Here is a 112,040-nt window from a genome sequence, read left to right on the forward strand (position 1 = left end):
GGCCAACTTCGCCGACTTCAGCCTGACCCCCAACTTCGCCACTGCCATCCAGCAGCTCAACGGTGAGATCAGCACACTCGACACCCGTACCCGCACCCCCGCCAAGGTGAGCATCGACGGCAAGGTGGATCGCTATGCGCCGGTGACCATCAAGGGCGCGCTGACCCCCTTCGACCCGCTGGACTCCCTGGACATTGCCACCAGCTTCAAGCGCGTCGAGCTGACCACCCTGACCCCCTATTCCGGCAAGTTCGCCGGCTACCGCATCCGCAAGGGCCGCCTCAACCTGGACCTGCACTACCAGATCGAGAAGGGCCAGCTGAAGGCCGACAACCACCTGGTGCTGGAAAACCTGCAGCTCGGCGAGCGGGTCGACAGCCCCGATGCGGTGGACCTGCCGATCCGCCTGGCGGTGGCCCTGCTGAAGGACACCGAAGGCAAGATCGACATCCAGCTGCCGGTGGCCGGCAACCTCAACGACCCGCAATTCAGCGTCGCGCCCATCGTCTGGCAGACCCTGCGCAACCTGGTGCTGCGTGCCGCCCAGGCCCCCTTCAAGTTCGTCGCCGGGCTGGTCACCGGCGGCGGCGAGCACGACCTCAGCAACGTGCCCTTCGACGCTGGCAGCGCCGAGCTGTCCGCCGACGCGCAGAAGGGCCTGGACACCCTCGCCCAGGCCCTGCAGGAGCGCCCCGCCCTGCGCCTGGAGATCGAAGGCATGAGCGCCACCGCCGTGGACGGGCCGCTGCTGGCCGCTGCCCGACTGGAGCGCGAGTACCAGAGCACCTACTACAAGATCGCCCAGCGCCGCGGCGACAAGGTGCCCGCCGACGCCTCGCTGATGGAGGTGCCGGACAGCGAGAAGCCGCCGATGCTCGAAGGTATCTACCGCGCCCGCCTCAAGCAGCAGCCACCGGCCGAATGGGCCCAGCTGGGCAACGACGAGCGCACCGCGAAGATGCGCGACGCAGTGGTCGGTTCCTGGGCCCAGAGCGAACTGCTGCTGCGCCAACTGGCCCAGGCACGCGCGGCGGCCATCAAGGCCTACCTGGTGGACCGTGGTGGCCTGCAGGACGAACGGGTCTACCTGCTCGACGTCAGCCTCGGCGAAGCCGGCCAGGACGGCCGCGTGGACACTCCGCTGCAACTGGGCACCGAATGACGCGGAATTCGGTCCCGCCTGCGCAGTCCAACGGCCAGGCGTGACCCTGCGTACACGCCGCCCTGCTGACAGGCACACTGGGGCGGCGTAGGCTGGACCCCGTTCAACTGGATGGAACCCTTCGTGAAAGCCCGATACCTGCTTGCCCTGCCCCTTCTGCTGCTGAGCGCAGCCCATGCCAACGCCTCCTCCACCCTCCGCTGCGGCAACGGCGGGCTGGTCAGCCTGGAGGACAGCACCTCCCAGGTCCTGCGCAAGTGCGGCGACCCCGCCAGCCGCAACAGCCTCGGCTACCGCAACGTGGTGGACCGCTATGGCCAGGAGAGCGAAGTCCTGGTGGAGGAATGGGTCTACGGGCCGCGCAACGGCATGTACCAGTTCCTGCGTTTCGAGGGGAACAAGCTGCGCAAGATCGAGAGCAAGCGCGGCGACTGACAGCCCAGAACCGGCAGTGCTAGGCTCTGCCGCCCTTTTCAACCGGACAGGATGCCCAACCATGATTCGACGTCTGCTCCCCCTGCTCGCCCTGCCCTTTGCCGTGGCGAGCCTCGATGCCTCGGCAGCGACCTTCCGCTGCGGCAGCGCCCTGGTCAGCGAAGGCGACCGCGCCGTGGAGGTGCTGCGCAAGTGCGGCGAGCCCGCCGCGCGCAACCTCATCGGCTACTCCGAGACCCGCAACGGCCGTCAGGAAATGCAGGTGGAGGAATGGGTCTATGGCCCCGTGAACGGCATGTACTACTACCTCGACTTCATCGGCGGCCGCCTCAGCACCGTCGAAAGCAAGCGGAACTGACCCGCTCGGCTGAACCCTCTACGCGACAAGGACGTCACGCTTGGTCATCCTCCCCGCCGAACACCCCCTGGACTGGAAACGCCCGCCGGTCGTCACGCTGTTCCTCGTCGTGCTCAACGCGCTGATCTATTTCGTCTACCAGGGCGGCGATGCGGCGCGCTCCGAGGAGGCGGTGCGGGCGTATCTCGATGCCGGCCTGCTCAACCGCGAGCGTGCGCTGTTCGTCGAGAGCCTGAGCAAGCGCCATGAACTGGACCCGGAGGAACGCCGCGCCCTCGACTCCGCCCGCCGGAACGACCTGGCGCTCTACGCCCTGCGGGACCTGGAGTTCGAAGACGAACTGCACCGTTCGGCCGCCTACCAGGCAGACCCGGCCTGGCAGCGCGCGCGGGCTCCCGCCGAGGCCGCGCGGGACAGCCTGAGCAGCTACCGCTTCGGCTTCATCCCCAAGCGCTTCACGGTGGAGGGGCTGTTCGGGGCGATGTTCCTCCACGGCAGCTTCGATCACCTGCTGGGCAACATGATCTTCCTGTTCATCTGCGGCTTCGCCCTGGAGCGTGCGCTGGGCGCAGCGGCCTACCTGGGGCTGTACCTGGCCAGCGGCCTGGCCTCGCACCTGCTGTGGTGGGCGATGGACCCGGGCTGGGTGCCCGGCATCGGCGCCTCGGGCGCGGTGGCGGGGCTGATGGGGATGTACATCGGCGTCTACGCCCTGCGGCGGATCAACTTCTTCTACTGGCTCGGCCCGATGATGGGCTACTTCAAGGCCCCCGCCCTGTGGATCCTGCCCATCTGGATGGGCAAGGAACTCTACGGGCTGCTGCTGGCCAACGACCACGTCAACTACTACGCCCACCTGGGGGGCCTCGCCTCCGGCTTCCTCGGCACCTGGCTGCCCCGGCGCATCGGCGCGCTTAAGGTGGACGAGCAGTACCTGGCCAAGGAAGACCCGGACGCGCCGTTCAAGCGCGAACTGGCCGCGCTGGAAGCCCTGATCGGGCGTTTCGCCCTGGACCAGGTGCCAGAGCGCGGGCTGGACCTGCTGGCCCGCTACCCGGGGCGGGTGGCGTTGCTGGAGCGCCTCTACCCGGTTGCCCGCACCCGCAAGGACAAGCCCCTGGCCAGTGCCGTGCTCAAGCAGGTCTTCGCCCTGCCGGACCCGACGCCTGCACGGGGCCTGCTGCTGCAGATGGCCACGGACCTCAGCGCTCCCGAACAGCAGTGGCTGCAACACCCGGCCGTGCTGGCCAACCTGCTCCAGCGACTGCTCAAGCTGGGCGAAGGCCCGGCCGCCCTGGGGGTGTGGCGAGTGATCGCCCGGCAGGCGCCGGCCCCTGCACAACTGCCGGTGATGACCCTGGCGCTGGCCAAGCAACTGGGGCAACGCCAGGACCTGCGGGGTGTGGCGGAGCTGGCCGCCTTCCTCAACAAGGCCTACCCCGACGCCGAGCAGACCCGGCAGCTTGGCCTCTACCGCGCGCACCTGGCCCGCTGACCCCGGAAACGACGATCCCCGCCGAAGCGGGGATCGAGGTGTACGGGTCAGGCTCAGAGGCGGCTGCTGAAGTCACGCAGTTCGTCCTGCGCGCGCTCCTTGCTCCAGCCGTAGCGCTCCTGGAGCTTGCCCACCAGGTATTCGCTGTGGCCTTCGGCGACATCCAGGTCGTCGTCGGTCAGGTTGCCCCAGCGCTCCTTGATGCGGCCGCTGAGTTGCTTCCACTTGCCTTTGATGATGTCAGCGTTCATGGCATTGCCTCCTCGGGTGGGCGCCGCCCCGCAGGGCGGCGCCAGGGATCATTCGGCGGACTTCAGGCCGTCGGCGGCGACAGCGGTCACGCCCTTGATGGACTTGGCGGTGCTGATGGCCAGGTCGCGCTCGGCATCGCTGGAAACCACGCCGGACAGGGCGACCACGCCTTTGTTGGTCTCGACCTTGATGTCCAGGGCGCTGAGGTTCTTGTCGGCCAGGAAGCTGGATTTCACCTTGCTGGTGATCCAAGTGTCGGACACGGCTTCTTCAGCCTTGTCGACGGTATTGGCAGCCAGTTGGGTCGGGGCGGCCTGGGCGGCGAATACGTTGCCGGCCAGGGGCAGGCTGAGGGCGGCGGCAGCTACGGCGGCAAGGGTGACGCTGTGGAAGGACTGTTTCATGAGGATTCTCCTGTTACTCACAATGTTCTGCAGCCTTGTCCTGTCTGCAGTCACTGTAGGTATCGCAAGGCCTGTGCCAGCCTTGAGCAAAAGAATTAATCCTTTTAAATCAATTACTTATAAATTAATCACAGCACCGCTCGGCTTGCAGATTGCAGGATGCAGCCAAGCGGCGCGTGCACTTTGCACGACCACTCAGCCCGCCAGGCGGGCCAGGGTGGACTCCAGCGCAGTCACTTCGCCGAGCAACGGCGTGGCCGGGTAGCGGGCCCGGATGAAGGCGAGCAGCTTGCCGGCCTGCTCCACCTGGCCGAGCTGTTCGGCCAGGGCCCGGGCTGCCAGCAAATAGGCACGGGGGACGTTGGGGTAGTCCGGGAAGCGCTGGTGCAGGTTGCGCAACAGGCTGATGGCTTCCTTGGCCTTGTGGCGATCCACCAGGGCCGCGGCGATACGCTCGCAGACCTGCGGGTCCTCCGGCAGGTAGTCGGCCTTCAACCGGCGGGCATTGAGCAGTGCGGTGGCCCCCAGCGCCGGGTTCTCGCGGGCGGCGATGGGCAGGTAGTGGGCAAGGTGGCGCAGGCAGCGGGCGGTTTCGTTGAGGCCGAACAGCAGCTGGTGGAAGCGCTCGTTGAGGCGCAGGTCGTTCGGGTCCCGCTCCAGGGCGGCGGTGAGGGTTTCCAGCGCGGCGGCAGTCTGTCCTTCCTTGACCCGCACTTCGGCTTCGGCGAGGGCGCGGCGGCGGCGCCACTCCGGCTCGGGGTAGCCTTCGTGCCCGCCCTCTTCGGCAATCGCGAAGCCCAGGGCGCCCTGATACTGGAACACTGCGTAGCCCATCATGGCGCACATGACCACGCCGAAATAACCGAACAGGAAGGCGGCGATGGGCATCAGCACCACGCGCGGCAGGCCGTGGGCCAGCAACACAGTGACGTAGCCGGGCGACTGCCAGAGGATGAACAGGAACACGCAGAGGATCAGGTAGCGCCAGCCCATGGCCTTGATCACGTCGCCGAGCTGTTCGGGGCTCAGCGCGGCACCGAGCTCCTTGTTCAGGGCCAGGCGGATGATGCTCGCCGGCATCAGCAGCATGAGGCCGATGTTCACGGCCCAGAACAGGGCCTCGCTGTGGAAATCGGCGGCCAGCCAGAGCACGGCAAAGGCCACCAGGAAAACCACCAGCTGCTTGATGAACAGCAGGAAGCCTTCGCCGACGAAGGCAGTGGCCAGCCCGGGGGCCTCGCGGGAACCTTCGCTGGCCGCTTCGATGACGCTGTGGAAGTACTTGGTGGCGATGCTGAACAGCGCGACCCAGAGGATGATCGAGCGCGGCATGAACAGGCTGGCCAGGCCGAGCACGGCGGCAAAGGCCAGGGGGCCGGTCTGCAGGCCGTAGCGGAAGAACTGCGGAATGCGTTCCCAGAAGGGTTGGGCGGTGTTGGCGGCCCCCAGGAAGTGCAGTTGCGCGCGGCACAGCGGGCAGGCGGGGGATTCATCCGGGCGTTCGGCGTTGAGGGGGATGCAGCAGTCACCGAAGTGACGGTCGCAGGCCGGGCAGTGCCAGGTGGCGGGTTGGGCCTGGTGGTACTTGCAGTAGGTCTTTTCCATGACCTGGAATCCTTGTCGGCGACTGGCGGCGCGTCATTCTCCGAGAAACGAAAGAGGGCCCGCAAGGGGCCCTCTTTCATACAGCCGACCGGTTATCAGACGCCGGAAGCTTCAGCAGCCTCGACATCCTTCATGGACAGCTTGATGCGACCGCGGTTGTCCACGTCCAGCACCAGGACCTTCACTTCCTGGCCTTCCTGCAGGACGTCGGTGACCTTGTCGATGCGCTTGTCGCTGATCTGCGAGATGTGCACCAGGCCATCCTTGCCGGGAAGGATGTTGACGAAGGCACCGAAATCAACGATGCGCTCGACCTTGCCGACGTAGACCTTGCCGATCTCCGCTTCTGCGGTGATGGCCAGAACGCGCTGCCTGGCGGCCTCGGCGGCTTCCTTGGTCTCGCCGAAGATCTTCACGCTGCCATCGTCTTCGATGTCGATGGAGGCCTTGGTCTCTTCGCAGATGCCGCGGATGGTGGCGCCGCCCTTGCCGATGACGTCGCGGATCTTGTCCGAGTCGATCTTCATGGCCAGCATGGTCGGGGCGTTTTCGGACAGCTCGCTGCGGGACTCGGCGATGACCTGGTTCATCTGGCCGAGGATGTTCAGGCGTGCTTCCAGTGCCTGCTCCAGGGCGATCTCCATGATCTCTTCGGTGATGCCGTTGATCTTGATGTCCATCTGCAGGGCGGTAACGCCCTTGGCAGTACCGGCCACCTTGAAGTCCATGTCGCCCAGGTGGTCTTCGTCACCCAGGATGTCGGTCAGGACGGCGAACTTGTCACCTTCCTTCACCAGGCCCATGGCGATACCGGCCACCGGAGCGCGCATCGGCACGCCGGCGTCCATCAGGGCCAGGGAGGCGCCGCAGACAGAAGCCATGGAGCTGGAGCCGTTGGATTCGGTGATCTCGGACACCACGCGGATGGTATAGGGGAACTCGTCGCCCTTCGGCAGCATGGCGGCGACGCCACGACGGGCCAGGCGACCGTGGCCGATTTCGCGGCGACCGGCGCTGCCCATGCGACCGCACTCACCGACCGAGAAGGGCGGGAAGTTGTAGTGCAGCATGAAGGCGTCCTTGCGCTCGCCTTCCAGGGTGTCCAGCAGCTGGGCGTCACGGGCGGTGCCGAGGGTGGCAACGACCAGGGCCTGGGTTTCGCCACGGGTGAACAGGGCGGAACCATGGGTCTTGTCCAGCACGCCGACTTCGATCTTCAGCGGGCGGACGGTGCGGGTGTCACGGCCGTCGATGCGCGGCTTGCCGTTGACGATGTTCTCGCGAACGGTGCGGTATTCCAGCAGGCCGAAGGCATCCTTCACTTCACCCGCCGGGAACTGGCCGGCTTCCTCGCCAGCGAAGCGGGCGACGACCTGGTCGCGCAGCTCGTCGAGGCGGTTGTAGCGGTCCTGCTTGATGGTGATGGTGTAGGCCTGGGAGATGGCCTCGCCGAACTCGGCCTTGATGGCGCTGAGCAGGGCGGTGTTCTCGGCGGGAGCGGTCCAGTTCCAGGTCGGCTTGCCCGCTTCGGCGGCGAATTCCTTGACGGCATTGATCACGGCCTGGAATTCCTGGTGGGCGAACAGCACGGCGCCCAGCATCTGGTCTTCGGTCAGCTCGTCGGCTTCGGATTCGACCATCAGCACGGCGTCCTGGGTACCGGCCACGACCATGTCGAGGCTGGAGGCCTTGAGCTGCTCGTAGTTGGGGTTCAGCAGGTAGCCGGTGCTCTCGTGGTAAGCCACGCGGGCCGCGCCGATCGGGCCGGCGAACGGAATGCCGGAGATGGCCAGGGCAGCGGAAGTACCGATCATGGAGGCGATGTCCGGATCAGTCTTCTTGTTGGTGGAGACGACGGTGCAGATGACCTGCACTTCGTTGAGGAAACCTTCGGGGAACAGCGGGCGGATCGGGCGGTCGATCAGGCGGGAGGTCAGGGTCTCTTTCTCGGAGGGCCGGCCTTCACGCTTGAAGAAACCACCGGGGATGCGGCCGGCGGCGTAGGTCTTTTCCTGGTAGTGCACGGACAGCGGGAAGAAACCCTTGCCCGGGTCGGCCTGCTTGGCACCAACCACGGTCACCAGGACGGTGACATCGTTATCAACGGTGACCAGAACGGCGCCGCTGGCTTGACGGGCGATACGGCCAGTCTCGAGGGTGACGGTCGATTGACCGAATTGGAACTTCTTGATTACCGGGTTCACGGTGTTTTCCTTCTCTTTTGTTGCCTTGGGGGAAATCTGCGAAAGGCGCGGGAGTCGGACCCGCCGTCTTCCTCAAAAAGCCTGAAGCTGGAAACCAGAAGCTGGAAGCAAGCGCGATGTCCTGCTTCCAGCTTCCGGCTTCCAGCTTCCAGCTCGAATGCGTCTTAGCGACGCAGACCCAGACGACCGATCAGGGCGCTGTAACGAGTGGTGTCCTTACCCTTCAGGTAGTCCAGCAGCTTGCGACGCTGGTTAACCATGCGGATCAGACCACGACGGGAGTGGTGGTCTTTGCCGTTGGCCTTGAAGTGATCCTGCAGCTTGTTGATGTTGGCGGTCAGCAGTGCGATCTGCACTTCCGGAGAACCGGTATCGCCTTCAGCTTGCTTGTACTCGTTAACGATCTGGGCTTTTTCAGCAACGCTCAGTGCCATGATGGGCTTCCTCTGAGAGTAATAGGCCGGGAACGAATCCCGTGTTTTAAAAAGAGGTGTGACCGTGCCTATTAACAGCCACCCTCGAATCGGTCATTCCGACCGAATCAGTCGACGTGGCGCTATGCGCCCGTCATCGCTCACTTCACCGATGCCGATGAAGCGACCGGTGTGATCCTGCACCCGCAGCATGCCGAACTTCGGCGCTTCGGGAGCCCTTACCGGCTGCCCATGCAGCCAGTAATAGGCACTGTGTTCGCTCAGTTGCACCAGGGGCCAGTGCTCCAGGCCACTGTCGGAGGGGAGCAGGAAGCGGTCGAGCGCTTCGTTGCCACCTTCGGCGTGGGCCTTCTCCAGTTCCTCGAGGCTGATGGCCTGGGACAGGTTGAAGGGGCCGGCCTGGGTGCGACGCAGTTCAGCGACGTGGCCACCACACCCCAGCACCTGGCCAAGGTCCTCGACCAGGGTGCGAATGTAGGTGCCTTTGCTGCAACTGACGGAAAGCGTGGCCTTGGTGGAATCGAAGGCCAGCAGTTCCAGGCGCGCAATAGTAACAGAACGCGCCTCGCGCTCCACTACTTCGCCGGCACGTGCCAGCTTGTAGAGGGGCTGCCCGTCCTTCTTCAGGGCCGAGTACATCGGCGGCACCTGCTGGATTTCACCACGGAAGCGCCCCAGGGCCGCCTCCAGCTCGTCGCGACCAACGGTCACGTCGCGCCGTTCGATCACCTCGCCCTCGGCATCGCCGGTGGTGGTGGTGACGCCCAGCTGGGCAACGGTCTCGTAGCCCTTGTCGGCATCCAGGAGGTACTGGGAAAACTTGGTGGCTTCACCGAAGCACAGGGGCAGCACGCCCGTGGCCAGGGGATCGAGGCTGCCGGTGTGGCCGGCCTTCTCCGCATTGAGCAGCCAGCGGACCTTCTGCAGGGCCTGGTTGGAGCTCATGCCACGGGGCTTGTCGAGGATGAGGATGCCGCTCACATCACGGCGGATACGCTTGACTTGGGCCACCGTCAGTCCTCGTCACCCTGATGCCGACGGTCTTCGGCGACCGCACGCTCGATCAGCGCGGACAGCTCGGCGCCACGGCGGATGCTGGCATCGTAGTGGAAGTGCAGCTGGGGCACGCTCCGCAGCTTCATGGACTTGCCCAGCAGCATGCGCAGGTAGCCGGCGGCGTCGTTGAGGATCTCGGTGTTGAGACGGATGACCTCGGCGTTGTCGTCCTGGCCCATCACGGTGATGAAGATCTTGGCATGGCCGAGATCCCGCGCCACTTCGACGCCGGTGATGGTGACCATGCCCAGGCGCGGGTCCTTGACCTCACGCTGGATCAGCAGGGCCAGTTCGCGCTGCATCTGGTCACCGATGCGCTGGGTGCGGCTGTATTCTTTTGGCATAAATCGGTACTCACTCAAAAACCAAAAAGCCGGGAGCTGGAACTGGCGGTGTCAATCACCCCGCGCAGCACCCGGCTCCCAGCTTCTGGTCAGTGGCCACTCAGAGCGAGCGGGCCACCTGGACCTTCTCGAAGACCTCGATCTTGTCGCCGACCTTCACGTCGTTGTAGCTCTTCACGCCGATACCGCACTCCATGCCGTTCCGCACTTCGGACACGTCGTCCTTGAAGCGGCGCAGGGATTCCAGTTCGCCTTCGAAGATCACCACGTCGTCGCGCAGTACGCGGATCGGACGGTTCCGATGGACAGTACCCTCGATGACCATGCAGCCGGCGATGGCGCCGAACTTCGGCGAGCGGAACACGTCGCGTACCTCGGCGGTACCCAGGATGTTCTCGCGCACATCGCTGCCAAGCATGCCGGTGAGGGCCTTCTTGACGTCCTCGATGATGTCGTAGATGACGTTGTAGTAACGCAGGTCGATGCCTTCCTGCTCGACGATCTTGCGCGCACCGGCGTCGGCACGCACGTTGAAGCCGAACAGAACGGCGTTGGAGGCCAGTGCCAGGTTGGCATCGGACTCGGTGATACCACCGACGCCACCACCGACCACACGTACCTGGACTTCGTCGTTGCCGAGGTCGGACAGGGCACCCTGCAGGGCTTCCAGAGAACCACGCACATCGGACTTGAGCACGATGTTGAGGGTCTTCTTCTCGTCCTGGCCCATGGTCTCGAAGATGTTCTCCAGCTTCGAGCTGTGCTGACGGGCCAGCTTGACCTCGCGGAACTTGCCTTGACGGAACAGGGCCACTTCACGGGCCTTCTTCTCGTCGGCCACCACGGTCATATCGTCACCCGCATCCGGGGTGCCGTCGAGGCCGAGGATTTCCACGGGGATCGACGGACCGGCTTCCTTGATGGACTTGCCGTTCTCGTCGAGCATGGCGCGAACGCGACCGTAGTTGACGCCCACCAGGACCATGTCGCCCTGACGCAGGGTACCGTCCTGGACCAGCAGGGTGGCCACCGGGCCACGGCCCTTGTCCAGGCGGGACTCGACCACGACACCACGACCGGGAGCGGACGGGGTAGCGGTGAGTTCGAGTACCTCGGCCTGCAGCAGGACAGCTTCCAGCAGCTCGTCGACGCCGGTACCGGCCTTGGCCGAAACGGGCACGAACTGGGTGTCGCCGCCCCACTCCTCGGGGATCACATCCAGAGCGGCCAGGCCGTTCTTGATGTTGTCCGGGTTGGCTTCCGGCTTGTCCATCTTGTTGATGGCGACCACGATCGGCACGCCAGCAGCTTTCGCGTGCTGGACCGCTTCCTGGGTCTGCGGCATCACGCCGTCATCAGCCGCCACCACGAGGATGACGATGTCAGTGGCCTTGGCACCACGGGCACGCATGGCGGTGAACGCGGCGTGACCGGGGGTGTCGAGGAAGGTGACCATGCCGCGCGGGGTTTCCACGTGGTAGGCACCGATGTGCTGGGTGATGCCACCGGCTTCGCCCGATGCCACCTTGGCGCGACGGATGTAGTCGAGCAGCGAGGTCTTGCCGTGGTCGACGTGACCCATGACGGTCACGACCGGTGCACGGGAGAACGACTCGCCTTCGTACTTCAGCGATTCGGCCAGTTGGTCTTCCAGGGCGTTCTCGTTGACGAGCTTGACCTTGTGGCCCATCTCCTCGACGACCAGCTGCGCGGTCTCGCGATCGAGCACCTGGTTGATGGTGACAGGACTGCCCATCTTGAACATGAACTTGACCACTTCGGCGCCCTTGACGGCCATCTGGGCCGCCAGCTCTGCCACGGTGATGGTCTCACCGATGCTGACTTCTCGCACGATCGGCCCCGTCGGGCTCTGGAACCCGTGCTGGTTGCGCTTCTTGAGCTTGGACTTGCCACGGCCACCGCGACGGTAGCTGTCGCTCTCTTCCTCGGTGCTGCGCGGAGCAATACGCGGCGACGGCACCTTTTCCTTCTCCTTGGCGGAGGGACGGTGCTGGGCTTGCTTGCGGTCGCGACGGTCGTCTTCGTCACGGGCGCGTTCCGGACGGCGAGGCTCTTCGCGACGGCGATCGTCGGCAGCGCCTGCTGCGGCGGGTGCCGCAGCAGCGGCGCCGGCAGCCGGAGCCGCCTGGGCTGCGGGAGCAGCAGCCACTGCTGCTGGGGCCTCGGGGCTGCGAGCAGCGTCCTTGGCACGGGCGTCCGCCTCACGGCGGGCCTCTTCCTCAGCGCGGCGCTTGGCCTCTTCCTCGGCCTTGGCGCGTGCGGCCTCTTCGGCGGCACGCTGCTCTTCCAGCTCGCGCTGCTTCTCGGCTTCGATCTCGTCAGGGCTGCGCTTGACGTAGGTCTTCTTCTTGCGCACTTCGACGCTGATGGTCTTGCTGCCCGCCACCTTCAGGGTGGTCGTGGTCTTGCGCTGCAGCGTGATCTTGCGGGGTTCTTCCAGGCGCTCGCCATGGCTGCTCTTCAGGTGCGCGAGCAGCGCCTGTTTTTCACTGTCGGTCACCACCTGGTCGGCGCTGCTGTGAGGCAGGCCTGCCTCACGCATCTGCTGCAGCAGGCGCTCCACCGGTGTATCGACCACCTTGGCCAGTTCTTTCACCGTGACTTGCGTCATGCACTTCTCTCCTCAGGCCGCACTGCTTACTCGAACCAATGGGCTCGGGCGGCCATGATCAGCTTGCCGGCACGCTCTTCGTCCATGCCGTCGATGTCGAGCAGGTCGTCGATCGACTGCTCGGCCAGGTCTTCGCGATTGATTACGCCACGCACTGCCAGTTCGACCGCCAGCTCCTTGTCCATGCCCTCGAGTTCCAGCAGGTCCTCGGCGGGCTGGGCATCGGCCAGCTTCTCTTCGGTCGCGATCGCCTTGGTCAGCAGGCGATCCTTGGCGCGGGCGCGCAGCTCGTTGACGATGTCCTCGTCGAACCCATCGATGCTCAGCATCTCTTCCATGGGCACGTAGGCGATCTCTTCGAGGCTGGTGAAACCTTCCTCCACCAGCACCTGAGCCAGCTCTTCATCCACGCCGAGTTCATCGACGAAGGACTGCATGATGTCGCCGGTCTCGGCCTGCTGCTTGGCCTGGATGTCCGCCTCGGTCATCACGTTCAGGGTCCAGCCGGTCAGCTGGCTGGCCAGGCGAACGTTCTGGCCGCCACGGCCGATGGCCTGGGCGAGGTTGTCCTCGGCAACGGCGATGTCCATGGCATGGGCATCTTCGTCGACGATGATCGCCGCCACTTCGGCCGGAGCCATGGCGTTGATGACGAACTGAGCGGGGTTGTCGTCCCACAGGACGATATCGACACGCTCACCGCCCAGCTCGCCAGAAACAGCCTGGACGCGGGAGCCACGCATGCCGATGCAGGCGCCCTGCGGGTCGATGCGCTTGTCCTTGGAGCGAACGGCGATCTTGGCGCGCGAACCCGGGTCACGGGAGGCGGCCATCACTTCGATCAGCTCTTCGGCGATTTCCGGCACTTCAATGCGGAACAGCTCGATCAGCATCTGCGGCGCGGTGCGCGAGAGGATCAGTTGCGGACCACGGTTCTCGGTGCGGATTTCCTTCAGCAGGGCCCGGACACGGGCGCCGACGCGGAAGGTCTCACGGGGGATGATGTCCTCACGGGCCAGCAACGCCTCGGCGTTGTTGCCCAGGTCGACGATCACGTTGTCACGGGTGACCTTCTTGACCGTACCGGAAATGATGTCGCCCAGCTTCTCGCGATAGGCCTCGACCACCTGTGCACGCTCGGCTTCGCGCACCTTCTGCACGATGACCTGCTTGGCGGTCTGGGCAGCGATGCGGCCGAACTCGATGGATTCGATCTTCTCTTCGATGACGTCGCCGATCTTGGCATTCTCGTCACGGGCCTGGGCCTGGTCGAGGGTCAGCTGGATGGCCGGATCCTCGAAGTTCTCGTCGTCCACCACCGCCCAGCGGCGGAAAGTGTCATAGCTACCGGTGTGCCGGTTGATGGACACACGCAGGTCAACCTCGTCCTCGAAGCGCTTCTTGGTAGCGGTGGCCAGTGCCAGCTCCAGCGCTTCGAAAATCACACCTGCCGGCACCCCTTTCTCGTTGGATACCGACTCTACAACCAGCAGTACTTCTTTGCTCATCGTACGCCTCGCCTTTCGCAATCCATTGGACCCGCGGGATCCGCGTCTCAGTCAAAACGGGGAATGATGTTGGCCTTGTCGATCAGGTCGATCGGCAACAGGTACTCGTGATCCTCGACGAGAACCACCACATCCTGTTCCTCCACCCCGCGGAGGAGACCCTGGAAGTTGCGCCGGCCCTCGTAGGGAGAACGCAACTTGATTTTCACGAGCTCTCCGGCATGGGCCGCGAACTGCTCGAGTCTGAATAAGGGACGATCCATGCCGGGCGAGGACACCTCAAGGGTGTATTCGCTGGAGATGGGATCTTCCACATCGAGAACGCCACTGATCTGACGACTGACCTTTTCGCAGTCGTCGATGAGGATGCCGTTCTCATGATCGATGTAGACGCGCAGGAGCGAATGGCGCCCCTGGGACAGGAACTCGATACCCCAGCACTGATAGCCGAGCGCCTCGACCACCGGGGCCAGCAAGGCCTGCAACTGTTCTAGCTTGCTCGACACCTGTTTGCCCTCGCATGCCGTAGAAATAAAAAATGGGCGTAACGCCCATCATGAAAGCCATCCGGAACCGATGGCAAAGTAATCCAGCTAGCAAAAAGCCCCTTAAAAGGGGCTCTGCTTGAACTGGTTGCGGGGGCTGGATTTGAACCAACGACCTTCGGGTTATGAGCCCGACGAGCTACCAGACTGCTCCACCCCGCGTCAAAGCTGGGCCCGGAGTATACGACCAGACAGACGCCCGGTCAACCTGACACTCCTCCAGCAAGAAAACCCGCTACTGCGGGCTTCCTTGTCTTGCATGGTACCGAGGAGGGGACTCGAACCCCTACAGCCTATGGCCACTACCACCTCAAGGTAGCGTGTCTACCAATTCCACCACCTCGGCAAAACTTGCCTTACTTCTGCTCTGGAGCTTGCGGAACGTCACCTGCAGATCCTGCGGGCTTCTGCTCTTCGAGCACCGGCACATCATCAGATGCCGGCTTTTGCTGCTGAACCTCGATGGCGGCCGGATCCGGCAGACCAACGTGACTCAGAGCTTCAGCCTTTTGCTTAGCAAAGAACGCTAAACCCAGACTAGTAATGAAAAAAACCGCGGCGAGTATACCAGTAAAGCGACTCAGAAAGGTAGCAGAACCTTGGCTTCCAAAAACAGTACCCGAAGCACCTGCACCAAACGAAGCGCCTGCATCCGCGCCTTTACCATGTTGCAGCAACACCAGAACCACAACGCCGATGGCGACGAGCAGGTGCACCACGATAACGACAGTTTCAAGCATCTCGTCAGCTTCCTGCGGCACGACAAATCGCACCGAACTCATCTGCATTCAGGGAGGCTCCACCCACAAGCCCCCCATCAATATCCGGCATCCCGAACAACTCAGCCGCACTGGCAGCCTTCACACTGCCGCCGTACAGAATTCTCACACCCGCCGCTATCTCGACACTCTCGACCGACAATTGCGAACGGATCGCAGCATGAACTTCTTGCGCCTGAACAGGAGAAGCCGTCAACCCGGTACCGATGGCCCAGACAGGCTCATACGCGATTACCGCAGAAGAGAAGGCACCAACACCCAACTCTTCGATGACGCCACCAATCTGCTCACCAACCACACGCAGGGTTTCGCCTGCCTCACGCTGCTCGCGGGTCTCGCCGACACAGAGAATCGGAACCAGACCGCACGCCTGAGCCGCAGCAAACTTGCGACTCACCACATCATTACGCTCACCAAGAATCAAACGACGCTCGGAGTGACCAACGAGGACCCACTTGCAACCTGCATCCGCCAGTTGAACCGCAGCAATCTCCCCGGTAAGGGCAGCCTGCATGGGCTCTATCGCGCAATCCTGGGCACCGATGGAAATAGAGCCACCATCGAGCACTTGAGCAACCTGGGCGATGTACAGGGAAGGCGGGATGACCACCACATCGACATCAGCCGGCACAACCTGCTGATGAAGACCTTTGATCAGCTCTGCGACGCTGGCGCGGGTACCGTGCATTTTCCAGTTACCAGCTACCAAAGGGCGACGCATGCCGTACCTCGTCGATCAAAGTGGGCGCAGATGTTATCCGAGGTTTTTCCAACTAGCAAGCGAAATCAAGCACATACCTCGGAAACAACCTTCACGAGCTCCTCGGCGTAAGTGCGAACCTGCTTTTCGTCGTCCCCTTCCACCATCACACGCACCAGCGGCTCGGTCCCGGACTTGCGCAGCAGTACTCGCCCGCGCCCCGCCATGCGTTCGGTGACCCTGGCACAAGCATCTTTAACGGCCGGGTGCTCGACAGGATCCAGACCTTCCCCGCTGTAGCGGACATTGAGAAGAACCTGCGGGCACTTGCGCATGCCCTGGCGAGCCTCCGCCAGCGACTGGCCACGGCGCTGCAGGGCCAGCAGCACCTGCAGCGCCGCAATCAAGGCATCGCCGGTGGTGGTGAAGTAGCTGCAAAGGATGTGTCCGGAATTTTCCCCGCCCAGGGTCCAGCCACGCTCATGCATCTCGGCAATCACATAGCGATCGCCGACCTTGGCACGAGTAAAGGGAATCCCCATCTCGGCAAGCGCCAGCTCCAGACCAAGATTGGTCATGAGCGTACCCACGACGCCATCATTGCTGAGCTTGCCCCGCTCCTGGAGGTCGCGGGCAATGATGTAGAGCAGCTCATCCCCGTCCACGATGGCGCCCGTGTGGTCGACCATCAGCACGCGGTCGCCGTCGCCGTCGAAGGCAATACCGATGTCCGCATGCTGGGCCACGACCTCGGCCTGCAAGGCCTGCATGTGGGTGGAGCCGCATTTGTCGTTGATGTTCAGGCCGTTGGGCTGCGCCGCAAGCACCGAAACGTTGCCTCCCAACTCACGGAACACACTCGGCGCCACCTTGTAGGTAGCACCATGGGCACAGTCGACGACGATCTTCATGCCGCCCAGGTCCGTGCTCATCGGCACCGTGCTCTTGCAGAACTCGATGTAGCGCCCCGCCGCGTCGTTGATCCGGGAAACCTTGCCGAGGTTGGCCGACTCCACCACCTGCATCGGCTGGTCGAGCAACTCCTCGATCATCAATTCGACTTCATCAGAGAGCTTCACACCCTGGCCGGAGAAGAACTTGATGCCGTTGTCGCTGTGGGGGTTGTGGGATGCGCTGATCACGATGCCCGCATCCGCCAGGAAGGTGCGCGTCAGGTAGGCAATCGCAGGCGTGGGCATGGGCCCCAGCAGCATCACGTCGGCACCGGCGGCAGAGAGACCAGCCTCCAGGGCGGACTCGAACATGTAGCCGGAGATCCGCGTGTCCTTGCCGATGAGGATTCGGCACTTGCCCTGCTTGCGGAACGCCATGCCCGCCGCCCAGCCGAGCTTGAGCATGAAATCCGGAGTGATCGGGAATTGCCCAACGTGCCCACGAATGCCGTCGGTGCCAAAGTACTTTCTGCTCATCTACTGCTCCGCGATTCCTACTCCGCCGCTTCGACTGCGGCGATCATTCTGATGACATCAACCGTCTCGGCCACATCGTGCACCCGCAGGATGCACGCACCCTTTGAGACGGCCAGGGCTGCCAGCCCAAGACTGCCGTACAGGCGCTGGTCGACATCACGCCCCAACACCTGACCGATCATGCTTTTCCGCGACACACCGACCAACAGGGGACGACCAAGACGCCCCAGCTCAGCCAGATGACGAAACAGCACGAGATTGTGCTGAAGACTCTTGGCAAAGCCGAACCCGGGATCGAGCACGATTCGCTCTTCAGGAATACCGGCTTCGCTGCAGGCTCTCATGCGCTCCTGCAGGAACTCACCGACTTCCCGGACGACATCGTCGTAGGCAGGCGCATCCTGCATGTTGCCGGGCTCTCCACGCATGTGCATCAGGCACACGGGAAGTCCACTGTCCGCGGCAGCATCCAGCGCTCCATCCCGGCGCAAGGCTCGCACATCGTTGATGAGGCCCGCGCCTAACCTGGCGCCTTCCCGCATCACGGCAGGGGTGGACGTATCCAGGGAAATAATGACATCCAGCTCGCGCGCAATCGCCTCGACCACTGGCGCGACACGCTCCAGCTCCTCGGCAGGCGAGACCGGGCGAGCGCCAGGCCGAGTCGACTCTCCGCCGACATCGATGAGCGTCGCTCCGGACGCCACCATGGCGCTGGCGTGACGCAGCGCGGCATCGCGCTGACTGAAACGACCACCATCGGAAAAGGAGTCGGGAGTTACGTTAAGGATGCCCATGACATGCGGGCGCCCCAAATCAAGAACCCGGTTGCCGCAAGGCAACCGGGTCGGGTACTGCATGGAACTCATCAAGAATCCTTAGTGCTCGCCAGCGGGCCCACCGATCGGATTCTCCGGGCGAGGCGACTCCTCACGCGGAGCGGACTTGCCGGAGGTACCCGAGCCACCTTGCCAATCCTTGGGCTCGCGAGGCTGGCGCCCCGCCATGATGTCGTCGATCTGGTCGGCATCGATGGTTTCGAATTTCATCAACGCCTCGGCCATCATGTCGAGCTTGTCGCGGTGATCCACCAGGATCTGCTTGGCGGTGGCATAGCAGTGATCGATGATGCTGCGCACTTCCTGATCGATGAGCTGCGCGGTCTGCGCCGATACATTCGAGTGCTGGCTGCCAGCGCTACGCCCCAGGAAGACCTCGCCCTCTTCTTCCGCATACATCAGCGGACCGAGCTTCTCGGACAAGCCCCACTTGGTCACCATGTTCCGCGCGATCTGTGTCGCACGCATGATGTCGTTGGACGCGCCCGTGGTCACGCCGTCGAAGCCCAGGGTCATTTCCTCGGCGATCCGTCCGCCGAACAGCGAGCAGACCTGGCTGATCAGCGCGCGCTTGGACAGGCTGTAGCGATCCTCCTCCGGAAGGAACATGGTGACGCCCAGCGCGCGGCCACGCGGAATGATCGAAACCTTGTAGACCGGATCATGCTCCGGAACGATGCGACCCACGATCGCGTGACCGGCCTCGTGGTAGGCGGTATTGAGCTTCTCCTTCTCGGACATGACCATGGTCTTGCGCTCGGCACCCATCATGATCTTGTCCTTGGCCAGTTCGAACTCACGCATCTCGACGATGCGCTTGTTGACACGGGCAGCGAACAGCGAAGCCTCGTTGACCAGGTTCGCCAGGTCAGCCCCCGAGAAACCGGGCGTGCCACGGGCGATGACAGCAGGATCCACATCGTCGCCAACCGGCACCTTGCGCATGTGCACCTTGAGAATCTGCTCGCGCCCACGGATGTCCGGCAGGCCTACAACCACCTGGCGATCGAAGCGGCCCGGGCGGAGCAGCGCCGGATCGAGCACATCCGGGCGGTTGGTGGCGGCGATCACGATGATGCCGTCGTTCATTTCGAAACCGTCCATCTCCACCAGCAACTGGTTGAGGGTCTGCTCGCGTTCGTCGTGACCGCCACCCAGGCCAGCGCCGCGATGGCGACCGACGGCGTCGATCTCGTCGATGAAGATGATGCAGGGAGCGTGTTTCTTGGCCTGGTCGAACATGTCACGTACGCGTGAGGCACCCACGCCAACGAACATCTCGACAAAATCAGAACCGGAAATGGTGAAGAACGGAACCTTGGCTTCGCCCGCAATCGCCTTGGCGAGCAGGGTCTTGCCGGTACCGGGCGGGCCGACCATCAGCACGCCACGGGGAATGCGGCCGCCCAGGCGCTGGAACTTGCCCGGGTCACGCAGGAACTCGACAAGCTCGCCGACTTCTTCCTTGGCTTCGTCGCAACCCGCGACATCGGCCAGGGTGGTCTTCACCTGGTCCTCGGACAGCAGTCGAGCCTTGCTCTTGCCAAAGCTCATCGGGCCACCACGGCCACCGCCACCGCCCTGCATCTGACGCATGAAGAACATGAACACCGCGATGATCACCAGGATGGGGAAGCTTGCTACGAGCAACTGGGTCCAGATGCTCTGCTGCTCGGGCTGGCGCCCCTCGATGACCACGTTGTTGTTGACCAGGTCACCGATCAGGCCGTTGTCCTGGATGGCAGGCCGAATGGTCTTGAAGGTATCGCCGTCATTGCGCTTGCCGGTGATGACATAGCCATCGACGGTGACGCGCTCGACCTTGCCGTCCTTCACCTGCTGGATGAAGTCGGAATAGTTCAGCGTCTGCGGTTCGCTGGGGCTGGAGAAGTTGTTCATCACCGTGACCAGTACGGCGGCGATGATCAGCCACAGGATCAGGTTCTTTGCCATGTCGTTCAATTAGCTACCCTCTGGAGCAGGCTCCGTCACGGAACGTGCCCCGCATGACGGCTGGTTATCAACCGGCCTAACTTACACCACAACCCCTGCCGGCCGGCAGGCGCCGTCTGTAACCCTTTATGATGCCTGGCGCTCGCCGTGACGGCGGTCCCACTCCATGAGACCCGCGAACCACCTGTCTGTCGCAGTCTATTCCCCGCGGAAGCCGCGCGCGAGCAGGTATTGCTCACGGGAGCGATCACGCGACGAAAGCGGTTTGCGCATCAGCACCTTGTCGAACATTTCCTTGACCTGCTTGTGGTAGAGATCGAATCCCTCACCCTGGAATATCTTGATCAGGAAATCGCCACCCGGAGTCAGGACTCGCGCCGCAAGATCGAGCGCCAGCTCGCACAGGTACATGGCACGCGGCTGATCGGCCGCCCTGACACCACTCATATTGGGGGCCATGTCGGAAATCACAAGGTCGACCGGGTGCTCGCCGATCGCCTCGAGGATCCGGGCAAAGACCGCATCGTCGGTGAAGTCCCCCTGAATGAAGGTGACGTCCGGGATGCTGTCCATTTCAAGGATGTCCGACGCGATGAGCCGCCCTCGGTCGCCGATCACCCGACTGGTGACCTGGGACCAGCCGCCCGGCGCAGCCCCGAGGTCGACCACGGTCATGCCGGGTCGAAGAATGCGGTCCTTCTCCTGAATCTCCAGCAGCTTGTAGCTGGCACGCGAACGATAACCATCCTTCTGCGCCATCTTGACGTAGGGGTCATCGAAATGTTCTTTCAGCCAACGATGGCTAGTCTTGGAACGGGCCACGGGATACCTCGTGTTCGGCTGTGCGCCCCGAAGTCACTCGGGTAAACTAGCAGCCTTTTTTCGCAGGGGTCTGATTATGGCGCTCTCTCAGGAGCACAAGAAGCAATACAAATCTATCGGCCACCACCTGAAACCGGTATTGATCGTGGCCGAGAACGGCCTGACCGAAGGGGTCCTGGCCGAACTGGATCGTGCGCTCAACGATCACGAACTGATCAAGGTGCAGTTCCGCATCACCGAACGCGAGGATCGGCGCGCACTGATTGACGAGCTTTGCGAAGCCGGCAAGTGCGAACTGGTTCAGGTCATCGGCAAGATGGCGCTGATCTACCGCCGCAATCCCAAGCCCAACCGCAACCTCTCCAACATCAGCCGCTTCAGCGGCCTTTGATGCCTTGAAGCCGACGGGGCGCCACTTAGCGCGCCCTGCGGCGATCACTGCCCGGCACGGGCTGCACGACCAGCAACGCACCACATAGCGTCAACACCATGTAGCTGAATGCCAACAGGCGAGCGAACTCGGCTTTCCAGAAGCTGACGACCAGAAAGATCGTTGCCGCCAGCAGGATGACCAACAGCAACTGCCCTCGCGAATCCCGCAACACGCTGCGCGCGCCCTCCAGCCAGGCCAGCAGCCCCAACTGAAGCACGCCACAGAACGCCGCAAACCCCACCAACAGCGGGGACAGGCTGCGAGACAGCTCTTCCACCAACAATGGCGCGAATCCCACTCGCTCCAAGGCTGGCAGAACCACGAAGTGCAGCAGCCAGAGGCCGCCGACCCAGAATGTCTGGGCTAGCTGCCACCCGGCTACCGCTGCACGGGACGAGCGTCGATCAGATATGGCGAACCTCGACGATCTCGTACTCGACCAGACCGCTGGGCGTCTTCACCACCACCACATCACCCTCGACCTTGCCCACCAGCGCTCGCGCGATGGGGGAGCTGACCGAGAGCTTGCCACGCTTGATGTCGGCCTCGTCGTCACCCACGATCTGGTAGGTCACGGTTTCGTCGGTCTCGACGTTGGCGATGTCCACGGTCGCACCGAAGATCACCTTGCCACTGTGGGGGATGGTGGTGATGTCGATGATGTGGGCGTTGGACAGCTTGGCCTCGATGTCGCGGATGCGCGCCTCGGCCAGGCCCTGCTGCTCACGAGCAGCATGGTACTCGGCGTTCTCCTTGAGATCGCCCAGCTCACGCGCCTCGGCAATGGCCTGGCTGATCTTCGGGCGCTCGATCTTGAGCGCCTTGAGTTCGTCTTCCAGGGCCTGAGCGCCCTGGATGGTCATCGGAAACTTGGTCATGCGTTGATTCCTGCATGGAGATCCTGCAAGCGGCGCACGGTCTTCTCGGGACCGAACTTGAGCGCCTCACAGACCGCCTGCCCCGCCGCGATGGTGGTGGTGCAGTAGATCTTGTGCTGCAGGGCGTTACGACGGATCGAGTAGGAGTCGGCAATGGACTGACGCCCCTCGGTGGTATTGATGATCAGGGTGACCTCGTCGTTCTTGATCATGTCGACCACATGGGGACGACCTTCGGTCACCTTGTTCACCCGGCGTACCGGCAGGCCGGCGGCCTCGATGACACGCGCGGTACCGGCAGTCGCCACGACCTCGAAGCCCAGCGCCACCAGGTCACGAGCGACTTGAACGGCCTCGGCCTTGTCGTCTTCGCGCACGCTGATGAAGGCAGTACCGGAGTTCGGGAGGATCTCGCTGGCACCGAGCTGGGCCTTGGCAAAGGCCTCGCCGAAGGTATCACCCACGCCCATGACCTCGCCAGTGGACTTCATTTCCGGGCCGAGGATCGGGTCGACGCCCGGGAACTTGGCGAAGGGGAACACCGCCTCCTTGACGCTGAAGAACGGCGGAATGATCTCCTGGGTGAAGCCGACCTCAGCCAGGCTCTTGCCTGCCATGACGCGTGCGGCCACCTTGGCCAGGGACTCGCCGATGCACTTGGAGACGAACGGCACGGTACGGGACGCGCGCGGGTTCACCTCGATCACGTAGATGTCCTCGCCCTGCACGGCCATCTGCACGTTCATCAGGCCGACGACGCCCAACTCCAAGGCCATCTTCTTGACCTGCTCGCGGATCTCGTCCTGGATGTGCTTCGGCAGCGAGTACGGCGGCAGCGAGCACGCGGAGTCACCGGAGTGCACGCCAGCCTGCTCGATATGCTGCATGATCGCGCCGATCACGACGGTTTCGCCGTCGCACACCGCATCCACGTCCACCTCGATGGCGCAGTTGAGGAAGCGATCCAGCAGCACCGGGCTGTCGTTGGAGACCTTCACGGCCTCACGCATGTAGCGCTTGAGCTCTTCTTCCTGGTAGACGATTTCCATCGCGCGGCCGCCCAGCACGTAGGACGGACGCACCACCATCGGGTAGCCGATGCCCTTGGACAGGGCCAGGGCTTCGTCTTCGCTACGGGCCGTGGCGTTGGCCGGTTGGCGCAGGTTGAGACGCTGGACCATCTGCTGGAAGCGCTCGCGGTCTTCGGCACGGTCGATGGCATCCGGGCTGGTGCCGATGATCGGTACGCCGGCCTCTTCGAGGGCGCGGCACAGCTTCAGCGGGGTTTGGCCGCCGTACTGCACGATGACGCCCTTGGGCTGCTCGACGCGGACGATCTCCAGTACGTCTTCCAGGGTCACCGGCTCGAAATACAGGCGATCCGAGGTGTCGTAGTCGGTGGAGACGGTCTCCGGGTTGCAGTTGACCATGATGGTCTCGTAGCCGTCTTCGCGCATCGCCAACGCGGCGTGCACGCAGCAGTAGTCGAACTCGATGCCTTGGCCGATGCGGTTGGGGCCGCCACCCAGGATCATGATCTTGTCGCGACCGGACGGGTTCGCCTCGCACTCTTCCTCGTAGGTCGAGTACATGTAGGCGGTGTCGGTGGCGAATTCGGCAGCACAGGTGTCGACGCGCTTGTAAACCGGTAGCACTTTCAGCTTGTGGCGATGGGCCCGCAGGTTCTTCTCGGTGACACCCAGCAGCTTGGCGAGGCGCGCATCGGAGAAGCCCTTGCGCTTGAGGCGGCGCATCAGCTCGTAGTCGATCCCGGACAGGCCCAGGGTCTGCACCTGCTGCTCTTCCTTCACCAAGTCTTCGATCTGGATCAGGAACCACTCGTCAATGCGAGTGAGGTCGAACACTTCGTCGACCGTCTTGCCGGCGCGGAATGCGTCGGCCACGTACCAGATACGCTCGGCTCCCGGCACGGTCAGCTCGCGCTTGAGGATACTCTCGGCCTCGGGGTCGGCCAGGTCCAGCTTGGGATCGAAGCCGGCAACGCCGACTTCCAGACCACGCAGGGCCTTCTGCACGGACTCCTGGAAGGTGCGACCGATGGCCATCACTTCGCCCACGGACTTCATCTGGGTGGTCAGGCGGGCGTCAGCCTTGGGGAACTTCTCGAAGGCAAAGCGCGGAACCTTGGTCACCACGTAATCGATGGCCGGCTCGAAGGACGCCGGGGTACGACCGCCGGTGATGTCGTTCTGCAGTTCGTCCAGCGTGTAGCCGACAGCCAGCTTGGCGGCGATCTTGGCGATCGGGAAGCCGGTGGCCTTGGAGGCCAGGGCGGAGGAGCGGGATACGCGCGGGTTCATCTCGATCACGACCATGCGGCCGGTGTTCGGGCAGATGCCGAACTGCACGTTGGAACCGCCGGTCTCCACGCCGATCTCGCGCAGCACCGCCAGGGAGGCGTTGCGCAGGATCTGGTATTCCTTGTCGGTCAGGGTCTGCGCGGGCGCCACGGTGATGGAGTCACCGGTGTGCACGCCCATCGGGTCGAAGTTCTCGATGGCGCAGACGATGATGCAGTTGTCCTTCTTGTCGCGGACAACCTCCATCTCGTATTCCTTCCAGCCGATCAGGGACTCGTCGATCAGCAGCTCGTTGGTCGGGGACAGGTCCAGGCCACGGGCGCAGATCTCTTCGAACTCTTCACGGTTGTAGGCGATGCCGCCACCGGTGCCGCCCATGGTGAAGGACGGACGGATGATGCAAGGGAAACCGACCATCTCGAGGACGCCATAGGCCTCTTCCATGCTGTGGGCGATGCCGGAGCGCGGGCAGGCCAGGCCGATGTCCTTCATGGCCTTGTCGAAGCGCGAACGGTCCTCGGCCTTGTCGATGGTGTCGGCGTTGGCACCGATCATCTCGACGCCGAACTTCTCCAGGACGCCATGGCGCTCCAGGTCCAGGGCGCAGTTCAGCGCGGTCTGGCCGCCCATGGTGGGCAGGAGGGCGTCAGGACGCTCCTTCTCGATGATCTTGGCAACGGTCTGCCACTTGATCGGCTCGATGTAGGTGGCGTCGGCCATGGCCGGGTCGGTCATGATGGTGGCCGGGTTGGAGTTCACCAGAATGACGCGGAAACCTTCTTCCTTCAGGGCCTTGCAGGCCTGGGCGCCCGAGTAGTCGAACTCGCAGGCCTGGCCGATGACGATGGGGCCGGCGCCGAGGATCAGGATGCTTTTGATATCTGTACGTTTTGGCATGGTCTTACTCGAATCCTTGGGTCAGTCGGCGAGGATCAGCGGCGCTTGGCCATGGTTTCGATGAAGCGATCGAACAGCGGAGCCACATCGTGCGGACCGGGGCTCGCCTCGGGGTGCCCCTGGAAGCTGAAGGCCACCTTGTCGGTACGCTCGATGCCCTGCAGGGTGCCGTCGAACAGCGACTTGTGGGTGGCACGCAGGTTGGCCGGCATGCTGGACTCGTCCACGGCGAAACCGTGGTTCTGGCTGGTGATCATCACCACGCCGGAATCCAAGTCCTGCACCGGGTGGTTGGCACCGTGGTGGCCGTGGCCCATCTTCATGGTGCGGGCACCGGAGGCCAGGGCCAGCAACTGGTGGCCCAGGCAGATACCGAACACCGGGATGTCGGTCTCGAGGATTTCCTTGATGGCGGCAATGGCGTAGTCGCAAGGCTCCGGGTCACCCGGGCCGTTGGACAGGAAGACGCCGTCCGGATTCAGGGCGAGCACGTCTTTGGCCGGAGTCTTGGCCGGCACCACGGTCAGGCGGCAGCCACGTGCGACGAGCATGCGCAGGATGTTCAGCTTCACGCCGTAGTCATAGGCCACCACGTGGTAGGGCAGCTCAGCAGCAGCGATCTCGGGGTGGCTGTCGCTTTCCAGGTTCCAGACACTGGAGCGCCATTCATAAGGCTTCTCGCAGGTCACTTCCTTGGCCAGGTCCATGCCCTTCAGGCCCGGGAAGCTGCGTGCCAGTTCCAGTGCCTTTTCCTCGGTGGCATCGGCGCCGACCAGGATGCAGCCGTTCTGGGAGCCCTTCTCACGCAGGATGCGGGTCAGGCGACGGGTATCAAGCCCGGCGATCGCAACGGTACCGGTCGCCTGCAGGTATTCCGGCAGGGACTGCTTGCTGCGCCAGTTGCTGGCCAGCAGCGGCAGGTCGCGAATGATCAGGCCGGCGGCCCAGACGCGGTCGGACTCGGCATCTTCCGGCGTGATGCCGGTGTTGCCGATGTGGGGATAGGTCAGGGTGACGATCTGCTGCGCATAGGAAGGATCGGTGAGGATTTCCTGGTAGCCGGTCATGGCAGTGTTGAACACCACCTCTCCGATGGTCTGGCCGTCGGCCCCGATGGACTCGCCGCGGAAAATGCTGCCGTCGGCAAGCGCGAGTATGGCTGGCTTAGTCAAGAAGACCTCCCGTATCTAAGGCTGAAGCAAACGCAGATTGTAAAAAAGCGGGATGACGTTGATACCGTCACCCCGCTTTTTTATCTGAGCCATTTCTGCGTAACTTTTAGTGGACACACTAAAGCTGCAGCTTACAGGAATGCGTCATTTCGGTCCACAGGAAAGACATCACCAAACTGCATTCCGCGACCAATAATCAGCGCAGACCCAGCACATCCTGCATGTCGTACAGGCCGGCACCCTGGCCATCCAGCCACAGCGCGGCACGTACGGCGCCACGGGCGAACGTCATGCGACTGGACGCCTTGTGGGTGATCTCGACGCGCTCGCCATCGGCCGCGAACAGGACGGTATGGTCGCCGACCACATCACCTGCACGCACGGTGGCAAAGCCGATGGTTTCGCGCTCGCGAGCGCCCGTCTGACCTTCACGCCCATAGACCGCCACCTTCGACAGGTCGCGCCCCAGGGCCTCGGCCACCACCTCACCCATGCGCAGCGCGGTGCCGGAGGGGGCATCCACCTTGTGGCGGTGATGGGCTTCGATGATCTCGATGTCCACTTCGTCGCCGAGCACCCGCGCAGCGGTGTCCAGCAGCTTGAGGCAGAGATTCACCCCGACACTGAAGTTGGCGGCAAAGACGATGGGGATCTGCTTGGCCGCATCAGCCAGCAGCGCCTTCTCCTCGGCGGTGAAACCGGTGGTGCCGATGACCATGGCCTTGCCCGCCTGGCGACAGACCTCCAGGTTCTTCAGGGTCACCGACGGGTGGGTGAAGTCGATCAGCACGTCGAACTCGTCCACCACCTTGGCCAGGTCGCCCGAGAGCGGCACGCCGATACGCCCCAGGGCGGCCAGCTCACCTGCATCAGCCCCCACCAGGGTGCTGTCGGGTCGATCGATGGCGGCGGTCAGGCCGGCACCCGGGTTCTGCTGGACCGCTTCGATCAGGGTCTTGCCCATGCGCCCGGCGGCGCCCATCACTGCAATACGTCGCATAACGAACAAAGCTCCAAGCTAGAAGCGCCAGGCCCCGCGCACGACCAGGCCAAGCCTGCCGTGCGCCGCCTGGCGCCCTGCGTCAAAGATCACCAAAGAAGCGCTTCATGCCTTCGAACCAGGTGCTGGCCTTGGGCGAATGGGAGCCGTCACTCTGCAGGCTCTTGCGGAACTCTTCCAGTAGTTCCCGCTGGCGCTTGTCCAGGTTCACCGGCGTCTCGACCACCACGCGGCACATCAGGTCGCCCGCGCCACCGCCCCGCACAGGGGCAACGCCCTTGCCACGCAGACGGAACAGCTTGCCGGTCTGGGTCGCCTCGGGGATCTTCAGTTTGACGCGGCCGTCCAGGGTCGGCACCTCCAGCTCACCGCCCAGCGCCGCATCGGCGAAGCTGATCGGCACCTCGCAGTACAGGTGCTTGCCGTCACGCTGGAAGATCGGGTGCTCGCGCACGTTGACCACCACGTAGAGGTCGCCGGGCGGCCCGCCCATCACACCCGCCTCGCCTTCGCCGGACAGGCGGATGCGGTCGCCGGTGTCCACGCCGGACGGCACCTTCACCGACAGGGTCTTGTGCTCTTCCACACGCCCCTGGCCATGGCAGCTGCCGCACGGGTCGCTGATCATCTTGCCGGTGCCGTGGCAGCGCGGGCAGGTCTGCTGGACGGAGAAGAAGCCCTGCTGCATGCGCACCTGACCAATACCACCGCAGGTGGTGCAGGTGACGGGGCTGGTGCCTTTCTTCGCACCGGAGCCATCGCAGGTCTTGCAGTTGACCAGGGTCGGCACACGGATGGTCACGGTCGTGCCGCGAACCGCCTCTTCGAGATCCAGCTCAAGGGTGTAGCGCAGGTCGCTGCCGCGCTGGGCACCGCCACGCTGGCCACCACGCTGGCCACCGAAGAAGTCGCTGAACACGTCGCCGAAGATGTCGGAGAAGCTGGCTCCACCGAATCCCGCCCCACCGCCGCCGCCCATCTGCGGATCGACGCCGGCATGGCCGTACTGATCGTAGGCCGCGCGCTTGCTGGCATCCGAGAGGATTTCGTAGGCCTCGTTGGCCTCCTTGAATTTCTCCTCGGACTCCTTGTCCCCCGGGTTGCGGTCCGGGTGGTACTTCATGGCCAGGCGACGATAGGCCTTCTTCAGCTCGGCCTCGCTGGCGCCACGCTCCACACCGAGGATTTCGTAAAAGTCACGTTTAGCCATTGGTTCTCTGCACTCTGAAAGTTTCGCGCCCTCCAGACACGCCGACGCGGGAGCAAGCCCCCGCGTGGCGAATCACCCCGAGCCGAGCGGCCCGGGGCAGGAGCGCAAGCAAGCGTGGCGCTTACTTGTTGTCCTTGACCTCTTCGAACTCGGCGTCGACGGCATCGTCGGCAGCCTTGTCGTCGCCTGCGGGAGCACCCTCGCCGGCCTTGGCCTGCTCGGCGTACATCTTCTGCGCCAGCGGAGCGGAAGCCTGGGACAGCGCGTTCATCTTGGCTTCGATCTCGACCTTGTCATCGCCCTTCACGGCAACTTCCAGCTCGCCTACGGCTTTCTCGATGGCCGCTTTCTCTTCAGCAGTGGCCTTGTCGCCCGCTTCAGTGATCATCTTGCGGGTGGCGTGAACCAGCGCATCGCCCTGGTTACGGGCACCGGCCAGCTCTTCGAACTTGCGGTCTTCCTCGGCGTTGGCTTCGGCGTCACGCACCATCTGCTGGATTTCTTCCTCGGACAGGCCGGAGTTGGCCTTGATCACGATGGACTGCTGCTTGCCGGTGGCCTTGTCCTTGGCGGACACGTGCAGGATGCCGTTGGCGTCGATGTCGAAGGTCACTTCGATCTGCGGCACGCCACGCGGAGCCGGCGGGATCTCGGCCAGGTCGAACTTGCCCAGGGACTTGTTCTGGCCGGCCTGCTTGCGCTCACCCTGCAGCACGTGAATGGTCACGGCGGACTGGTTGTCGTCGGCAGTGGAGAACACCTGGGACTTCTTGGTCGGGATGGTGGTGTTCTTCTCGATCAGCGGAGTCATCACGCCGCCCAGGGTCTCGATGCCCAGGGTCAGCGGGCTCACGTCGAGCAGCAGCACGTCCTTCACGTCACCGGCCAGTACGGCACCCTGGATGGCCGCACCGATGGCGACGGCTTCGTCCGGGTTGACGTCCTTGCGCGCTTCCTTGCCGAAGAAGTCGGCAACTTGCTTCTGCACCAGCGGCATGCGGGTCTGACCACCGACCAGGATGACTTCGTGGATGTCCCCCACGTCCAGGCCAGCATCTTTCAGCGCGATGCGGCACGGCTCGATGGTGCGAGCAACCAGGTCTTCCACCAGGGCTTCCAGCTTGGCGCGGGAAATCTTCACGTTCAGGTGCTTCGGACCGGTCTGGTCTGCAGTGATGTACGGCAGGTTGACGTCGGTCTGCTGGCTGGAGGACAGCTCGATCTTGGCCTTCTCGGCAGCCTCTTTCAGGCGCTGCATGGCCAGCGGGTCGCCCTTCAGGTCCATGCCGGACTCTTTCTTGAACTCGTCGACGAGGTAGTCGATCAGGCGGATGTCGAAGTCCTCACCACCCAGGAAGGTGTCGCCGTTGGTGGCCAGCACTTCGAACTGGTGCTCGCCGTCCACTTCGGCGATCTCGATGACCGACACGTCGAAGGTACCGCCACCCAGGTCATAGACGATCACGGTGTGGTCGCCCTTGGCCTTGTCCATGCCGTAGGCCAGCGCTGCCGCGGTAGGCTCGTTGATGATGCGCTTGACGTCCAGGCCGGCGATACGACCGGCGTCCTTGGTGGCCTGGCGCTGGCTGTCGTTGAAGTAGGCCGGAACGGTGATGACGGCTTCGGTCACCGGCTCGCCGAGGTAGTCTTCGGCGGTCTTCTTCATCTTCTTCAGCACTTCCGCAGAGATTTGCGGAGGCGCCATCTTCTGGCCCTTCACTTCGACCCAGGCGTCACCGTTGTCGGCCTTGGCGATCTTGTAGGGGACCATCTTGATGTCTTTCTGCACGACGTCTTCTTCGAAGCGACGACCGATCAGGCGCTTCACGGCGTACAGGGTGTTGTGCGGGTTGGTGACGGCCTGGCGCTTGGCGGACTGACCGACCAGGATCTCGCCGTCATTGGTGTAGGCGATGATCGAGGGGGTGGTACGCGCGCCTTCGGCGTTCTCGATCACCTTGACGTTGCCATTCTCAAGAATGGAAACGCAGGAGTTGGTGGTACCCAGGTCGATACCGATGATCTTGCCCATATTCTCTCTCCCGAAACTTTGATTTCTTTAGGGCCCCGCTCGCTTGGGGGCCGCATCAGCATGTGAACGCTTGGACTACCAGATGGGGGCCCTGAGCCGGATTTCAAGCCTGCTCGTCGATGGACGGCGGCGCTTCGGCCGGGGCCTTGCTGACTACGACCATAGCCGGGCGCAGCAGGCGGCCGTTGAGCAGATAGCCCTTCTGGAAGACCTTCAGGACGCTACCCGGCTCGACATGGGTGCTCTCTTCCATTGCCATCGCCTGGTGGTGCTCCGGGTTGAACGGAGCGCCATGGGGGTCGACGGCCTCGACCTGGAAGCGCTTCAGGGTGTCGTGGAACAGCTTCAGGGTCAGCTCGACGCCTTCACGTACAGGGCGAACGGCCTCGTCCTCGGCACTGGTCAGCTCCAGGCCACGCTCCAGGCTGTCGACCACCGGCAGCAGGTCGTTGGCGAACTTCTCCAGGGCGAACTTGTGCGCCTTCTCGACATCCTGCTCCGCACGGCGGCGGATGTTCTGCAGCTCGGCGGCGGTACGCAGGGACTGGTCCTGGGCCGCAGCCAGCTGCTCCTCCAGCGCCTGGACGCGGGCCACGAGGTCCTCGCCCGCCACGTCAGCCGGTGCGCTCACCTCGGGGTTCTGGGTATCCAGGTTCTGTTCGTCTGCCATGCCTTCCTCCTTACTGAAACGGTGGCGGGGAATGACCCGCCGATCTGTCCGCCTATATGGGGTCGCAATTTGTCGCTTCAAGGGCAGCAGGCGATTGTCAGCCGGAAAACAAACACTGTATAAATAGCCAGCCTAAGCCCAGGGGAGTCCCCGCCATGCTGGTCCACCTCTCAGTCCACAACTACGCCATCGTCGAGCATCTGGATCTTGAGCTCGAAGGCGGCATGACCGTGATCACCGGCGAGACCGGCGCGGGCAAGTCGATCATGCTCGACGCCCTCGGCCTGACTCTGGGCGACCGCGCCGACAGCGGCGCCGTCCGCCCCGGCGCGGAGAAGGCCGACATCCTCGCCAGCTTCGACCTGAGCGACATCCCCGAAGCCCGCGCCTGGCTCGCCGAGCGGGACCTGGAAACCGACGGCCCGTGCATCCTGCGCCGGGTCATCACTGCAGAAGGCCGCTCCCGTGCCTATATAAACGGCACGCCCTGCCCCCAGGGCGATCTCAAGGCACTGGGCGAACTGCTGATCGACATCCACAGCCAGCATGAGCATCAGTCGCTGCTCAAGCCGGACACCCATCGGCGCCTGCTGGACGAATTTGCCGGCGCCAGCGACCTGGCCCGCCAGGTCCAGCTCGCCGCCCAGCGCTGGCGCCAGACCCGCCAGGAGCTCCAGCGCCTGTCCCGCAACAGCGAGGAGCAGCGCGCCCGCCACCAATTGCTCAGCTACCAGTTGGAAGAACTGGAACAACTGGCCCTCGGCGACAACGAACTGGAGCAACTGGAAGCCGAGCACAAGACCCTGTCCAACGCCGAAGGCCTGCTGGCCGGCTGCCGCCAGGTACTGGACATGTGCAGCGAGAGCGATGCCGGCAACGTCCTCAGCGCCCTCACCTCCAGCCTCAACCGCCTGACGGCCTTCAACGCCCAGCAGGGCCCCATTGCCGAAGCCGTCAACCTGCTGGCCAGCGCCCAGATCCAGGTGGAAGAAGCGGTCGGCGAGATCAACCGCTTCATCGACCATTTCGATGCCGACCCGCACCGCCAGCAGGAGGTCGAAGAACGCCTCGATACGCTCTACACCCTGGCCCGCAAGCACCGCATCCATCCCAGCGAACTGCCTCACCTGCAGCACACGCTGCTGGAGGAGATCGAAGCGCTCAATGCCGATGACGAGGCGGTGGAGCGCCTCGGGGACGAACTGGCGGCCTATGCTCGCCACTACCAAGCAAAAGCCGCCGAGCTGAGCCAGTTGCGCGGCAAAGCGGCCGGCAAGCTGGCCAAGGCCGTGGAGACGGAGATGCAACGCCTGGGCATGCCCGGCGGGCGTTTCAGCATTGAGCTGCGCAGTATCGAAAGCGACGAACCCCAGCCGAACGGACAGGAACAGGTGGAGTTCCTGGTCAGCGCCAACCCGGGCCAGCCCCTCAAGGGCCTGGCCAAGGTCGCCTCGGGCGGCGAGCTGTCCCGGATCAGCCTGGCCATCCAGGTCATCACCGCACAGACCTCGCGGGTACCGACCCTGGTGTTCGATGAAGTGGACGTGGGCATCGGCGGCCCCACTGCAGAAGTGGTCGGCCAGTTGCTGCGGCGCCTGGGCGAACGCGGCCAGGTCCTCACCGTCACCCACCTGCCCCAGGTGGCCGCCCAGGGCCATCACCACCTCTTCGTGCACAAGAAGCGCGGCAGCAAGGAAACCCGCACCGCCGTCGCCAACCTCGACGACGCGGCGCGCGTGGAGGAGATCGCCCGCATGCTGGGCGGCGTCGATCTCACCGAAGAGTCCATCGCCCACGCCCGCAAGATGGTCACCAGCGCCCGCCACTGATTCGCGCAGGCATGAAAAAGGCGACCCGAGGTCGCCTTTTTCATGGGGCGGAAATCACTTCTTCTTGCGCACGTACAGCACCAGATTGTGATCGACGAGCTCGAAGCCGTGCTCTTTCACGATCTCTTTCTGCCGCTTTTCGATTTCGGCGTCGATGAATTCGATGACCTCACCGGAGTCCACGCAGACCATGTGGTCGTGGTGGCCGCTGTCAGCCAGTTCGAACACGGCATGGCCGCCATCGAAGTTGTGGCGGACGACGAGGCCGGCAGCCTCGAACTGGGTAAGCACGCGGTAGACCGTCGCAAGGCCTACGTCCTCGCCGGCTTCCATCAGTGCCTTGTACACATCCTCGGCACTCATGTGACGCTGATCGGCGGAGTCGAGCATCTGAAGGATCTTCACCCGAGGCAGGGTGACCTTCAGACCGGCTTTGCGAAGTTCGTTATTTTCAACCATGGTCAGCTTTCTCGTGGATGCTGCTTCGCAGCTTCCCTCAATGCGGGTATGATCGGATTTTCGTTGCCCAGCCAAGATAGTGGAAGTCACCCACCGATGCAAAACACCAAGCTCCTGCTGACCAGCCTCTCATTTGCAGGCCTGCTCGCACTCGCCGGTTGTTCGTTTCCCGGTGTCTACAAGATCGACATCCAGCAAGGCAACGTCGTAACGCAGGACATGATAGACCAGTTGAAGCCCGGAATGACCCGGCGCCAAGTGCGGTTTATCATGGGCAACCCCTTGATTCTCGATACCTTCCACGCCAATCGCTGGGATTACCTCTACAGCATCCAGCCCGGCGGCGGCCAGCGTCAGCAGGAGCGCGTCACCCTGCTGTTCGACGGCAACGACCAGTTGATCGGCCTGGGCGGTGACTTCATGCCTGGCGTCAGCCGCGACGAGGCGATCCTCGGCAGCGACGGCAACAACCAGGTCACCCCGAACAAACCCACCCAGCAGAAGCCGGAAGAGAAAGCCAAGCCTGGTTCGCTGCTGGAGCAGATCCAGAAGGAAGTGGACCAGGTGGAAACCGTACCGGTCCCGATCCCGGAACCCCTGGACACCACGCCGCAGTAACTGCAGCACCCATGAAAAAGCCCGGACTGGTTCCGGGCTTTTTTGTACCTGCCTGATCGAGAAGGGCCGACAGCCGCAGCGTCCTCAGACGCCGATCAATCGCCCCGACCCTCTCCCCTGGCCTGAGCCGCACGCGCGGCACGCGCCTTGCGCACCTCCTTCGGATCGGCCACCAGGGGGCGATAGACCTCGATGCGATCCCCCGCCTCGACCTGCCGAGCCTCGGCGTCCTGCGCCGCCTTGCCGAAGATGCCCAGCGGCGCAGCCGCCAGGTCCAGGTCGGGAAACGCATCCGCCAGCCCCGCCATCAACACGGCCTGGCGCAACGTCGTGCCGGCCGGCACATCCAGCCGCACCAGGCGCTGACGATCAGGCAGCGCGCACGCCACCTCGACGGTGATCAGCGACTCAGCCATACAGCTGCTTGGCCCGCTGGCAGAAAGCATCCACCAAGGTATTCGCCGCCTGGTTGAACAACGGCCCCAGGGTCGCCTTGACGATCGGCCCGGCGTAGTCGAAGGACAGGTCCAGGCTGATCTTGCAGGCCTTCTCCCCCAGCGCCTTGAAGTGCCAGACCCCATGCAGCTCGGTGAACGGCCCTTCCTCCAGGTTCATCTCGATGCTCGCCCCCTCCACCAGCACATTGCGGGTGACGAAGCGCTGACTGATCCCGCCCTTGGCCACGCCCAGGCTGGCCACCATGTGCGACTCGCTCGACTCCAGCACCTCGCTGCTCGCGCACCAGGGCAGGAATTCGGGGTAGCGCACCACATCGTTGACCAGGTCGTAGAGCGCCTTGGCGGGATAGGGGAGCAGCGCGGAACGCTGGATATGCGTGGACATCGGAGCCTCTGAACGTCAGTCAGTCGGCTGCAGCAGGGGCAACACGGCTGGTCAAAAAAAGAGCGCGCATTGTCGGGGATTCGCCCAACGCGCTCAAGCCTACGCCGCCGTAGCGGGCTGGCGAGCGACTCCCTATAATGCCGCGCCTATGGCTAAGCAAAAGAAACAATCCCAAGGCTCCATCGCACAGAACAAGAAGGCCCTGCACGACTACTTCGTCGAGCAGCGCTTCGAGGCAGGCCTCGCGCTGGCAGGCTGGGAGGTCAAGAGCCTCCGTGCCGGCAAGGCCCAACTGGTGGACAGCTACGTACTGCTGAAGGACGGCGAGGCCTGGCTGCTCGGTAGCCACATCACCCCGCTGAAGACCGCCAGCACCCACGTCATCGCCGACCCCGTGCGCACCCGCAAGCTGCTGCTGCACAAGCGCGAACTGGGCAAGCTGTTCGGCGCCGTCCAGCAGAAGGGCTACACCTGCGTCGCCCTCTCGCTGTACTGGAAGGCCCACCTGATCAAGTGCGAGATCGCCCTGGTGAAGGGCAAGAAGGAATTCGACAAGCGCGCCACGGAGAAGGAACGCGACTCCGACCGCGAGATCGAGCGCGCCATGCGCACCAAAGGCAAGGAGTGATCCTCGCCAGACAGAAACGCCGGGCATTGCCCGGCGTTTTCGTTTGCGCGCACTGACGACTCAGATGCCCTGGCGCCGCTGCGCCCGCTCCAGGCGCACCGCTTCCAGCCGCCCCTCGGCCAGCACTTCCTGCACGTAGTCGATGTGGCGATGGGACACCTCCCGCGCCTCCTCCGCACGCCGCTCGATGATCGCCTCGTACAGCGCCCGATGCTGGGCCATCAGCATGTCGCGGGTCTCGCTGCGCTGCAGGTACATCCCGCCGATGTTGGTCACCACGTTGTGCTTGAGCAGATCGAACAGCCCACGGATGGTGTGCAGCAGCACCGCATTGTGGCTGGCCTCGGCAATCGCCAGGTGGAAGCGCGCATCGGCGGCGCCCTCCTCCTCCCGGGTCGCCTGGCTGCCCGGCGAATAGCAGGCCTGCAGCGCCTCGAAAGCCTCGCCCAGGCGCTCATGGTCAACCGCCGTCGCCCGCAACGCCGCGTAGTAGGCGCAGGAACCTTCCAGCGTATGGCGGAACTCCAGCAGATCGCGCTGCGCGTCGGGGTTGCCCTCCAGCAGCTTCAGCAGCGGATCGCTGAAGGTCGACCCCAGCTCCGCCGACACGTAGTTGCCACCGCCCTGCCGGCTCACCAGCAGCCCCTTGGCCACCAGCTTCTGGATCGCCTCCCGCAGGGACGGGCGCGACACCCCGAACTGCTCGGCCAGCACACGCTCCGCCGGCAGCCGCTCGCCTGCTTTCAGGGTCCCCTCGAGGATCATCGCCTCGAGGTGATCGACGATGTCATCCGACAGACGGCGCTGACGCACCTGACCGAATCCCATACCCCTCCCGAACCACCGTTCCGTTCCCGTTCCAGCCGCCTGCCATGGCAGCCCAGCTCATTCAGCGCGGCAGCCTAACCAGCGCCATCGCCATCCACAAGGCGCAGATGAGCCCCATGCGCTCGACCAAAGTTGTAGGACACGAAATTGACAGGTCAATAGGAGGGCTTTTACCCTGAGCCGTCGACTTTGTAAATTGGTAATACCAATTCGACGAAAACGCCGAACGGAGAGCAATTGCCTGCTGCTGCGCCACGAGCGCAACGACTCCGGAAGGCCAACAGGCACTCCAAAAACAATCAGGGAGCCACCCGAATGCAAGCTTGGCAACAGATCTACACCCCGCTCGGCAGCCTCGGCCTGTCCGCGCTGGTCGCCTTGATCCCCATCGTGTTCTTCTTCCTCGCCCTCGCCGTGTTCCGCATGAAGGGCTACATCGCAGGCACCATCACCCTGGCCCTGTCCCTCGCGGTCGCGATCTTCGCCTTCAAGATGCCGGTCGACATGGCCTTCGCCGCCGCCGGCTACGGCTTCGCCTACGGCCTCTGGCCCATCGCCTGGATCATCGTCGCCGCAGTGTTCCTCTACAAACTCACCGTCAAGAGCGGCCAGTTCGAAGTGATTCGCAGCTCCGTGCTGTCCATCACCGACGACCAGCGCCTGCAGGTGCTGCTGATCGGCTTCTCCTTCGGCGCCTTCCTCGAAGGAGCCGCCGGCTTCGGCGCCCCCGTGGCCATCACCGCCGCGCTGCTAGTGGGCCTGGGCTTCAACCCGCTCTACGCCGCCGGCCTGTGCCTGATCGCCAACACCGCACCGGTGGCCTTCGGCGCCCTCGGCATCCCGATCATCGTCGCGGGCCAGGTCACCGGCATCGACGCCTTCAAGATCGGCGCCATGACCGGCCGCCAACTGCCCTTCCTGTCGATCATCGTGCCGTTCTGGCTGGTGGCCATGATGGATGGCTGGCGCGGCATCAAGGAAACCTGGCCGGCCGCCCTCGTCGCCGGTGCCAGCTTCGCCATCACCCAGTACTTCACCTCCAACTTCATCGGCCCGGAACTGCCCGACATCACCTCTGCCCTGGTGAGCCTGGTATCCCTGACCCTGTTCCTCAAGGTGTGGCAACCCAAGCGCGCCGAAGACCGTGAAGTGGTCGGCGTCTCCGGCGGTGCAGCCGTCATGGGCGGCTTCGGCGGCCCGCGCAGCACCACCCCGTCGCCCTACAGCTTCGGCGAGATCCTCAAGGCCTGGTCGCCCTTCCTGATCCTCACCGTGCTGGTGACCATCTGGACCCTGAAGCCGTTCAAGGCCCTGTTCGCCCCGGGTGGCGCGCTGGAGCACTTCGTCTTCATGTTCGCCATCCCGCACCTGGACCAGTTGGTGATGAAAGGCGCCCCCATCGTCGCCACCGCCACCGCGATTCCGGCCGTCTACAAGTTCGACCCGATCTCCGCCACCGGCACCGCGATCTTCCTCTCCGCCGTGGTCTCCATGCTGGTCCTGAAGATCAACTTTAAAAATGGTCTGACCAGTCTTGGTGAAACCTTCGTCGAGCTGAAACTGCCGATCCTCTCCATCGGCATGGTGCTGGCCTTCGCCTTCGTCACCAACTTCTCCGGCATGTCCACTACCCTGGCGCTGGTGCTGGCCGGCACTGGCGCGGCCTTCCCGTTCTTCTCGCCGTTCCTCGGCTGGCTGGGCGTGTTCCTGACCGGTTCCGACACCTCCTCCAACGCCCTGTTCGGCTCGCTGCAGGCCACCACCGCCCACCAGATCGGCGTCAACGACACCCTCCTGGTCGCCGCCAACACCAGCGGTGGCGTCACCGGCAAGATGATCTCCCCGCAGTCCATCGCCGTGGCCTGCGCCGCCACCGGCATGGTCGGCAAGGAATCGGACCTGTTCCGCTTCACCCTGAAGCACAGCCTGCTGTTCGCCGCCATGGTCGGTCTGATCACCCTGGCGCAGGCCTATGTGTTCACCGGCATGCTGGTTCACTGACCAGGGCCGGCTGCGCGTCGGTGATGCAGCAAGGGAATGGCCTCGGGGAGGCTCGCCTACATAGGTAGGCTCGGCTCCCCCGGCCATTTCCGCCCTGTATCGCTCCAGCGCGCCCGATCCACGTTTTCTGCCAAAACGGAAGAGCCCATGATCATCTCCGCCTCCACCGACTACCGCGCCGCCGCCCAACGCAAGCTGCCGCCCTTCCTGTTCCACTACATCGACGGCGGCGCCTACGCCGAGCACACCCTACGCCGAAACGTGCAGGACCTGGCCGACATCGCCCTGCGCCAGCGCGTGCTGCGGAACATGTCCGAGCTGAGCCTCGAAACCCAACTGTTCGGCGAAACCCTCGCCATGCCCGTCGCCCTCGCCCCCGTCGGCCTCACCGGCATGTACGCCCGGCGCGGCGAAGTGCAGGCCGCCAAGGCCGCAGCGGCCAAGGGCATCCCCTTCACCCTCTCCACCGTCTCGGTGTGCCCGATCGAAGAAGTCGCCCCGGCCATCGACCGGCCCATGTGGTTCCAGCTCTACGTGCTCAAGGACCGCGGCTTCATGCGCAACGCCCTGGAGCGCGCCAAGGCCGCCGGCGTCACCACCCTCGTCTTCACCGTCGACATGCCCGTGCCCGGCGCCCGCTACCGCGACGCCCACTCCGGCATGAGCGGCCCCAACGCCCCGCTGCGCCGCGTGCTGCAAGCCATGACCCACCCCGCCTGGGCCTGGGACGTCGGCCTGCTGGGCAAGCCCCACGACCTCGGCAACATCTCCACCTACCGCGGCAACCCCACCGGCCTAGCCGACTACATCGGCTGGCTCGGCGCCAACTTCGACCCCTCCATTTCCTGGAAGGACCTCGAATGGATCCGCGACTTCTGGCAAGGCCCCATGGTCATCAAGGGCATCCTCGACCCCGAGGACGCCCGTGACGCCGTCACCTTCGGCGCCGACGGCATCATCGTCTCCAACCACGGCGGCCGGCAGCTCGACGGCGTGCTCTCCAGCGCCCGCGCCCTGCCCGCCATCGCCGACGCCGTCAAGGGCGAGCTGAAGATCCTCGCCGACTCCGGCATCCGCACCGGCCTCGACGTCGTGCGCATGCTCGCCCTCGGCGCCGACACCGTCATGCTCGGCCGCGCCTTCGTCTACGCCCTGGCCGCCGCCGGCGGCGCCGGCGTGAGCAACCTGCTGGACCTGATCGAAAAGGAAATGCGCGTGGCCATGGTGCTCACCGGTGCCAAGTCCATCGCCGAGATCAACGCCGACTCACTGGTGCGCGACCTGCCCCGCTGAACGGCGTCCATCCAAGACGAGGCCGCCCAAGCGGCCCGCACCCCACCGTTGATGACAGGACCTGACCGATGAGCCTGCCCGCCGCCTTCCTGCACACCGTCGAGCGCCTGATCCCCCGCGACCGGCGCTTCGACGATGCGCTCTCCACCCTCGCCTTCGGCACCGACGCCAGCTTCTACCGCCTCATCCCCAAGCTGGTGGTGCGGGTCGAGAGCGAAGCCGAAGTCATCACCCTGCTCAAGGCCGCCCACGCCGAACAGGTGCCCGTCACCTTCCGCGCCGCCGGCACCAGCCTCTCCGGCCAGGCCATCAGCGACTCGGTACTGATCGTCCTCGGTGACAACTGGAACGGCCGCGACATCCGCCAGGGCGGCGCACAGATCCGCCTGCAGCCCGGCGTCATCGGCGCCCAGGCCAATGCCTGGCTCGCCCCCTACGGCCGCAAGATCGGCCCCGACCCGGCCTCCATCAACGCCTGCAAGATCGGCGGCATCGTCGCCAACAACGCCAGCGGCATGTGCTGCGGCACCGCCCAGAACAGCTACCACACCCTCGCCGGCCTGCGCCTGGTGCTGGCCGACGGCACCCTGCTGGACAGCGAAGACCCGGCCAGCGTCGCCGCCTTCCAGGCCAGCCACGGCGAGCTGCTGGAGCGCCTGGCCGAACTCGGCCGGCAGACCCGCGCCAACACCGAACTGGCCGCGAAGATCCGCCACAAGTACCGCCTGAAGAACACCACCGGCCTGTCCCTCAACGCCCTGGTGGACTACGACCAGCCGCTGGACATCCTCACCCACCTGCTGGTGGGCTCCGAAGGCACTCTCGGCTTCATCAGCGCCGTCACCTACGACACCGTGCCCGAGCACCCGCACAAGGCCTCCGCGCTGATCGTCTTCCCCGACGTGGAAACCTGCTGCCGCGCCGTCCCCGTGCTCAAGCAGCAACCGGTCTCCGCCGTCGAACTGCTGGACCGCCGCAGCCTGCGCTCCGTGCAGGACAAGCCCGGCATGCCCACCTGGGTCAAGGGCCTCTCCGCCAGCGCCTGCGCCCTGCTCATCGAATCCCGCGCCGCCAGCGCCAGCCTGCTGCACGAACAGCTCGCCCGCATCACCGCCTCCATCGCCGACTTCCCGGTGGAGCAGAAGGTCGACTTCAGCGAAGACCCGGTCGTCTACAACCAGCTGTGGAAGATCCGCAAAGACACCTTCCCCGCCGTCGGCGCCGTGCGCCAGACCGGCACCACGGTGATCATCGAAGACGTCACCTTCCCCGTCGAACAGCTCGCCGCCGGCGTCAACCGCCTCATCGAACTGTTCGACAAGCACCGCTACGACGAAGCGATCCTCTTCGGCCACGCCCTGGAAGGGAACCTGCACTTCGTCTTCACCCAGGGCTTCGACAGCCCCGAACAGGTCGCCCGCTACGACGCCTTCATGCAGGACGTCGCCCAACTGGTCGCCGTCGAATTCGGCGGCGCCCTAAAGGCCGAACACGGCACCGGCCGCAACATGGCGCCCTTCGTCGAACTGGAATGGGGACACGACGCCTACCAGCTGATGTGGCAGCTCAAGCGCCTGCTCGACCCCACCGGCATCCTCAACCCCGGCGTCATCCTCAGCGACGACCGCGAACTGCACCTGAAGAACCTCAAACCGCTGCCCGCCGCCGACGAGATCGTCGACAAGTGCATCGAATGCGGCTTCTGCGAGCCGGTCTGCCCCTCCAAGGGCCTGACCCTCAGCCCACGCCAGCGCATCGTGATCTGGCGTGACATCCAGGCCCGCAAGCGCGCCGGCATCGACACCCGCGAGCTGGAAGAGGCCTTCGCCTACCAGGGCATCGACACCTGCGCCGCCACCGGCCTCTGCGCCCAGCGCTGCCCCGTCGGCATCAACACCGGCGACCTGGTGCGCAAGCTGCGTGGCGAACACGCCCACCGCCCCGGCACCGCCACCTGGCTCGCGCGCAACTTCGCCACCACCCTCAAGGGCGCGCGCCTGCTGCTGGCCACCGCCAACCTCACCCGAGCCGTGCTCGGCGCCCCGCGCCTGGCGCGCCTCAGCGGTGCCCTGCACCGCGCCAGTGGCGAACGCCTGCCCCAGTGGACCCCGGCCATGCCGCAACCGGTGCGCTTCGCCCCACCGGCCGCCAGCCCCGTGGGCGAGCGCCCACGCGTGGTCTACCTCACCGCCTGCGTCTCCCGCGCCATGGGCCCGGCCGCCGGTGCCGACGAACAGATGCCGCTGATGGACAAGACCCGCCAGCTGCTGGAGAAGGCCGGCTACCAGGTGGTCTTCCCCGACAACGCCGACAACCTCTGCTGCGGCCAACCCTTCGCCTCCAAGGGCTACGCCCGCCAGGCCGACGACAAGCGCGACGAACTGCTGGCCGAACTGCTGCGCGCCAGCCGCGGCGGCCTCGACCCGATCTACTGCGACACCAGCCCCTGCACCCTGCGCCTGGTGCAGGACCTGGACGACCCCCGGCTGAAGATCCACGACCCGGTTAAGTTCATCCGCACCCACCTGCTCGACCGCCTGGAGTTCACCCCCCAGGAGCAGCCGGTGGCCGTCCACGTCACCTGCAGCACCCAGCACCTGGGCGAATCCCAGGCGCTGATCGACCTGGTCAGCCGCTGCACCCGTCAGGTGGTCGTCCCCGAAGGCATCCACTGCTGCGGCTTCGCCGGCGACAAGGGCTTCACCACCCCGGAGCTCAACGGCCACGCCCTGCGCAGCCTGAAGGACGCCGTGCAGATCTGCGAGGAAGGCGTCTCCACCAGCCGCACCTGCGAGATCGGCCTCAGCCACCACAGCGGCATCGACTACCACGGCCTGGTCTACCTGGTGGACCGGGTCACCCGCCCCCGCGCGGACTGAACCTCAAGAGCCGTGCCCGGCACGGATTGCGCCCCGCCTCGAGCGGGGCTTTTTTATGGTTCTTCACAGCCCTGCAACTGCGATTCCCGACAGCAACGTGTGTGCGCACGCTGCAGTGTTGCCAAGCGTGGGACGGTGGGGCGGCGACAGGTCCCCCAGCAGAAAACCTGAACCGCCCTCCCCGCCACCCTGTCCACCTTCATGAGCCCGCTTCGCGCCGGCTCGCCCATCTCGGACATCCGTGCTCCACCCGGCCTTCCCGCGAGGCCCACTCCGAGTGCCACAGAACGAAGAGAGGACCACCCCCATGAAACGCACTGCCCTGCTGCTCGGCGCCACCCTGCTGGCGTCCCCCCTGGCCTTCGCCGACGACCTCTGCACCCTCAACCTGCAGAAGATCAGCGACCAGCTCGCCACCGCCACCACCCTCGGCGATCCGCTCAAGCAGGAAGTCCAGGACCTGCGCGCCAAGGCCGAACAGGCCAAGACCCACGGCGACACCGAAGGCTGCATCAGCGCCTCGAACATGGCCCTGCAACGCCTGCAGCGTCCCAACACCGACGGCGGCAGCGCCGGCGCGTCGCAGTAGCGGCAGGTAGAAAGATCGCGACAAGGCGGCCCGGCAATAAGCCGGGCCGCAGAGACGGTAAGGCCCCGCCCGCGCGGGGCTTACTCGTTGGTGCGGGCGGCGCGTTCCAGCAGGGACACGGCGAGCTGCCGCAGCTGCTGCAGGTCCACCGGTTTGGTCATGCAGGCATCGGCGCCCCGGCGGCGTGCCTCGGCCAGCAGGGCGTCGTCGGCCGCAGCGCTGACCACCATCACCGGCATGCCCTGCAGGTGGGCGGAGCGGCGCACCTGGTCGAGCACCTGCAAGCCGTCGCCGTCGGGCAGGTCCAGGTCCAGCACCAGCAGCGCCGGGGTCATCTGGTCGAGGGTGGCGAGGGCGCGCCCAATGGAGCCGACCCCGCGCACGTCGGCCACTTCTCGCAGCCCTTCCTTGAGCACCTTGAGGCAGGCCGGGTGGTCCTCGACGCAGAGCACTTCCGGCAGGGTGATCGCACCGATGTGCTCGTTGAGCGAGCCCTGGGGCTGGGGCGCGGCGGCGCTGGGCAGGTCGATCCAGAAGCGGCTGCCGACGCCGGGGGTGCTGCTGAAGCCGATCTGCCCGCCCATCAGCTCCGCCAATTCGCGGCACAGCACCAGGCCGATGCCGGTCCCGGGGATGGTTGAGTTCTCCCGGCCCAGGCGCTGGAACGGCTGGAACAGCATGGCCTGCTGCTCTTCGCTGAGGCCCGAGCCGGTGTCGGCCACCCACAGGCGCACGCCGGTGGCGCGCACTTCGTAGCCAAGGCTGACCATGCCCTGGGGGCTGTTGTACTTGACCGCGTTGGACAGCAAGTTGAGCAGCACCTGCCGTAGGCGCCGGGCATCGGCCATGACGAACAGCGCCGATTCGGGCGAGGCCATCATCTGCAGTTGCAGCTGGCGTGACTGCAGCTCGGGCTGGATCAGCTCGGCGCAACTGGTCAGCAGCGGGCCGATGTCCACCGGCTTGAGCTGCAGCTGCTGACGGCGGCTCTCGATGCTGGAGAGGTCGAGGATGTCGTCCACCAGCGAGGTGAGGTGCCGGCTGGCGTTGACGATCTCCTGGGCGTACTCGCCCTCCTCCCGGCGCTCCTCGCGGCCTTCGGCATCCAGGGTGATGAGCTGGGCGAAGCCGTGGATGGCGTTGAGCGGAGTGCGCAGCTCGTGGCTCATGCTGGATAGGAAGCGGCTCTTGGCCTGGCTGGCGGCCTGGGCCTCGCGGGTGGCGCGGCGCAGCTCCTCTTCCACCTCCTTGAGGCGGGTGATGTCCACGTGGGTGCCGGCCACCAGCTTGGCGTGGCCATCGGCATCCCGCTCCAGCACCTTGCCGCGGCTGAGCAGCCAGGCGTATTGCCCATTGGCGTCGGCGAAGCGGTACTCGGCGTCGAAGTTCTCCTGCTCGCCGGCGGAGAACTGGGTGCGCAGCTGGCGCAGCCGCTCGATGTCGTCGGGGTGCACGCGCTTGTTGAAGTCGGCCAGGCTGAGGTGGTCGCTGGGCAGCCCGAAGCGCCGGGCGAAGCGCCCGCTGATGCGGATGGTGTGGGCCTGCGGGTCGGTCTCCCAGATGCTCTCGGTGGTGCTCTCCAGCACCAGCTCCAGGTTGCGCTGGGCCTGGAAGCGCTCCTGCTCGCTGGCCTGCAACTGGGCGCCGGTGTGCTGCACCGCCTCGGCCATGTCGGCCAGCTCCTGGATGCCGCTCTGCGGCGCGGCGGGGTGGTAATCGCCCCGGCCCAGGCTGCTCATCATCCCGACGATGCCGGACATGGGCACCGACAGCTCGTTGGACAGGCGCCGCGAGCGCGACCACATCCAGGCGAAGAACAGCGCGTAGAAGAAGGCCAAGCCGGCGATCAGCAGGTAGCCGATCTGCTGGTAGCGCTCGGCCAGGCGGTTGGTCTCGCTGAAGATGTTGGCCTCGTCCACCACCATCATCAGGCGCCAGCCGGTCTGCGGGATCTCGGCCCAGGCGACCATCTGCTTGCGCCCGCCCAGCACCACTTCCTGCACGTTGCCCTTGTCACCGCTCATGGCCGCCAGCAGCGGGCGCATCTCGGGGAAGCGGTCGAGCTTGAAGTCCTCGGGCTTGAGCATCTCGCGGCGCACCGCCTCCTCGTAGGAGTAGCTGGTGAGCTCGCGCAGGCTGAAGTCGCGCTCGCCGGCCTCGGGCAGCGCCATGATGCTGTTGTCGCGGCTCACCAGCATGGCGTAGCCCTGCCACGGCACCTTGAGGCCGCCGATCTCCTTGAGCATCTTGTCGACGGTGATGTCGAGGCCCACCACGCCATCGAGGAAGTCGCCGGTGTACACCGGGGCGATGGCGGACATCATCCAGCCCTGCCCGGCCGGGTCCAGGTAGACGTCGGTCCAGACCACGCGGCGCTGCGGGTTATGGGTGGCGTCGGCGAGGTAATAGAAGTTGTAGTCGGGTATCACCATGTCATGGGGATACTGCTCGGGGGTCATGAAGAAGGGGTAGATACGGTTGTAGCTGTCCCAGGTGTTGAAGTAGACCGCCGCCATCAGCGGGTCGGATTCGCGGATGGACTTCATCAGCGGGTCCAGCTGCGACAGGCGCATCACCTTCTCGCGGTCCTGCTGCGCCGGCGGGGTGCTGTTGGCATAGAAGGAGGCGGCACGGCCGTCGTCGCTGCGGGTGTAGAACACCCCGTCCGGGGTCTGCGCGTGGCGCTGGCGCTCCAGGGCGTCGGGGCGGAAGTCCTCGTGGTGCAGCGCGCGATGGGTCGCGTCGCGGTACATCCGCGTCAGCACCTCGATGCTTTGCAGGCGCCCGTCGATGATCTTGCCCTCGCGCACCACCGCGCTGCTCAGGTCCTCCAGCGCGCTGCGCTGCAGGTAGTCCACCTGCGCATCGCGGATGGCGCCGTTGGTCAGCAGGTAGACGGCGATCAGCACCGACTCCACGAGGATCAGCGGAATCAGCGCGCTCTGCACGAACGCCCGCCAGATCCACTGGCGAAGGGGATGACGTGAACGCAGCATGGGACGCTCTCTGTAAGGGACACCCTGACGATAGCTGGCAATCATATGTCATGCGGCCAGCCCACCCCCAATTATCGCGGGGCTGTCGACGTTGCCCGGGTTTTGGCGTACGATGCGCCCCTGCTCTAGAGCGAGCATCGGGGCCGATTAGGATTCGACGCCGGTAACAAAACTCTAGGGGCATGCCGAGCTGGCAGCAGACCTCGTAAATCAGTTGCTGCACTTTAATAGTTGCCAACGACGACAACTACGCTCTGGCTGCTTAATGCGCCAGCAGTCGCTAGGGGATGCCTGTAAACCCGAAACGACTGTCAGATAGAACAGGATCGCCGCCAAGTTCGCTGTAGACGTAACGGCTAAAACTTATACAGCTCGCTCAAAGCACCCTGCCTGTCGGGCGGCAATGAGCTAACTCAGTAGACCAGGCTAAGCATGTAGTCCCGAAAGCGGAGAACTGGCGGACGGGGGTTCAAATCCCCCCGGCTCCACCAAATAAACCCCTGATTTTCCTAGAGAAATTCAGGGGTTTTTCTTTGGGTGTCGAAAAAGTGTCGACCCACCGATCCGACGCACTGATTCGTGGGCATGGACCTTTCCAGCAAGGCCAACTGCATTGCATCACGCCCATTGGTCCTGACTCCTCACACTCGCTTTATCCGCAGCGCGGCACCAGCGGAACGCGATCTTCGCGTACCGGCAAGGGCCTACAAACCGCATCAAGCCTCAGCATCGCCGCACTCTTGACCGTCCTGAGGCTATTCATTTGAGTGTCACGAAATCAGCAGAGCCTCTTACCGAAACCCAGGGCAACGAAAGGAAAACTAACCACCCTTTGGTTTCCGTAAGTCGCCACCAAACTTAGAGTCCCCGATAACGAAAGATCCAAGGAGCGGCCAGATGGTGTCATTGAACAGCCAGCGCGTAATGACGTTGGCCATGGAGAACCCCATCAACCAAATGCTTCTTGAGCGGCTGGCAACGCTGGACCTACCAAACTGCATGTTGACGGCTGGATGCCTTTTTCAAGCGGTCTGGAATAAACAATGCGGCCAACCAGCAGGGTGGGGAGTGAAGGATTACGACGTCATTTATTACGACGATGACCTGTCTTGGGAGGCCGAAGACCGAGTCATCCAACATGTTCGCCGAGCTTGCTCCTCGCTGAAGGCCAACATAGAGGTTCGCAATCAGGCCCGAGTTCACCTTTGGTACGAAAGCAGGTTCGGCGTCATCTACCCACCTCTGCAGACGGTGACAGATGGCATCGATAGGTACCTCATAAAAGCAACGTGCATCGGGATAAACATCAGCACGGGGGACCTGTACTGCACCCATGGGCTGGATGACCTGGATCGCGGAATATTGCGAATCAACCCCTTGAACCCCCAACCCGACCTCTTTCTGCAAAAAGCGAACAGCTACCAAGAGCGTTGGCCCTACTTGGTGATAGAGCCTTAGCAACGTCAGCCAATCTGCGCAGAGCGCATTAAAGTGCCGCTACTGCGCTTGCACTGATCCGGCTTTTTCTTTGGGCCCTCGACTGGCTTTTGCCATACTGCCGCTCCCAATTCCCAGGATGGAGAAGCCCCATGACACTGACGTTGGATGCCGCCAAGGCCATACGGGACGGCGGGATCGATGCGCTGGCGGCGCTGAACGACCTGCTCCAGGAGGCACTCCCGCACCTGACGGAGGCGCAGCAGGACGACCTGACCCGGATCACCGGCAAAGCCATGGGCATGATCGTCATGGACCTCATCAACCCGGCGGTGAAGGCCTATCCCGAGCTGGAGCCGGAGCAGAAGACCTGGAAGGCCGTAGCCCGGGAGACGGCCTCGAGGCGCGCAGCCCAGGCGCAAGCCTGACCACAGCCTCCCCTGCCCGCCCACAAAAAAAGACGTCCGAGGACGTCTTTTTTCATGCCCGCACCCGCCAGCACGGACGGGGCGCGGAGCCCCGCCCGCCGGCACTCAGTGCAGGGCCGCCTCGCCACGGGAAGTGACCATGCGGGTGAACAGGCGGTTGGCGTTGCCCAGGGACATCAGGTGGGCATAGATCCAGCCGAGGAAGCCGGTCTTGTGCAGCTCCAGCACCTGGGCATCGTCCAGGGCAAGGAACTTCGCCTCGTCCACCGCCAGGAAGTCCGACAGCACGAAGGTCTCCCCACTGGAGTGGGTCAGTTGCAGGGTGCGCTTGGCCAGCAGGCCCAGTTCCTCGAGCTTGAGGACGAACAGCCGGGTGCGCTCCATCTCGGCGGAGAAGTTCTGCAGGAAGTCGATCATCTCGTCGAGGAACGCGCTGTTGCCGCCCTCCTCCACGAACAGCTCACGGCCCTCGCCCTCGTTCCAGCCTTCGTAGGCCGCGTCGAAGCACACGGTGAAATTGTGGGCATCGTCCTGGGCCAGCACGAACGGGTAGCGCCGCACGAAGGCCGGGATGTAGGTGTCCGCCTGCCAGCGCTGCTGCGCGTCGAGGTAGCTGTTGGTGCCTTCCTTCAGGCCGAGCAGGGCGATGGGCACCAGGCGCTCGCCTTCGCCGATGAACAGGATCGGGTAGTGCGGCGCCGCCTGGAAGAATTCCAGGCCGGCCAGGGGGACCAGGTGGGTGGAACCGGCAAAACCGCAATCCTCGACGGCACGCAGCTTGAGCGCCTTGTGCTCCTCGCGGTTGAGGGCCTGGATGTCCTTGTAGAGCAGCAGGGTGGTCATGGGTATCTCCGTTGCATCACTCAATGCAGTGCCAACCGGGCCAGCGGCTGCCCGCAGCCAGATCCGGCACCACGTCCTTGAAGGGTGGCGACCACAGGGCCGGCACTGAAAGGCCGGCCCCGGTTGAAGCGGATAGCGACGCGTTGCAGGCCAACACCAGCAAGACCGAGCGCCACGGCCCGGCCGTGTTCGAACAACGCGAACGGTTCGCCGACGCCCACCCTAGCGCCGAAGCATTGCAAGATTGCACGCCGAAACCCGAAGCGAAATACCCGCTCGAAAACTCTGCCTCAGCAAACGGCCTTTCCCGTGTCTCCGCCAACAAGCTGCGGGAAACAAGGCCGCCTATACCCGCCAGGTAGGCTTCACACCGATTCAGCAGGAACAGATGGTGTTGAGCTATGTGCAACAACATGGGCAGATCAAGCGGGCGGAGGTAATGGAGCTTTGTCGACTTTCCGAGGATCAGGCGTGGCAGTTACTGAAGCGCCTGATGGTGGGGGAAAAGCTGGTCAAGCATGGCGAGCGGCGGTGGAGTTTCTATACCTTGCCCGGCGCAGATTGATACACGGCGATATACGTCTTTCTATGCGCGTCTATGCGGTTCTATACGCTTGCGTATACGCATAGACGCGCTCACCCGCCCAACAGGTATCCATGGCCCACCACCTCTTCGAATTCGCCAACCGCACCCTTCGCCTGCATGACGTGGACGTCGTGTTGGTCCGTCACCTGCTCGAACAGGGAGCGGCGGCGATTGGGCAGCACACATTGGCCGAGAGCCTTCGCCAGTGGGAATGGCTCGGGCCGGGTGTGTGGGTAGGTATCGATGAGTCGGTGCTCGCGCTGCACCCGGCGGTGTTCCCGGCTGCTGCCCAGGTCCTGGCGGGATTCGGGCCGGTCATTCCGCTGGCATACGTGCGGGAGGCCATGCCCGAGTTGGGCTCGACGTCCGATCTTGCAACCCCTCCGATCCTCAGTGCGCTGCGGACGCTCGAAGGGCTATTCCAGTAGCCCGCCCCCTACCTCAACTCCACCACCCTCGCCTCGCTATCCGGGTAGTAGATCGTCAGGGCATTGTCGTCGGCGACGGCGACGGCAGGCCCTACTTCAACAACCGCAGGCCACTCACCTCTACAGCTTCCGCATTTCGCCTAGCTCGGGCGCGTCCTCTACTACGAGAATCCGGCCGTTGAACATCGACACAATGCTACCTGGGTGGGGACGCCGTTATACCGGCGGGGATGGTGGCGTTTCAATGAGACGAGTGCGACAGGGGGGTAGTCTAGGGCGGTACAGAATCCTATCTCTTGCGCCATCCCTCACAGCACACGTAAGCATATGATTTTTCTATATAAAACTGATTAAAACTAGAGAAGTACAAGCTGGAGCGACTCAATCAGATGCGGCAAAGCTGCTTCTGACGGCCATTTTTTGCATTTGAAGTATGACGTATAGTAGCCATTCAATATCACAGAGAACGTGCTAATGACTTTCAACAGCGCAAAAAAACAAGCACTTATTAAGCTATCTATTGGCGTAGCGATAATACTGCCGGCACTTATATCTAGTGTTGTATCTTTACTTAAAATGCTCTACTTCAGGATGGACGACAGTACACCGCTGGCAGCCATTACGGTTCAACCTATTAAGAACCTAGTCAGCCTTATTTATCAGCACACGAGCCTACTTCTACCCTTTTGGAATCACAGCCCCACACCTGACTTCATGCAGCTGTGGACCCGAGAGAATATTTGGTTCCTTTCGATCTATATTTCAATCTTCGTAGGAGCTGCTTTCATTACCTCAGCAAAGCAGGTCTTCAAAAAACTAAAAAAAATAAGAGATCAGATCGAAGAGCAAATCATGACTGACTCAATTAAAGGAAATATGAAGCGCAGCCGCAAAGAAATTGAGGACTCAATAGCCCTCCCAAGCAGCAGCATATTTTCGCAAGCACATCAACTTTATATTGCACCGATAGTTACCGCAATTATCGGAGGCCTGGTTTTAAAATTATTTTTCGGCATATAGACAAAAACCCAAAAAAACACAAACCACAATACAACCCATGGCAAATTAATCTAAATCGCATAATTTGCAGCAGCGCAAAATAAACCAAGCAAAATAAAACGGACTTATTATGCAGAAAAACTCACTCAAAGTAGCACTTGTAAACCCTGATCAGAAAGTCTGGTTTATTCGATCAAGTGCAGGAGACCATGCGCGACACTTCCGCTCCGCCAACATAATTGCCATAGGCCACCTTGAGGATATTTTTGGTGGAGTTATAGGAAGCGAAATACCTACCGAGGAAGAAATTAGAAAAGCCCTCCTTACCAATGAGAACTACTCACACTTCAAGAAAAATAAAGAAGGACGAGAGACAAAGTACTTAAACCGAAAAGGAAGCCAGCTCCTAACCCAAACCAAACGCTTTGTGAATGAAATAAAACAAGGTGACCTAGTAGTAACAAAAAATGAAATAAATGGTTACAGCATCGGTATATGCACCGAAAGCACGGCATATATAGAGCATACCCCTATAGAACTGGCGATACCCGACGAAGCCAAACGCACAGTCAGAGACAACATTGTCCTTAAACATAAACTAAGAAAAAAAGTAACCTGGGGACCATCTATCAGCCCCACAGAACTCCCGGGCGCCATAAAAAAAGCCACAAGGGGAAGGCACACCATAACTGACCTATCCCCCCATAAAGAAAAAGTATTCCACCTTATATATCCGTTCTTTACCGACGGTGAATCGCTCTACTTTTCCAGCAAAATAAGGCGCCAAGGCAGTATTGGAGCACTGGCCATCGGCAACCTTTTTCAGAACGTTTCTCTATCTGAAGGTCTAATTCGCCAGCTGCTAGGTAACTCGCCGATTAGCGAAACACAACTCCTAGAGCTAGCAAGAAATGTTGCCTTCGACCACGAGTCAGCAGTTACTTGCCAAGCTGCATTTATGTCTCCTGGAGATTTCTGGTGCAAGATCCCTCTAATTGATAGCACAGACTTCACGGGCCAACTGTATGCTGGAATATTTGCAGTACTTATATTGACCGGACAAGCAGAAGCCGTTCAATTCGACCCAATGATCCTGGACCCCTCTGAAATATCAGTGACTTTAAAACGGGAGGAAGCAGACGCCAGCATATTCAGCGACAAGTTGAAAGAGCCAGAGGCTTCTCCGCTCCTCAAAGAAATCACAAAAAAAGCGCAAATCAGCAAAAATAAAATAGAAGAAATTGGAAAAGACCTTCGCACCAAAGAAATAAATGAAAATCTAGAACTCGGGATAACAGAGGTAAACACGAACAGACTCGAAAATTTTAAATTTGGCATAAACGTAATTGAGTTCAGAAACAAAAATGAAAGTAATTGAACCAATAAGCAGCTCAGTTTTCATTACTGCATGTGCATATGCCGCCGGAATTAGCCACAACAATGCTTTCATGAGGAAGTTCGGCATAGATCCTGAGTTTAGCCAACCAAGTGTTGAAAAAGCACTTTATGACGGAGGAATAGTAACTTTTGAAACTTTCTATGATCACATTCTAGCTGTGGCCAATTTTGCAAAATCCGGCATCACAATAACCATTTTGGCTCTACTAGCTCTGGGGGCAGCAATCCTAGCAGCTGCCTTTAGAAACAAACTCCCTCAAGCTAAAAAGCTAATTAGCCTCACAATAAATCACATACCAACAGGACTAATTGGCATAGCGTATTTTATGTTCCTCACTTTTTCCGCCTTCAACAAAGGAGCAGAAAAAGGTGAGGCATTAGCTATAAAATTCATCAAGACATGCAACTGGGTAGAAATGGTTAAAGACAAAGAGAAACATAGGGCATGCGCTTTTAAAAAAGACAATGATGCCATTTGGTATTTTGATATAGAGACGGCAGATTCGAAAGCCGAAGCAAAACAGCTTTCTGAATTAGACAGTATTACCTATCTAAAGCGGCAAAGGCTCATTGAGTAGTAGCCCTACCTCAACTCCACCACCCTCGCCTCGCTATCCGGGTAGTAGATCGTCAGGGCGTTGTCGTCGGCGTCGGTGACCAGCCAGGGGTGGGTGAGGTAGGTGTCGAAGCGCTGGCGTTGGCCGGCGCGCAGTTCCTTGTAGAGGACGCGTTGGCCTTCGTAGTTGAGCCAGTAGAGCTTGCGGGTGGCGCGGCTGTGGTTGATGAACGTAATAACAGTCGTCTGCTCGCCGCTGATGGAGTAGGCGAGGTTCTTGGTTTCGGCTTCGTGCAGGGTGGCGGCCAGCAGGGGGTGGCTGGCCAGCATCAGCAGTGCGAGGCACCAGGCGCGTTTCATGGGGGCTGTCCTTGGGCGCGGGATGCGCCGGGTCGGGAGGGCAGGATATGCGCTCCCGCTTTCGCCCGGCGTGCAGGCCGCCACAAATGCGTGGGGCGCCCGGCGCTTCAGTCGCTCGGGTTCAGGGGCAGCAGGGTGCGGATGGTGTCCCAGAAGATTTCGTCCGGGAAGTCGCCGCCGTTGACGGCGTCCATGACGAGGAAGTGCCCTGTTTCGTAGACACCGGCCATAGGGGCCACCAAGCCAAGCACGTGATAGATGCGCCAGATGGATTCGGGCTGGTCGTCCCAGCGCAATTCCATGACCACGGTCTGGCCCAAGTAATCGAACGCGGCGGCGGCGTCGGGAACGCGGGGTGCCTGCATGTGGGATTCCTCCTTGCATACGTGCCCAGGCGGGCCGTCACCCAGACAGGCGCGGGCTTCCTTTCCCAGGGAATGGCTTTGCTGCACTATGCCGGGCGCTTGTCGACCTCACGCACCGACAACTTTGCACTATGTGCAAAGTATCACAGTCGGAATTTTGAACATAGTTCAAATTGATTGAAATTACGGATATGTATGTCGATTTCCGATAGAGCACTGCTATTGATTGGCATGTCCAGCCTGAAGGACCTGGCGAACGCAGGAGATACGAACTACCCCCGTTGGGTAAGCATCAAGCGCGGACGGGCGCGAGTGGGCGCCGATGAAGTCGAGATTCTGGGCACGGTGTATCCCCAGTACCGCTGGTGGCTCTCCACGGGCGAAGTTCTGCCGGACATTGGCCAGATCAGCCCACCTCTGGATACACCCCCCGCCGAAAACATGGAGTAAGCCCAAAATGCCCTCTATCGACGCTCGCATCCGAGCACTCATCGACATCGCCGGCCTGGATGAGCTGGTGAGAACGACAGACATCAGCGGCACCCGCTGGAGAACGGTTCGCTACGATAAGCGCACCCGCATCAGCACCCAGGAAATGACAGCCCTCGTGCAGCTCTACCCGCAGTACGCCCTGTGGCTCGCCAGTGGCGAGATCATCCCCGAGAAGGGCCAGACCAGCCCGGCCTACGACGCGCAACATCAACCCAACGTGCTCCATTGACCCGCTCCGCCGACCGGGCCCGTCTGCTCATCAAGCAGATCGGCCCCAAGAAACTCAGCGTATTGAGCGGCACCGAGCACAGCCGTTGGCTCAACGTCAGCAAAGGCGCGGTGCGCGTCAGCAGCGAAGAGATCGACGTGCTGGTGCAGCTCTACCCGCAGTACGCGCTGTGGCTCGCCAGCGGCGAGATCATCCCCGAGAAGGGCCAGACCAGCCCGGCCCACGACGCCCAGGCTGCCGACCCCGCCGAGTAATCCCCCCTCCTCCTCCTGCGCCGTTGCGCCATCCGACAGGCTGCGCACGGCGCTGGGTTACCATGCGCGCCTTTTCGTTCTGCTGGCGGCTGGCCCCTATGTCTTCCAACGCGCTCTACACCGACCTCTCCGCCTACTACGACCTGATGTGCGCGGACATCGACTACCAGGCCCAGAGCCATTGCGTGCGGCGCCTGCACCAGCTGTTCGGCACCTCCGGGCGGCGGCACCTGGACCTGGCCTGCGGGACGGGGCCCCATGTGCGGCACTTCCTCGACTTCGGCTATGCCAGCGCCGGCCTGGACATCAACCAGCCGATGCTGGACCTGGCCCGGCTGCGCTGCCCCGAGGCGCAGTTCAGCCGGCAGGACATGGCCAGCTTCACGGTGGACGCGCCCCAGGACCTGATCACCTGCTTTCTCTATTCCCTGCACTACAACCCCGGCCTGGCGCCGTTGCAGGCCTGCCTGGAGCGGGTGCACGGGGCACTGGCGGCGGGCGGGGTGTTCTGCTTCAACACGGTGGACAAGCGGCAGATCGACAACCAGTCCTTCGTGCGCCATTCGGTGGAGCACGAGGGCAGCGCCTTCACCTTCGGCTCCGGCTGGTTCTACCGGGGCGAGGGGGAGCAGCAGGCGCTGCGCCTGTGCATCGAGAAGACCACCGACGGCGTCACCCAGCGCTGGGAGGACGAGCACCCGATGGTCGCCACCGGCTTCGACGAGTTGCAGCAGCTGCTGGCGCCGCGCTTCGAGGTGCAGATGTTCGAGCACGACTACGAGCGCATCACCCCCTGGGACGGCCGCTCCGGCAATGCGCTGTTCGTCTGCGTGAAGCGCTGAGCGCGCCTCATCCCGCTGCGCTGACCACCCAGGCGACCCGGCGCAGGGCGCGCTCCAGGGTCGCCAGGTCCACCGAGCCGAGGGCCACGCGCAGGGCGTGGGGCACGTGGGGCGCGGTGCAGAAGGGTTCGGCGGTGGAGACGGCAATGCCCTCCTCCAGCAGGGCCTGGGTGATGCGGTCGGCCCGTGCCGCTTCCGGCAGCGGCAGCCAGCGGAAGTAGGAGGCGGGGTGGCCGAGGTGCTCGATGCCGGCCAGCGCCTGGGCCGCGAGGGCCTGGCGGGCGCGGGCGTCGTCGCGCTTCTGCGCCTCCAGGCGGGCCACGGTGCCGTCTTCCAGCCAGGCGCAGGCCAGGGCGGTGATCAGCCCCGGGGTGTTCCAGGTGGTGGCACGCAGGCTGCGCTCCAGGCTCGGCACCCAGCCTTCGGGGGCGGCGACGAAGCCGATGCGCAGCCCGGTGGCGAGGCTCTTGGACAGGCCCGAGACGTACAGGGTGCGCGCCGGGGCGAGCGCGGCCAGGGGCGGCGGCGGGTCCTCGGCCAGGTAGGCGTAGGCGGCGTCTTCGATCAGCAGCAGGTCATGGGCCTCGGCCAGGGCCACCAGGCGCTGCCGGGTGGCCAGCGGCAGCACCCAACCCAGGGGGTTGTGCAGGGTCGGCATGCTGTAGAGCGCACGCACCGGCCGGCGCCGGCACAGCTGCGCCAGGGCGTCCAGGTCCGGCCCGTCGGGCTTGGCGGGTACGGCCACCACCTCCAGGTGCAGGGCTTCGGCCAGCACCTTGAAGCCGGGGTAGGTCAGCGCATCCGCCGCCACCACGTCGCCGGGCCGCAGCCGGGCCATGAGGCTGATCGCCAGGCCGTGCTGGGCGCCGCTCACCAGCAGCACCTGGGCGGCCTCCACGCTCAGCCCGCGCTGCCGCAGGTGCCGCGCCACCACCGCGCGCTCATGGGGGCGACCGGCGTGGGGCTGGTAGCGCAACAGCGCCTCCAGGTCGCCGGAGAGCGCCAGCTGCCGCAGGGCGGTGCGCAGCAGTTCGGCCTGGCCGGGGAGCGTGGGGTAGTTGAAGTTGAGGTCGGCCACGCCGGCCGAGACGCCGGGCTGGTCCACCCCGTGCCCCGGCGGCAGGGCCAGTTCGCGGACGAAGGTGCCGCGCCCGGTCTCGCCGCTCACCAGGCCCATCTGTTCCAGCTCGGCGTAGATGCGCGTGGCGGTGGCCAGGGCGACGCCTTCGCGGCGGGCCAGCTCGCGGTGGGTGGGCAGGCGGGCGCCGGGCGGTAACTCGCCGCTGCGGATCTGCCGGGCCAGGGCATCGACGACGGCCTTGTAGCGGGAGCGGGGCATGGGCACTGTATCCATGACAATTATTTGAGCGTATCAACCGCTGGATCGTACGGTGACGGCGCCCAAACAGCGAGGAGCCCGTCGTGGAACGCACCGTCACCCCCTCTACCCCCACCCGTTCCCTGGCCGGCAGCGGCTGGCTGAACGGCCTGATCGGCGTGCTGATCTTCAGCGGTTCGCTGCCGGCCACCCGCGTGGCGGTGCTGGAGTTCGACCCGCTGTTCCTCACCGTGGCGCGGGCCAGCCTGGCCGGGCTGCTGGCGCTGGCGTTGCTGCTGGCAGCCGGGGCACCGCGCCCTTCCCGTAGCCAGCTGCTGCCGCTGGCGGTGGTGGCGATGGGCGTGGTGGTGGGCTTTCCGCTGCTCACGGCGCTGGCGCTGCAAACGGTGACCTCGGCGCACTCCATCGTCTTTCTCGGCCTGCTGCCGCTGGCCACGGCGGCCTTCGGCGTGCTGCGCGGCGGCGAGCGGCCGCGCCCGGCGTTCTGGGGTTTCTCGGTGCTGGGCAGCCTGCTGGTGGTGGGCTTCGCCGTGGCCCAGGGGCTGACGGCCTCGCCCCGTGGCGACCTGCTGATGCTGCTGGCCATCGTGGTGTGCGGGCTGGGCTACGCCGAGGGCGCGCGGCTGTCGCGCAGCCTGGGCGGCTGGCAGGTGATCTGCTGGGCGCTGGTGCTGGCGCTGCCGGTGATGCTGGCGCTGGCCCTGTACCGCCTGCCGGCGGGCGTTGCCGGCATCACGCTGCCGGCCTGGCTGAGCCTGGGCTATGTGTCGCTGTTCAGCATGCTGATCGGCTTCGTGTTCTGGTACCGGGGCCTGGCCCAGGGCGGCATCGCGGCGGTGGGGCAGTTGCAGCTGCTGCAGCCCTTTTTCGGCCTGGCCCTGGCGGCTGGCCTGCTGGGGGAGGCGGTGAGCCCGGCGATGCTGGGGGTGACGGTGGCGGTGATCTTCTGTGTAGCCGGGGCGCGGCGCTTCGCCCGGTGAAAAACTGGCTGCGTGGCCGCTGCGGCGTTGAAAACGTCCTAAAAATGCTCATTTACAAACGTAAACTGCGCTTTTTAGGCCGTTTTCGCCTTGCATCGCCTGCCTCGCCTACGTTTTTCAAAACCCTGTGGAAACGGGCGGCGTGGCCGCTGCGGGCCCGTTAACAGGCTGAGGAAAAACCGACTGCATGGCCGCGACGGGCCTGCCAGACTGCACGCCTCTCCCCTCTCCAGGCCCTGCCATGTCCACCACCGCGACCCGCCGCTGGTTCGGCGACCGTTTCAGTGAGCTGCATCCCCAACTCCAGCACCTGCACAGCCACGGCGGGCGCCTGCTGGGCGAGGTGACCATCACCTACGGCCACGGGCTGGCGGGGGTGCTGGGGCGACGTCTGGCGAAGAAGATGCGCTTCCCCGGCCCCGGCGCGCACCGCCTGGAGGTGACCATCGCCCACCAGGACGCGGCGCTGCTGTGGTCCCGCAGCTTCGACGGGCAGGCGCCGCTCACGTCCCACTTCGCGCCGGTGGGCTGCCTGGCCGAGGGCGGTCATTGGGTGGAGTCCACCGGGCCGCTGCGCCTGCTGCTGACGGTGGACGTGATCGACGGGGGCTGGTTCTGGCGCTGCCTGGGCATTCGCCTGTGAGGCCTGCCAGTGCCCCGCGCGCTGCTGCCGCGCACCGATGCCTACAAGCGCATCGAGGCCGGTCGCTACCGCTTCCATGTGGCCTTCTCGTTGCCGCTGCTGGGGCCGCTGGTGACCTACGAGGGGCTGCTGGAGGCGGCGGGCTGAATCGCGGTTGAAACGACGGGCCGGCGACAAGGGCCGGCCCGCCGGGCTCAGCGTGCCGGCAGCGCCAGCACGTGGCCGATGCGCGGGTCGGCGTGGCCGGCTAGCACGTCGCGGTAGACCTGCTCCACCGCCTCGGCGCCGGAGCCTTCCTGCACCTGCAGCCAGTGTCCGGCGAAGGTGAGGAACTGCGTCCAGCAATCCGCCAGGCGTGCCTGGAAGCCGGGGCCGCCCCATTCCTTGAGGCGCTTCTCGGCCTGGCTGGGGGCGAAGAACAGCGTCGGCCGGGGGCCGGGCAGTTCGCGGGGCAGGCCGCCGCGCTGGTCCCAGTGGGCGGCGCCCACCAGGCAGCTGTAGCGCAGCTGCTCGCCCAGCAGGCGGTGCAGGTGGCCGAGCAGTTCGCCGTTGCCGGCGAAATCCACGGTCAGGGTCGGGGCCTCGGCGCCCAGATCGGCCACCTCGTCATAGCCGATGACCCGGTCGTAGCAGCCCAGGCCTTCGACGAAGGCGCGGTTGCCGGCAGAGGTCAGCCCCACCACTTCGTAGCCGCCACGGGCCTCGCGCTGGCGGTGCAGCAGCTCGGCCAGGCCGATGGCGGTCTTGCTGGAGGCGCTGGTGAGCACCACGCGACGGGCGCCGAACAGCTGGTTGTCGGCGAGGAAGTCGTCCAGCAGGAAGGAGGTGGTGAACAGCGGGCGCAGCAGCATCTGCAGCGCTTCGCTGCCGGTGGCGTAGAGCGGGTCGCGGGCGCAGCGCAGGTACTGGTTGTAGATCACCGGCAGCGGCCGGCGGTGCTCGGCGCCGTCGAGGAAGCCGCCCTCGCGCACCTGGGCCGGCTCCACCACCAGGTGGCTGGACATGGGGAAGTAGCCGTAGACGCGCTCGCCCACGGCGATGCCGTCGCAGGCGCTGGCCTCCACCTCGGCGAAGCCCCACACCGGGACCTTGCCCCAGCCCTCGGCGGCGGGGAAGAAGCGCCAGTAGTGCAGGCTCTCGCCCATGGCGGCGTAGGTGACGTTGTTGGCGGTGAAGGCGAAGTGGTCGAGGCGCAGGCGCACCTGCCCCGGCGCCAGGGCTTCGGTCAGCGGGCTGGCCTGGCACTGGCAGCGGGTGAGGTCGTGGCGGTCGACGAGGAAGTCGAGTTGCTCGGCCATGGTCAGTCCTCGAGGCGGAAGGTGAGGCCGGCGTGGGCGGTGAGCCGCCGGATCAGCGCCTCGCCCATGGCCGGGGCGGCGGTCCAGATGCCGCCGGGGGTCTGGGTGGCGTCGCGCAGCAGGCACAGGGCGCTCTCGGTGATCATCCGCGAGGTGGAGCCGTAGCCGGGGTCGCGCTGGCCGGTGACGCCGGCGCGCAGGGTGCGCCCGTCCGCCGTTTCGCCGACGAACAGCAGGTCGTAATAGCCGCTCTCGCGCTCCTCGCGGGTCGGGCCTTCGCCGGGTTTGGGGGCGCTGTCGCTGGCCAGGGAACGGTCCGCCGCCACGGCTTCGGCGATGGCCTTGCCCTTGTCGCCGGGGCCGGTGAGGAGCATTTCGTCGTAGACGAAGTCGGCGCCGTAGGCGTGCCCGAGGAGGAAGTTGGAGCGGTGCACGTTGCGGGTGTTGATGGCCGCCATGATGAAGGGCGCGGCCCAGCTGCCGAGGGCTTCGTCGTAGGCGGGGCGGTCCCCGGCCGGTTGTGCCGGGCCGTTGAAGCCGGGGGCCAGGGCGAAGGGGTTGACCAGCAGCTGCAGCACCGAGGGGTCGGCCTTGGCGGCGGCCAGGGTGGCCTTGAGGCTGGCGGCGGTGCCGCCGGAGAAGGTGCCCTTGAGCTGGCGCACGCGGCCCTTGATGCGTTGCAGCGGAACGCCGAAGCGCGCCTTGGCGGCCTGCTGGAGGAAGAACACGCCGAGGTCGAAGGGGATGGAGTCGAACCCGCAGGAGAACACGATGCGCGCCCCGCTCTGCTGCGCGGCGGCGCTGTGGGCGTCGATCATGCGGCGCATCCAGGCCGGCTCGCCGCAGAGGTCGACGTAGTCCACCCCGGCCTCGGCGCAGGCCGCCACCAGGGGCTCGCCGTAGAGCTGGTAGGGGCCGACGGTGGTGAGCACGGCGCGGGTGCGTGCCACCAGGGCGCGCAGGCTGGCGGCGTCGTTGGTGTCCGCCACCACCAGGGGGGTGTCGGCCGGGGCGCCGATCTCGTCCCGCACCGCCGCCAGCTTGGCCAGGTCACGCCCGGCCATGGCCCAGCGCAGGGCGCTGTCGTTGCCGTAGGCCTGCACGAGGTATTCGGCCACCAGCCGGCCGGTGTAGCCGGAGGCGCCGAAGACAATCAGGTCGAACTCAGCCGTCTTTTTCATCGCGGTGTCCTTGTACGGGAGGGAAACCCCAGACGCTAGGCGCGGCCCCGGGTGCCGTCAATTTCAAGGAACGCGGGGAATCACGGGGCATAAGCGCGGCGGAATGAGCGGCCGATTGAACACGTTTCGGAAATCGAGCCTTCACCAAGGCCGCCTTGATGCGCATCCGGCGCTCCATATTCTTGCAAGGGCCCACCGCTCCGGTGGCCACACCGTGATTTTCCGACTCGCACAACAATTAACCGCGAGAACGCCCATGCATGCCCCCAAGACCCTGTACGACAAGCACATCGACTCGCACACCATCTGCACGCTCGATGACAGCGGCCACGTCCTGCTCTACATCGACCGCCAGGTCGCCAATGAATACACCAGCCCCCAGGCCTTCAGCGGCCTGCGCGAGGCCGACCGGCAGGTATGGCGCCCCCAGGCGACCCTGGCGGTGGTGGACCACGTGAATCCCACCGCCCCCCAGCGGGTGGCGGCCATGCCCGACGAGGGCGGGGCGTTGCAGGTGTCCTACCTGGAACAGAACTGCCGGGACTTTGGCATCGAGCTGTTCGATGTGCTCGACAAGCGCCAGGGCATCGAGCACGTGGTCGCGCCCGAGCAGGGCTTCATCCTGCCGGGCATGGTGGTGGCGGCAGGCGACAGCCATACCACCACCTACGGGGCCCTGGGGGCGTTCGGTTTCGGCATCGGCACGTCGGAGATCGAGCACCTGCTGGCTACGCAGACGCTGGTCTACAAACGCCTCAAGACCATGCGGGTCACGGTGGAGGGGACACTGGGCCTGGGCGTCACCTCGAAGGACATCATCATGGCGCTGATCCGCCAGATCGGCGCGGCGGGGGCGACGGGCTATGCCATCGAGTTCACGGGCCAGGTCATCGGCGAACTGAGCGTCGAAGCCCGCATGACGATCTGCAACATGGCGGTGGAGGCTGGGGCTCGCGGGGCCTTCATGGCGCCCGATGAGAAGGTCTATGCGTACCTGCAGGACCGGCCTCGCGCGCCCAAGGGCGAGCAATGGGAAGTCGCCGTGGAGCACTGGAAGCAGCTGCGCACCGACCCAGGCGCACGCTTCGATTCGGAGGTCTACCTGGACGCCAGCGAGATCGAGCCGATGGTGACCTGGGGCACCAGCCCGGACCAGGCGGCGGCCATCCATGAGCGGGTACCGGACCCGGAGCAGGAGCCCGACCTGATCCGACGGCAAGACCTGCAGCGCGCCCTGCGCTACATGGGCCTGGAGCCCGGTACACGGCTGAGCGAGATCCCGATCACCCATGCGTTCATCGGCTCCTGCACCAACGCCCGCATCGAGGACCTGCGAGACGCGGCACGGGTGGTGGCGGGGCGCCAGGTCGCGAAGCACGTGCGCGCGATCATCGTCCCGGGGTCCACGCAAGTCCGTGAGCAGGCCGAACGCGAGGGGTTGGCGGCGCTGTTTCAGGCGGCGGGTTTCGAGTGGCGGCAGTCCGGCTGTTCGATGTGCCTGGCGATGAACGATGACGTCCTCGCGCCGGGTGACCGTTGTGCGTCCAGCACCAACCGCAACTTCGAGGGGCGTCAGGGCGCCGGTGCGCGCACCCACCTGATGAGCCCGGCCATGGTCGCCGCCGCCGCTGTGACGGGGCACCTGGTCGACGTCCGTACATTCTCGCTGGAGGCCTGAGCATGGAGCCGTTTGTGAAAGTCCGCGGTACTGCCGCCCCGCTTCTGGCTGCCAATATCGACACCGACGTGATCATGCCCAAGCAGTTTCTCAAGGGCATCGATCGCAATGGGTTGGAGCGGGGGGTCTTCTTCGACCTCCGCTTCCTGCCGGATGGCGTGCCAAACCCGGAGTTCATCCTCAACCGCAGCCCGTTCCAGGGGGCCAGCTTTCTGCTGGTGGGCCCCAACTTCGGCTGCGGCTCCAGCCGTGAACATGCCGTGTGGGGCCTGAAGCAACTCGGGATACGGGCGATCATCGGCACCAGTTTCGCGGGGATCTTCTTCGACAACTGTCAGCGCAATGGCTTGCTCCTGATCCAGCTCACCCCGGCGCAGGTCGACCTGATCGCCAGCGTGCTGACCAAGCAGGGCTGCACCAAGGTCACCATCGACCTGCCTACCCAGCGCATCAGTTTCGAGAACGGCCTCTACATCAGCTTCGACATCGACCCGCTGCGCAAGGAGTACCTGCTGCTCGGGCTGGATGCCATCGGCGCCACCCTGCAACGCGCGCCGCTGATCGAGGCCTTCGAGCAGGAACACCACCGCCGTCACCCCTGGCTGGCCTGAACCGCCCTGCCATTCGGAGCCGACATGCTGGAAATCAACTCGAGACGGACGTGGCCAACGGGCTACGCGATCCACCCCTGCGCCCCCTCCGTGGAACGCCGTTGGCTGGAGGCCTTCGCCCACATCCCGAGTGCCATCGTCAGCGATTGCCTGGGGCGCAACTGTGGGGCCCTAGGCCTGAAGCCCTTCCACGGTGAAAGGCCGCTGCTGGGAACCGCGCTCACGGTGCGCACCCGACCGGGCGACAACCTGATGGTGCTGAAGGCCATCCTGATGGCGCGCCCTGGCGATGTGATCGTGATCGATGGCAGCGGCGACACGACTCGCGCCGTGGTGGGCGGCATCATGCGCGCGCTGGCCCTGCGGGCGGGCGTCGTCGGGTTTGTCGTCGCCGGGGCGATTCGTGACCTGGCCGAATGGCGGGGAGGAGAGCTGCCCGTCTTTGCGCTGGAGAGCGCCCATCGCGGCCCCAGCAGCGAGGGGAACGGGGAAATCAACGTCCCCATCCTGTGCGCCGGCATGCTGGTGAACCCGGGTGACCTGGTGATCGGCGACCTGGACGGTGTCGTGGCCATACCGCGCGAAGAACTGGCACGTATGCACCGGGCTTGCTACCAACTACTCGACCGCGAAAGAGCCATCATGGCCTCCATCGAGAGCGGTACCTACGATTCGAGCCGTTTCGACACGCTGTTGAAAAGCAAGGGTTGCCCGGTTTGAACGCCAGGCTTCACTGACCCAGGAGGCGTTTCAGGTAGGTCTCAAGAAACTCCACACAGACCCGGAGCTTGGCGGAGTCCGAGAGCCGGGTTGGGTACACGGCCCAGACATTCGCACTCTGGGTGTAGCCATGCAGCACCTGCACGAGCCGGCCCTGGGCAATCAGGGGCCGGACGTCCCACTGCGAGCGGAGCAGGATGCCCTTTCCGCTCAGGGCCCACTGCAGGACGATTTCGCCGTTGTTCGAAGAGAGCGGCCCGCTGACCCGTACGGACACGGCCTCGTCCCCACGCTTGAGCTGCCAGATGCCGAAGGGGTTGTTGCGCTCCTTCAGGATCAGGCAATCGTGGTGCTCCAACTCCGCAATGCTGCCTGGCACGCCATGCCGGGCAAGGTAATCCGGCGTGGCGCACAGCACCCGTTCATTACTCGCCAATTGACGGCATATATGCTGCCCCGGAATATCGTCCCCGACACGAATTTCCAAATCGAAACCTTCGCTGATAATGTCGACGACCCGGTCAAAAACATCCAACTTCACTTCCAACTTGGGATAGCGGGCCGTCAACTCTGCAATTGCGGGCGCCACATGATTTCGCCCGAATCCGAAACTACTGCAGATATTGAGTGCCCCTTGTGGAGCACTTCGCGCGTCGGACAGTTCATCCATGAACTCGTCCATGTCATTCAGGATGCGAATGGCCCAACGTCGGGTGCGCTCACCGGCATCCGTGAGTGCCACCCGGCGTGTCGTGCGGTGCAGCAGGCGCGCGTGCAGCGCCTCTTCCAGCACGCGGATGCGCTTGCTGACATAGGCCGGAGACTGCCCCAGCTGGTCTGCCGCGCCGGCGAAACTCCCCTTGCGAATGACCATGAGGAAGACCCGCAGGTCTTCAGGTAGCGGTAATTCAACACGGTTTGTGTCCATAGCCTTCATGGTCCGCTGGTTTATCTCGCCGGGGGGCGAACGATAGCATCATTCACATGTGCAACTGCAAACATTGCCAAGACACTCACTAACAAGAACAAGCATGGGTCGACACCAATGAATACACCACCCCAACTTCCAGAACTACCTGAGCAGCCCCTGCCCTCAACTATTGAAGTTCCACTCCTGGCGCGTGTTGCCAACTACGAAGTTGGCGTTATTCCATTTCCTTATTTCCTCGGCATCTCGCTGATCGTGTTCCTCTCTGCCCATTACGGGCTCCTGCCGAAAACCATGATCGGCGGGCTGGCGGTCATCATGACCATGGGCATGCTGCTGGGTCAGTTGGGGCAACGCATCCCGATCCTCCGCGACATCGGCGGCGGGGCCATCCTCTGCCTGCTGCTGCCGTCGGTGCTGGTCTACTACGGCTTCTTCGGCGCGCCCACCCTGGACGCCGCCCGGGTCCTCATGAAGGACGCGAACTTCCTCTACTTCGTCATCGCCAGCCTGGTGGTCGGCAGCATCCTGGGCATGCACCGGGTCATCCTGGTGCAGGGGATGCTGCGCATGTTCGTGCCTCTTGTATTCGGCACGCTGGTGTCGGTCGGCTGTGGGCTGGCAGTGGGAGCACTGTTCGGCTACAGCCCGTACCACACCTTTTTCTTCATCATCGTGCCGATCATTGGCGGGGGCATCGGCGAGGGCATCCTGCCGCTGTCCCTGGCCTATTCCAGCCTGCTGGGGGGCACGCCCGAGCAGTATGTCGCGCAGCTGGTGCCCGCTGCGGTGGTCGGCAACATCGTCGCGATCATCTGCGCCGGGGTGATGGCACGCATCGGCCTGAAGCGCCCTGAGCTGAGCGGTAACGGGATGCTGATCCGCGCCAAGGCCGAGAACGATCTGTTTCTGGTCAACGAGGCGCCACACAACCTGGACTTCCGCTACATGGGGGCCGGCGTTCTGCTGATCTGCACCTTCTTCATCCTGGGCGGCTTGCTGGAGAAGGTCGTGCACATCCCCGGCCCGGTGCTGATGATCCTCATCGCGGTGCTGTTCAAGTACTTGCAGGTCTTGCCGCAGCCGCTCGAAGAAGGCAGCCGTGCGTTCTACAAGCTGATTTCCACCGCCTTCATCTGGCCCGTGATGATCGGCCTCGGCCTGCTCTACGTCCCGCTCGACAGCGTGGTCAAGGTGTTCTCGGTCGGCTATGTCGCGGTCTGCGCAGCGGTGGTGATCAGCATGACCTTCGCCGGCTTCGTGATCGGCAACCTGCTGAAGATGTTTCCCGTGGAGTCCGCCATCGTCACCTGCTGCCACAGCGGCCTGGGCGGCACTGGCGATGTGGCCATCCTCTCGGCCTCCAACCGCATGCAGCTCATGCCGTTCGCCCAGATCTCCACACGCATCGGCGGTGCTGCCACCGTCATCCTCGCGACGCTCCTGCTGGGGTTGCTGAAGTAGCCCCGATGCGTCGCACCTGCACCGACCCACAAGGTCCTCGCAGTTCTTTCTCCTGACCCCGGGCGCCCCCACAAGGGGCGCCGCCTCTCAACCACAACGCAGCGCAACGAGATGCTGCACGGAAAAGGGATTCGACATGCTTGCCGCGCCTTACGCACCCGACGAATCCCTGCGCCTGGACGCCCTCCACCACCTGGAGATCCTCGACACCCCCGCCGACCACTACCTGGATACGCTGACGCGCCTGGCCCGCGAGCTGTTCAATGCCGACGCGGCCTCCATCACCCTGATTGACCAGGAGCGGCAGTGGTTCAAGGCGCGGGCGGGCCACCTGAACTGCGAAACCCCCAGGAGCACGTCGTTCTGCGGGCACACCATCCTGCTGTCGGAGGCGTTCCAGGTGCCGGACACCACCTGCGACGAACGCTTCGCCGACAACCCGATGGTGATCGGCCCGCCGTACCTGCGCTTCTACGCCGGCTACCCCATCCATGCGGCAAACGGCCAGGCGGTTGGTGCCTTGTGCATCACCGACATCAAGCCGCGCCACCTCGACGAAACCGAGATCAGACGGCTCAAGGAGCTTGCGGTGCTTGCCGAGGGCTACATCCAGCTGCGCAGCCTCAGCGAGCACACCCACACCCTGAGAGAGGCCATCGGGCGTGAGCAGCGCAAGGCCATGCTCGACCCCTTGACGCAGTTGTGGAACCGCCGGGGGCTGGAGCATTTCTACCCCCTGCTGCACCACCGTGCGGCAGCCAGGGGCCAGTCACTCGGCGTCATCTACGGCGACCTTGACCATTTCAAGCACGTCAATGACCGGCACGGCCACGCCATGGGCGACGTCGTCCTGTGGGAAAGCGCACGCCGGCTGAAATCCCAGCTGCGTCCCGATGATGTGCTCGCGCGGATCGGCGGCGAAGAGTTCGTCGTGCTCGTCTGCGTGCTCGACGGCGAAGAACTCGCCCAGGTTGCCGAACGCCTGCGCCAGGCCGTGAGTGCCACCCCCATGGCACACAAGGCCACGTACCTGACCCAGACCGCCAGCTTCGGGGCCACCCTGGCCGGCACCGGCGAAAGCCATGCTGCGGCCCTGGAGCGTGCCGACACGGCGCTGTACCTGGCCAAGCGCAACGGCCGGGATCGCGTCGAACGGGCCTGAAAGCGCCGGCTACGGCGGCGCCTCGCACCATCGGCCAAAGCCTCCACGAGCGTGATGCATGCCGATAATCGGCTGACGAAAGCAGCAGTGCTTGAACGGACATATGGATTTCCATATATTCGCTTTCCCATATATCCGGACCCTGCCGCCATGATCGCTCCACCCGACCTGTTCAAGTGCCTGGCCGACCCGACGCGGGCCCGCGCGACGCTGCTCATCGCCCAGGAGGGCGAGCTGTGCGTGTGCGAGCTGGTGTGCGCGCTGGGGGACAGCCAGCCGAAGATCAGCCGCCACCTGGCGCAACTGCGCGCCGCCGGGCTGCTGCTGGATCGCCGCCAGGGCCAGTGGGTGTACTACCGGCTGAACCCGGCCCTGCCCGCCTGGGTGGGCGAGCTGCTGCAGGTGGCGCTGCGCGGCGCGGCCGAGTGGCTGGCGGCGGACGCGGTGCGGCTGCACGGCATGGAAGGGCGCCCGGGGCAGGCCGCCGCCTGCTGCCCGGCGTGCTGAGGAGGTGGCCATGCTGATTGCCTTGGCGGTCTTTCTCTTCACCCTGCTGCTGGTCATCTGGCAGCCGCGCGGGCTGGGCGTGGGCTGGAGCGCGAGCCTGGGTGCGCTGATCGCACTGGCGGTGGGCGCGGTGTCGCTGCAGGACATCCCCACCGTGTGGGCCATCGTCTGGAACGCCACGGCCACCTTCATCGCGGTGATCGTCATCAGCCTGCTGCTGGACGAGGCCGGCTTCTTCGAGTGGGCGGCGCTGCACGTGGCGCGCTGGGCCAAGGGCAGCGGGGCGCGGCTGTTCGCCTACTGCATCCTGCTGGGGGCGGCGGTGTCGGCGCTGTTCGCCAACGACGGCGCGGCGCTGATCCTCACCCCCATCGTCATGTCGATGCTGCTGGCGCTGCGTTTCTCCCCGGCCACCACCCTGGCCTTCGTGATGGCGGCGGGCTTCATCGCCGACACTGCGAGCCTGCCGCTGGTGGTGTCGAACCTGGTGAACATCGTCTCGGCCGACTACTTCGGCCTGGGCTTCGCCGAATACGCCTCGGTGATGGTGCCGGTGAACCTGGCCAGCGTGGCGGCGACCCTGGCGGTGCTGTACCTGTTCTTCCGCCGTGACATCCCGGCGCGCTACCCGGTGGAGGCGCTGAAGGCCCCCGAGGCGGCCATCCGCGACCGCGCCACCTTCGTCACCGGCGGCTGGATGCTGCTGGTGCTGCTGATCGGGCTGTTCGCCCTGGAGCCGCTCGGCGTGCCCATCAGCGCGGTGGCGGCGGCCTGTGCGGTGCTGCTGTTCATCGTCGCCGCGCGGAGCCATGTGATCGCCACGCGCAAGGTGCTGCGCGAGGCGCCCTGGCAGGTGGTGGTGTTCTCCCTGGGCATGTACCTGGTGGTCTACGGGCTGAAGAACGCCGGCCTCACCGACGGCCTCACCGCCCTGCTCGACCGCTTCGCCGAGCACGGCGTGTGGGGCGCGGCGCTGGGCACCGGGCTGCTCTCGGCGGGCTTGTCGTCGGTGATGAACAACATGCCCAGCGTGCTGGTGGGGGCGCTGTCGATCCAGGCCAGCGCCAGCGAGGGCGTGGTGCGCGAGGCGATGATCTACGCCAACGTCATCGGCTGCGACCTGGGGCCGAAGATCACCCCCATCGGCAGCCTCGCCACCCTGCTCTGGCTCCACGTGCTGGCGCGCAAGGGCGTGCGCATCACCTGGGGCTACTACTTCCGCGTGGGCATCCTGCTGACCCTGCCGGTGCTGCTCATCACCCTCTCCGCCCTGGCCCTGCGCCTGGGGCTCTGACCTTGCGAGAACCCGCCATGCGTGTCCTGTTCATGTGCACCGCCAACAGCTGCCGCAGCATCCTCTCCGAGGCGCTGTTCAACCACCTCGCCCCGGACGGCTTCGAAGCGGTGAGCGCCGGCAGCCACCCCAAGGGCCAGGTCCTGCCGCGCAGCCTGACCACCCTCGCCCGTGCCGGCATCGCCACCGACGGCTTGAGCAGCAAGGGCAACGACGCCTTCGAACACAACCCGCCGGACATCGTGGTGACCGTGTGCGACAACGCCGCCGGCGAAGCCTGCCCGGTCTACTTCGGCCCGGCGCTGAAGACCCACTGGGGCCTGGCCGACCCGTCCGACGTGCAGGGCAGCGACGCCGAGGTGGACGCCGCCTTCGACGCCACCCTGCAACGCATCGAAGCCCGCTGCCGCGCCTTCTTCGCCCTGCCCTTCGCCCAACTCGACCGCCCCGCCCTGCAAGCCGAACTCGACCGCATCGGCCGGCTTTGAGCCGGCCGATCGCCGGGCTGGCGTAGGGGGGATCGCGCTTCATCGATCCGCCGCTTCCCTGGGCTGAAGCCCAGGCTACGGGGCGTCACCACGGGGTTTGAGGCGCACCAGCTCGCTCACCCGCGCGGGACCGATGCGGTTCGCCAAGCTCACCGCATCCTACGGGCCCGCCTAGGGCTACGTGGGCATTGCCACGTGGTTCGTAGGATGTGCTGAGGCACGAAGCGCATCACGCCAAGGTACGCACTGATACCGCGATGGCTCCCGGTCCGGATTACAGGCTTCAACTCACCAGCAGCCGGGTTGGCATCAGCGCGCAAACACCGCCGGCTCGCCAGAGCCGCAAGTAGCGAGCCAGGTCGATGTCCAGGTCGAAAAGGGGTTGGACGATATACCAGGCCAGGTAGTAATCGGCGGCCAACCCATAAAGCGCTTCATGCAGCCCATAGGCCGCCTCGGTATGCAGCGTCTTTCGTGCACGGATTTCGTCCCCGAGCCGGTCGAACACCCAAAGCTCGGGAATGTCCTGCATTCGTGCGGCATGAACCTCGTCGCGGGTGGCGGCAACAACCTTCGCGGTACGGCAGATCGCCGCCAGCTCCTCGTCTCCAAAGGCCTCGCATACCCGCGCCAGCTCGCGCAGCCAAGCCTCTCCGAGTGTCAGGCGTTCGGCCAGGCCGCACTCCTTTCGGGGCAGCAGGTAGAGCGCATTCTCCAGCGCCCCTGACGAGATGACGTCCCAGGCTCTTCGGCTCATTTCGTCCGCGTCGGGGAAGTAGCGAAATACCTGGCGAATGGCCTCGGGGTCACGGCATGCCTTGAGCAAGCCGAGAAAGTGGCTCTTGTCGAACGACGCCCGCCCTTCGCAGAAGGCGCACCAGTCCTCCAGTAAGGAAGTCATGGGCGGCACCCTGCGAGCCTGCGCACGGGCCGCTCACTCCTGATCGAGGTAGGCAATCCGCGTAGCGCCTCCGCTTTGCAGAATGAGGCCCGCGCGAACATCCGGAAGCAGGACTGCGCGGGAGCGCTCAGTGTTGGCCTTGTAGCGCCAGGCAACGCCGTTGCGGAGGTCTACCAGCTCGATACGACCCCGTGTCGACTCGGTTCCTGCCAGCACCATCCAGGGCTCCCCAGGGGTATGGGAGGCCCAGTTGAGGGTCTGCAGGGAAATGGGGAACCGACGCAGAGGCTTCAGCTCCTGAGGGTCCCATTCCACCACCTCACCCAATACGTCACGCCCGGCACCTTCCGGGATACGGTTCGCTGCCACCAAGCGCCGGTCGTCATCGAACCACGCCAGGTCGAGCACGTCGCTGCGAGGCGCACTGTTGTAGGGGTCAGCCTGCTTGACGACTTCCAGCCTGGGCACTTCGTCTTCGCCCACGACCAGACGCAAGGTGAATACCTTGCCGTCGCCACCACCCACCGCGATCAAGCCGTTTGTGGCGTTGACGGCCAGTGCCGTGATCAGGCTGGTTTTCAACGACAAGCGGGTACCCACTCCTTTCCGCTGAGCGAAGTCATAGAGAAGTAGGTCGGACGTGTCGCTGATCAGGAAGAGGTGCTTCTGCGGCAGCGCAGCCAACGGGCCTGGCGCCCATAGGCCCGACACGGTTGCACGCAGCTCTCCGGTGGCGGCATCCCAGATACGAACGCCGGAGCTCGGGTCAATGGCATTGTTATCGAAGCGCGAGGCACTCAGCACGATGCCATCGTCATGGCCAAAGGCCAGGAACTCCGGACGCGCCGGATGCCCCTGCACGGCAATGCGGCGACCGGATTCGCGAGTGCTCCAGATTTCCACACGCCCGCTCTCACGCCCTACAGCCAACACCCCGAGCTGCGCATCGAACTGAGCGGTCGAGGCGGAGTCATCTCCACGCTTGTTCACATCGATGAATGTCTGGATGAAGGACGGGTCCACGGGTTCGCTACAGGCCAGCAGCCCAGCTCCCAGGAGGCCTCCCAGAACCAGCCGCCATGACAGGCGCGCGACACGTCGACACCAGGTCTTACATTGCATATCCCTTGCTCCAACGGCTTCCCTGAAGGTCGCGACACTATCACGCTCGCTGGCCGTCACAGCGGAACCGTTGCACCTTTCCGCGCCATCGCTGATCCGCCCTCCACAACACGTCTCCGCGCTTGGGTCTCGCGGGGACCGGATCCGCCTGTGTCTGGGGCGTGATGGCGGTGTTCCGTCCACCTGCCTGCTGTGGAACAGCCGATCAACAGCCTGCACTGCGGGGCAACAGGCCGGTGACCACGGCGGAGCTGTGGAAAACACCCTGATCGCCACGGAACACGGGGCTCTGGAGCCTGCGGCACGGCCCCTGCAAAAGGGTGGGAGACGACCGCTACGGTCCCTTTCACACCCAGGAGCCCTTCCATGACTGCCCAGCAAAAGACCCTGCCCGCCGCCCTGTCCACCGGTACCGACTACGAGGCGCTGGCCCAGCGCTTCCGCCCGATCTTCGCGCGCATCGCCGAGGGCGCGGTGGCCCGCGAGCGCGAGCGCACCCTGCCCTACGAACCCATCCGCTGGCTGAAGGAGGCCGGCTTCGGCGCGGTGCGCATCCCGGTGGCCTTCGGCGGTGCGGGGGCTTCGCTGCCACAGCTGTTCCAGTTGCTGATCGAGCTGGCCGAGGCGGACTCCAACGTGCCCCAGGCGCTGCGCGGCCATTTCGCCTTCGTCGAGGACCGCCTCAACGCCCAGGCCCATGCGTCCCAGGCCCTGTGGTTCGAGCGCTTCGTCGCCGGTGACCTGGTGGGCTGCGCCTGGACCGAGGTGGGCGCGGTGAAGATCGGCGACGTGATCACCCGGGTCAGCCGCAAGGGCGACCAGTGGGTGGTCAACGGCACCAAGTACTACAGCACCGGCAGCCTGTTCTCCGACTGGATCGACCTGTTCGCCCGCCGCGACGACAACGGCCGCGACGTGATCGCAGCCATCAGCACCCACCAGGCCGGTGTGCAGCAGCAGGACGACTGGGACGGTTTCGGCCAGCGCACCACCGGCAGCGGCACTTCGGTGTTCAAGGATGCGGTGGTGGAGGAAGCCAACCTGATCGACTTCGCCGAGCGCTTCCGTTACCAGACGGCGTTCTACCAGCTGGTGCTGCTGGCGGTGCTGGCCGGCTCCGGGCGTGGCGCCCTGCGGGACTTCGCTGACGAGGTGAGTCGCCGCACCCGGGTGTTCAGCCACGGCAACGCCTCGGCGGTGAGCGAGGACCCGCAGGTGCAGCAGGTGATCGGCAAGGCCTCCGGCCAGGTCTACGCCGCCGAGGCGGCCACCCTGCGCGCGGCGGAGGCCGCCCAGCGGGCCTACCTGGCGCACTTCGCCGGGGACGACGAGGCCGAGCGCCTGGCCAACGTGCATGCCGAACTGGAGTCGGCCCAGGCCCAGGTGGCCGCTGTGGAGCTGGTGCTGCGCGCCACCAGCGACCTGTTCAACGCCCTCGGCGCCTCGGCCACCAGCGTCAGCCGTCAGCTCGACCGCCACTGGCGCAACGCCCGCACGGCGGCCTCCCACAACCCGGTGATCTACAAGGAGCGCATCGTCGGCGACTGGCACGTCAACGGCACCGAACCGCCCTACGTGTGGCAGATCGGCGGCGGCAGCCGCCAGGGGTGAGCGTGCCGGGGCAGTGATTCCGTGCTGGGAGCGATGCGGTTCGCTGAGCTCACCGCATCCTACGGGCCCGCCCGGAATACGCGGGCATCGCCACGTGGTCCGTAGGATGTGCTGAGGTACGAAGCGCATCACGCTGCGCAGGCCGTGCTCCTGTGCGGGAACCGATGCGGTTCGCCGAGCTCACCGCATCCTACGGGCCCGCCTGGGCTATGAGGGCATTGCCACGTGGTCCGTAGGATGTGCTGAGGAACGAAGCGCATCGCGCTGCGCAGGCCGTGCTCCTGTGCGGGGACCGATGCGGTTCGCCGAGCTCACCGCATCCTACGGGCCCGCCCAGGCTACATGGGCGTTGCCACGTGGTCCGTAGGATGTGCTGAGGTACGAAGCGCATCACGTTACGCAGGCAATGCCCCCGTGCGGGGACCGATGCGGTTCGCCGAGCTCACCGCATCCTACGGACCTGCCAGGGCTACGAGCGCATCGCGCCGAGGCACGAAAACGCCCCGGGTGATGACCCGGGGCGTTTCGGTGGGGCGGTGTCAGAGCCGGCCGAGTTCCTGGGCGGTGCGGTCGAGGGCCTTGCGGGTCTTTTCCACCAGCTCGTCCAGTTCGGCGCGGGTGGCCACCAGGGCGGGGGCCATGATCATGCGGCCGAGGGTGGAGCGGATGATCACGCCTTCTTCGAAGCCGAGGGTGCGGCAGCGCCAGGCGATGTCGTTCTCGTTGTCGAAGCGCTTGCGGGTGGCCTTGTCTTCGGCGAGCTGCAGGGCGGCGACCAGGCCGGTGCCCTGGATGTCGCCCACCAGCGGGTGGTTGCCGAACACTTCGCGCAGGCACTGCTGCAGGTAGGGGCCGGTGTCGGCCTTGACCTGGCGGACCACGCCTTCGTCACGCAAGGCCTTGAGGTTGGCGATGGCCACGGCGGCGGCCACCGGGTGGCCGGAGTAGGTCAGGCCGTGGGCGAAGACGCCGCCCTGCTCCACCAGGACTTCGGCCATGCGCTTGCTCAGCACCAGGCCGCCCATGGGGATGTAGCCGCTGGTGAGGCCCTTGGCGATGGAGAGGGTGTCCGGCTGGAAGCCGAAGTGCTGGTGGGCGAACCATTCGCCGGTGCGGCCGAAGCCACCGATCACTTCGTCGGCGCACAGCAGCACGTCGTACTTCCGGCAGATGCGCTGGATCTCGGGCCAGTAGGACTCCGGCGGGAAGATCATGCCGCCGGCGCCCTGGAAGGGTTCGGCGACGAAGGCAGCGACCTTGTCGGCGCCCAGTTCGAGGATCTTCTCTTCCAGCTGGCGGGCGGCGCGCAGGCCGAATTCCTCGGGGCTGAGGTCGCCGCCCTGGGCGTACCAGTAGGGTTCGTCGATGTGTTCGAAGTCCGGCAGCATGCCACCCATTTCGTGCATGAACTTCATGCCGCCGAGGGCGGTGGAGCCGAGGGTGGAGCCGTGGTAGCCGTTCCAGCGCCCGATCATGATGCGCTTCTCGGGCTTGCCGAGGATCTGCCAGTAACGGCGCACGGTGCGGATCAGCACCTCGTTGGCCTCGGAGCCGGAGTTGGTGTAGACGGCGTGGCTGTAGTGGCCGGGCAGCAGGCTGAAGAGCAGCTCGGAGAGTTCGATCACCGCCGGGTGGGTGGTGTGGAAGAACATGTTGTAGTACGGCAGCTGCTCCAGCTGCTGCGAGGCGGCGGCGGCGAGGTCCTTGCGGCCGTAGCCGAGGTTGGTGCACCACAGGCCGGACATGCCATCCAGGTAGCGCTTGCCGTCGTTGTCCCAGAGGTGCAGGCGGTCGCCGCCGACGATCACGCGCGGCCCTTCGGCGTTGAGCGCCTTCTGGTCGAGGAAGGCGTGGATGTGGTGGGCCGCGTCAGCCGCCTGGTAGTCGCGGGTATCACGTTGGGCCTGGAATGGGGCGTTCATGTCGGTGTCTCCTTTCTCCCCTTGCGGGGGCGTTGCGGGTTCGTGTTGATGCGGCTCACTGGGCGGCAGGCAGGGGCTCGGGGCGGAACAGCGGCTTGCCCATCACCCATTTGATCCAGGCCACGGCGATCAGCGACACCAGGCCCAGCACCACGCCGGCGATGCCGAAGATCTTCCCGGTCATGTCCGGGCTCGGCGAGGCGTAGGCGATTGCATAGAGCATGCCGCCGATGCCGAACAGCTGCGGCAGCGGGTAGAACGGCGTGCGGAACGGCCGGGCGATGGCCGGGTAGCGGCGGCGCAGGGCGATCACGTCGAGGTGGACGATGATGTACGCCAGCAGCCAGGCCAGTGCGGCGGCCAGCAGCAGCAGGTTGATGGAGGCGGCGTCCTGGCCCATGGCGAGGATCGGCAGGCCGGTGATGGCGGCGACGAACAGCACCGCCACCCAGGGGGTGCGGGCACGCGGGCTGAGCCGTTTGAACTGCGGGAACGCCTGGCCGTTCTGGGCCATGCCGTAGAGCATGCGCGGGATGGCCGCCAGCGAGGTGTTGAGGGTGCTGCAGGTGGCGGTGACGGCGGCGATCACCAGGAACACTTCGCCGGACTCGCCGAACACCGTGGTGGCGAACAGGTAGTGCGGCAGGGCATCGGTGGTCAGCGCCTCGGCCGGCAGCATGAACAGCGCGCCCAGGCAGTACAGGGCGATGGTGAGGAAGATGACGGTGAGGCCGATGATCATCGAGCGCGGGATGTTGCGTTCGGGGCGCTTGGTCTCCTCCACCAGCGGGCAGACGAACTCGGCGCCGACGAAGCCCCACACGGCCATGGCGGTGAGGGTCAGCACGCCGGCGCCCATGGGGTTCCAGTCACCGTGCAGCACGCTGCTGGCGGTGGTGCCCGGGGCGCCCTTGGCGATGGCGGCGATGCCCAGCACCAGCAGGACGATGACCATCACCACCGCCAGGGCGGTCTGCAGCCTGGCGAAGATGTCGATGCCCAGGAGGTTGAGCACGGTGAACAGGCCGAGCACGCCGAAGGCGACGCTGAAGGGCGGGAACACGTCGGGGTAGACCTTGCCGATGATCAGGTCGAGCAGCAGCAGCTCGGCGGAGAGGGCGAACATCGCCACCACCACGTAGCCGGAGAAGGTGGCGAGGATGGCCGGGAAGTGCCCCAGGGCCACTTCGGTGTAGCTGGACAGGCCGCCGGCGCGGGGGATCATCAGCGCCAGTTCGGAGAACGAGAAGGCGTAGCTCAGCGCCAGCAGCCAGGCCAGCCCCAGCGGCACCAGGAAGCCCAGGCCGGAGAGGCCGGCGCCTTGCAGCATCAGCACCATCACGCCCTGGGACACCACCAGGCCGATGGCCACGGCGAGCAACGCGCCGAGCCCCAGCACCCGGCGGAACCCGCCGACTTCCTCCTGCCCCTGCACGGGCATGGACACACTTGCACTCATGACACCCTCCGATCTTGTCGTTGTTATGCGCCCGCCGGCCGGCGGGTCGGTGATGCAGGGCGCGGGCCGGCCGCGCCCTTGTGATCTCAGCGCGCGGCCCAGGCGTTGAAGCGCTCCTCCAGCTCCTCGCCGTGGTTGACCCAGAACTCGGCGCTCACCAGCTGGGCGTCGGCCAGGTTGGCCGGGGCGGTGGGCAGCTGGGCGCGGGTGGCCTCCGGCAGGGCATCCAGGGCGGCCTTGTTCACCGGGCCGTAGGGGATGCGGGTGGAGAACGCCTGCTGGTTCGGCGCCTGGCTGGCGAAGGCGATGAAGCGTTCGGCAGCGGCCTTGTTCGGGCTGCCGCGGACGATGGCCCAGTGGTCCGGGTCGTAGAGGTTGCCGGCCCAGACGATGGACAGCTTCGAGCCTTCCTGCTGGGCGGCGGCGATGCGCCCGTTGTAGGCGGCGGACATCACCACGTCGCCGGCCACCAGCCATTGCGGCGGCTGGGCGCCGGCTTCCCACCACTGGATGCTGGGCTTGATCTGGTCGAGCTTGCGGAAGGCGCGGGCGACGCCTTCGGGGGTCTCCAGCACGCGGTAGAGGTCGGCGGGCTTGACGCCGTCGGCCAGCAGCGCGGCTTCCAGGGTGTACTTGGCGCCCTTGCGCAGGCCGCGCTTGCCGGGGAAGCGCTGCAGGTCCCAGAAGTCGGCCCAGGAGGTGGGGGCGCTGCTCAGCCGGCTGGCGTCGTAGGCCAGCACCATGGACCAGACGTAGCTGGCCACGCCGCACTCGCTGACGGTGTTGGGGATGTACTGGCCGGGGTCGCCGATCACCGCCGGGTCGAGGCGCTCGAACAGGCCTTCCTCGCAGCCGCGAAGCAGCTCGGGGGACTCCACTTCGACCACGTCCCAGGTGACCTGGCCGATGTCGACCATGGCCTTCACCTTGGACAGTTCGCCGTTGTATTCGCCGGCCACCACGCGCGCGGCGCCGCTGGCTTCGAAGGGGCGGAAGTAGGCCGCGTCCTGGGCGGCCTTGGTGGCGCCGCCGAAGGAGATGACGGTGAGGCTGGCCGGGGCGGCCAGCACGGAACCGCTGAGGCCGGCCAGGGCGCTCAGGGCAAAAGCGGTACGACGCAAGGACATGCGCATGGGAACTCCCTCACTGCTTGTTGGGTTGTTGTCAGTTACGGAGGCAGTCATGACCCCGCGCGAACGCGGGGTGGATCGGGGCCGGTCGTCTGGGGCGACCTTGGTCCCCGCGCGGGCGAGGCCTACGCGGGGCCGGGGCGCAGCTGGAACCAGGTGGTCTTCAGCTGGCAGTACTTGTCGAAGGCGTGCAGCGACAGGTCGCGGCCGAAGCCGGACTGGCGGCCACCGCCGAAGGGCACGCTGACGTCGAGGGCGTCGACGGTGTTCACCGACACGGTGCCGGCCTTGAGGGCGCGGGCCACGCGGTGGGCGCGGTGCAGGTCGTCGCTCCAGACCGAGGCGGCGAGGCCGTAGACGCTGTCGTTGGCCAGGCGGATGGCTTCGTCTTCGTGGTCGAAGGTGCTGATGGCCAGCACCGGGCCGAAGACTTCCTCGCGGGCGAGGACGGTGTCGGGGCCGACGTCGGCGAACAGGGTCGGTTCGATGAAGTTGCTGGAGCCGTTGAAGGTCAGTTGCCGGCCGCCGGCGAGCAGCCGGGCGCCCTGGCCCTGGGCCTGTTCGATGAAGCCCATGATGCGCCGGGTCTGGCTGCTGTCGACGATGGCGCCGGCGCGGCTGGCCGGGTCCAGCGGGTCGCCGGGCATCCAGTCGCGGGCCCTGGCCAGCAGGCGTTCGATGAACTCGTCGCGGATGCTGCGCTGCACGTAGAGGCGCGAGTTGGCCGAGCACACTTCGCCCTGGTTGAAGAAGATGCCGAAGGCGGCCTTCTCGGCGGCGAGGTCGAGGTCGCGGCAGTCGTCGAACACCAGGTTGGGGCTCTTGCCACCGCACTCCAGCCAGACCTGCTTGAGGTTGGACTGGGCCGAATAGCCCATGAAGTACTTGCCCACCTGGGTGGAGCCGGTGAACACCAGGCAGTCCACGTCCGGGTGCAGGCCCAGGGCGCGGCCGGCCTGCTCGCCGAGGCCGGGCACCACGTTCAGCACGCCTTCGGGGATGCCCGCCTCCAGGGCCAGCTCGCCCAGGCGCAGGGCCGAGGCGGGGGACTGTTCGGCAGGCTTGAGCACCACGCTGTTGCCGACGGCCAGGGCCGGGGCCAGCTTCCAGGCGGCCATGTCGAGGGGGAAGTTCCAGGGCACCACAGCGGCGACCACGCCCAGCGCTTCGCGGGTGATGGTGGCCAGGGCGTTGGGCGCGGTGGGCGCCACCTGGTCGTAGAGCTTGTCGAGGGATTCGGCGTACCAGGCGAAGACGTTGGCGGCGCCGGGCACGTCGATGGTGTAGGCGTCCATCACCGGCTTGCCCATGTCCAGCGAGTCCAGCAGGGCCAGCTCCTCGCGGTGGGCCAGCATCAGCTCGGCGAGGCGCAGCAGGATCTTCTTGCGCTCGGCCGGCGCCATGCGTGCCCAGGGGCCATGCTCGAAGGCCTGGCGGGCGCTGCGCACGGCGAGGTCGACGTCCGCCGTGTCGCAGGCGGCGACGCGGGCCAGCAGCTGGTTGGTCGCGGGGTTGATGGAATCGAAGGTGGCGCCGGAAGCGGCACTCACCAGGCGGCCGCCGATCAGGGCCTTGTCGATGATGGATTGCCGGGCGGCTCGCTGCTGCCAATAGCCGAGGTCGTACACGCTGCACCCCCTGTCGACCGTCTTCGCGGTCTGGTTGTCGTTCGGGTCGGGGCAGATGGTGCGCCAGCGGGGGCATGAGGAAAATTATTAAAAATATGCTCGCTAGCCATGAAAAAGCTCACCAGCCGATCGGCCCACCCGCTGCGGCCTGGGGTATGGTGCTGGCCTTCCGCTCCACGGGCGAGGCGCGGCCGGCACAGGTGGCACAGGCCGTCGAGACCGGGCTGCTGAGATCAGGCTGTTGAAACGAGGAGGAGTCCCATGGCGACCTACACCCTGCGGCAACTGAGGTACTTCGTGACCACGGTGGAATCCGGCAGCGTGGCCGAGGCGTCCCGCAAGCTCTACATCGCCCAGCCGTCCATCTCCACGGCCATCAAGGGGCTGGAGGAGAGCTTCGGCGTGCAGCTGTTCATCCGCCACCACGCCCAGGGCGTGTCGCTGACCCCCAGCGGCACGCGCTTCTACGAGAAGGCCCTGGAGCTGTTGCGGGTGGCGCGGGAGTTCGAGCAGAACGCCCTGGCGGACAACGACATCGTCGCCGGGCAGATCGACATCGGCTGCTTCGAGACGGTGGCGCCGCTCTACCTGCCGCAACTGATCGCGGGGTTCCGCGCGCTGTACCCGGGGGTGGACATCCGCATCCGCGACGGCGAGCAGCAGGAGCTGGTGCAGGGGCTGACCGCCGGCACCTTCGACCTGGCCTTCCTCTACGACCACGAGCTGGACAGCACCATCGCCACCGAGCCGCTGATGGCCCCGCAGAAGCCCTATGCGCTTCTGCCGGAACACCACCGCTTCGCCCGCCAGGCCCAGGTGTCGCTGCGCGACCTGTGCCTGGAGCCGATGATCCTGCTGGACGTGCAGCCGAGCCGCACCTACTTCGTCAGCCTGTTCCACGAGCTGGGGCTGACGCCCAACATCGTCTTCAGCTCGCCCTCCATCGAGATGGTGCGCGGCATGGTGGGCCAGGGTTTCGGCTTCTCCCTGCTGGTCACCCGCCCCCATTCCGAGTGCACCTACGACGGCCAGCGGGTGGTGTGCGTGGACATCACCGAACCGGTGGCCACCTCCGGCCTGGTGGCCGCACGCCTCAAACGCGCCCAGCTGACCAAGCCGGCCCAACTGTTCGTGGACTTCTGCCGCGAACGCCTGGGCCAACTGGCCCAGGCCCGCGAGGCCACGCCTCAGCCCTGAGTCCCGCGCCCACCGAAAGCAGCGAAGCGCTTGTTGAAGTGGGCAATGCGCCCCTCCGCCGCCACCTGGCGCTGCTGGCCGGTGTAGACCGGGTGCGACGCGCTGGACACGTCCAGCGCCACGTAGGGGTAGGTCTGGCCATCGCTGTGCACGTAGGTGCGGTCGGTTTCCACGGTGGAACCGATCAGGAAGAACGCATTGGCCGAGGTGTCGTGGAACAGCACAGGCCGGTAGTCGGGGTGAATGCCGGGTTTCATGGAGCCTCCGATGCAAATGTTATAAAGTTACGCATCCTGCGCTTGTCGAGAATGATTTTCAATATCTCGCTGTGCTAGCCATAACCCACTCGTCAGCTTCTCTCAGGAGCAAGACCCCAGTGCGCATCCCGAAACGACATCTGGCTCAAGCGTTGGAGCGGGGCAGCGCCCCTTCAGGAGGCCGAGCGCAGTCGTTGCGCAGGGGGACGAGCGGCATGGATGCCGCGAGAGGCGCGCCAGGCCACGGATGGCCCATCGCGCCGGCCCCCGAAGCAACGATGGAGCGAGGGGAGTCCCGCGAAGCGGGACCCGGATGCAGGGGCGAGCCCTTTTGGTTACTTTTCTGGGCGATTGAGAAAAGTGACTCGCCCGGCGGGGCGAAACAGAAAACATCGACAGAACTCGATAACCAACCTGGCTCCGCGCTCACTCAACCCCCGGGAACGCTCTATCCATGAACATCCCGCGTCTCGCCCTCCTGACCACCCTCCCCCTCCTCCTGCTGCCGCCCCTGTCCCAAGCCGCCCTCCCCATCCCCCTGGGCCCACTCCCCCACTGCACCCGCAGCGCCACCCTGATGCACTGCAACGACGGCCAGGGCGGCTTCTACGGCATGGCCATCCAGGGCAACGACCTCCACCTGCGCGGCCACGACGGCCAGACCGGCCTCGGCTGGGCCCAGACCAGCACACGCTTCGGCCGCCTGCTGCTGCTCAGCGGCATCAGCAGCGACGGCACCGTGTGGTTCGGCTTTGGCCGGCGCATGGGCTGGAACGTGATGAACCGCCTCTCCACCTCCGCCGGCGACCGCATACGGCTCTCCTGCAACCGCCTGAAAGGCTGCGACTGACCTCCGGGCGGGACCATTGCGCACCGGGCTGGTGCAGCGGCGACAAAACTGGCACCGATCCCGTCGTGCGGCTTGTCGGCGGGCCCGCGCTTGCGGTATCAGTGCATTCGCCCGCCCCTGAATTCCCTGGAAACACCATGACTGTCCTGGTTCCCGCCCACAGCCCCGCCGCCACCGGCAAACCCGCCGGCCGCATCCGCCAGAAGAACGAAGAGATCATCCTCGCCGCCGCCGAGGAGGAGTTCGCCAAGCACGGTTTCAAAGGCACCAGCATGAACGCCATCGCGCTGCGCGCCGACCTGCCCAAGGCCAACCTGCACTACTACTTCAGCAACAAGCTGGGGCTCTACGTGGCGGTGCTGAGCAACATCCTCGAGCTGTGGGACAGCACCTTCAACACCCTCACCGCCGAGGACGACCCGGCCGAAGCGCTGGCCCGCTACATCCGCGCCAAGCTGGAGTTCTCCCGCCGCTACCCGCTGGCCTCGAAGATCTTCGCCATGGAAGTGATCAGCGGCGGCAGCTGCCTCGACAAGCATTTCAACCAGGACTACCGCGACTGGTTCCGCGGCCGCGCCGCCGTGTTCGAGGCCTGGGTGGCCGCCGGCAAGCTGGACCCGGTGGACCCGATGCACCTGATCTTCCTGCTCTGGGGCAGCACCCAGCACTACGCCGACTTCGGCTCGCAGATCTGCCGCGTCAGCGGCCGCAAGCGCCTGACCAAGGACGACTACGAAGTCGCCGCCCAGACCCTCACCCACATCATCCTCAAGGGCTGCGGCCTGACGCCGCCGGCCAGCGCCTGATGCCCTTCACCCTGGCCGGGCCCTGCGAGTACCGCGAGGAAATCCGCAAGAGCCGCTTCATCGCCCTGGCCGCGCCGGTCACCAGCGCGGCAGAGGCCCAGGCCTTCATCGCCACCCACAGCGACCCCGCCGCCAGCCACAACTGCTGGGCCTGGAAGGTGGGCACGCAGTACCGCTTCAGCGACGACGGCGAACCCGGTGGCACCGCCGGGCGGCCGATGCTCGCCGCCATCGAGGGCCAGGACATGGACCGCGTGGCGGTGCTGGTGATCCGCTGGTACGGCGGCATCCAGCTCGGCACCGGCGGCCTGGCGCGGGCCTACGGCGGCAGCGCCGCGAAGTGCCTGCAGGGCGGCGAGCGCACCGAGTTGCTGGCCCTGCAGCGCCTGCGCGGGCACGTGGCCTTCGCCGAGCTGGCCCCGTTCAAGGCGCGCCTGGCCGAGCACCAGGCACGGCTGGAAGACGAGGCCTACGACACCGAGGGCGCCTGGCTGGAGCTGGCCCTGCCGGCGGAACGCCAGGCAGCCCTGCAGCAGGTGCTGGCCGACCTCAGCCGGGGCCGCAGCCAGCTGCAACCGGTGGAGGAGGTGGCGCCGTGAGCGGCCGCCTGCGCATCCACTCCCCGGCCATCCTCTACTTCGACATGGTCCGGCGCTGCCACTCCATCCGCGAGGCGGCGCGCCGGCTCAACGTCGCCTCGTCGGCGGTGAACCGGCAGATCCTCAAGCTGGAGGACGAACTGGGCACGCCGCTGTTCGAACGCCTGCCCGGCGGCCTGCGCCTGACCCCGGCCGGCGAGACCCTGTCGCGCCACGTCACCGTGGTGCTGCAGGACCTGGAGCGGGTGCGCTCGGAACTGGACGCCATGCAGGGCCTGAGCACCGGCCACGTGGAGATCGCCACCGTCGAAGGCGTCACCCTCGACCTGCTGCCCCGCGTGCTCGACGCCATGCACACGCGCTATCCGCGCATCACCGTGGGCGTCACCACCCTCGGCTCCCAGGCCATCCCCGAGGCGGTGCTCAGCGGCGACGCCGACCTGGGCCTGGCCTTCGGCCTGCAACGCAGCGCCGAGCTGCAGCAGCTGTGCCTGGGGCACTTCCGCCTGGGGGCCATCGTCCCCGCCGGCCATCCCCTGGCCCAGCGCCAGGAGGTGGCCTTCGCCGCCTGCGCCGAGCACGGGCTGATCCTCGCCAAGCGCGAGCTGTCCCTGCACCACCAGATCGGCCCGCTGTTCCGCCGCCTGCGCCAGCCGGGCCTGCCGGTGCTGGAAAGCAGCTCCCTGGAGCTGGCCCGGCAGATGGTCAGGCGCGGCCTGGGCATCGCCTTCCAGACCCGCATCGGCCTGGAGGCCGACCTCGCCAGCGGCGAGCTGCTGCACCTGCCGCTGACCGACCAGGGCGGCCTGCACAGCGACCTCGGCCTGTACATGCGCGCCGGGCGTCACCTGCCGGTGGCGGTGGACGCCTTCGCCCGGCTGATGGCCGAGGAGATCGCCCGCCGCGAGGGCGAGGAACCCCCGCGGCTCTGAGTCGCACCTCGGTCGGCACCGCGTCGAACGGGTGCCGGCGCCGGCTTTCGGCGTCAGCCAATGCCCTCTGCCCACCCGCTCGATTTCTGCCCTTCACGCCAGCCTGCGCCCTTGAGCGCGCGGAACGCCCGCCGGGCTGGAGGCCGCGAAAATACTGACTTCCAGGTCAATTCAGCGCTGCCGTTCCGGCATCAGCCCGAGCGAAATACTGTTCTTTGGCGCACACCGGGCTTGTGCCGATACTGCGTCGCTCGGTGTCCGTACCGAACTGTCGATACCCCACTCCACAGGAGCCACAACAATGAAAAAAGCACTGCAGGGAGCGTCGTTGGCACTGGCCTTCGTCATGGCCGGGGAGGCCAGCGCACTGGAATGGATGAACAACAGCCTGGGCTTCCGCTATGGCCAGCAGTTCACCAACCCCAACAACCCGGACAAGTTCGCCAAGCGCATCTACAGCTTCACCCACGCCAGCGGCTACCAGTACGGCAGCAACTTCTTCAACCTCGACGTGTTCCTCTCCGACAACCGCGACCCGCGCAAGGGCACCGACGACGGCGGCAGCGAGGTCTACGCCACCTACCGCCACCAACTGTTCGCCTCGCGGGTGTTCGACCAGCCCCTGGGCACCGGCCTGATCAAGGACTACGCCTTCACTGCCGGCTTCGACGCCAGCCGCAACAACAACCGCGCCTCGGCCAAGAAGCGCGCCCTGGTGTTCGGCCCGACCCTCAAGTTCAACACCGTCGGCGTGCTCGACCTGAGCCTGCTCTACTACCGCGAGCGCAACCACAGCGGCATCCCCGGTGTGCGCCACGAGAACCTCACCTTCGACGGCACCTACAACCTCAACCTGACCTGGCTGCGGCCGTTCAAGGTGGGCGACCACGCGGCCAAGTTCCAGGGTTTCGTCAACCACATCGGGGAGAAGGGCGAGGACTACAACAACCGCGACACCGCCCCGGAAACCCTCATGCGCACCGCCCTGATGGTGGCCGCCCGCCCGGGCGACCGGGTGCAGCCCAACCTGTGGTTCGGCGTCGGCTACGAGTACTGGCACAACAAGTTCGGCGTGGACGGCGGACGTGGCAGCCGCACCTCCACCCCGACCCTCAACCTCGAACTCAGCTTCTGAGCCCTACCCGGCCCCGTGGCTCGGGCTTCAACCCGGGGCGCCTTCGCCGGCCATGCCCCGGGCTGAAGCCCGGGCTACGGGTGCCCTCCGCAACGCCGTGGCACGGGGTGTAGCCCGGACTTCAGTCCGGGGATTCCACACACCCGGCCCTGAGCTTCAACCTGAGAATCCTTCGCCAGCCCATCCCTGGGCTGAAGCCCAGGCTACGGGTACCGTCCGCAACGCCGTGGCATAGGCCGTAGCCCGGACTTCAGTCCGGGGATTCCGCACACCAGACCCTGCGCTTCAACCTTGGAATCCTTCGCCAGCCCATCCCTGGGCTGAAGCCCAGGCTACGGGTGCCTTCCTCACGCCGTGGCATAGGCCGTAGCCCGGACTTCAGTCCGGGGATTCCGCACACCAGGCCCTGAGCTTCAACCTGGGAGTCCTTCGCCAGCCAGTCCCTGGGCTGAAGCCCAGGCTACGGGTGCCGCCCTGTCACTTCCGGTGGTCCGGAACCGCCCACAAAAGCCGGGGACAAGCCTGTGGATAACCTTTGCAAAGGTGGCGCCGGGCTGCGTGCCGTGGTGCCTGCCGCGAGCTGATCAAATAACGACCACCCTGCCCTGCGCCCAAATGGCGCACGCAAGGGCTTGACAGGCATGGATTAATTTCGCTGGGAAATAAGGCACCGCGCCAGCATCCCGTCGAGGTGCCCCGTGCTCGCCCACAATAACCGTGGACAGACCTGTGGATAACCTTGGGAATAACCGCGCCAGCCCTGCTGCGCCAAGGCCTGCGCCGCCCTGATCGAAAAACCGCCACAACGGTGCGCCACCCCACCGTCCACGCCCCATTTGCGTGCAGCCTCCGCGCGGCCCTGGCACCCCGTCGTCTCGCTGTCCCAAGGCCCGCGCGCTTTCTGACCCGGTGGCCAGCTTTTTGCTTTGGCAGGGCCAGCTGATTGATCGAGTGAAGCCCCATGACCGCCTCCCCTCCCCGCCTGGAACTCCTGGGCATCACCAAGCGCTACCCCGGCTGCCTGGCCAACGACCGTGTCGACCTGGCCATCGCCCCCGGGGAGATCCATGCCCTGCTGGGCGAGAACGGTGCCGGCAAGAGCACGCTGATGAAGATCATCTACGGCGTGGTGCAGCCCGATGCCGGCGAGATCCGCTGGCAGGGCGAGACGCGGCGGGTGCGAGACCCGGCCCAGGCCCGCGCCCTGGGCATCGGCATGGTGTTCCAGCACTTCTCGCTGTTCGAGACCCTCACCGTGGCCGAGAACATCGCCCTGGCGCTGGGCCGCGAGGCGGGCACACCCAGGCAGCTGGAGGCGCGCATCCGCGAGGTGTCGCAGCGCTATGGCATGGCCCTGGAACCGGGGCGGCTGGTGCATGCGCTGTCCATCGGCGAGCGCCAGCGGGTGGAGATCGTCCGCTGCCTGATGCAGGACATCCGCCTGCTGATCCTCGACGAACCCACCTCGGTACTGACCCCGCAGGAGGCCGAGGAGCTGTTCGTCACCCTGCGCCGGCTGGCGGCCGAGGGCTGCAGCATCCTCTTCATCAGCCACAAGCTGGCCGAGGTGCGGGCGCTCTGCCACAGCGCCACGGTGCTGCGCGGCGGCCGTGTCTCCGGCCAGTGCATCCCGGCCGCGTGCAGCGACCTGGAGCTGGCGCGGCTGATGGTGGGCGATGCCGAGGGGCTGGTGGCGCAGTACCCCAAGGTCAGCGGCGGCGCGCCCTTCCTGCACCTGGAGGGCCTCGACTGGCACAACCCCGACCCGTTCGGCGTGTCGCTGAAAGCCATCGGCCTGGAGGTGCGCAGCGGCGAGATCGTCGGCATCGCCGGGGTGGCCGGCAACGGCCAGGATGAGCTGCTGGCGCTGCTCTCCGGTGAGGCCCGGCTGCCGCCGGCCAAGGCGGCGGCGGTGCGTTTCGCCGGGCAGGCGGTGGGCCAGTTGCCGCCGGATGCGCGGCGCGCCCGGGGCCTGGCCTTCGTGCCGGCCGAGCGCCTGGGGCACGGCGCGGTGCCGGAGCTGTCCCTGGCGGACAACGCGCTGCTCACCGCCTCGCGCCAGGGCCTGCTGCGCCACGGCCTGGTGCGCCGGGGCCGGGTGCTGGCCTTCGCCGAGGAGGTGATCCGCCGCTTCGCGGTGAAGACCCCGGACGCCCACACCGCCGCCCGCAGCCTCTCCGGCGGCAACCTGCAGAAGTTCATCCTCGGCCGCGAGATCCTCCAGCAACCCAGGCTGCTGGTGGCCGCGCACCCCACCTGGGGCGTGGACGTGGGCGCGGCGGCGGCCATCCACCGCGCGCTGATCGCGCTGCGGGATGCCGGCGCGGCGATCCTGGTGATTTCCGAGGACCTGGACGAGCTGTTCCAGATCAGCGACCGCATCGGTGCGCTGTGCAGCGGCGAGCTATCGGCGCTCAAGCCGGTGCCGGACACCACCGCCCAGGAGGTCGGCCGCTGGATGGCCGGCCGCTTCGATTCGCCCCAAGCCGCCTGACCCGGAGCCCCCATGCTGTTATCCCTCGTTCCCCGCACCCAGCCCTCGCGGGCGATGCTGGTGCTCTCCCCGGTGCTGGCCGGCCTGCTGACCCTGGCCTGCGGCTCGCTGCTGTTCCTGGCCCTGGGCAAGGACCCGCTGGAAACCCTGCACACCCTGCTGATCGCCCCGGTAAGCGACCTCTACGGCGTCTCCGAGCTGCTGGTGAAGGCGCTGCCCATCCTGCTCTGCGCCCTGGGCCTGGCCGTGGCCTACCAGGCGCGGGTGTGGAACATCGGCGCCGAGGGCCAGTTGCTGGTCGGTGCCCTGGCCGGCAGCGCGCTGGCGGTCCACGTCATCGACTGGGAGAGCCGCTGGGCGCTGGTGCTGGTGCTGGCCGCCGGCACCCTCGCCGGGGCCGCCTGGGGCGCGCTGGCGGCCTGGCTGCGCACGCGCTTCAACGCCAACGAGATCCTCACCACCATCATGCTCAACTACGTGGCGCTGAACCTGCTGCTGTATGCGGTGCACGGCCCACTGAAGGACCCGGGCGGCTTCAACTTCCCCGAGTCGGCCATGTTCGGCGACGCCACCCGCCTGCCGCCGGTGTTCGAGGACCTGCGCCTGCACATCGGCCTGTACTTCGCCCTGCTGGCGCTGGTGGCGGTGTGGGTGCTGCTGCACAGGAGCTTCCTCGGCTTCCAGATCAAGGTGCTCGGCCTGGACAAGCGCGCGGCCGGCTTCGTCGGCTTCCGCGAGCGGCGCCTGGTGTGGCTGGTGCTGCTGCTCAGCGGCGGCCTGGCAGGCCTGGCCGGGGTCGGCGAGGTCACCGGGCCCATCGGCCAGTTGGTGCCACAGGTGTCGCCGGGCTACGGCTACGCCGCCATCACCGTGGCCTTCCTCGGTCGCCTGAACCCGTTCGGCATCCTCGCCGCCGGCCTGCTGATGGCGCTGCTCTACCTGGGCGGCGAGAACGCGCAGATGGCGCTGAACCTGCCGCAGTCCATCACCCAGCTGTTCCAGGGAATGATGCTGTTCTTCCTGCTCGCCTGTGACGTGCTGATCCTCTACCGCCCGCGCCTGGCGGCCCGCTGGACGCTGCGCACGACGGCCCGCGCACGCGGGGCCCTGGCATGACCCTCTCCCCTCTTCCTGACGCGCGGCTCGCCGCCCAAGGCTTCTGACCCATGGATCTCGATCTGCTGACCAACATCCTCTTCGCCATGGTCCGCTGCGGCACGCCCCTACTGCTGGTGGCCCTGGGCGAGCTGGTGTGTGAAAAGAGCGGCGTGCTCAACCTCGGCCAGGAGGGAATGATGCTGTTCGGCGCGGTGGTGGGCTTCATCGCCGCCATCGGCACCGGCAGCCTCTGGCTCGGGGTGCTGGCGGCGATGGCCGCCGGGGTGCTGCTGTCGGCGCTGTTCGCCCTGGTGGCGCTGGGCTGCAACGCCAACCAGGTGGCCACCGGGCTGGCGCTGACCATCTTCGGCATCGGCCTGTCGTCCTTCGTCGGCGCGGCCTGGGTGGGCAAGCCGCTGGCAGGCTTCGAGCCGGTGGCGATCCCGCTGCTGGGTGCGCTGCCGGTGCTGGGCAAGGTGCTGTTCAGCCAGGACCTGATGGTCTACCTGTCCTTCGCGCTGTTCGCGCTGATCGCCTGGGCCCTGTTGAAGAGCCGCATCGGCCTGGTGCTGCAGGCGGTGGGCGAGAACCCCGACGCGGCCAGCGCCATGGGCCTGCCGGTGCTGCGGGTGCGCACCCTGGCGGTGCTGTTCGGCGGGGCGATGGCGGGCATGGCCGGGGCCTACCTGTCCCTGGCGTACACGCCGATGTGGGCGGAGAACATGACCGCCGGGCGCGGCTGGATCGCCCTGGCGCTGGTGGTGTTCGCCAGCTGGCGGGTGTTCCGCGTGCTGCTGGGCGCCTACCTGTTCGGCCTGGCCAGCATCCTGCACCTGGTGGCCCAGGGCGTGGGGCTCGCCATCCCGGCCAACCTGCTGGCGATGCTGCCCTACGTGGCGACCATCCTGGTGCTGGTGCTGCTCTCCCGCGATGCCGTGCGCACCCGCCTGTTCGCCCCGGTGTCCCTCGGCCAGCCCTGGAAGGGCGGGCACTGAGGGCGCGGTGATTCAGGCCCGCAGGTGCTCGGCCAGGCGCAGCAGCATGGCGTCGCAGGCTTCCAGCTGGGCGAGGGTGACGAACTCGTCGGGCTTGTGGCCCTGGTCCATGCTGCCGGGGCCGCAGACCACGGTGGGGATGCCGGCCTCGTGGAACAGCCCGCCTTCGGTGCCGAAGGCCACGGTGCCGAAGTCCCGCGAGCCGCTGATCAGCGCCACCAGTTCGGCCGCCTCGCTGGCGGCATCGGTGGCCAGGCCCGGGTAGCTGCCCAGGGGCTCGAAGCGGATGCCGGTGCCCGGCTGCACGGCCTGCATGCGCGGCACCAGCTCGGCCTGGGCGTAACGGTCCAGGCGCGTCGCCACCTGCTGGGCGTCGAAGCCCGGCAGGGCGCGCACCTCGAAGTCGAAGCGGCACTCGGCGGGGACGATGTTCAGCGCCCGGCCGCCCTCGATCAGCCCGGTCTGCACGGTGGAGTACGGCGGGTCGAAACGCGGGTCGTGGTGCTCGGGGCGGGCCAGCTCCTCGCCGATCTCGCCGAGGTGGCCGATCAGCCGCGCGGCGTATTCGATGGCATTGACCCCCTGTGGCGCGTAGGCGGAATGGCAGGCGGCGCCGTGCACCTGGCAGCGCATGGCCAGCTTGCCCTTGTGGCCGAGCACCGGGCGCAGTTCGGTGGGCTCGCCGATCAGGCACAGGCGCGGCCGGTTGGGCCGCTGGGCGAGGGCGTCGAGCAGGGAGCGCACGCCCAGGCAGCCCACTTCCTCGTCGTAGGAGAACGCCAGGTGCACCGGCAGGCGCAGCGGCTGGGCGAGGAAGGCCGGCACGGCGGCCAGTACCGAGGCGATGAAGCCCTTCATGTCGGCGGTGCCGCGCCCGTAGAGGCGGCCCTCGCTTTCGCTGAGGCGGAACGGGTCGCGGGTCCAGGCCTGGCCGTCCACCGGGACCACGTCGGTGTGCCCGGACAGCACCACCCCGCCCCGGTCGGTGGGGCCGAGGGTGGCGAAGAGGTTGGCCTTGGTGCCCTCGGCATTGAGGAACAGCTCGCTGGCCACGCCGTGGCCGGCGAGGTAGTCGCGGATGAAGCCGATCAGCGCCAGGTTGGAGTCGCGGCTGACGGTGGGGAAGGCCACCAGCCGCTCCAGCAGGTCGAGGCTGGTGGCGTCACTCATCCCCGGGCACTCCGTAGCTGGGCGCCGCCGTCGGGTCCAGGGCGCGGGTGATGTAGTCCTGCTGCTGCGGGGCATAGGCCTGCCAGAGCCCGGCGAGCACGCCGATGGGGTCGTGCTCGGCCCAGTCCACCCGCAGGTCGACGATGGGCCAGGTGAGGTCGCCCATCACCTTGAGCGCTGCCGAGTGCACCGGGCCGGCTTCGCCCCCGGCGGCCATGGCCGCCTGCATGGCGCTGAGCAGGCGCTCGGCCAGTTGCCCTTCGGAGGTTTCGAAGGCGCGCACCATGGCGTCGATCACCGCCTGGTCGGACAGCAGGTTGCCGGCGGCCACGCACTGCTCGCCGGCCACGGCGTTGTGCACGCCGAGTGCTTCGCTGCCGCTGAACAGCGCGGTGCGGCCCTGGCCGTCGATGACCGTCACCTGGCGGTACTGGCTCCAGCCGTTGGCGCCCAGGGCCCGGTCGAGGGCGGCCTGGGGCGTGAGGTGCTGGCTGTCCAGCAGGTCGAGGATCTGCGGCCCCAGGGCCGGCAGGGTGACGTTCTGCGTGGCCACCGCCCCCACCCCGGCACGCACCCAGGGGCAGCGCGCGCCGACGGCGATGCTGGAGGAACTGATGGCGATGCCCAGCTGCCCGGTTTCCGCGCAACGGCCGACGATGGAAAAGGTCATGGGAGCTCCTTAGCGGGTGGCCTGCCAGTCATCGGGGATCACGGCGATCACGTCGATCTCCATCAGCCACTGGGGCTGGCCGAGGGCCGAGACCACCAGGCCGGTGGAGATGGGGAACACGCCCTTGAGCCACTTGCCCACCTCCTGGTAGACCGGCTCGCGGTAGCGCGGGTCGATCAGGTAGGTGGTGGTCTTGACGATGTGGGAGAGGTCGCTGCCGGCCTCTTCGAGCAGTTGCTTGACGTTCTTCATGGCCTGCTCGGCCTGGGCCCGGGGGTCGCCCAGGCCCACCAGGTTGCCGTCGAAATCGGTGCCCACCTGGCCGCGCACGTAGACGGTGTTGCCGGCGCGGACGGCCTGGCAGAGGTCGTTGTCCAGGGTCTGGTTGGGGTAGGTGTCGCGGGTGTTGAACATGCGGATGCGGGTATGGGTCGGCATGGCGGTGTCCTTGGCGTCGGGTTCGGGGCTCAGCCCTGACGGCGCTGGGCGGCGTCGTGGTAGGCGAGGTACTTGCGCTGGGTGGCGATCTGGTCGGCCACGTGCTTGGCGTCGTGCCAGACGCCCCAGATGAACGAGGAGCCCCGGCGCGACAGCCACGGCAGGCCGAGGAAGTAGACCCCCGGTTCGCTGGACACGCCGCGCTGGTGGCGGGGCTTGCCCTGGGCGTCGAAGGCGTCCACCTGCAGCCAGCTGTAGTCGGTGGCGAAGCCGGTGGCCCAGATGATGGCGCCGATGCCGGCGGCGGCCAGGTCCAGTTCGAGGATCGGCTCGCGCACACAGGCCGGGTCGGGGCGCATGCGGCGGGCTTCGGGCTCGGCGGGCAGGTCCAGGCCGTTGCGCTCGATGTAGGCATCGGCGGCGTCCAGCAGGGACAGGTAGTTCTCGTCGCCCCGGGCGAGGTTGTCGGCCAGGTCGTTGGCGAAGCGGACGCTGCCGCCGTCGAAGGCCTGGGTCAGCCCCACCAGGGTGATGCCCTGCTCGGCGAGGGCGCGGAAGTCCACGGTGTGGCCGCCCCGGGCGCCGCTGACGGCGATGGTGACGTGCTCGCGGCCGGGCTTCATGGCCTGCTGGTCCCACTCGCCGAGCACACCCAGCCACCAGCAGAAATCGCGGCCGCGGTAGCTGCGCGGCGGGCGGTCGTGGGCACCGACGGAGAGGTAGACCTGCTTGCCGGCGCGTTGTAGTTCATCGGCGATCTGCACGCCGGAGGAGCCGGCACCCACCACCAGCACGGCGCCTGCGGGCAGTTGGCCGGGGTTGCGGTAGTCGGCGGAGTGCAGCTGCACCAGGGTCTCGCTGCGCGGGGCGATGGCGGGGATCACCGGGCGCTGGAAGGGGCCGGTGGCGGCCACGACATGACGGGCCTGGATCACGCCGTCGGAGGTCTCCACGCGGAACCCCGGCTGGCCGACGTTGCGCACCACGCGGGTGACTTCGACGCCGGTGCGCACCGGCACTTCGAAACGCTGCACGTAGGCTTCGAAGTAGTCCGCCACCTGCTCCTTGGAGGCGAAGGCGTCGGGGGACATGCCCTCGAATTCCATGCCGGGGAAGCGGTCGTGCCAGACCGGGCCGTTGGCCACCAGGGAGTCCCAGCGCTGGGAGCGCCAGCGCTCGGCGATGCGGTCGCGCTCCAGCACCAGGTGGGGCACGCCGAGCCGGGTCAGGTGCTCGCTCATGGCGATGCCGGCCTGGCCCGCGCCGACGATCAGGGTATCGATTTCAGTCTGTCCAACGGTCATGGTCGGTGTCCTTCTGCTGGGCGGTTTTCGGCTCTTGGAATTGCAGGCCGCTCAGGGCCGGCGGAGAACGACGGACAAGGCGCAGAGGGATGAACCGGGCAGACGGGCACGAGGCCGTTGGAGGCTGGAATCACGCACGCTGCACCCCGGCTCGACCGTCTGTGCGGTCTGGCTTTCGTTCGGGTCGGGCAGATGGTGCGCCAGCTTCCAGGCCAGGAAAATTATTAAAAATATGCTCGCTGCCCATGAAAAAACTCGGCAACGGCGCGGGGTTGGGAGCGGCGGCGCGGGGCGTGCTTGATGCGGTTCGCGTAGCTCACCGCATCCTACGGGGGCACGGAGCGGCCGTGGGATGGGCTGTGCTGTGCGAAGCCCATCGGGGTGGGGGGCGGCGTGGGGCGATGCGGTTCGCCGAGCTCACCGCATCCTACGGGGGCACGGAGCGCCGTAGGATGGGCTGAGCTGTGCGAAGCCCATCGGGGCGGGGGCGGCGTGGGGCGATGCGGTTCGCCGAGCTCACCGCATCCTACGGGTGGCACGGAGCGGTCGTGGGATGGGCTGAGCTGTGCGAAGCCCATCGGGGCGGGGCACGGAGCGGGCAGGTCAACCTTCGTCGTCGACGGGGCGGCGCAGGGTGAAGGCGCCGCGCAGTTCGCCTTCGCGGAAGCCGGTGGCCTGGTCGTCGGGGTAGCGCTCGCGGATCAGGCGGGCCAGCTGCGGCTCGACCTGGGTGCCGTGGCAAGCGAGGCACGGCGCCCCGGTGGCGATGGGCTTCATCACCCGCACTTCGCCGTCGACCACCTCGGCGCGCTGCATGCCGGCCAGGGGTTCGCCGGCCTGGGCGCGGCGGGCGAAGTCCTCCAGCACCTCGCGCTCCCAGGTATCCGTGGCGTTGGCCGGGTTGCGCACCTTGAGGGCGGTGCGGCCGACGCGCCAGCCGTCCTGCCCGTGGGCCTCGGAGATACCGGGGGCGAGGGTCTGGCAGGCCGCCACGGCCTGGGCCGGGCCGCCCTGGCGCATGGCGCCCTGGACGGTCTCCAGCAGGTGCTTCTGGAAGGCCGGGATCAGTGCGGCGCCTTCGGCGACGCGGGCGTCGAGGCTCTCGGCCTGGGCGCTGACGCACAGCCCCAGGCAGGCGGCGAGCAGGGGGTAACGCATGACGAACTCCTTGGCCGCGTCGCAACGGCGATCCTTCGCGGCGGTGGTGAAAGGACGCAACCGCTCAGCGGCGCGTGCAGGTGTTGATGCCCAGCAGCGGGTAGGCCGGGCAGAAACGGAACAGCCCGGTGAGCAGCGGGACGATGCCGATATACCCCCAGGCGCCGATCACGCCGAACACCGCGAGGGCGATCAGCAGCAGGCCGACGATGAGGCGCAGGGTGCGGTCGAGGGTTCCAACGTTGGCAGTCATGGCGGGTCTCCTTCAGTGGCCGCGCGGGCGATCCAGCACGGTGAACAGCGCCATGCCGGCAAGCATGGCGGCAACGAACAGCAGCACCTGCCAGTGGCCGGTCAGCAGCAGCGCCACCGCCGGGCCGGGGCAGATGCCGGCGATGCCCCAGCCGATGCCGAACAGCAGGCTGCCGCCGATCAGCCGGCGGTCGAGGTCGCGGCGCTCGGGCAGGCGCATGGGCTCGCCCAGCAGCGAGCGGTCGTGGCGCCGGGCCCAGGCCATGGGCAGCAGGGCGGCGCCGATGGCGCCGGCCATCACCAGGGCCAGGGACGGGTCCCAGGCGCCGGCCAGGTCGAGGAAGCCGAGGACCTTGGCCGGGTCGGCCATGCCGGCCAGCAGCAGGCCGAGGCCGAACACCAGGCCGGCGAGGAATGCGCTCAGTCGGTTCATGTCAGGCTCCGAGCAGATGGCGGATGACGAAGACGCTGGCAAAGCCGCTGGCCATGAAGCAGGCCACCGCCACCAGGGAGCGCGGTGACAGCCGCGACAGGCCGCAGACGCCGTGGCCGCTGGTGCAGCCGGCGCCATAGCGGGTGCCCAGCCCCACCAGCAGGCCGGCCGCCACCAGGCCGAGGGCGCCGGTGTGGAATTGCGGTTGCGGCCAGTGGCCCAGCAGCCCCCAGAGCAGCGGGGCGAGCAGCAGGCCAAGGAGGAACAGGGCCTTCTCGCCCCGCCCTTCGCTGCCCGGTTGCAGCAGCGCGCCCAGCAGGCCGCTGATGCCGGCGATGCGCCCGTTGAAGGCGGCGAAGGCGCCCGCCGCCAGGCCGATCAGCACGCCACCGGCCAAGGCGGAGCCGGGGGTGAAGGCCATCCAGTTGATGTGCATGGGGTCTCCTCGTTGAGCATCGGGCGCAGCGTTTTCGCTCGCCAATATACCCATAGGGGTATTTAGCTACAGCGCAAACGTGCCGGCAAGCGGCCATTTCGCCGCAGCGGATGAACGGTCGAGGAGAAAGGCGGAGCCCCGGAGGGCTCCCGAGGCAGGTTCAGCCGCGCTTGACGGCCTGAAGGGTGTAGCTGAGGGGCAGGCGGTCGGGGGCTTCGCTGAGGCGCCATTCGCCGCCGCTGACGCGGTGCATACGCCCGGGCAGGGCCTCCCAGGGCAGGCTGCGGTGTTCTTCCAGCCCGGTGAGGGTCATGCCGTTCTCCAGCAGCGCGGTGATGATCTCGCCGAGGCCGTGGTTCCACTCGTGGGTGCGGGTGGCGGTGAGGGGGCGGTCGGTCTCGACGTAGCTGCTGGCGTCGTCCCAGACCATCGGCTCGGGGCGTTCGAAGTAGGGGTATTCGATCACCAGGCCGTCCAGGCGTGCTTCGTTCACGGCACCGAGCATGGGATGCCCGTCGCGGATGAACAGCCAGCCGCCGGGCTTGAGCAGGGCCGCAACGGTACGCGCCCAGTCGCGGATGCTGGGCAGCCAGCAGAGGGCGCCGATGCCGGTGTAGACGAAGTCGAAGCTGGCGCGCGGCAGGGCCTGGTCGGCGGCACAGACCTCGGCCTCGACGAACTCCAGCGGGGCGTCGCAGCGCCGCGCCAGTTCGCGGGCCTGCTCGAGGGACGCGGGGGAGAAGTCGAGGCCGGTCATGCGGGCGCCGAGGCGCGCCAGGGAAAGGGTATCGGTGCCGATGTGGCACTGCAGGTGCACGCCGCGCAGGCCGACGATGTCGCCGAGGCGCGGCTGGTCGAAGCGCACCACGTCGGAGAGGTGGCCGGGGTCTCTGACGAAGCGCTCCACCTGGTAGTCCGCCGAGGCGGCGTGCAGGGGGGCGCGGTCATCCCAGTTGGCGCGATTGAGGTCCAGGTATCCGTTCATGGGGTCTTCCTGTCGTCCGTGAAGGCCGTCGATGCTGCGCCTCGGGGGCGCCTCCGTCCAGATACCGGCGACGGTGGGTACTGTCGGATTAAGCCGCCGACCGATGGCGTGCGCGCTGTAAGGCTAGAAGTGCGAGGCCGAGTAGGCGTCCCAGGGCAGCAGCACGGTGTCCACGGTGGCGTCCACCGGCATGGAGACGACGGTGGCCACCGGGCAGACCACGCTGAGCCAGCAGAACAGCGAGGCATAGCCGCCGTAGCCGGGGTACAGGTCGAAGCTGAGCAGCATGACGTCGGCCTTCACGCCCTTGTAGTAGTCGTGGCCGATCAGCCCGCTCGGGGTATGGTCGTCGGCGCGGCCGAGCAAGGTGCCGCAGCCGCTCAGGGCCAGGCAGGTGAGTGCGGTGATGAGGGTTCGCATGGTCCGTCACGCCAGGGGTGGATGGGGGTGCAGCCTACCCCATCGGCGTCTCCGCGGTCCGTGAACGGCTGCGACATCTCGACACGCCAGGCGTGCCGGCGATCATCCCGACCTCGGCTGCAGCCCTCGCCAACCTTGACATGCGCGAGAACTGGCTAAGCTTGCGCTGCGACACCCAGCCGCATTACCCACACCTTGTGCAGGGAGATGGCCAGGATCAAGAATAGGGACCATTCATACCCCAAGGGGTATCTGGCATGCACACACGTCGTACGCTCACGTCCTCGCGCACCCTGGTCAGGGAAATCACCTGCATCCTGCTGATCAAGCTCCTGCTGCTCTGGGGCATCAAGACGCTCTGGTTCGACGCCCCCACGGTCCCCCGTGACGGCGCATCACGCACCGCCGCCCGCCTGCTCGATGCGCCCACGCCCCCTTCCGCATCCCCCCAACCATCCACTGAGGAGAGCCCGAGATGATCACGGAAGCAGTCGTCGATCTATCGCGCCTGCAGTTCGCCCTGACTGCGATGTACCACTTCCTGTTCGTGCCCCTGACGCTCGGCCTGTCGTTCCTGCTGGCGATCATGGAGTCGGTGTACGTGATGACCGGCAAGCAGGTGTACAAGGACATGACGCAGTTCTGGGGCAAGCTGTTCGGCATCAACTTCGCCCTCGGCGTCACCACCGGGCTGACCATGGAGTTCCAGTTCGGCACCAACTGGGCCTACTACAGCCACTACGTGGGGGACATCTTCGGCGCGCCGCTGGCCATCGAGGGCCTGATGGCGTTCTTCCTCGAATCCACCTTCATCGGCCTGTTCTTCTTCGGCTGGGACCGCCTCACCCGCGTGCAGCACCTGACCGTGACCTGGCTGGTGGCGCTGGGCTCGAACCTCTCGGCGCTGTGGATCCTGATCGCCAACGGCTGGATGCAGAACCCGGTGGGTGCGGAGTTCAACTTCGAGACCATGCGCATGGAGCTGACCGACTTCGGCGCCCTGCTGTTCAACCCGGTGGCCCAGGTCAAGTTCGTCCACACCGTGGCGGCCGGCTACGTGACCGGCGCGATCTTCGTGCTGGCCATCTCCAGCTGGTACCTGCTGAAGAAGCGTGACCAGGGCTTCGCCCGCCGCTCCTTCGCCATCGCCTCGGCCTTCGGCCTGGCGTCGATCCTCTCGGTGATCGTGCTGGGCGACGAGTCCGGCTACGAGATCGGCGACGTGCAGAAGACCAAGCTGGCGGCCATCGAGGCCGAGTGGGACACCCACCCGGCACCGGCGGGCTTCACCCTGTTCGGCATCCCCGACCAGGCGGCCATGCGTACCGACTACGCCATCAAGATCCCCTACGTACTGGGCCTGATCGCCACCCGCTCGCTGGACAAGGAGGTCACCGGCATCAAGGACCTGCTGGTGCAGCACGAGGCACGCATCCGCAATGGCATGAAGGCCTACGCGCTGCTGGAGCAACTGCGCGGCGGTGACCGCAGCGAGGCCACCCTGGCGGCCTTCAACGCGGTGAAGCTGGACCTGGGCTACGGCCTGCTGCTGAAGAAGTACACCGACAAGGTGGTGGACGCGACCGACGAGCAGGTGCGCCAGGCCAGCCTGGACACCATCCCCGACGTGCTTTCGCTGTTCTTCAGCTTCCGCATCATGGTGGCCGCCGGCTTCCTCATGCTGGCGCTGTTCGCCTGTGCCTTCTGGGCCTCAGCGCGCAAGAACGAGGAGCGTAAGCCCTGGCTGCTGAAGTGGGCGCTGTGGAGCCTGCCGCTGCCGTGGCTCGCCGCGCAGACCGGCTGGTACGTGGCCGAGCATGGCCGCCAGCCCTGGTCCATCGGCGAGGTGCTGCCGACGCACCTGTCCACCTCGAGCCTGAGCACCGGCGATGTGTGGGGTTCGCTGACCGCGCTGATCGCCTTCTACAGCCTGCTGCTGGTGGTGGAGATGTACCTGATGATCCGCTTCGCGCGGCTCGGGCCCTCCAGCCTGCACACCGGGCGCTACCACTTCGAGCAACAACCGGCCGCTGCCTGAGGAGACCGCCATGCTGGATTACGAAAGCCTCAAGCTGATCTGGTGGGTCCTGGTGGGCGTGCTGCTGATCGGCTTCGCCCTGACCGACGGCTTCGACCTGGGGGCGGCGGCGCTGCTGCCGATCGTCGGCCGCACCGACAGTGAACGCCGGGTGGTGATCAACACCATCGCGCCGCACTGGGACGGCAACCAGGTCTGGCTGATCACCGCCGGCGGCGCGCTGTTCGCCGCCTGGCCGCTGGTCTACGCCGCCGCCTTCTCGGGCTTCTACTGGGCGATGCTGCTGGTGCTCTTCGCCCTGTTCGTGCGCCCGGTGGGCTTCGACTACCGCAGCAAGCTGGCCAACACCCGCTGGCGGCAGACCTGGGACTGGGGGCTGTTCGCCGGGGCGCTGGTGCCCTCGCTGGTGTTCGGCGTGGCCTTCGGCAACCTGCTGCTGGGCGTGCCCTTCCAGTTCGACGGGGACCTGCGGGTGAGCTACCACGGCAGCTTCTGGCAACTGCTCAACCCCTTCGGCCTGGTGGCCGGGGTGACCAGCCTGTCGATGCTGATGCTGCACGGCGCTACCTGGCTGATGATGCGCACCGAGGGCGATGTCGCCCTGCGCAGCCGGCGCGCGGCGCAGGTGACGGCGCTGGTGTACCTGGCGGCCTTCCTCGCTGCGGGGGCCTGGCTGTGGCTGGGCGGCATCAACGGGCAGGTGATCGCCGCACCGCTGGAGACCGGCAAGGCGCTGAGCCCGCTGGCCAAGCAAGTGGCCGCCGGCAACCCCGGCTGGCTGGGCAACTACGCGGCCTACACGTGGACCATGCTGGCGCCGGTGCTCGGCGTACTCGGCGCGCTGCTGGCTCTGGCCGGTGCCTCGGCGCGGCGCGGCGGGCTGGCCTTCCTCGGGTCGAGCCTGGCCATCGTCGGCACCCTGTGCACCGCCGGCTTCGCGCTGTTCCCCTTCGTCATGCCGTCCTCGCTGGACCCGATGTCGAGCCTGACGGTGTGGGACGCGGTGTCCAGCCACAAGACCCTGGGGATCATGTTCGTGGTGGCCTGCCTCTTCGTGCCGCTGATCCTGATCTACACCCTCTGGGGCTACGCGAAGATGTGGGGCCGGGTGACCACCGCGCACATCGACGAAAACACCCATCGCCTCTACTGAAGGAGCCCGACCATGTGGTACTTCGCCTGGATACTCGGTGTGCTGCTGGCCTGCAGCTTCGGGATCATCAACGCGCTGTGGCTGGAAACCACGCAGAACCTGGATGAGGACGCCAGTGACTGAGCCCCGCGCCCTGAGCGCCGCCCCGCTGGGGCGAGCGCTCTCGCTGCTGCTGGCGGCGCCGCTGGCGCTGCTGTTGCTGATCCACCCCGGTGCCTTCGTCGACGACGCGGGCGCCTACTCCCACGGCCTGCTGATGCTGACCATGCTCGGCATCAGCGGCGGCTTCGTCCACGGCGTGGGCTTCGTCCCGCGCGCCCTGCCCTGGCGCCTGCTGTTCAGCCCCTGGTGCGCCTGGCCGCTGCTGGTGCTGGGCTACGCGCTGCTGGCCCGGGCACAAGGTTTCTGAACGCCCCCTCGCGCAAGGCGGGGGGTATCGGCAGTTGTGAAGTTGTCGACTTGGTCAACTTCAAATTGCACTTCGCCCATGTTCGAAAGTGTTATCAACGCCACGCCAGTGCATTCACCAGACGGTTAAGCTGCGCAACTCTCGCGCATACCCATCAGAACTTCAGTGATCCATTGCCCGGTATATCCGGGTGATCGACACGCGGCACGCCGAACAAGAAGCCTTGCAGCCATTCGACATTTACCGCGCAGGCAAGTTGATGGTCGGCCGGGGTTTCGATGCCTTCGAGTACCACCACCGGGGATATATCCCGGCAGGTTTCGACGACCTGTTCCAGACGCCTGAGTGCCGAGCCCCCCTCCCGTGCTTCCACCAGGTAGCTGCGGTCGATCTTGATGATGCCGGGGCGCGCCTCGGCGACGAAATCCAGGGTGAAGCAGCCGGCGCCGAGGTCGTCCACCGCCACCTTGCAACCCAGGTGGGAGAAGCGCTGGAAGAACGCCAGGGCATCGGCGTGGCTGCCGAAGCGGGCGCTCTCGGTGATCTCGATGACCAGCCGACCGGCCAGTTCCGGACGGTCCTCGAACAGGCCGCCTAGAGCCTCCCAGCCGGGGTCGAGGGCGGCGCTCAGGGCGGAGATGTTGCAGCCGAGGGTGAGGGCTGGGTTGCGGTCCAGCAGGCGCACGACGTTGGACACCACCGAGGCGTCCAGCAGGCGGATGCGCCCCAGGCGCTCCAGCAGGGCGATGGGGTTGCAGGGAAACGGTTCGGCCAGGCTGCGCAGCAGGCCTTCGTAATAGAGAACACGATGGGGGTGCCGGGAATGAACCACCGGTTGAAAGGCCAGGCCCAACTTCCCGTCGTTCAATGCATCGTAGAACTCACAGGCAAGATCACTGGATTGGGACATGCGCGCACACAAGGACGACCTCGATGAATGTTTTAAATCCACAAAGAACCGGCATGCGCGGGAACATGCACGCACATAAAACTTTGTGAAGTTTTTCACGGAAATTATCCTATTGCGAAGAAATGCGCGGTAAGTGTCCGGGGACACCTTTTCCTTGTCCTGAAGTACAAGGCGACCCCACTTCCAAGAACTCAATGACCCGGCCTGGATAGATTCATGTACGCGATTACCGCCGCCTGTTCGAAGGTCCTGTGGAAGGCCCTGGTCAAGTCAGGAGTCGACCCGGACAGCCTGGCGATCCCCGCGCAGGAGATCGAAGCCGCGCTGGCCAGTGGCGCGCCGATCCGGACGGCAGTGATCTACGGCCTGTTCGACGAGGCCCTGCGGCAGACCGGCAACCCGGACCTGGGCCTGCTGGCCTACCACTACGCCCATCCCTCGGTGTGGAGCCCGTTCACCTACAGCATCATGTCCGCCCCGACCCTGGGCAACGCGCTGGAACGGGTGGTGGAGTACCACCCGCTGATCAGCAGCGGCTCGCAGCTGTTCCTCGACCGGGACAGCGCCGGCAACCTGGTGCTGCACGGGCGCGAACTGGGCCAGCTGAGCGCCCCCCGGGCCTTCCTCGATGCCGGCGCGGCGCTGGTGCTGGCGTTGATCCACTGGCTGGAGCCCTATCACCGGCCGATGCCGATCCGCGTGGAGTTCACCTACCCCGAGCCGGAGAACACCGCCCGCCTGGCGCGCCTGTTCGGCCCGGACCTGGTGTTCTCCGCGCGCACCAATGCCCTGGTGTTCTGCCCGTCCATCGCCGAGCTGCCGCTGCCCACCGCCGACGAGGCGCTGGACGCCCTGCACGCCGAGCGCGCCCAGCACATGGCCCACGAGATCCTCAACGGTTCGGTGGCGGCCCGGGTGCGCCGCCTGCTGATGGAGCTGATCGCCGCCCAGGCCCGCCCCACACTGCCGGACATCGCCGAGCGCCTGGGCCTCAGCCCGCGCAGCCTGCAGAACGCGCTGGACCGCGAGGACACCCACTTCAAGGCCATCGCCGACGATTGCCGCCTGCGCCTGGCCCACGACTACCTGAGGCGCTCCACGCGGAGCATCAAGTACATCGCCACCACCCTCGGCTTCAACGACCAGAGCAGTTTCCACAAGGCCTGCCTGCGCTGGTTCGGCATGTCGCCCAATCGCTATCGCGCCGACCTGGGTTGAATACCCGAAGGTTTCAGCGCGCCGCCGCATATGTCAAAAAAATATAAATATATAACTGAGTGGCAGCTATGCTCAGCACCATAAAATACCCCAAGGGGTATTTAAGGAGAGCTGAACCATGAATGCCCACGTTGAACCCTTCTTCGACCCCGCCACCTTCACCTACAGCTACGTGGTGAGCGACCCGGCCTCCCGGCGCTGCGCCGTGGTGGACTCGGTGCTCGACTACGACCCCGCCGCCGGGCGCACCCGCACCGCCAGCGCCGACCGCCTGATCGCCTACGTGCGCGAACAGGGGTTGACCCTGGAGTGGATCCTGGAGACCCATGTCCACGCCGACCACCTCTCCGCCGCGCCCTACATCCAGCGCCAGCTGGGCGGCAGGCTGGCCATCGGCGAGCACATCACCGTGGTGCAGCGGACCTTCGGCACGCTGTTCAACGCCGAGAGCGGCTTCGCCACCGACGGCAGCCAGTTCGACCACCTGCTCAAGGACGGCGACCGCTTCAGCGTCGGCGGCATCCAGGCCCAGGCGCTGCACACCCCCGGCCACACCCCGGCCTGCATGACCTACCTGATCGGCGACGCCGCGTTCGTCGGCGACACCCTGTTCATGCCCGACTACGGCACCGCCCGCTGCGACTTCCCCGGCGGCGACGCGCGCACCCTGTACCGCTCCATCCGCCGGCTGTTCGCCCTGCCGGACGCCACCCGCCTGTTCATGTGCCACGACTACAAGGCCCCGGGGCGCGAGCACTTCCTCTACCAGACCAGCGTGGGCGAGGAACGTGCCCACAACGTGCACGTGCACGAAGGCATCAGCGAAGACGAGTTCGTCGCCATGCGCCAGGCCCGCGACGCTACCCTCGGCATGCCCGCCCTGATCCTGCCCTCGGTGCAGGTGAACATGCGCGCCGGGCAGTTGCCGCCGGCCGAGGCCAACGGCACCCGCTACCTGAAGATTCCCCTGAACGCACTCTGAGAGGCCGACCATGGACAGCATCAAGCGCCTCACCCCCTTCATCGCCGTCTCCACCCAGCTGCAGCCGGCGGACATGGGCACCCTGGCCGCCGCGGGCTACCGCTGCGTGATCAACAACCGCCCGGACAACGAGGGCGAGCAGCAGCCCAGCTCCGCCGAGATGCAGGCCGCCGCCCAGGCCAACGGCCTGGACTACCACCACCTGCCGGTGGTGTCCGGGCAGATCCGCGATGCCGACGTCGAGGCCTTCAACGCCCTCCTCGCCCAGGTGCGTGGCCCGGTGCTGGCCTACTGCCGGACCGGCACCCGTTCCTGCAGCCTGTGGGCCCTGAGCGAAGCTCATCACCTTGATCCGTTGGCCCTGCTGGCCACCGCCCGCGAGGCCGGCTACGACCTCAGCGGCCTGGCCCCGCGCCTGGAACAGCGCTGGCAGGACGCACCGCGTGCCGAGCCCAGCCACGCCAGCCCCGGCCAGCGCTACGACGTGGTGGTGGTGGGCGGCGGTGCCGCCGGCTGCGCGGTGACCGCCAGCCTGCTCAAGCGCCAGCCCGGCTTGCGCATCGCCGTGGTGGAGCCCCGTGACCAGCACCACTACCAGCCCGGCTGGACCCTGGTGGGCGCCGGCGTGTTCGACCGCGCCCGCACCGAACGCCCCATGGCCCAGTGCATCCCACCCCAGGCGCAGTGGGTGCACGCCGCCGTGGCCGCCTTCGAGCCGGAGCAGCAGTGCGTGGTGCTGGAAGACGGTACCCGCCTGGCCTACCGAGCCCTGGTGGTGTGCCCTGGGCTGAGCCTGGACTGGGGCGCCATCGACGGCCTGGAGGAAACCCTCGGCCGCAACGGCGTCACCTCCAACTACCGCTTCGAGCTGGCGCCCTACACCTGGCGCCTGGTGCAGGAACTGCGCGAAGGGCGCGCCCTGTTCACCCAGCCGCCGATGCCGATCAAATGCGCCGGCGCACCGCAGAAGGCGCTCTACCTGTCCTGCGACTGGTGGCAGCGTGAGGGCCGGCTGGGCGCCATCCAGCCCGAGTTCTGCAGCGCCGGTGCCGCGCTGTTCGGCGTGGCCGACTTCGTCCCGACGCTGATGGGCTACATCGAGCGCTACGGCGTGAACCTGCAGCTGACCACGCAACTGGTGAAGGTGGACGGCCCGGCGCGGCGCGCCTGGTTCCGCCAGACCGACAAGGACGGCCAGGTCCATGAGCTGGAGAAGACCTTCGACCTGCTCCATGTGGTGCCGCCGCAGAAGGCCCCGCGCTTCATCCGCGACAGCGCCCTGGCCAACGCCGAGGGCTGGGTCGAGGCCGACCACGAGACCCTGCGCCACCCGCGCTTCGGCAACATCTTCAGCCTGGGTGACGTCTGCGCCGCGCCCAATGCCAAGACCGCCGCCGCCGTGCGCAAGCAGGCCCCGGTGGTGGCGGAGAACCTCCTGGCGGTGCTGGCCGGCCGTGGGCCACGGGCGCTCTACGACGGCTACGGCGCCTGCCCGCTCACCGTGGAGCGCGGCAAGGTGGTGCTGGCCGAGTTCGGCTACGGCGGCAAGCTGCTGCCCACCTTCCCCCTCGACCCACGGGTGCCGCGCCGCCTGGCCTGGGACCTGAAGGTGCGGGCCATGCCCGGCATCTACTTCGACATGATGCTGCGGGGCCGCGAGTGGCTGGCCGAGCCCAGGCACCTGCCCCATGAACCCCTGGCGGTGGAGGCCCCGGCCGCCTGCGACTTCGAGCGGGAACAGAAGTGAGCCTCAAGCACTGGCTGCCCTGCACCGACTGGCTGCGTGGCTACGACCGCGCCGCCGCCGGCCAGGACGCCCTCGCCGCGGTGATCGTGACCCTGATGCTGGTGCCCCAGAGCCTGGCCTACGCCATGCTCGCCGGGCTGCCCCCCATCGCCGGGCTCTACGCCAGCATCCTGCCGTTGCTGGCCTATGCGCTGTTCGGCTCCAGCCGCACCCTGGCGGTGGGGCCGGTGGCGGTGGTGTCGCTGATGACCGCCAGCACCCTGCAGCCGCTGTTCCCCGCCGGCAGTGCCGAATACGCCAGCGCGGCCCTGCTGCTGGCGCTGCTCAGCGGCCTGCTGCTGGCGGGCATGGCGGTGCTGCGCCTGGGGTTTCTCGCCAACTTCCTCAGCCACCCGGTGATCTCCGGCTTCATCAGCGCCTCCGGGCTGCTGATCGCCTGCGGCCAGCTCAAGCACCTCCTCGGTGTGCACGCCGGCGGCGACACCCTGCCGGAGCTGCTGCCCTCGCTGCTCCAGCACCTGCCCTCGCTGAACCCCACCACGCTGCTGATCGGCGGGCTCAGCCTACTGTGGCTGTGGTGGGCGCGCAGCCGGGCCAAGGCCACCCTGCTCCGCCTCGGCCTGCCCGCCGGCCTGGCCAGCGCCCTGGCACGGGCGGCGCCGGCCCTGGCCATCGTGGTGGCGATCCTCGCCGTCAGCCTGCTGGGCCTCGGTGCCCACGGGGTGAAGGTGGTGGGGGACATTCCCTCGGGGTTGCCCGGCTTCACCCTGCCCAGCCTGGACCCGGCGCTGGCGGCCAAGCTGCTGCCTTCCGCCCTGCTGATCAGCCTGGTGGGCTTCGTCGAATCGGTGTCGGTGGCGCAGACCCTGGCCGCCACCCGGCGCCAGCGCATCGGCCCGGACAACGAGCTGCTCGGCCTCGGTGCGGCCAACGTGGCGGCGGCCTTCAGCGGCGGCTTCCCGGTCACCGGCGGCTTCGCCCGCTCGGTGGTGAACCACGACGCCGGCGCGCAGACGCCCCTGGCCGGGGTGATGACCGCCAGCGGCATCGCCCTCGGCACCCTGCTGCTGACGCCGCTGCTGCACGAACTGCCCCAGGCGGTGCTGGCCGCCACCATCATCGTCGCGGTGCTCAGCCTGGTGGACCTGGGCTCGCTGCTGCGCACCTGGCGCTATGCCTGGCAGGACGGTGCTGCGCAGCTGGCCACCATGGCCGGCGTGCTGCTGATGGGGGTGGAGAGCGGCATCCTGCTGGGTGTGGGCCTGTCGCTGCTGCTGTTCCTCTGGCGCACCAGCCGGCCGCACATGGCGGTGGTGGGCCAGGTGCCGGGCAGCGAACACTTCCGCAACGTCGAGCGCCATGCGGTCAACGAGAGCCCGACGGTGCTGTCCCTGCGGGTGGACGAGAGCCTGTACTTCCCCAACGCCCGCTACCTGGAGGAGCGCATCGTCGAGCTGATCGCCCAACGGCCCCAGGTGCGCCACCTGGTGCTGATGTGCTCGGGGGTGAACCTGATCGACGCCAGTGCGCTGGATTCCCTGGAGGCCATCGTCGAGCGCCTGCGGGCCAGCGACGTGCAGTTGCACCTGTCCGAGGTGAAGGGCCCGGTGATGGACCAGCTCGGTCGCAGCACCTTCCTGCGCACCTTCGGCGGGCAGGTGTTCCTCAGCCAGTACCAGGCGCTGAAAGCCCTGGCGCCGGACAGCCTGCAGGAGCCGGCGCCGCACCACCCGTGCGTGGCGCACCTGCCCCGGCGCTCGCCCTGACAGCCGCTCATTCGTGCCCGAAGGGGCGCTATGCTTGCCCGGCATTTGCGCCCCGTTCACGAATGAGCCGCCATGAAAGCCACTTCCGATGAGCTCCTGCACTTTGTCGCGGTCGTCGACTGCGGTTCCATCAGCGCCGCTGCCGAACAGTTGCACCTGACGCCCTCGGCCATCAGCCGCAGCCTCGCGCGGCTGGAGGGCAAGCTCGCAACCACCCTGCTCAACCGCACCACCCGGCGCATGGAGCTGACCGAGGAGGGGCGCTTCTTCCTCGACCAGGCGCGGGACATCCTGCAGCGGATGGACAGCCTCGAAGAGCGCCTGGCCCTTCGCCGCCAACGCCCCGCCGGGCGCCTGCGGGTCAACGCGGCCTCGCCCTTCATGCTGCACGCGGTGGTGCCCCACGTCGGCGCCTTCCGCGCGCTGTACCCGGACATCCAGCTGGAGCTGAACACCAACGACCAGATCATCGACCTGCTGGAACAGCGCACCGACGTGGCCATCCGCATCGGCCCGCTGGGGGATTCCAGCCTCCACGCCCGCCCGCTGGGGGCCAGCCGCCTGCACCTGCTGGCCAGCCCCGACTACCTGGCCCGCCAGGGCCGGCCCGAGCGGGTGGAGGACCTGGCCGGGCACAGCCTGCTGGGCTTCACCCAGCCGGAGAGCCTGAACCTGTGGCCGCTGCGGCACGCGGGGGGCGAGCAGTGGCGGATCACCCCGAGCCTCAGCGCCTCCAGCGGCGAGACGCTGCGCCAGCTGGCCCTGGCCGGCGAGGGCATCGCCTGCCTGGCGAGCTTCATGAGTGATCGGGACCTGGCCGAGGGGCGGCTGGTGAAGCTGCTGGGGGAGGCCATGAGCGACTACCGCCAGCCGATCCACGCGGTGTACTACCGCAACACCCAGCTGGCCCTGCGCATCCAGTGCTTCCTCGACTTCCTCCAGGCGCGCCTGGCCGGCTGAGGCTCAGCGGCGCAGGGCGGGGCTGAAGCGGAGCATGTCCAGCAGGGCATCCACCATGGCTTCGGCCTGGTGCTCCAGGTCGAGGCCTTCCGGCACCAGCAGCCAGTTGGCCTGCAGCCCGTCGATGTAGGCATGCACCGCCACGGCGGCACGCGGGCAGTCGAGGTCGGCCGGCAACTGGCCCTTGCCGACGGCATTGGCCAGGGTGCGGGCGATGCGCTGGTCGCACTCGATGCCGAAGGCCTGCATCCGGCGCCGAAGGTCGCCCAGGTCGTCGGTGTATTCGCACTTGTGCTGGAGGATTTCGGTGATGCGACGGCTCTGCGGGTCATCCACCAGGCGCAGCAGCAGGCGCACCAGCAGCTGGCGCATGCGCCCGAGGGGGTCGCTCTCGCGCTCGCTCTCGCTGGCGCGGGCCAGCTCCTCAAGCGGGCTGCGCAGGCGCTCGCAGAGGGCCTGGAACAGGTCGACCTTGTTCTCGAAGTGCCAATAGATGGCGCCCCGCGACACACCCGCATCCGAGGCAATCTCCGCCAGCGAGGCGCGGGAGACGCCCTTGTCATAAAAGACGCGCTCGGCGGCATCCAGGATCTGGATGCGGGTTTCCTCGGCTTCTTCCTTGGTTCGTCTGGCCATGCCTACAGGTGCTTCACATGAAAAGGGCGAATAGGAGAAATCCCACATCTCTATCGACACATTCTCTGACAGAGATACAGGAAGAATCATTTACAAACGTTCACGCATGTAAGTATATTCGTTAGCAACCTAAAGAATCTACCCTCACTCCCAGTGAGGGTTTCGCCCGTTCGGGCACACGAATTCTCACAACGAGGTCTTACACAGATGCAGAAGAAGCCAGCCTTCGCCGCCATGGTTTCCGCCGTCGCTCTGGCTACGTTCACGCTCGTAGGGTGCCAGGAGGCCTCGGCACCGCCGCCTCAGCAGACGCCCCAGGTGGGCATCGTGACCCTGCAGGCCGAGCCCTACACGCTGACCACCGAACTGCCGGGCCGCACCAGCGCCTTCCGCATCGCCGAGGTGCGCCCGCAGGTGGACGGCATCATCCAGAAGCGCCTGTTCCAGGAAGGCACCGAGGTGAAGGCCGGCCAGCAGCTGTACCAGATCGACCCGTCCGTCTATCAGGCATCGCTGAAGAGCGCCGAGGCGACCCTCGCCTCCGCCCGCTCCCTGGCCGACCGCTACAAGGCCCTGGTGAGCGACCAGGCCGTGAGCCGCCAGTCCTACGACGAGGCCCGCGCCGCCCAGCTGACCGCCGAAGCGGCACTGGAGAAGGCCCGCATCGACCTGCGCTACACCAAGGTGCTGGCCCCCATCAGCGGCCGCATCGGCCGTTCCGCCGTGACCGAAGGCGCGCTGGTCAACAACGGCCAGACCACTGCCATGGCCACCATCCAGCAGCTCGACCCGATCTACGTCGACGTCACCCAGTCCACCAAGGAGCTGCTGCGCCTGCGCCGTGACCTGGAGAGCGGCCAGCTGCAGAAGGCCGGCGACAACGCCGCCAAGGTGCGCCTGACCCTGGAAGACGGCAGCACCTACGAGCACGAAGGCACCCTGGAGTTCTCCGAGGTGTCGGTGGACGAAGGCACCGGCTCGGTGACCCTGCGCGCCATGTTCCCCAACCCCGAGCACACCCTGCTGCCGGGCATGTTCGTGCACGCCCAGCTCAGCTCCGGCGTCAACCAGCAGGCCATCCTCGCGCCCCAGCAGGGCGTGACCCGCGACCTCAAGGGCCAGGCCGTGGCCATGGTGGTGAATGCCGAGAACAAGGTGGAGATGCGCCCGCTGGAAGCCGACCGTGCCGTGGGTGACCGCTGGCTGGTGACCAAAGGCCTGAACCCGGGTGATCGCCTGATCACCGAAGGCCTGCAGTTCGTCCAGCCCGGCATCGAGGTCAAGACCGCCCCGGCGACCAACGTGGCCCAGGCCAAGCCCGCCGAAGCCGAGCCGGCCAAGCGCTCATAAGGAGCCCGTTCCATGTCGAAATTCTTCATCGACCGGCCGATCTTCGCCTGGGTGATCGCGCTGGTGATCATGCTGGCCGGCGGCCTGTCCATCCTCAAGCTGCCGATCAACCAGTACCCGAGCATCGCCGCACCCGCCGTGGCGATCCAGGTCAGCTACCCCGGCGCCTCGGCGCAGACGGTGCAGGACACCGTGGTGCAGGTCATCGAGCAACAGCTCAACGGCATCGACGGTCTGCGCTACATCGCCTCGGAGAGCAACTCCGACGGCAGCATGACCATCACCGCCACCTTCGAGCAGGGCACCAACCCCGACATCGCCCAGGTGCAGGTGCAGAACAAGCTGCAGCTGGCCACCCCGCTGCTGCCACAGGAGGTCCAGCAACAGGGCATCCGCGTCACCAAGGCGGTGAAGAACTTCCTGCTGGTGATCGGCGTCGTCTCCGAAGACGGCTCCATGGACAAGAACGACCTGGCCAACTACATCGTCTCCAACATGCAGGACCCGATCTCGCGGACCAAGGGCGTGGGCGACTTCCAGGTGTTCGGAGCCCAGTACGCCATGCGCATCTGGCTCGACCCGGCCAAGCTGAACAACTACCAGCTGACCCCGGTGGACGTGAAGACCGCCATCCAGGCGCAGAACGTGCAGATCTCCTCCGGCCAGCTCGGCGGCCTGCCCGCCTCCCCCGGCCAGCAGCTCAACGCCACCATCGTCGGCAAGACCCGCCTGCAGACCCCCGAGCAGTTCCGCGAGATCCTCCTCAAGGTCAACCGCGACGGCTCCCAGGTGCGCCTGCGTGACGTCGCCACCGTGGAGCTGGGCGGCGAGAACTACAGCATCAGCGCCCAGTTCAACGGCAACCCCGCCTCCGGCATGGCCATCAAGCTGGCCACCGGCGCCAACGCACTGGACACCGCCAAGGCCATCCGCCAGACCATCTCCGAGCTGGAGCCGTTCTTCCCGCCGGGCATGAAGGTGGTGTTCCCCTACGACACCACCCCGGTGGTCAGCGCCTCCATCGAGGGCGTGATCCACACCCTGGGCGAAGCCATCGTCCTGGTGTTCCTGGTGATGTTCCTGTTCCTGCAGAACTTCCGCGCCACCATCATCCCCACCCTCGCGGTGCCGGTGGTGTTGCTGGGCACCTTCGGCGTGCTCGCCGCGTTCGGCTTCACCATCAACACCCTGACCATGTTCGCCATGGTCCTGGCCATCGGCCTGCTGGTGGACGATGCCATCGTCGTGGTGGAGAACGTCGAGCGGGTGATGGCCGAGGAAGGCCTCTCGCCGCTGGAAGCCACCCGCAAGTCCATGGGCCAGATCCAGGGTGCCCTGGTGGGCATCGCCCTGGTGCTCTCGGCGGTGTTCCTGCCGATGGCCTTCTTCGGCGGCTCCACTGGCGTGATCTACCGGCAGTTCTCCA

General features: G+C 66.1%; 109 protein-coding genes, 2 tRNA genes, 1 other RNA gene and 1 pseudogene (2 of these 113 only partly in view). 56 read left to right on the forward strand and 57 right to left on the reverse strand.

The genetic code is table 11. The annotated features are described in order from the left end of the window. The 4 genes from PotMrB4_RS24325 to PotMrB4_RS24340 form a co-directional block, all read left to right on the forward strand. Positions 1-1,162: the end of a DUF748 domain-containing protein gene (locus PotMrB4_RS24325; RefSeq protein WP_172434692.1), read on the forward strand. It extends 1,763 nt beyond the left edge of the window; only the last 1,162 of its 2,925 coding nucleotides appear in the window; its start codon lies beyond the left edge, outside the window; it ends in the stop codon at positions 1,160-1,162. Between the two features lie 111 nt (positions 1,163-1,273). After that, a complete protein-coding gene (locus PotMrB4_RS24330; RefSeq protein ID WP_044413772.1) occupies positions 1,274-1,597 on the forward strand; it encodes a DUF2845 domain-containing protein in 324 nt (107 codons plus the stop codon). 61 nt (positions 1,598-1,658) lie between these two features. After that, entirely contained in the window at positions 1,659-1,955 is a 297-nt protein-coding gene (locus PotMrB4_RS24335; RefSeq protein WP_172434693.1) for a DUF2845 domain-containing protein, read from the forward strand. Positions 1,956-1,995: 40 nt separating this feature from the next. After that, the gene (locus PotMrB4_RS24340) at positions 1,996-3,450 is read left to right on the forward strand and encodes a rhomboid family intramembrane serine protease (protein WP_172434694.1); all 1,455 of its coding nucleotides are present in this window, start codon (positions 1,996-1,998) and stop codon (positions 3,448-3,450) included. Between the two features lie 53 nt (positions 3,451-3,503). Here PotMrB4_RS24340 and PotMrB4_RS24345 read toward each other — a convergent pair whose 3' ends face one another. From PotMrB4_RS24345 to rlmE, 18 genes are all read right to left on the reverse strand, one after another. Continuing rightward, positions 3,504-3,701, reverse strand: a complete 198-nt coding sequence (locus PotMrB4_RS24345; RefSeq protein ID WP_044413763.1) for a CsbD family protein — start codon at positions 3,699-3,701, stop codon at positions 3,504-3,506. Between the two features lie 48 nt (positions 3,702-3,749). Next, complete coding sequence (locus PotMrB4_RS24350) at positions 3,750-4,106, reverse strand: BON domain-containing protein (RefSeq protein ID WP_044413760.1); 357 nt, start codon at positions 4,104-4,106, stop codon at positions 3,750-3,752. 195 nt (positions 4,107-4,301) lie between these two features. Beyond that, the gene (locus tag PotMrB4_RS24355; RefSeq protein ID WP_142014293.1) at positions 4,302-5,711 is read right to left on the reverse strand and encodes a DUF4013 domain-containing protein; all 1,410 of its coding nucleotides are present in this window, start codon (positions 5,709-5,711) and stop codon (positions 4,302-4,304) included. Between the two features lie 95 nt (positions 5,712-5,806). Next, entirely contained in the window at positions 5,807-7,915 is a 2,109-nt protein-coding gene (gene pnp / locus PotMrB4_RS24360) for a polyribonucleotide nucleotidyltransferase (protein ID WP_044413754.1), read from the reverse strand. A gap of 164 nt (positions 7,916-8,079) precedes the next feature. Next, on the reverse strand, positions 8,080-8,349 hold the full coding sequence (gene rpsO / locus PotMrB4_RS24365; protein WP_044413751.1) for a 30S ribosomal protein S15: 270 nt from the start codon (positions 8,347-8,349) through the stop codon (positions 8,080-8,082). 93 nt (positions 8,350-8,442) lie between these two features. Beyond that, positions 8,443-9,360 carry a tRNA pseudouridine(55) synthase TruB gene (gene truB, locus PotMrB4_RS24370; RefSeq protein ID WP_172434695.1) on the reverse strand — a complete coding sequence of 306 codons (918 nt, stop codon included), beginning with the start codon at positions 9,358-9,360 and terminating at the stop codon, positions 8,443-8,445. A 2-nt stretch (positions 9,361-9,362) separates the two neighbouring features. Then, positions 9,363-9,749 carry a 30S ribosome-binding factor RbfA gene (gene rbfA, locus PotMrB4_RS24375; RefSeq protein ID WP_044413746.1) on the reverse strand — a complete coding sequence of 129 codons (387 nt, stop codon included), beginning with the start codon at positions 9,747-9,749 and terminating at the stop codon, positions 9,363-9,365. A gap of 100 nt (positions 9,750-9,849) precedes the next feature. After that, the gene (infB, locus tag PotMrB4_RS24380; protein WP_044413743.1) at positions 9,850-12,381 is read right to left on the reverse strand and encodes a translation initiation factor IF-2; all 2,532 of its coding nucleotides are present in this window, start codon (positions 12,379-12,381) and stop codon (positions 9,850-9,852) included. 26 nt (positions 12,382-12,407) lie between these two features. Further along, a complete protein-coding gene (nusA, locus tag PotMrB4_RS24385; protein ID WP_044413740.1) occupies positions 12,408-13,889 on the reverse strand; it encodes a transcription termination factor NusA in 1,482 nt (493 codons plus the stop codon). A gap of 47 nt (positions 13,890-13,936) precedes the next feature. Then, on the reverse strand, positions 13,937-14,395 hold the full coding sequence (gene rimP, locus PotMrB4_RS24390; RefSeq protein ID WP_044413736.1) for a ribosome maturation factor RimP: 459 nt from the start codon (positions 14,393-14,395) through the stop codon (positions 13,937-13,939). A 124-nt stretch (positions 14,396-14,519) separates the two neighbouring features. Continuing rightward, a tRNA-Met gene (locus PotMrB4_RS24395) sits at positions 14,520-14,596 on the reverse strand. Positions 14,597-14,694: 98 nt separating this feature from the next. Then, positions 14,695-14,780: transfer RNA gene (locus PotMrB4_RS24400), tRNA-Leu, on the reverse strand. 10 nt (positions 14,781-14,790) lie between these two features. After that, positions 14,791-15,174 (reverse strand): preprotein translocase subunit SecG, encoded by a 384-nt coding sequence (gene secG, locus PotMrB4_RS24405; protein ID WP_052807672.1) that lies wholly within the window; start codon positions 15,172-15,174, stop codon positions 14,791-14,793. 4 nt (positions 15,175-15,178) lie between these two features. Further along, positions 15,179-15,934, reverse strand: coding sequence for a triose-phosphate isomerase (gene tpiA, locus PotMrB4_RS24410; RefSeq protein WP_172434696.1), 756 nt, complete (start codon positions 15,932-15,934; stop codon positions 15,179-15,181). Positions 15,935-15,999: 65 nt separating this feature from the next. Beyond that, on the reverse strand, positions 16,000-17,343 hold the full coding sequence (gene glmM / locus PotMrB4_RS24415) for a phosphoglucosamine mutase (protein ID WP_074970385.1): 1,344 nt from the start codon (positions 17,341-17,343) through the stop codon (positions 16,000-16,002). Positions 17,344-17,360: 17 nt separating this feature from the next. Further along, on the reverse strand, positions 17,361-18,212 hold the full coding sequence (gene folP / locus PotMrB4_RS24420) for a dihydropteroate synthase (protein ID WP_172434697.1): 852 nt from the start codon (positions 18,210-18,212) through the stop codon (positions 17,361-17,363). Positions 18,213-18,221: 9 nt separating this feature from the next. Next, on the reverse strand, positions 18,222-20,135 hold the full coding sequence (gene ftsH / locus PotMrB4_RS24425; protein WP_044413721.1) for an ATP-dependent zinc metalloprotease FtsH: 1,914 nt from the start codon (positions 20,133-20,135) through the stop codon (positions 18,222-18,224). Between the two features lie 198 nt (positions 20,136-20,333). After that, the gene (gene rlmE / locus PotMrB4_RS24430) at positions 20,334-20,957 is read right to left on the reverse strand and encodes a 23S rRNA (uridine(2552)-2'-O)-methyltransferase RlmE (RefSeq protein WP_107328314.1); all 624 of its coding nucleotides are present in this window, start codon (positions 20,955-20,957) and stop codon (positions 20,334-20,336) included. Between the two features lie 76 nt (positions 20,958-21,033). On the opposite strand from rlmE, the gene yhbY reads away from it, so the two are divergent. After that, positions 21,034-21,348 (forward strand): ribosome assembly RNA-binding protein YhbY, encoded by a 315-nt coding sequence (gene yhbY, locus PotMrB4_RS24435; protein ID WP_044413714.1) that lies wholly within the window; start codon positions 21,034-21,036, stop codon positions 21,346-21,348. Positions 21,349-21,373: 25 nt separating this feature from the next. Here the strand turns inward: yhbY and PotMrB4_RS24440 are convergent, their stop codons facing one another. The 8 genes from PotMrB4_RS24440 to grpE all read right to left on the reverse strand — a co-directional run bounded on the left by PotMrB4_RS24440 (position 21,374) and on the right by grpE (position 31,570). Next, positions 21,374-21,673, reverse strand: a complete 300-nt coding sequence (locus PotMrB4_RS24440) for a DUF4149 domain-containing protein (RefSeq protein ID WP_330591945.1) — start codon at positions 21,671-21,673, stop codon at positions 21,374-21,376. 121 nt (positions 21,674-21,794) lie between these two features. Continuing rightward, positions 21,795-22,268: a transcription elongation factor GreA gene (gene greA / locus PotMrB4_RS24445; RefSeq protein WP_172434698.1), complete on the reverse strand. Its 474-nt coding sequence runs from the start codon at positions 22,266-22,268 to the stop codon at positions 21,795-21,797. Then, positions 22,265-25,486 (reverse strand): carbamoyl-phosphate synthase large subunit, encoded by a 3,222-nt coding sequence (gene carB, locus PotMrB4_RS24450; protein WP_172434699.1) that lies wholly within the window; start codon positions 25,484-25,486, stop codon positions 22,265-22,267. Before carB ends, greA begins: the two co-directional genes overlap by 4 nt. Positions 25,487-25,521: 35 nt before the next feature. Then, positions 25,522-26,658, reverse strand: coding sequence for a glutamine-hydrolyzing carbamoyl-phosphate synthase small subunit (gene carA / locus PotMrB4_RS24455; protein WP_044413703.1), 1,137 nt, complete (start codon positions 26,656-26,658; stop codon positions 25,522-25,524). 196 nt (positions 26,659-26,854) lie between these two features. Beyond that, the gene (gene dapB / locus PotMrB4_RS24460) at positions 26,855-27,658 is read right to left on the reverse strand and encodes a 4-hydroxy-tetrahydrodipicolinate reductase (protein WP_172434700.1); all 804 of its coding nucleotides are present in this window, start codon (positions 27,656-27,658) and stop codon (positions 26,855-26,857) included. Positions 27,659-27,740: 82 nt separating this feature from the next. Further along, on the reverse strand, positions 27,741-28,868 hold the full coding sequence (gene dnaJ / locus PotMrB4_RS24465; protein ID WP_044413696.1) for a molecular chaperone DnaJ: 1,128 nt from the start codon (positions 28,866-28,868) through the stop codon (positions 27,741-27,743). A gap of 121 nt (positions 28,869-28,989) precedes the next feature. Beyond that, positions 28,990-30,900 carry a molecular chaperone DnaK gene (gene dnaK / locus PotMrB4_RS24470; protein WP_172434701.1) on the reverse strand — a complete coding sequence of 637 codons (1,911 nt, stop codon included), beginning with the start codon at positions 30,898-30,900 and terminating at the stop codon, positions 28,990-28,992. A gap of 103 nt (positions 30,901-31,003) precedes the next feature. Further along, positions 31,004-31,570 carry a nucleotide exchange factor GrpE gene (grpE, locus tag PotMrB4_RS24475; RefSeq protein ID WP_044413691.1) on the reverse strand — a complete coding sequence of 189 codons (567 nt, stop codon included), beginning with the start codon at positions 31,568-31,570 and terminating at the stop codon, positions 31,004-31,006. 155 nt (positions 31,571-31,725) lie between these two features. Between grpE and recN the strand changes: the two genes are divergently transcribed. Further along, positions 31,726-33,399 (forward strand): DNA repair protein RecN, encoded by a 1,674-nt coding sequence (gene recN, locus PotMrB4_RS24480; protein ID WP_074970390.1) that lies wholly within the window; start codon positions 31,726-31,728, stop codon positions 33,397-33,399. 54 nt (positions 33,400-33,453) lie between these two features. On the opposite strand, the gene fur is transcribed toward recN, so the two are convergent. Beyond that, a complete protein-coding gene (fur, locus tag PotMrB4_RS24485; protein ID WP_044413688.1) occupies positions 33,454-33,858 on the reverse strand; it encodes a ferric iron uptake transcriptional regulator in 405 nt (134 codons plus the stop codon). Positions 33,859-33,954: 96 nt separating this feature from the next. On the opposite strand from fur, the gene PotMrB4_RS24490 reads away from it, so the two are divergent. Continuing rightward, a complete protein-coding gene (locus PotMrB4_RS24490) occupies positions 33,955-34,476 on the forward strand; it encodes an outer membrane protein assembly factor BamE (protein ID WP_074970392.1) in 522 nt (173 codons plus the stop codon). Between the two features lie 95 nt (positions 34,477-34,571). Here the strand turns inward: PotMrB4_RS24490 and PotMrB4_RS24495 are convergent, their stop codons facing one another. Then, a complete protein-coding gene (locus tag PotMrB4_RS24495; RefSeq protein ID WP_172434702.1) occupies positions 34,572-34,892 on the reverse strand; it encodes an RnfH family protein in 321 nt (106 codons plus the stop codon). Next, a complete protein-coding gene (locus PotMrB4_RS24500) occupies positions 34,885-35,319 on the reverse strand; it encodes a type II toxin-antitoxin system RatA family toxin (protein ID WP_069561650.1) in 435 nt (144 codons plus the stop codon). Before PotMrB4_RS24500 ends, PotMrB4_RS24495 begins: the two co-directional genes overlap by 8 nt. A 148-nt stretch (positions 35,320-35,467) precedes the next feature. Here PotMrB4_RS24500 and smpB point away from each other — a divergent pair, with 148 nt between their 5' ends. Continuing rightward, the gene (gene smpB, locus PotMrB4_RS24505) at positions 35,468-35,947 is read left to right on the forward strand and encodes an SsrA-binding protein SmpB (protein ID WP_044413676.1); all 480 of its coding nucleotides are present in this window, start codon (positions 35,468-35,470) and stop codon (positions 35,945-35,947) included. Positions 35,948-36,007: 60 nt separating this feature from the next. On the opposite strand, the gene PotMrB4_RS24510 is transcribed toward smpB, so the two are convergent. Beyond that, positions 36,008-36,775, reverse strand: coding sequence for an FCD domain-containing protein (locus tag PotMrB4_RS24510; RefSeq protein WP_044413674.1), 768 nt, complete (start codon positions 36,773-36,775; stop codon positions 36,008-36,010). 315 nt (positions 36,776-37,090) lie between these two features. Between PotMrB4_RS24510 and PotMrB4_RS24515 the strand changes: the two genes are divergently transcribed. From PotMrB4_RS24515 to PotMrB4_RS24530, 4 genes are all read left to right on the forward strand, one after another. After that, positions 37,091-38,776: a lactate permease LctP family transporter gene (locus PotMrB4_RS24515; RefSeq protein WP_107328323.1), complete on the forward strand. Its 1,686-nt coding sequence runs from the start codon at positions 37,091-37,093 to the stop codon at positions 38,774-38,776. 147 nt (positions 38,777-38,923) lie between these two features. Next, positions 38,924-40,069: an FMN-dependent L-lactate dehydrogenase LldD gene (lldD, locus tag PotMrB4_RS24520; protein ID WP_044413668.1), complete on the forward strand. Its 1,146-nt coding sequence runs from the start codon at positions 38,924-38,926 to the stop codon at positions 40,067-40,069. Positions 40,070-40,137: 68 nt separating this feature from the next. Next, complete coding sequence (locus tag PotMrB4_RS24525; protein WP_172434703.1) at positions 40,138-42,948, forward strand: FAD-binding and (Fe-S)-binding domain-containing protein; 2,811 nt, start codon at positions 40,138-40,140, stop codon at positions 42,946-42,948. A 307-nt stretch (positions 42,949-43,255) separates the two neighbouring features. Further along, positions 43,256-43,537 (forward strand): hypothetical protein, encoded by a 282-nt coding sequence (locus PotMrB4_RS24530; RefSeq protein WP_044413662.1) that lies wholly within the window; start codon positions 43,256-43,258, stop codon positions 43,535-43,537. 80 nt (positions 43,538-43,617) lie between these two features. Here the strand turns inward: PotMrB4_RS24530 and PotMrB4_RS24535 are convergent, their stop codons facing one another. Then, positions 43,618-46,533 carry a sensor histidine kinase gene (locus PotMrB4_RS24535; protein ID WP_172434704.1) on the reverse strand — a complete coding sequence of 972 codons (2,916 nt, stop codon included), beginning with the start codon at positions 46,531-46,533 and terminating at the stop codon, positions 43,618-43,620. A gap of 139 nt (positions 46,534-46,672) precedes the next feature. On the opposite strand from PotMrB4_RS24535, the gene ssrA reads away from it, so the two are divergent. The 3 genes from ssrA to PotMrB4_RS24550 all read left to right on the forward strand — a co-directional run bounded on the left by ssrA (position 46,673) and on the right by PotMrB4_RS24550 (position 48,398). Continuing rightward, positions 46,673-47,024: a transfer-messenger RNA gene (gene ssrA / locus PotMrB4_RS24540) on the forward strand. Between the two features lie 406 nt (positions 47,025-47,430). After that, positions 47,431-47,991, forward strand: coding sequence for a nucleotidyltransferase family protein (locus PotMrB4_RS24545; RefSeq protein ID WP_172434705.1), 561 nt, complete (start codon positions 47,431-47,433; stop codon positions 47,989-47,991). A 131-nt stretch (positions 47,992-48,122) separates the two neighbouring features. Next, positions 48,123-48,398 carry a hypothetical protein gene (locus PotMrB4_RS24550; protein WP_044413657.1) on the forward strand — a complete coding sequence of 92 codons (276 nt, stop codon included), beginning with the start codon at positions 48,123-48,125 and terminating at the stop codon, positions 48,396-48,398. Between the two features lie 105 nt (positions 48,399-48,503). Here PotMrB4_RS24550 and PotMrB4_RS24555 read toward each other — a convergent pair whose 3' ends face one another. After that, the gene (locus PotMrB4_RS24555) at positions 48,504-49,241 is read right to left on the reverse strand and encodes a SapC family protein (protein WP_172434706.1); all 738 of its coding nucleotides are present in this window, start codon (positions 49,239-49,241) and stop codon (positions 48,504-48,506) included. 244 nt (positions 49,242-49,485) lie between these two features. Between PotMrB4_RS24555 and PotMrB4_RS24560 the strand changes: the two genes are divergently transcribed. The 5 genes from PotMrB4_RS24560 (at position 49,486) to PotMrB4_RS24580 (ending at position 53,230) form a co-directional block, all read left to right on the forward strand. Next, positions 49,486-49,806, forward strand: a complete 321-nt coding sequence (locus PotMrB4_RS24560) for a hypothetical protein (RefSeq protein WP_232060764.1) — start codon at positions 49,486-49,488, stop codon at positions 49,804-49,806. Positions 49,807-49,898: 92 nt separating this feature from the next. Further along, on the forward strand, positions 49,899-50,255 hold the full coding sequence (locus tag PotMrB4_RS24565; protein WP_172434707.1) for a hypothetical protein: 357 nt from the start codon (positions 49,899-49,901) through the stop codon (positions 50,253-50,255). A 474-nt stretch (positions 50,256-50,729) separates the two neighbouring features. Next, on the forward strand, positions 50,730-51,275 hold the full coding sequence (locus tag PotMrB4_RS24570) for a YniB family protein (protein WP_172434708.1): 546 nt from the start codon (positions 50,730-50,732) through the stop codon (positions 51,273-51,275). Between the two features lie 109 nt (positions 51,276-51,384). Next, a complete protein-coding gene (locus tag PotMrB4_RS24575) occupies positions 51,385-52,632 on the forward strand; it encodes a hypothetical protein (RefSeq protein ID WP_172434709.1) in 1,248 nt (415 codons plus the stop codon). Next, positions 52,619-53,230, forward strand: a complete 612-nt coding sequence (locus PotMrB4_RS24580) for a hypothetical protein (RefSeq protein ID WP_172434710.1) — start codon at positions 52,619-52,621, stop codon at positions 53,228-53,230. Before PotMrB4_RS24575 ends, PotMrB4_RS24580 begins: the two co-directional genes overlap by 14 nt. 5 nt (positions 53,231-53,235) lie before the next feature. On the opposite strand, the gene PotMrB4_RS24585 is transcribed toward PotMrB4_RS24580, so the two are convergent. Together PotMrB4_RS24585 and PotMrB4_RS24590 are read right to left on the reverse strand one after the other, a co-directional pair. Then, positions 53,236-53,568, reverse strand: a complete 333-nt coding sequence (locus PotMrB4_RS24585; protein WP_197939500.1) for a VHL beta domain-containing protein — start codon at positions 53,566-53,568, stop codon at positions 53,236-53,238. A gap of 107 nt (positions 53,569-53,675) precedes the next feature. Continuing rightward, a complete protein-coding gene (locus tag PotMrB4_RS24590; RefSeq protein ID WP_107328334.1) occupies positions 53,676-53,933 on the reverse strand; it encodes a hypothetical protein in 258 nt (85 codons plus the stop codon). 195 nt (positions 53,934-54,128) lie between these two features. Here PotMrB4_RS24590 and PotMrB4_RS24595 point away from each other — a divergent pair, with 195 nt between their 5' ends. The 4 genes from PotMrB4_RS24595 (at position 54,129) to PotMrB4_RS24610 (ending at position 55,750) form a co-directional block, all read left to right on the forward strand. Further along, positions 54,129-54,383, forward strand: a complete 255-nt coding sequence (locus PotMrB4_RS24595) for a DNA-binding protein (protein ID WP_107328335.1) — start codon at positions 54,129-54,131, stop codon at positions 54,381-54,383. Between the two features lie 7 nt (positions 54,384-54,390). Then, the gene (locus tag PotMrB4_RS24600) at positions 54,391-54,654 is read left to right on the forward strand and encodes a hypothetical protein (RefSeq protein WP_172434711.1); all 264 of its coding nucleotides are present in this window, start codon (positions 54,391-54,393) and stop codon (positions 54,652-54,654) included. After that, positions 54,651-54,908 (forward strand): DNA-binding protein, encoded by a 258-nt coding sequence (locus PotMrB4_RS24605; protein ID WP_074970414.1) that lies wholly within the window; start codon positions 54,651-54,653, stop codon positions 54,906-54,908. The genes PotMrB4_RS24600 and PotMrB4_RS24605 overlap by 4 nt, the downstream gene beginning before the upstream one ends. Before the next feature lie 98 nt (positions 54,909-55,006). Then, positions 55,007-55,750, forward strand: a complete 744-nt coding sequence (locus PotMrB4_RS24610; protein ID WP_172434712.1) for a class I SAM-dependent DNA methyltransferase — start codon at positions 55,007-55,009, stop codon at positions 55,748-55,750. A gap of 7 nt (positions 55,751-55,757) precedes the next feature. Here PotMrB4_RS24610 and PotMrB4_RS24615 read toward each other — a convergent pair whose 3' ends face one another. Beyond that, positions 55,758-57,089: an aminotransferase-like domain-containing protein gene (locus PotMrB4_RS24615; RefSeq protein ID WP_172434713.1), complete on the reverse strand. Its 1,332-nt coding sequence runs from the start codon at positions 57,087-57,089 to the stop codon at positions 55,758-55,760. Between the two features lie 83 nt (positions 57,090-57,172). On the opposite strand from PotMrB4_RS24615, the gene PotMrB4_RS24620 reads away from it, so the two are divergent. Together PotMrB4_RS24620 and PotMrB4_RS24625 are read left to right on the forward strand one after the other, a co-directional pair. After that, on the forward strand, positions 57,173-58,069 hold the full coding sequence (locus PotMrB4_RS24620) for a DMT family transporter (protein ID WP_172434714.1): 897 nt from the start codon (positions 57,173-57,175) through the stop codon (positions 58,067-58,069). Positions 58,070-58,310: 241 nt separating this feature from the next. Continuing rightward, positions 58,311-58,859, forward strand: a pseudogene (locus PotMrB4_RS24625) (DUF4166 domain-containing protein). A gap of 47 nt (positions 58,860-58,906) precedes the next feature. Here the strand turns inward: PotMrB4_RS24625 and PotMrB4_RS24635 are convergent. Next, the gene (locus PotMrB4_RS24635; protein ID WP_172434717.1) at positions 58,907-60,010 is read right to left on the reverse strand and encodes a DUF2855 family protein; all 1,104 of its coding nucleotides are present in this window, start codon (positions 60,008-60,010) and stop codon (positions 58,907-58,909) included. Positions 60,011-60,012: 2 nt separating this feature from the next. Then, positions 60,013-61,191: a saccharopine dehydrogenase family protein gene (locus PotMrB4_RS24640; protein ID WP_172434718.1), complete on the reverse strand. Its 1,179-nt coding sequence runs from the start codon at positions 61,189-61,191 to the stop codon at positions 60,013-60,015. Positions 61,192-61,447: 256 nt separating this feature from the next. Here PotMrB4_RS24640 and leuC point away from each other — a divergent pair, with 256 nt between their 5' ends. Genes leuC through PotMrB4_RS24655 form a run of 3 tightly spaced genes read left to right on the forward strand, consistent with a single transcriptional unit; the run spans position 61,448 to position 64,200 of the window. Continuing rightward, positions 61,448-62,869 carry a 3-isopropylmalate dehydratase large subunit gene (gene leuC / locus PotMrB4_RS24645; protein ID WP_172434719.1) on the forward strand — a complete coding sequence of 474 codons (1,422 nt, stop codon included), beginning with the start codon at positions 61,448-61,450 and terminating at the stop codon, positions 62,867-62,869. Then, complete coding sequence (leuD, locus tag PotMrB4_RS24650) at positions 62,866-63,480, forward strand: 3-isopropylmalate dehydratase small subunit (RefSeq protein WP_394354046.1); 615 nt, start codon at positions 62,866-62,868, stop codon at positions 63,478-63,480. Before leuC ends, leuD begins: the two co-directional genes overlap by 4 nt. A 24-nt stretch (positions 63,481-63,504) precedes the next feature. Further along, entirely contained in the window at positions 63,505-64,200 is a 696-nt protein-coding gene (locus PotMrB4_RS24655) for an RraA family protein (protein WP_172434721.1), read from the forward strand. Positions 64,201-64,210: 10 nt separating this feature from the next. On the opposite strand, the gene PotMrB4_RS24660 is transcribed toward PotMrB4_RS24655, so the two are convergent. Beyond that, entirely contained in the window at positions 64,211-65,128 is a 918-nt protein-coding gene (locus PotMrB4_RS24660) for a LysR substrate-binding domain-containing protein (RefSeq protein ID WP_172435150.1), read from the reverse strand. A 117-nt stretch (positions 65,129-65,245) separates the two neighbouring features. Between PotMrB4_RS24660 and PotMrB4_RS24665 the strand changes: the two genes are divergently transcribed. From PotMrB4_RS24665 to PotMrB4_RS24685, 5 genes are all read left to right on the forward strand, one after another. After that, positions 65,246-66,592, forward strand: coding sequence for a 2-hydroxycarboxylate transporter family protein (locus PotMrB4_RS24665; RefSeq protein ID WP_172434722.1), 1,347 nt, complete (start codon positions 65,246-65,248; stop codon positions 66,590-66,592). A gap of 136 nt (positions 66,593-66,728) precedes the next feature. Next, positions 66,729-67,754: a sensor domain-containing diguanylate cyclase gene (locus PotMrB4_RS24670; RefSeq protein ID WP_172434723.1), complete on the forward strand. Its 1,026-nt coding sequence runs from the start codon at positions 66,729-66,731 to the stop codon at positions 67,752-67,754. A 150-nt stretch (positions 67,755-67,904) separates the two neighbouring features. Then, a complete protein-coding gene (locus tag PotMrB4_RS24675) occupies positions 67,905-68,261 on the forward strand; it encodes a metalloregulator ArsR/SmtB family transcription factor (RefSeq protein ID WP_074970427.1) in 357 nt (118 codons plus the stop codon). Between the two features lie 10 nt (positions 68,262-68,271). Continuing rightward, entirely contained in the window at positions 68,272-69,555 is a 1,284-nt protein-coding gene (locus PotMrB4_RS24680; protein WP_172434724.1) for an arsenic transporter, read from the forward strand. Positions 69,556-69,572: 17 nt separating this feature from the next. Then, positions 69,573-70,043 carry an arsenate reductase ArsC gene (locus PotMrB4_RS24685; RefSeq protein ID WP_044413622.1) on the forward strand — a complete coding sequence of 157 codons (471 nt, stop codon included), beginning with the start codon at positions 69,573-69,575 and terminating at the stop codon, positions 70,041-70,043. A gap of 283 nt (positions 70,044-70,326) precedes the next feature. Here PotMrB4_RS24685 and PotMrB4_RS24690 read toward each other — a convergent pair whose 3' ends face one another. Then, positions 70,327-70,944: a hypothetical protein gene (locus PotMrB4_RS24690; RefSeq protein WP_172434725.1), complete on the reverse strand. Its 618-nt coding sequence runs from the start codon at positions 70,942-70,944 to the stop codon at positions 70,327-70,329. Positions 70,945-70,977: 33 nt separating this feature from the next. Then, complete coding sequence (locus PotMrB4_RS24695) at positions 70,978-71,967, reverse strand: WD40 repeat domain-containing protein (RefSeq protein ID WP_172434726.1); 990 nt, start codon at positions 71,965-71,967, stop codon at positions 70,978-70,980. Positions 71,968-72,432: 465 nt separating this feature from the next. Here PotMrB4_RS24695 and PotMrB4_RS24700 point away from each other — a divergent pair, with 465 nt between their 5' ends. After that, complete coding sequence (locus PotMrB4_RS24700; RefSeq protein WP_172434727.1) at positions 72,433-73,677, forward strand: acyl-CoA dehydrogenase family protein; 1,245 nt, start codon at positions 72,433-72,435, stop codon at positions 73,675-73,677. 539 nt (positions 73,678-74,216) lie between these two features. Here the strand turns inward: PotMrB4_RS24700 and PotMrB4_RS24705 are convergent. The 4 genes from PotMrB4_RS24705 to PotMrB4_RS24720 all read right to left on the reverse strand — a co-directional run bounded on the left by PotMrB4_RS24705 (position 74,217) and on the right by PotMrB4_RS24720 (position 79,816). Next, on the reverse strand, positions 74,217-75,599 hold the full coding sequence (locus PotMrB4_RS24705; protein ID WP_044412827.1) for an aspartate aminotransferase family protein: 1,383 nt from the start codon (positions 75,597-75,599) through the stop codon (positions 74,217-74,219). A 55-nt stretch (positions 75,600-75,654) separates the two neighbouring features. Then, on the reverse strand, positions 75,655-77,040 hold the full coding sequence (locus PotMrB4_RS24710) for an APC family permease (RefSeq protein WP_139233724.1): 1,386 nt from the start codon (positions 77,038-77,040) through the stop codon (positions 75,655-75,657). 104 nt (positions 77,041-77,144) lie between these two features. Further along, positions 77,145-78,191: an ABC transporter substrate-binding protein gene (locus PotMrB4_RS24715; RefSeq protein WP_107331348.1), complete on the reverse strand. Its 1,047-nt coding sequence runs from the start codon at positions 78,189-78,191 to the stop codon at positions 77,145-77,147. A gap of 122 nt (positions 78,192-78,313) precedes the next feature. Then, the gene (locus tag PotMrB4_RS24720; RefSeq protein ID WP_172434728.1) at positions 78,314-79,816 is read right to left on the reverse strand and encodes an aldehyde dehydrogenase; all 1,503 of its coding nucleotides are present in this window, start codon (positions 79,814-79,816) and stop codon (positions 78,314-78,316) included. Positions 79,817-80,077: 261 nt separating this feature from the next. On the opposite strand from PotMrB4_RS24720, the gene PotMrB4_RS24725 reads away from it, so the two are divergent. Continuing rightward, positions 80,078-81,013 (forward strand): LysR family transcriptional regulator, encoded by a 936-nt coding sequence (locus PotMrB4_RS24725; RefSeq protein WP_044412836.1) that lies wholly within the window; start codon positions 80,078-80,080, stop codon positions 81,011-81,013. Here the strand turns inward: PotMrB4_RS24725 and PotMrB4_RS24730 are convergent. Beyond that, the gene (locus PotMrB4_RS24730) at positions 81,004-81,270 is read right to left on the reverse strand and encodes a type B 50S ribosomal protein L31 (RefSeq protein ID WP_074974029.1); all 267 of its coding nucleotides are present in this window, start codon (positions 81,268-81,270) and stop codon (positions 81,004-81,006) included. The two genes, PotMrB4_RS24725 and PotMrB4_RS24730, sit on opposite strands and share 10 nt — an antisense overlap. 454 nt (positions 81,271-81,724) lie before the next feature. Here PotMrB4_RS24730 and PotMrB4_RS24735 point away from each other — a divergent pair, with 454 nt between their 5' ends. From PotMrB4_RS24735 to PotMrB4_RS24770, 8 genes are all read left to right on the forward strand, one after another. After that, on the forward strand, positions 81,725-82,120 hold the full coding sequence (locus PotMrB4_RS24735; protein WP_172434729.1) for a hypothetical protein: 396 nt from the start codon (positions 81,725-81,727) through the stop codon (positions 82,118-82,120). 137 nt (positions 82,121-82,257) lie between these two features. Further along, a complete protein-coding gene (locus PotMrB4_RS24740; protein WP_044412842.1) occupies positions 82,258-82,926 on the forward strand; it encodes a TetR/AcrR family transcriptional regulator in 669 nt (222 codons plus the stop codon). Continuing rightward, positions 82,926-83,525 (forward strand): IMPACT family protein, encoded by a 600-nt coding sequence (locus PotMrB4_RS24745; RefSeq protein WP_172434730.1) that lies wholly within the window; start codon positions 82,926-82,928, stop codon positions 83,523-83,525. Before PotMrB4_RS24740 ends, PotMrB4_RS24745 begins: the two co-directional genes overlap by 1 nt. Beyond that, positions 83,522-84,457, forward strand: coding sequence for a LysR family transcriptional regulator (locus tag PotMrB4_RS24750; protein WP_142014138.1), 936 nt, complete (start codon positions 83,522-83,524; stop codon positions 84,455-84,457). Before PotMrB4_RS24745 ends, PotMrB4_RS24750 begins: the two co-directional genes overlap by 4 nt. Before the next feature lie 301 nt (positions 84,458-84,758). Continuing rightward, positions 84,759-85,592: a nucleoside-binding protein gene (locus tag PotMrB4_RS24755; protein ID WP_142014135.1), complete on the forward strand. Its 834-nt coding sequence runs from the start codon at positions 84,759-84,761 to the stop codon at positions 85,590-85,592. Positions 85,593-86,553: 961 nt separating this feature from the next. Next, the gene (locus tag PotMrB4_RS24760) at positions 86,554-88,086 is read left to right on the forward strand and encodes an ABC transporter ATP-binding protein (RefSeq protein WP_044412854.1); all 1,533 of its coding nucleotides are present in this window, start codon (positions 86,554-86,556) and stop codon (positions 88,084-88,086) included. A 12-nt stretch (positions 88,087-88,098) separates the two neighbouring features. After that, positions 88,099-89,202, forward strand: a complete 1,104-nt coding sequence (locus PotMrB4_RS24765) for an ABC transporter permease (RefSeq protein ID WP_044412857.1) — start codon at positions 88,099-88,101, stop codon at positions 89,200-89,202. Between the two features lie 50 nt (positions 89,203-89,252). Beyond that, positions 89,253-90,179 carry an ABC transporter permease gene (locus tag PotMrB4_RS24770; RefSeq protein WP_044412860.1) on the forward strand — a complete coding sequence of 309 codons (927 nt, stop codon included), beginning with the start codon at positions 89,253-89,255 and terminating at the stop codon, positions 90,177-90,179. A gap of 12 nt (positions 90,180-90,191) precedes the next feature. Here the strand turns inward: PotMrB4_RS24770 and argE are convergent, their stop codons facing one another. The 10 genes from argE to PotMrB4_RS24820 all read right to left on the reverse strand — a co-directional run bounded on the left by argE (position 90,192) and on the right by PotMrB4_RS24820 (position 97,445). Then, positions 90,192-91,349 (reverse strand): acetylornithine deacetylase, encoded by a 1,158-nt coding sequence (argE, locus tag PotMrB4_RS24775; protein WP_044412863.1) that lies wholly within the window; start codon positions 91,347-91,349, stop codon positions 90,192-90,194. Further along, the gene (locus PotMrB4_RS24780; RefSeq protein WP_172434731.1) at positions 91,342-92,019 is read right to left on the reverse strand and encodes a DUF1028 domain-containing protein; all 678 of its coding nucleotides are present in this window, start codon (positions 92,017-92,019) and stop codon (positions 91,342-91,344) included. Before PotMrB4_RS24780 ends, argE begins: the two co-directional genes overlap by 8 nt. Positions 92,020-92,028: 9 nt before the next feature. Next, the gene (locus PotMrB4_RS24785) at positions 92,029-92,457 is read right to left on the reverse strand and encodes a RidA family protein (RefSeq protein WP_044412869.1); all 429 of its coding nucleotides are present in this window, start codon (positions 92,455-92,457) and stop codon (positions 92,029-92,031) included. Positions 92,458-92,486: 29 nt separating this feature from the next. Then, positions 92,487-93,761 carry a flavin-containing monooxygenase gene (locus PotMrB4_RS24790; protein ID WP_142014127.1) on the reverse strand — a complete coding sequence of 425 codons (1,275 nt, stop codon included), beginning with the start codon at positions 93,759-93,761 and terminating at the stop codon, positions 92,487-92,489. 603 nt (positions 93,762-94,364) lie between these two features. Next, positions 94,365-94,919: a Tll0287-like domain-containing protein gene (locus PotMrB4_RS24795; RefSeq protein WP_172434732.1), complete on the reverse strand. Its 555-nt coding sequence runs from the start codon at positions 94,917-94,919 to the stop codon at positions 94,365-94,367. Between the two features lie 64 nt (positions 94,920-94,983). Further along, the gene (locus PotMrB4_RS24800; protein WP_074974007.1) at positions 94,984-95,172 is read right to left on the reverse strand and encodes a YgaP family membrane protein; all 189 of its coding nucleotides are present in this window, start codon (positions 95,170-95,172) and stop codon (positions 94,984-94,986) included. Positions 95,173-95,184: 12 nt separating this feature from the next. Further along, positions 95,185-95,604, reverse strand: coding sequence for a YeeE/YedE family protein (locus PotMrB4_RS24805; protein ID WP_172434733.1), 420 nt, complete (start codon positions 95,602-95,604; stop codon positions 95,185-95,187). A gap of 1 nt (position 95,605) precedes the next feature. Beyond that, positions 95,606-96,040, reverse strand: coding sequence for a YeeE/YedE family protein (locus tag PotMrB4_RS24810; protein ID WP_172434734.1), 435 nt, complete (start codon positions 96,038-96,040; stop codon positions 95,606-95,608). Positions 96,041-96,200: 160 nt separating this feature from the next. Beyond that, a complete protein-coding gene (locus PotMrB4_RS24815; protein ID WP_172434735.1) occupies positions 96,201-97,025 on the reverse strand; it encodes a class I SAM-dependent methyltransferase in 825 nt (274 codons plus the stop codon). A gap of 123 nt (positions 97,026-97,148) precedes the next feature. Then, on the reverse strand, positions 97,149-97,445 hold the full coding sequence (locus PotMrB4_RS24820; protein ID WP_044412885.1) for a YceK/YidQ family lipoprotein: 297 nt from the start codon (positions 97,443-97,445) through the stop codon (positions 97,149-97,151). 257 nt (positions 97,446-97,702) lie between these two features. On the opposite strand from PotMrB4_RS24820, the gene cydP reads away from it, so the two are divergent. The 5 genes from cydP to PotMrB4_RS24845 are packed head-to-tail and all read left to right on the forward strand — an operon-like array spanning position 97,703 to position 101,045. Beyond that, positions 97,703-97,924: a cytochrome oxidase putative small subunit CydP gene (gene cydP / locus PotMrB4_RS24825; protein WP_172434736.1), complete on the forward strand. Its 222-nt coding sequence runs from the start codon at positions 97,703-97,705 to the stop codon at positions 97,922-97,924. Beyond that, positions 97,921-99,483, forward strand: a complete 1,563-nt coding sequence (locus PotMrB4_RS24830; protein ID WP_172434737.1) for a cytochrome ubiquinol oxidase subunit I — start codon at positions 97,921-97,923, stop codon at positions 99,481-99,483. The genes cydP and PotMrB4_RS24830 overlap by 4 nt, the downstream gene beginning before the upstream one ends. A 10-nt stretch (positions 99,484-99,493) precedes the next feature. Next, the gene (gene cydB, locus PotMrB4_RS24835; RefSeq protein WP_172434738.1) at positions 99,494-100,636 is read left to right on the forward strand and encodes a cytochrome d ubiquinol oxidase subunit II; all 1,143 of its coding nucleotides are present in this window, start codon (positions 99,494-99,496) and stop codon (positions 100,634-100,636) included. A 12-nt stretch (positions 100,637-100,648) separates the two neighbouring features. Continuing rightward, positions 100,649-100,759, forward strand: a complete 111-nt coding sequence (gene cydX, locus PotMrB4_RS24840; RefSeq protein ID WP_044412898.1) for a cytochrome bd-I oxidase subunit CydX — start codon at positions 100,649-100,651, stop codon at positions 100,757-100,759. After that, positions 100,740-101,045 carry a cyd operon YbgE family protein gene (locus PotMrB4_RS24845; RefSeq protein ID WP_044412901.1) on the forward strand — a complete coding sequence of 102 codons (306 nt, stop codon included), beginning with the start codon at positions 100,740-100,742 and terminating at the stop codon, positions 101,043-101,045. Before cydX ends, PotMrB4_RS24845 begins: the two co-directional genes overlap by 20 nt. Before the next feature lie 154 nt (positions 101,046-101,199). Here the strand turns inward: PotMrB4_RS24845 and PotMrB4_RS24850 are convergent, their stop codons facing one another. After that, positions 101,200-101,898: an EAL domain-containing protein gene (locus PotMrB4_RS24850; RefSeq protein ID WP_232060766.1), complete on the reverse strand. Its 699-nt coding sequence runs from the start codon at positions 101,896-101,898 to the stop codon at positions 101,200-101,202. A 273-nt stretch (positions 101,899-102,171) separates the two neighbouring features. Between PotMrB4_RS24850 and PotMrB4_RS24855 the strand changes: the two genes are divergently transcribed. The 5 genes from PotMrB4_RS24855 (at position 102,172) to PotMrB4_RS24875 (ending at position 108,628) form a co-directional block, all read left to right on the forward strand. After that, a complete protein-coding gene (locus PotMrB4_RS24855) occupies positions 102,172-103,173 on the forward strand; it encodes an AraC family transcriptional regulator (protein WP_044412906.1) in 1,002 nt (333 codons plus the stop codon). 118 nt (positions 103,174-103,291) lie between these two features. After that, positions 103,292-104,155: an MBL fold metallo-hydrolase gene (locus tag PotMrB4_RS24860; RefSeq protein ID WP_172434740.1), complete on the forward strand. Its 864-nt coding sequence runs from the start codon at positions 103,292-103,294 to the stop codon at positions 104,153-104,155. A gap of 10 nt (positions 104,156-104,165) precedes the next feature. Then, on the forward strand, positions 104,166-105,902 hold the full coding sequence (locus PotMrB4_RS24865) for a bifunctional protein tyrosine phosphatase family protein/NAD(P)/FAD-dependent oxidoreductase (protein WP_172434741.1): 1,737 nt from the start codon (positions 104,166-104,168) through the stop codon (positions 105,900-105,902). Beyond that, positions 105,899-107,668, forward strand: a complete 1,770-nt coding sequence (locus PotMrB4_RS24870; protein WP_172434742.1) for a SulP family inorganic anion transporter — start codon at positions 105,899-105,901, stop codon at positions 107,666-107,668. Before PotMrB4_RS24865 ends, PotMrB4_RS24870 begins: the two co-directional genes overlap by 4 nt. 72 nt (positions 107,669-107,740) lie before the next feature. Next, a complete protein-coding gene (locus tag PotMrB4_RS24875) occupies positions 107,741-108,628 on the forward strand; it encodes a LysR family transcriptional regulator (RefSeq protein WP_074973987.1) in 888 nt (295 codons plus the stop codon). Positions 108,629-108,631: 3 nt separating this feature from the next. Here PotMrB4_RS24875 and PotMrB4_RS24880 read toward each other — a convergent pair whose 3' ends face one another. Further along, the gene (locus PotMrB4_RS24880; protein ID WP_044412919.1) at positions 108,632-109,264 is read right to left on the reverse strand and encodes a TetR family transcriptional regulator; all 633 of its coding nucleotides are present in this window, start codon (positions 109,262-109,264) and stop codon (positions 108,632-108,634) included. A gap of 207 nt (positions 109,265-109,471) precedes the next feature. Here PotMrB4_RS24880 and PotMrB4_RS24885 point away from each other — a divergent pair, with 207 nt between their 5' ends. Next, positions 109,472-110,614 (forward strand): efflux RND transporter periplasmic adaptor subunit, encoded by a 1,143-nt coding sequence (locus PotMrB4_RS24885; protein ID WP_172434743.1) that lies wholly within the window; start codon positions 109,472-109,474, stop codon positions 110,612-110,614. 12 nt (positions 110,615-110,626) lie between these two features. Next, on the forward strand, positions 110,627-112,040 hold the 5' portion of the coding sequence (locus tag PotMrB4_RS24890; RefSeq protein ID WP_074973982.1) for an efflux RND transporter permease subunit. 1,721 nt of this gene lie beyond the right edge of the window; the window shows 1,414 of its 3,135 coding nt (coding positions 1-1,414); it begins with the start codon at positions 110,627-110,629; its stop codon lies off the right edge, out of view.

The sequence above is a fragment of the Metapseudomonas otitidis genome, from assembly GCF_011397855.1.
Classification (GTDB): domain Bacteria; phylum Pseudomonadota; class Gammaproteobacteria; order Pseudomonadales; family Pseudomonadaceae; genus Metapseudomonas; species Metapseudomonas otitidis.

Coding starts and splice junctions, on each gene's coding strand:
- grpE (WP_044413691.1), bottom strand. CDS start 31,570: ATGGCAGACGAACAGAACCTGGATACCCAGAACCCCGAGGTGAGCGCA.
- PotMrB4_RS24535 (WP_172434704.1), bottom strand. CDS start 46,533: ATGCTGCGTTCACGTCATCCCCTTCGCCAGTGGATCTGGCGGGCGTTC.
- PotMrB4_RS24670 (WP_172434723.1), top strand. CDS start 66,729: ATGCTTGCCGCGCCTTACGCACCCGACGAATCCCTGCGCCTGGACGCC.
- PotMrB4_RS24860 (WP_172434740.1), top strand. CDS start 103,292: ATGAATGCCCACGTTGAACCCTTCTTCGACCCCGCCACCTTCACCTAC.
- PotMrB4_RS24355 (WP_142014293.1), bottom strand. CDS start 5,711: ATGGAAAAGACCTACTGCAAGTACCACCAGGCCCAACCCGCCACCTGG.
- PotMrB4_RS24530 (WP_044413662.1), top strand. CDS start 43,256: ATGAAACGCACTGCCCTGCTGCTCGGCGCCACCCTGCTGGCGTCCCCC.
- carB (WP_172434699.1), bottom strand. CDS start 25,486: ATGCCAAAACGTACAGATATCAAAAGCATCCTGATCCTCGGCGCCGGC.
- PotMrB4_RS24570 (WP_172434708.1), top strand. CDS start 50,730: ATGACTTTCAACAGCGCAAAAAAACAAGCACTTATTAAGCTATCTATT.
- PotMrB4_RS24635 (WP_172434717.1), bottom strand. CDS start 60,010: ATGGCCGAGCAACTCGACTTCCTCGTCGACCGCCACGACCTCACCCGC.
- PotMrB4_RS24565 (WP_172434707.1), top strand. CDS start 49,899: ATGGCCCACCACCTCTTCGAATTCGCCAACCGCACCCTTCGCCTGCAT.
- tpiA (WP_172434696.1), bottom strand. CDS start 15,934: ATGCGTCGCCCTTTGGTAGCTGGTAACTGGAAAATGCACGGTACCCGC.
- PotMrB4_RS24665 (WP_172434722.1), top strand. CDS start 65,246: ATGAATACACCACCCCAACTTCCAGAACTACCTGAGCAGCCCCTGCCC.
- dapB (WP_172434700.1), bottom strand. CDS start 27,658: ATGCGACGTATTGCAGTGATGGGCGCCGCCGGGCGCATGGGCAAGACC.
- PotMrB4_RS24785 (WP_044412869.1), bottom strand. CDS start 92,457: ATGCCGACCCATACCCGCATCCGCATGTTCAACACCCGCGACACCTAC.
- PotMrB4_RS24760 (WP_044412854.1), top strand. CDS start 86,554: ATGACCGCCTCCCCTCCCCGCCTGGAACTCCTGGGCATCACCAAGCGC.
- argE (WP_044412863.1), bottom strand. CDS start 91,349: ATGAGTGACGCCACCAGCCTCGACCTGCTGGAGCGGCTGGTGGCCTTC.
- PotMrB4_RS24780 (WP_172434731.1), bottom strand. CDS start 92,019: ATGACCTTTTCCATCGTCGGCCGTTGCGCGGAAACCGGGCAGCTGGGC.
- PotMrB4_RS24515 (WP_107328323.1), top strand. CDS start 37,091: ATGCAAGCTTGGCAACAGATCTACACCCCGCTCGGCAGCCTCGGCCTG.
- PotMrB4_RS24685 (WP_044413622.1), top strand. CDS start 69,573: ATGCGTGTCCTGTTCATGTGCACCGCCAACAGCTGCCGCAGCATCCTC.
- PotMrB4_RS24865 (WP_172434741.1), top strand. CDS start 104,166: ATGGACAGCATCAAGCGCCTCACCCCCTTCATCGCCGTCTCCACCCAG.
- PotMrB4_RS24845 (WP_044412901.1), top strand. CDS start 100,740: ATGAGGACGCCAGTGACTGAGCCCCGCGCCCTGAGCGCCGCCCCGCTG.
- PotMrB4_RS24715 (WP_107331348.1), bottom strand. CDS start 78,191: ATGCGCATGTCCTTGCGTCGTACCGCTTTTGCCCTGAGCGCCCTGGCC.
- PotMrB4_RS24490 (WP_074970392.1), top strand. CDS start 33,955: ATGCAAAACACCAAGCTCCTGCTGACCAGCCTCTCATTTGCAGGCCTG.
- yhbY (WP_044413714.1), top strand. CDS start 21,034: ATGGCGCTCTCTCAGGAGCACAAGAAGCAATACAAATCTATCGGCCAC.
- PotMrB4_RS24755 (WP_142014135.1), top strand. CDS start 84,759: ATGAAAAAAGCACTGCAGGGAGCGTCGTTGGCACTGGCCTTCGTCATG.
- recN (WP_074970390.1), top strand. CDS start 31,726: ATGCTGGTCCACCTCTCAGTCCACAACTACGCCATCGTCGAGCATCTG.
- PotMrB4_RS24815 (WP_172434735.1), bottom strand. CDS start 97,025: ATGAACGGATACCTGGACCTCAATCGCGCCAACTGGGATGACCGCGCC.
- glmM (WP_074970385.1), bottom strand. CDS start 17,343: ATGAGCAGAAAGTACTTTGGCACCGACGGCATTCGTGGGCACGTTGGG.
- PotMrB4_RS24675 (WP_074970427.1), top strand. CDS start 67,905: ATGATCGCTCCACCCGACCTGTTCAAGTGCCTGGCCGACCCGACGCGG.
- lldD (WP_044413668.1), top strand. CDS start 38,924: ATGATCATCTCCGCCTCCACCGACTACCGCGCCGCCGCCCAACGCAAG.
- folP (WP_172434697.1), bottom strand. CDS start 18,212: ATGAGTTCCATGCAGTACCCGACCCGGTTGCCTTGCGGCAACCGGGTT.
- PotMrB4_RS24735 (WP_172434729.1), top strand. CDS start 81,725: ATGAACATCCCGCGTCTCGCCCTCCTGACCACCCTCCCCCTCCTCCTG.
- PotMrB4_RS24805 (WP_172434733.1), bottom strand. CDS start 95,604: ATGAACCGACTGAGCGCATTCCTCGCCGGCCTGGTGTTCGGCCTCGGC.
- PotMrB4_RS24495 (WP_172434702.1), bottom strand. CDS start 34,892: ATGGCTGAGTCGCTGATCACCGTCGAGGTGGCGTGCGCGCTGCCTGAT.
- PotMrB4_RS24730 (WP_074974029.1), bottom strand. CDS start 81,270: ATGAAACCCGGCATTCACCCCGACTACCGGCCTGTGCTGTTCCACGAC.
- PotMrB4_RS24875 (WP_074973987.1), top strand. CDS start 107,741: ATGAAAGCCACTTCCGATGAGCTCCTGCACTTTGTCGCGGTCGTCGAC.
- PotMrB4_RS24820 (WP_044412885.1), bottom strand. CDS start 97,445: ATGCGAACCCTCATCACCGCACTCACCTGCCTGGCCCTGAGCGGCTGC.
- PotMrB4_RS24660 (WP_172435150.1), bottom strand. CDS start 65,128: ATGGACACAAACCGTGTTGAATTACCGCTACCTGAAGACCTGCGGGTC.
- PotMrB4_RS24615 (WP_172434713.1), bottom strand. CDS start 57,089: ATGCCCCGCTCCCGCTACAAGGCCGTCGTCGATGCCCTGGCCCGGCAG.
- PotMrB4_RS24550 (WP_044413657.1), top strand. CDS start 48,123: ATGACACTGACGTTGGATGCCGCCAAGGCCATACGGGACGGCGGGATC.
- PotMrB4_RS24640 (WP_172434718.1), bottom strand. CDS start 61,191: ATGAAAAAGACGGCTGAGTTCGACCTGATTGTCTTCGGCGCCTCCGGC.
- PotMrB4_RS24700 (WP_172434727.1), top strand. CDS start 72,433: ATGACTGCCCAGCAAAAGACCCTGCCCGCCGCCCTGTCCACCGGTACC.
- dnaJ (WP_044413696.1), bottom strand. CDS start 28,868: ATGGCTAAACGTGACTTTTACGAAATCCTCGGTGTGGAGCGTGGCGCC.
- PotMrB4_RS24590 (WP_107328334.1), bottom strand. CDS start 53,933: ATGCAGGCACCCCGCGTTCCCGACGCCGCCGCCGCGTTCGATTACTTG.
- fur (WP_044413688.1), bottom strand. CDS start 33,858: ATGGTTGAAAATAACGAACTTCGCAAAGCCGGTCTGAAGGTCACCCTG.
- PotMrB4_RS24595 (WP_107328335.1), top strand. CDS start 54,129: ATGTCGATTTCCGATAGAGCACTGCTATTGATTGGCATGTCCAGCCTG.
- PotMrB4_RS24765 (WP_044412857.1), top strand. CDS start 88,099: ATGCTGTTATCCCTCGTTCCCCGCACCCAGCCCTCGCGGGCGATGCTG.
- PotMrB4_RS24745 (WP_172434730.1), top strand. CDS start 82,926: ATGCCCTTCACCCTGGCCGGGCCCTGCGAGTACCGCGAGGAAATCCGC.
- cydP (WP_172434736.1), top strand. CDS start 97,703: ATGCACACACGTCGTACGCTCACGTCCTCGCGCACCCTGGTCAGGGAA.
- ftsH (WP_044413721.1), bottom strand. CDS start 20,135: ATGGCAAAGAACCTGATCCTGTGGCTGATCATCGCCGCCGTACTGGTC.
- PotMrB4_RS24555 (WP_172434706.1), bottom strand. CDS start 49,241: ATGACCACCCTGCTGCTCTACAAGGACATCCAGGCCCTCAACCGCGAG.
- PotMrB4_RS24770 (WP_044412860.1), top strand. CDS start 89,253: ATGGATCTCGATCTGCTGACCAACATCCTCTTCGCCATGGTCCGCTGC.
- PotMrB4_RS24350 (WP_044413760.1), bottom strand. CDS start 4,106: ATGAAACAGTCCTTCCACAGCGTCACCCTTGCCGCCGTAGCTGCCGCC.
- PotMrB4_RS24830 (WP_172434737.1), top strand. CDS start 97,921: ATGATCACGGAAGCAGTCGTCGATCTATCGCGCCTGCAGTTCGCCCTG.
- infB (WP_044413743.1), bottom strand. CDS start 12,381: ATGACGCAAGTCACGGTGAAAGAACTGGCCAAGGTGGTCGATACACCG.
- PotMrB4_RS24705 (WP_044412827.1), bottom strand. CDS start 75,599: ATGAACGCCCCATTCCAGGCCCAACGTGATACCCGCGACTACCAGGCG.
- PotMrB4_RS24725 (WP_044412836.1), top strand. CDS start 80,078: ATGGCGACCTACACCCTGCGGCAACTGAGGTACTTCGTGACCACGGTG.
- PotMrB4_RS24330 (WP_044413772.1), top strand. CDS start 1,274: ATGGAACCCTTCGTGAAAGCCCGATACCTGCTTGCCCTGCCCCTTCTG.
- PotMrB4_RS24690 (WP_172434725.1), bottom strand. CDS start 70,944: ATGACTTCCTTACTGGAGGACTGGTGCGCCTTCTGCGAAGGGCGGGCG.
- secG (WP_052807672.1), bottom strand. CDS start 15,174: ATGCTTGAAACTGTCGTTATCGTGGTGCACCTGCTCGTCGCCATCGGC.
- rpsO (WP_044413751.1), bottom strand. CDS start 8,349: ATGGCACTGAGCGTTGCTGAAAAAGCCCAGATCGTTAACGAGTACAAG.
- PotMrB4_RS24525 (WP_172434703.1), top strand. CDS start 40,138: ATGAGCCTGCCCGCCGCCTTCCTGCACACCGTCGAGCGCCTGATCCCC.
- PotMrB4_RS24680 (WP_172434724.1), top strand. CDS start 68,272: ATGCTGATTGCCTTGGCGGTCTTTCTCTTCACCCTGCTGCTGGTCATC.
- PotMrB4_RS24545 (WP_172434705.1), top strand. CDS start 47,431: ATGGTGTCATTGAACAGCCAGCGCGTAATGACGTTGGCCATGGAGAAC.
- cydX (WP_044412898.1), top strand. CDS start 100,649: ATGTGGTACTTCGCCTGGATACTCGGTGTGCTGCTGGCCTGCAGCTTC.
- PotMrB4_RS24510 (WP_044413674.1), bottom strand. CDS start 36,775: ATGGGATTCGGTCAGGTGCGTCAGCGCCGTCTGTCGGATGACATCGTC.
- PotMrB4_RS24810 (WP_172434734.1), bottom strand. CDS start 96,040: ATGCACATCAACTGGATGGCCTTCACCCCCGGCTCCGCCTTGGCCGGT.
- PotMrB4_RS24855 (WP_044412906.1), top strand. CDS start 102,172: ATGTACGCGATTACCGCCGCCTGTTCGAAGGTCCTGTGGAAGGCCCTG.
- PotMrB4_RS24610 (WP_172434712.1), top strand. CDS start 55,007: ATGTCTTCCAACGCGCTCTACACCGACCTCTCCGCCTACTACGACCTG.
- PotMrB4_RS24795 (WP_172434732.1), bottom strand. CDS start 94,919: ATGCGTTACCCCCTGCTCGCCGCCTGCCTGGGGCTGTGCGTCAGCGCC.
- PotMrB4_RS24710 (WP_139233724.1), bottom strand. CDS start 77,040: ATGCCCGTGCAGGGGCAGGAGGAAGTCGGCGGGTTCCGCCGGGTGCTG.
- PotMrB4_RS24585 (WP_197939500.1), bottom strand. CDS start 53,568: ATGAAACGCGCCTGGTGCCTCGCACTGCTGATGCTGGCCAGCCACCCC.
- PotMrB4_RS24345 (WP_044413763.1), bottom strand. CDS start 3,701: ATGAACGCTGACATCATCAAAGGCAAGTGGAAGCAACTCAGCGGCCGC.
- PotMrB4_RS24655 (WP_172434721.1), top strand. CDS start 63,505: ATGCTGGAAATCAACTCGAGACGGACGTGGCCAACGGGCTACGCGATC.
- smpB (WP_044413676.1), top strand. CDS start 35,468: ATGGCTAAGCAAAAGAAACAATCCCAAGGCTCCATCGCACAGAACAAG.
- PotMrB4_RS24740 (WP_044412842.1), top strand. CDS start 82,258: ATGACTGTCCTGGTTCCCGCCCACAGCCCCGCCGCCACCGGCAAACCC.
- greA (WP_172434698.1), bottom strand. CDS start 22,268: ATGACCAAGTTTCCGATGACCATCCAGGGCGCTCAGGCCCTGGAAGAC.
- dnaK (WP_172434701.1), bottom strand. CDS start 30,900: ATGGGCAAGATCATCGGTATCGACCTGGGTACCACCAACTCCTGCGTT.
- PotMrB4_RS24575 (WP_172434709.1), top strand. CDS start 51,385: ATGCAGAAAAACTCACTCAAAGTAGCACTTGTAAACCCTGATCAGAAA.
- nusA (WP_044413740.1), bottom strand. CDS start 13,889: ATGAGCAAAGAAGTACTGCTGGTTGTAGAGTCGGTATCCAACGAGAAA.
- PotMrB4_RS24885 (WP_172434743.1), top strand. CDS start 109,472: ATGCAGAAGAAGCCAGCCTTCGCCGCCATGGTTTCCGCCGTCGCTCTG.
- PotMrB4_RS24880 (WP_044412919.1), bottom strand. CDS start 109,264: ATGGCCAGACGAACCAAGGAAGAAGCCGAGGAAACCCGCATCCAGATC.
- PotMrB4_RS24580 (WP_172434710.1), top strand. CDS start 52,619: ATGAAAGTAATTGAACCAATAAGCAGCTCAGTTTTCATTACTGCATGT.
- PotMrB4_RS24500 (WP_069561650.1), bottom strand. CDS start 35,319: ATGTCCACGCATATCCAGCGTTCCGCGCTGCTCCCCTATCCCGCCAAG.
- PotMrB4_RS24790 (WP_142014127.1), bottom strand. CDS start 93,761: ATGACCGTTGGACAGACTGAAATCGATACCCTGATCGTCGGCGCGGGC.
- PotMrB4_RS24600 (WP_172434711.1), top strand. CDS start 54,391: ATGCCCTCTATCGACGCTCGCATCCGAGCACTCATCGACATCGCCGGC.
- PotMrB4_RS24800 (WP_074974007.1), bottom strand. CDS start 95,172: ATGACTGCCAACGTTGGAACCCTCGACCGCACCCTGCGCCTCATCGTC.
- cydB (WP_172434738.1), top strand. CDS start 99,494: ATGCTGGATTACGAAAGCCTCAAGCTGATCTGGTGGGTCCTGGTGGGC.
- leuC (WP_172434719.1), top strand. CDS start 61,448: ATGCATGCCCCCAAGACCCTGTACGACAAGCACATCGACTCGCACACC.
- rbfA (WP_044413746.1), bottom strand. CDS start 9,749: ATGCCAAAAGAATACAGCCGCACCCAGCGCATCGGTGACCAGATGCAG.
- PotMrB4_RS24335 (WP_172434693.1), top strand. CDS start 1,659: ATGATTCGACGTCTGCTCCCCCTGCTCGCCCTGCCCTTTGCCGTGGCG.